This is a genomic window from Paenibacillus sp. J22P15 (assembly GCF_056269345.1).
In genome coordinates, this window is the sequence record NZ_JBWDNT010000002.1 from 1 (window position 1) to 115,343 (window position 115,343).

The following is a 115,343-nucleotide window of genomic DNA, read 5'->3' on the forward strand; positions in this document are numbered from 1 at the left end:
AGTATGTAAGACCCCTTGAAGACGACGAGGTTGATAGGTTCGGGGTGGAAGCACAGCAATGTGTGTAGCTGACGAATACTAATCGGTCGAGGGCTTATCCTAAACACGTTTACTCGGACCCATACATCCGGTAGACAGCAGCATAAAAGGTTTTCAGCAAACCTTATCTTTCGTATCCAGTTTTCAGGGCGCAACTTGCTAATGCGTGCATTAGCAGATGACCCACAAAAGTGGGTTTTCTTTTTTGTCTTGCACCTGATATAAATTATGGCGGTCGTGGCGAAGTGGTTAACGCATCGGTTTGTGGATCCGACACTCGGGGGTTCAATTCCCCTCGATCGCCCCATTATTTTAAACTAGCAATTCTGAATTTTGTTGGGGATTAGCCAAGCGGTAAGGCAACGGACTTTGACTCCGTCATTCTCAGGTTCGATCCCTGAATCCCCAGCCATTCATATGCGGAAGTGGCTCAGCGGTAGAGCATCGCCTTGCCAAGGCGAGGGTCGCGGGTTCGATTCCCGTCTTCCGCTCCATTATGTTGGCGCCATAGCCAAGTGGTAAGGCAGAGCTCTGCAAAAGCTCTACCCCTAGTTCGAGTCTAGGTGGCGCCTCCATTTTAATAATTGAATATGTGCCCTTAGCTCAGCTGGATAGAGCGTTTGACTACGAATCAAAAGGCCAGGAGTTCGAATCTCTTAGGGCACGCCATATTTACCTAAATGCCGATGTGGCGGAATGGCAGACGCGCGCGACTCAAAATCGTGAGGGAAACCGTGGAGGTTCGAGTCCTCTCATCGGCACCAAATAATACACTCAAACTCTTAAGATCACTTTGATCTCAAGAGTTTTTTTTGTTTATTACGTATAATTTTTAGTATGTTAAATAAACCGGAAGCCAGATTGGTTGCATTTTACAACGTATTTTTGTAAGCTTGTGTGAAAGTTGAATTTTTCTAAATTATGGATATGAATAAAAGGAGCGTGTACATGGGAGCTTCTCAAGGGGGTTTTGTTCTGGGTATATTTCCAATGTTGTTATTTATAATATACGTTGTCGTAGCGCTTATGGGTATTTATTGTTTATATTTACTCATTAAACTTTTGATACGGGCGATAAAAGCTTTAGATATTCATTTAGATGAGAAGAGAAATAGACATTTATAAATTAATTATCGCTATCATCTAATAGCGCTAGGAGGAGTGAACGTGCCGCTTGATTATAGGGTCACTGAGCTGTCCGGAATTCCGGATAATATGCTGGATGATTACCAATCATTGCATTAAATCGAAGCAGGGCGAATACCTCAGTATGCTAGAGCAGCGGATGGGGAGCTCCATGACACGATCTATTATTATAAGAATATAGTGCTTTAAGGTAGTATGCTAGAGTAGGAAAATTAATAAGCAGGAGGCGTGTTAGGATGAGTGATTTGAATATAAACCCTTTGCTGTTGACTGTACCAGAGAGCTTTGAGACTAGTCGTCTGCTTATCCGCGCGCCACAATGGGGAGACGGGGTTAAGCTTAATGAAGGCGTTAGGGAAAGTGCAAATGAGCTCAAGCCTTGGATGCCTTGGGCTCAATCTATTCCTACTGTCGTACAATCCGAGGTGGTCATAAGGAAAGCACGTTCTAGGTATTTGGAGCGTTCGGACCTGATGATGCTGTTATTCTTAAAGGACACTGGTCAATTGATAGGAAGCAGCGGTCTTCATCGCATCGATTGGCAAGCTAGAAAATTCGAAATCGGCTATTGGGTTCGTTCAGATTTTAGCGGAAAAGGATATATAACAGAAGCAGTAGATGCGATCACAAATTTTGCAGTCAATGAGTTAATGGCCAACCGTGTGGATATACGCTGTGATTCTCGAAATATCCGCAGTGCGCGAGTAGCGGAGCGACTCGGATTCACGCTAGAAGGTGTTCTTCGCAATGAAAAATGTGATGTTGACGGTTTTTTGCGTGATACAATGGTGTTTGCTAAAGTGAGAGGCAAGGAATTTTGACGCAAACCATCATAGCAAAACCGCTTATTTTCTAAACGTTCTTTCGTAATCCTCAAACCGAATTTTTCGGATGTGTTTCCGATCAGTTGAACGGACAATGATACCCTCTGACTTCCCTGATGCATCAATTCCGACTTTCGTCTGTTCGTAATATTTCAAGAACGAGTAGGTGTCTTCAATTGATCTTGGGAAAGCATCGCCTTCCTCTATGGTCAGAAGCGGAGCATATTCCAAATCAAATTTCTGAATAAACCTAGTTTTCTCCACCTCATCATAAAAGGGCTGATTTCCATGATCACGCCATTCTGCGATTTTCTCCTGCGGCAACGATAACAGCTGTTCTAAGTCATCTGCGCTCAGGGAGAACACGTCGAATACACGGTAGCCTTGCGTTTTGTTTACGGTATAATTTTTGGCAGCCTTCGTCTTCCCGCCGTATGATTCTTGATAGATAACAGTCAACGCCCAATCTTGTTCTGAAAAAATTTCGTCTAGCAACTTGTCTGCTATAGGCTTAAGAAACTCAGCAATGTTGCCATACGGATTACCAATTCGATCTCCTTTTGCATATAACAATTCTTCTCTAGAACCGATTAAATAATCGATTTCATTGTGTCTGTTTCGAAATAGAATAATTCTAGCGTTTTCACCGTCAACCTTCTCATAAACATAAATAGAATCCGCTTCATGAATAAAACCACGTTCCTCCGATAGGCTCTCCGTTAATCGGCCTTTTTCACCTAGGCTGTGGTAGGTAAGAATGCTGGGGTATTTAGTTAATGAATTTAACTTTTTTAGATCCACTTTTCTCAGCTCCTTTTCGTCACAAGAATATTAATTCGCTATGGGGCATTATAGTCCTTCAATAAAAGGAAAGGTGACTCCTTTACTCGGATGGAATGAGCGTGTAGGATACTAATAAAGAACGATATAATGAAGCACAATTGGATAAGGAGTGATTACGGCATGGGGAACAAAACCTTTACGCTGAGAGAGGCCAATGAGATGCTGCCGGAGTTGCAAGAGGATTTACGAAGGCTTCAGCAATTAACGGCACAGTTTGAAAACTTATATATGGATTATCAGAAAGCAAAGACTGTTTATGAGCAAGCTTTTGCTGGTTCTCGAGGCAGTAAGGACCCTTTCTTTGAGCAGGAAAGCCAGCTTGAATTCATGAAGATCGAGGCGGATCTGTTAATCGAAAACTTTTCTCGAAAAGGCGTGCAGCTGAAAATGATCACACCCGGCTTGATCGACTTCCCAGCGGTGTTGGATAACGAGGATGTTCTCATTTGCTGGAAGGAAGGGGAAGCAAGTGTTAGTCATTATCATGGCTTACATGATGGCTTTAACGGCAGAAAGCCTTTTCCGCAGGAGTGAAATAGAACGTAAACTAATAAGTGTAGTGATAGATGACCAGCGGGGGACGTGACGTATCCTTGTCTGGTCATTTTCTTTCAGGATGAACCAGTGCGTTAACGTGAAACATTTTCCAATTGGTAAACGTCATGTTATTGGGCTACTAAATCTGAAAGATAAGCGGGTGTAAAATGAGAAACTGGAATAGTGCTATTTGGCGCGGTGTAATGTTGGCGTGTTGTTCATTATTGTTAATAAGCTCTGCTGTATCTGCAGCCATTAATCCACGCACTTCCTATGTGGGAGACAATACCGAAACTGCGATAGCTGCTCCAATCATCAAGCCGCAATGGTCATTAACCTATGAAGGTGAAGTAGTAACAGGTGAAGGCAAAGCCTTTTATTTGCAAAAGGGAAAAGTAATAGCGATAAATATTCAAAACGGCAAGAAGCTGTGGGAGTATGGCAGCCGGCTCAAGGAACCTCTCGTTTATAAGGGCGGCCAAGTATATGTCAATTCTAGTGCAGGCCGTGTTCATGCGATAAAAGCGTCCTCGGGCAAGAAGGCCTGGGTGACTTCAGTTAACGCTAATAACATACATAATATTGTAGCAGATGGCGATCAGCTATTTACGTTCAACGGAGATATTCTAGCATACAGCATAAAGGATGGGAAGTTTCAGTGGCGCGATAATTACGATCACCCATTGCTCACCAATGTACTGTTTCATGGAGATTTTATTATTGTTGAAAACGAGCTGTCGGGTGCATATACTTACTCGCTCATTCATTCTTTTAACCGCAAGACAGGGAAAAAGGGTTGGGAAGCTAAAAGTTACAATTTCCCTATTGGTGCAAAAGACGGAACGATAACTATGCAGAAGCATGCCACCCTATTTGACCCTGCACCATTAACAACACTCGATACCCTCGATGTGAAGACGGGAAAAGTGCTAAAGAGTGTACAATATAATCCTCTAAAGATTGACGTGGAGCAAAAAGAATTCGTTAACGAAGGTGATGCTTGGATTAACGGGGATACTGTATTTGTTAGCATCAACTCTAATGTATACACTTATTCTCAACAAGGAGATAAGGATGTAACAGAACCTACGGTTTATTCGCCTGTTATCTATAGTCCGGGGTTCAAATACGCAGCTGGACCGTATGAGGGCAAATTGATCTATACGAATGGCCGCGGTATTTATGGTGTTAAATTAGTCAACAAAGCTACTGTGGATTATACAGCTGGGGTGACAGGCCTCATTGCACGTTTTGATTTAATTGGTAAAGGATTATATGCAGCACAGACAGACGGCACACTATCAGCTATTGATCTTGTGACAGCGAAGCCAATCTTACAATTGAAAACAAACGGAAGAGAGTTCGGTGAGACGCTGCTGGAGAGCGGAATGATTGTGGTACAGACGAAGGGTAAGCTGCTTGCATTTAAAGAGCCGGCGAACTTGAAAGCAAATGCTAAATAATTAACCCTGCTAAGTATGATGAACAAAGAGCTGTTCAATGAATGATGAGATAAAAAGAGTCCCGCTTGCTTGCAATCGGGACTCTTTGATTTATTTTAAAATAAACTCTGCCGTTACCGGATTATGGTCACTATGCTCAAACGCTAAATCGGTGCTTTGCAGCCGGATCTTTTCGACGTTTGAAGAAATGAGAAAACCATCGATAATGGCTCTAAAATTAACACCTTCTGTATAGGCAATATCGAGTGTGCGAACGGTAGGAATGTTATCGTCTACCATCCACTGAAAGCTGTCGGGCATGAAATCCTCTGGAAACTTCTGAAGCCACTCCGGCCATACTTGTGTAGTTTCAAATCGTTCTGTATCCGTTCCGGGCAGCGTATGGTTCCAATCGCCGCCTACAATAATATAATTGCCTTTTTCATTTTCCTTCTCTAAAAAAGCCGCTAAGTAATCCAGCTGCTGCTTACGAATATTCCCTCCCTTATCGAAAGCAGATAAATGAAGATTGACGAGGACGAGCTCCTTATCGTTATTGACCTCGAATCTGCTCTCAATGAAGGCACGGTCCAAATCAAGCTGCTGCCTTGGCCAGCTTTCTTTGCCGGGAAGATCATAGCGCTGATTGCTCGTGCTCTTGAACGTTGACATCGTCATTAGACCGCTGTATACGGAGCCCATAGGGTCAAGGACAGGAACAGGTACCCAAGGCACTTTATAATTGTAGGCAAACGCATAGCTGTAATCCTGCAAAGCCTTTGCTAAGTAGTCAACCTCATTGATATGGTTGCTTCTTGAAGAACGGTGGTCTACTTCCTGGAGCAAATAAAAATTGGATTGCGTTGTCTTCATGAAGGAAGAAATGGAATCCAAATTGGTTATCGTTTGCTTCTTGCTGCTAGAGCGTGAGTTCTTACCTCCATCCATAAAAAAATCTTGGTTTTTGTCCAAGCCAGCATAACCGATGTTAAAGGTCGTAATTGTAATGGGTGTACCTTGCTCAATCACCAGCTCGCTATTGTTTTCTGTCGCAAGTGTAACGACTTCATCCGGTTTATAATCGGTTATTGTGATATACAGTAGAAATCCACCTGCGATTAAGGTAACGGCGAGCAAGAGTGAACTAACTATTTTTAATATTTTTTTACCCATGAGATCCATCCTTTCATTGTTGCTCTCTCTATTAAGCATATAAGAACGCTACAGGAAATGTACCATGATGCTGGGCTTTGCACTAGTTTTTTTATTTAAAGTTTCCCAGATCTTGGATCAATGTTGATCCCTTTGTTTAAAAGGGATATCATGAATGAATAATAGATGGCCGAGGAAGTACGAGGTCTAAATAGTATGAGGAATTCATTGGATTGGAGTGTTTAAGCATGAAGCACAATCGACTAGGAAAATCAGAGCTTTACGTTAGTGAGATCGGTCTTGGCTGCATGTCGCTTGGCACAGATAAAGCAAAGGCGATCGCCCTTGTACATGAAGCGATTGATAACAGCATTAATTTTTTGGATACGGCAGATCTTTATGATGAGGGTCTTAATGAGGAAATCATCGGTGAGGCGATAAAGGGTAGACGATCGGACATTATTCTCGCGACAAAGGTTGGAAATCGATGGGAGAAGGGCAAAGCAGGCTGGTCTTGGGACCCTTCCAAAGCGTATATTAAGTCGGCTGTGAAAGACAGCTTGCGAAGACTTCAAACAGACTATATCGATTTGTACCAGCTGCATGGCGGTACGCTTGATGATCCAATCTCGGAGACGATTGAAGCGTTTGAGGAGCTTAAGCAGGAGGGACTTATTCGATATTACGGCATTTCTTCGATTCGACAGAATGTTATCAGGGAGTACGTGGAGCGATCCAATATTGTGAGCGTAATGAGCCAATATAGTATTTTGGACAGAAGGCCTGAGGAGCAAATACTTCCTTTGCTTGAAGAGAAGGGAATTAGTTTAATTGCCCGCGGTCCGGTGGCAAAAGGGATTCTCACTTCTAACGGCGCTGATAAAGCGGATAAGGGTTACTTGGATTATGACAAAGAAGAACTGTCGGCTTTGCGATCAGCATTGCTTGAAGCGGGAGATGGCTCCCGTGATATGGCGCATACGGCAATCCGCTATGCTTTAGCGAGTCCAGCGGTAGCAACGGTCATTCCTGGCGCCAGCTCATCAGCACAGCTGCAGCACAATATAGGGGCGAGTGAGGCCGAGCTGCTGACGCAAGCTGAGCTTGAAGCAATTCAGCGTGTGAGCAGAGCGAATAAATACGAGCAGCACCGATAGAAAAAGACTCAAAGCAGTATGTTTCTTAGAGAGAAAGCCTATACCAACGCTTTCTCTCTGTGCTATTCTTAGAGTGGAAGGTTTGACATTATCAACTGTATGAAATAACATTACAGTACAGTATCCTTCTTGGGAGGGAGTTGTGAAAAATGAATAGTGAATTTACGGTTGCGGTTCACAGCTTAGTGCTGTTAGCGTATTTGCCTGATCATATGGCCAGCAGCGAGATCATTGCTCGCAACGTGTCGACGAATCCAACACGCATTCGCAAAATTATGAGTTCCTTGCGGAAACATGGATTTGTGAAGACGAAGGAAGGAATTGGCGGCGGATATATTTTGAACTGTGAGCCGAGTGAGGTTACGCTTGCTCAAATATATCGAGCACTATCTGGCGGTACGCTGAAGCCGCATTGGTGTTCAGGTAATCCTGAGGAGGATTGTCTAGTATCCTCGAATATTCAAGTGGTGATGGATCATTTCTTTTACGAAGCAGAGCAGCATTACGTGGCTTATTTGGAGCAAAATACGCTTCAAACGGCTTTGGACAAGATTCGGAAATGCCAACAGCAGCAAAAATCACAGCAAATTGAAGGTTAGACAGCATAGGTGTTAACTGTTCCGGCTGCTTCATGTAAAGGTGGTAAATAGAGGTTAGAGCTGTTTATTGCCGCTAATTTATTGAAGCAGTCGTCTAGTGCGGCCTTTTTTTTAAGTAATATGTATTTAATAATAGTACAGTTGGCGAGCGTATAAACAAGATAGAAGCTATAGCTTCTAATCACAAAGAAAAGAGTGAGTGCTGTGTCAGAACAATTTAAAATAAATTCTACTTTTAATATCCCGTTATCGATTCTTGATGTATCTCCTATTGTTGAAGGAGGTACTGTCGCAGACTCGCTTCGCAATACGTTGGATCTTGCACAGCATGCAGAACAGTGGGGATACAACCGCTACTGGCTGGCGGAGCATCATAATGCCCCAAGTATCGCGAGCTCGGCTACATCCATCGTTATCGGACATGTAGCGGCAGGCACGTCAACGATTCGTGTAGGCGCAGGAGGAATCATGCTGCCGAATCATGCTCCGCTAGTTATCGCTGAGCAATTCGGTACGTTGGAATCGCTATTCCCCGGCCGTATCGATCTTGGCCTTGGTCGTGCACCTGGTACTGACGGTCTTACAGCAGCTGCGCTTCGCGGAAGCAGAAGAAGCAATGGGCATGATTTCCCTGAGCAGCTGGAGGAGCTGCGCGCGTTTCTAGATCCGGCTGGTGCAGAAATGGGCATGCCTTTGCGAGCTATTCCGGGGGAAGGGCTTGATATTCCGATTTGGCTGCTTGGTTCGAGCGATTTTAGCGCTTTACTTGCCGCACAGCTCGGTCTGCCGTTTGCTTTTGCAGGACATTTCTCACCTAATTTTACTGTCCCAGCGATGAATCTTTATCGCAGCAGCTTCAAGCCATCTGCTATTCTTGATAAGCCAAAAGGAATGGTAGCGGTCAATGTGATTGCGGCAGATACCGATGAGGAGGCTGCCTATTTAGCTACATCAATGCAGCAGCTATTCCTAACTTTTATTCGCAATACGCGGGGCAAGCTGCCAGCACCTGTTCACAGCATGGATAATATATGGACAGAGCAGGAGAAGATTACTCTAATGCAACAATTAGGCTCTTCCATCGTTGGCGGTCCGGAAACTGTACGCACGAAGCTGAAGCAATATATTGAGGCAACGAAGGCTGATGAAATCATGGTCGCTGCTCATATTTTTGATCATAAGGCAAGATTGCGTTCTTATGAAATTATAGCGGGTCTGTAAAGAGCGCTGGTTGTTAAAAGAATGAAGAAACAAAAAATAGTGCAGACTAAACCAAAGTCTGCACTATTTTTTGTTTGGCGCATTTTAGGATATAGGACTAGCGCTCATTTATTCGACAGGCGGCTGATGACCTTGCGGAGCTTATTAATTGAATAACCAAAGTCCATTTGGAGATGAGGATAGTCCTTGAAGTTTTTCCAATCTCCACCCCATGAGAAGCCGAGCCGTTTGGCTATTGCAACAACTTCCATCCAATCGGATTGGCCATTTTTATTGCCGTCATATTCCATATCCCATAAGACCTCGCCCTTCTTCGTTCGCAGGGCAAAGTCGATTGCGAGTCCGTAATTGTGATACGAATGTCCGCCTTGCACTTGTGTTACTACGTTTCCTTCGGTTGTACGTCCTTTAGCATAAATCGCATTTTGTTCCTCGCTTGAGCGGAAGCCGTCTGTAATAAGGATGGTGATACCGGCTTTGCTCGTTTCAGTGATCAACTCGGTCTGTTTGCTGAAAACAATCGGGTGCAGCTCGTTTAAAGGGGGAGCGGGAATACTATCGATACTATCGTTGTTAGGCAAGTATGGATCAAAGGTAAGAATTGCTCTCCATAACAAGGCAGCGATTAATGCCAAAATAATGAACAGCAGCAGTCGGTTTCGCTTGCGTTTATTTCTTGCTGCGAGATCGAGCTTAGCCTGAATAATTGGTAATGGCTGATGAGAAAAAGAATTTCGTTCCAGCATGTTGAATCTCCTTACATTTTATATCCGTTTATCTTATCATATTGTCTATTTTGTTGCCCTAGTCTGTGGTAGGGGTTTCGTTATATTCGCTTAAATAGCTGGTACGAGCTCCTTCTGCCAATATTTTTGCAATGAGTAATAGACTAGATTTTGATATGCTTCGAGGATTGATCTCATTAGGAGGGTCTCCTTGAAGCATACGTATTATAGATTCGCTCTAGCAGTCATTGTTTTAATATATATAATTACAGTAATCGGATATCCAGTAGCAGCGCAGAGACTCTTGCCTTTCGATGATATATCGAACAGTTATGCGAAGCAAGAAATTATAGATTTATATGATAAAAAAATAATAACGGGAACGTCGGAGCGAAGCTTCTCCCCTACGGCGTCTATTTCGAGAGCGGAGTTTGTTACGATGCTAGATCGATTGCTTGGACTTAAGCCTGTAGCAAGCCCCGTTTCACCGTTTATTGATGTGGCTAAGAACGCGTGGTATTACGGCTGGATACAGGCTGCTGTGCAGCTCGGTTTAGCAGATGGTGTAAGCTTAACTCGCTTTGCGCCTGGAAAGGCGGTTACAAGGCAAGAGGCAGCCGTGTTACTCGCTCGTGCTTTGAAAAAGTCAGATGACAAATCAGGGACAATACTGTACTTTGGTGATAATCGTCTCATTGCTAAGTGGGCGAGCTCATCGGTAGCGACAATGTATGCACTTGGTCTCATGAAAGGTGATAATAACGGGCTTTTTCGTCCCACTGCTCCAATTAGCAGACAAGAAACGGCTGTTATGATCCACCGGGTGCTGCAGCATGAGAAATGGGCGACGGAACTAGCTGCTAAACCAAAAGAAAGCATTAAGCTTGGCTGGCAGTATGGTCAGACGACGCTGCAATATGAGAAAAGTATACTGCATTCGAATGTAAATACGTTGTCTCCACGTTGGTATTTTGCAGGAGGATCGGGTGATATTTCAGATAATACTGATCCGTCTCTTGTAGCATGGGCGAGAGAAAACAATAAAAAAGTATGGGCAATGGTTGGCAATCGCTCCGATCAAGAAGCTACTCATAAGCTGTTGTCTAGTACCGCAGCGCGAACCAAAGCGATCTCGCAGCTGACATCTTATGTTCAGAAATATCATCTGGATGGGCTTAATATTGATTTTGAGAATGTAGCTTCTCAAGATCGTAATGCTTTAACTGCATTTATAACGGAATTATCTAAAAAGCTGAAGCTGTTGAACGTCACTCTTTCTATCGATGTATCGCCTGATCGTGGAACGGATTGGACAGATGCATTTGATTTCGCCGCGCTTGGTAAGCAAGCCGACTATATCATCTTGATGGGCTATGATGAGCATTGGGGAGGCGGCTCAAAAGCGGGCTCGAATGCGTCCTTAGGTTATATTAACGCGGCAGTAAATAAGCTTGTTAACGAGGTGCCTAGTGAAAAGGTGATATTGGCAGTGCCATTTTACAATCGCGATTGGGATCTAAAGAAGGATGGAAGCGTAGAATCCTCTGCATTTATTTCGCTTGATGAGCAAAATGCGCTGATCAATAAATATGAGATAAAGCCCGTGTGGGACGCGAAGATCGGACAGTATACGACTGCATATGTGAAGAATGGTGTGCGTCATCAAATATGGGTGGAGGATGGCCGTTCTTTAACTGAAAAATATAAGCTTGCATTAAATGCTCAATTAGCAGGACTAGCTTACTGGTATGTAGGCGGAGAAAGTTCAGACATTTGGACAAGCATGAAAAATGCAGATCGTTTTCTCGGTTATTCTTTTGCCTGATAATAATGAAACGTAATGACAAAGGTACGCCTGCAAATAATGAGGTGTGCCTTTTTTTGTTGAACAGCTGCTATCCTATTAGAACGTGCATTATAAATGTTTAACATAATGCAACGCAACGAAAACTTGTTTCGTATTTTCCGATCTAGAAATTGCGCGGTGAATATGTGTAAAATATGTAAGAAGTAGTGGTAATTGTCTGATTTGATTTTATAGGACAAGCAGCTGCTGAAATGAGAAGGAGTGGGTATTATCGTGAAAAAGCTTGCAGCATTATTTCTATCGTTAGCACTTCTATTTTCTTTCGTTACGAGTATCCAAGCGGAGGCTAAGCCGATTTCCATTTGGATTGATGGCGAGCAGGTTCAGCTTGGAGAAACTCAGCCAATTATGGAGAAGGGAACAGTCCTCGTTCCTGCGAAGATTCTGTTTGAAGAGCTTGATTTTCAAGTAACCTGGGATGAGAAGAATGAGGTCATTGCAGGCAAGAAGCAAGGATTAGTGCTTCAATTCCAAATCGATAATCTTGGAGCTATGGCCAATGAAAAGGAAATAGGACTGCTGGCCGCACCTAAGATTGTTAAAGAGACAGTATACATTCCTATACGCACCGTAAGTGAAGCGTCAGGCTACGAAATTTCTTGGAATAAAGATCAGCGTTCCGTTTCCCTTGAGGAGAATGAGCCAAGCAAAGGCTTCATGTGGAAAGTAGAAAATGCAGGCAGCACTGTATATTTGCTTGGATCGATCCACATTGCGAACAAGGCGATGTATCCGCTGCGTCCTGAAATTCAGAAGGCTTATGAAGCATCCGACTATTTGGTTGTAGAGGCCGATATTTCAAAGATGAACGATGAAAATGTTCAAAAGCAAGTGCTTGATTTAAGCGTATATAAGGACAATACGAAACTTAAGGATCATATTACAGCTGATACATACAAGAAGCTGGGAGTGATTTTGAAAGAGAACGGCTTGCCAGAGAATGCACTGGATACGTATAAACCGTGGAGCGTGTCGTCATCCTTGGACTACCTTACTTCAACAAAATCAGGATTTGATGCAGGCATAGGAATCGATGCACATTTCTTGCAGCAGTCTCTAGAGAACAAGAAGTTGATACTAGAGCTGGAGTCGATCGATTACCAGCTGAAAATGTTCAATAACTTCTCGGACAAACTGCAAGAGGAGATGCTGACAGCTTCCATTGAAAGTTACTACTCCGAGAATTCTGAAATCGGGAAACTAACGGATATGTGGGTAAGCGGAAACGAGGAGCAGCTTCTAGAGTTGATTAAATCAACTTCGACGAATGAAGAATTAATCAAGGCACTTCTAACGGATCGAAACGCCCCAATGGTTGAGAAAATAACGGGCTATTTGAATGACAATACGAAAAAAACGTATTTTGTAGTAGTGGGAGCTGCGCATATGTTAGGCGATAGCGGTATCGTTCCACTCTTGGAGAAGAAGGGCTTCACGGTAACACGTCAATAACAGCAGGATAGGATTACAACAGAAGGCAATCTCCCAGTAAGCGGAGGTTGCCTTCTTTGCATGGTAATCAGCAGCTGTCCTGCTGCTGTTGCTTTAGCTTGAGCTCGACGAGGAGCGCGTGCAGCTGCTCTGTAGCTAGACCGTGAAGCACAAGACGAAAGCCTGCCTTAAGCGTCGTGAGCGGCACCATTGGATGCTTGTTGTTGATCAGAGCAAGCCTGTCGTTGCTGCCGATAATTTTGGAGGCAAGGATTCCAATGGTTTCATCGAGCTGCAACGAATTGGTCGCTCTCCAGAAGTCATTGTCCGTGAGGAACATTTGGTAGACGGGAGTGAAGCATTCAATCGCTGTCGTCAAATCCATAAAGTTGGTCCAGCGATTTGGCATTTGCTCAATAGGCAGAGGTGTTGACGTAATGGCGTTAAAGTTAAGCCGATCCTGACGCGTGACTTCAAGTCCTTTTTGCCGCAGCTCTCGATTGAGATTGATGACGAAGTTGTATAGGTTGAGATCATGAATTAGAAAGAGATCATCTTTTACCGGCTCTAGATTGGTTGGTTTAAGTGGATTACTTTCGATTTGAACGTCAGGCACGTTATCGCGAATGAAGCCGAGTACCTCCGAACCGAGATAAAAGTGGCGTAAAATCATGAAATTAGCAGCCGGGCTGACGAATGTCTTCATCCCGAAATAGAGTACGCGATGAAGAAGCTTAGACGAAGTAAGCGCCTTTGGCACTATAATTTTATAAATTTGCAGCACAATAATCATGAGTCTGGCAAAAGGCCGCAGCAAGGGCAATAGAAATTGCCGCGATTTGCTTGAGCAATCCTTGAGATAAGCCGCCTTCGCTTCCTCATTGAACGGAATACTCTGATCCATGAAGATAGCAAGAAACGGATTTGGATCGTTTTTGTCATGGGGCATATGATTGAAATAATCAGCATTACTCATACATTACCCAGCTCCTCTAATTGCAGCAGGTATAGACGAGCCGTCGTTTTTGCTGTTTTTACGATCCGCTGAGCAATTTCGGCTGTCAGCAACGGATGCTGTACGACTGACTCGAGCCGCTCGAAATGCTTCTCATCAGAGTCGCTATGATAAAGCAGGAACGATACCTCTTCATCGCTGAGGCCCAGCTGATCGCGAATCATTTCGCCCCAATAGCGCGCCATTCGGCAGCCAAGCCCCTCTATAATCCACATAGCTCCAATGAGATCAAATGGATTATCACGGCTAGCGCGTTGAAATAAGTAAGCTGACATCGCTTCGCTGCCGATATTTTTCTCGCCCGATTGAATTTGCGCTAAGTCTCCTCCGATGGCAACATAGTTGCGCTCCAGTATTTGAAAGTCGCGATGCTCATCGCGCGCATGTGCAATGAACGTTGATCGAAGATCGATATGTTCAATCGCTATAAACGAAGCTGCGCGGGCGATCCACTGGGAACCGTCAATGACCTGCTGGCGTATGTTTTCCATCAGCGCCTTGTAATCCTGAAGCGTGAATTTGTTGTTGTACAGTTTATGAATAACCGGGACATGTGCCAGCTTTTGCTCAAAATCAATCCATACCTGTACCAGCTGCCTGACGAGCTGAGCTTGAACGTCATCTGCTTCATCGTACTCCAGATGAGGAGCCTCAGGCTGTCGCTCTTCAAATGTTATGTTCGTCGCACCATCTTCGCTCGCTGCTGATCCAACAACTGTCATCAGCATATACGAGGTTTGGAATCTGCCGCTTTCCGGCACCATGCATAATACTTGCTCACCCGGCTTCAAATGGCCTTCGTTAAGCAGCTCCTCCAGCATGATGTAGATGGATGCTGCACCGGTGTTACCCTTTGTATATAAATTCGTAAACCATTTCTCCTCGGGTATGGTGAGTCCACCGAGCTGCAGCAGCTTAAATATTTCTTCGCGGAAAAAATGGGAGGAATAATGGCATACCATCCAATCGATAGCTTGGGGATCGATCTTGCCTTCATCCACCAGCTCGAAGAAACGATTAACCCCAACCTTGGGCATTTCATTTACGAGTCGAATATCTTGTTTTAAATTGAGTGCTCCGTTGTCAGCTGCTTCATGAATGGAGGCAGAGTCAAGCCAGCTCGCTTGCTCAGCATTCTCCTTATTGATCCCCGCATACATGCATACATCATAGAGATTGGCGTAGGATCTGTTGTCGATCCATTCGATGCGCAGCGATAGCCCGCTTGCGGCAGGCTGATGCTGAAGAACCGCTGCTCCTGCGCCATCAGATAACATAAATCGCAGAAAGTCGGTATCAAAGGGGATAGGACGCTCGGAGAGAGCCTGCTGCGATTCGAACCTCGTATGTTTAAACACGCGGCTCGGAAATTCGCTGGCACAGGAAATTGCCGTCTGCTGCTCCCCTGATTGCACATGCAGGTAGGCGTTTTTCATAGCTTGCATACCGCTTGCGCAAACACCATGATGTGTGGCTACCTCCACTACGGGAAGGCTCGTTTCGGCATGAACCATGCTAGCGAAGCCAGGCACTAGCAAATCACCTTGGGTTGTACCGACAGCCATAAACTCGATTTGATGGTCCAATGCCGCTTTATTCCGTGCAAGCGCATCGCGTATTGCGAGAGCTGCCATTTGTGCATTTGAGTATACACTCTTTTGCTCTTTGTTTATCGCATAATGACGAAAACGTATTTTGTTTTGCTCGAGAATTCGCCTCATCGATTTGGAGCTTTTACCGTTTATTTTGCCAAGATAGTCCTCAATTTGATCGTTGCTTACAGGCGATCCGGGCAAAAACTTGCCAATGCTCGTTATATAAACAGGATTCATGAAGCACCTCCGATAAGGTTATATTTATAAATCTTATGATCGTCGATGCTGCTTCTTAATCCTAGTACTAACTTTATTTAGTACCTCGTTTAAAAGGGGGGGACTTGAATTTTCCAGTATACGTCTTATATAATAAACGCATAACAAAACTGATGACTGACGGAGGTAACCAAGCCGATGAAGTAATTACACGATTCCTGTAAACAACTTGTTTAAGTACAAGCGGCGTTCTCAATAACGAGAACCGGTCAGGGATACGTGCGTCGATTTGGGGACTTATGTATAGTCAATCAGCAGCGATAGATATGAGATGTTTACCCGCTATGCAGTGGCGTGACACATCCTTATTTCCGTTTACCTGATATTCCCCTACGTATTCGACCGTGTGCCGCAGGCCACGGTTTTTTATTTTGCATGCAGAGATGGGGAATGATCTATGATGCTATTAAAAGTTAAACATGTGAATAAAGAATGGGACGGCAATTTGTTGTTCGAAAATATAAGTTTTGAGGTTCAAGAAGGTGAACGGCTTGCGCTGTTTGGGCGTAATGGTGTGGGCAAAACGACGCTGCTGCAAGGATTGACCGGCAGACTTGCGCTAGACGGCGGCGAGGTACAGCGACGGTTGCCTATAGAGGAATGGGGATGGCTTGACCAGCAAGCGCAGTCAAATTCCTCGCTTACGCTGTTAGAGTTCGTTCAGGCAGGCTCGGAGGAATTGTTTCGTTTGAAGTGTACGATGATTGAGCTGACACAGCAAATGCAGGAGGAAACGAGTGATAAGCTGTTAAGCCTTTATAGCGATCTGTACGAAAGGTATACGCAGCTTGACGGCTATAGCTGGGAGATGAAGGTGGAGAAATGCTTAACGCAGTTAAGCTTTGATTCATCATTGTGGGGCTTGTCATTTGCACAGCTCAGCGGAGGTCAGAAGACAAAAGCGCAATTGGCGGCGCTGATGGTTAGGGAGCCGAAGCTGGTCGTGCTGGATGAGCCGACGAACCACCTGGATTCGTCGGCGCTGGATTGGCTCGAGCAATGGGTGCATGAGTACCCGGGTACGGTTGTGTATGTATCGCATGATCGAACGTTCATCGACCGTACAGCAACGACCGTTCTGGAGCTTGAGCGGCATGGCTGCCGTCGTTATTCTGGAGGATACTCTGCGTATAAGGCGCAGAAAGAGCTGGAGTTAAGAACGCAAGAGGCACTGCACAAGAAGCAGGAGCTGGAGCGGGAGAAGCTGCTTGAGAGCATACGGATGTATGCAGAATGGTTTCAGCAAGCGCACAAGGCGGCGGGTCAAAATGATTTTTTGAGATCAAAATCAAAGAAAAATGTTTCACGCCTGCACGCGAAGGAATCAGCACTCGAACGATTAGACCGTGAGAAGGTGCAGAAGCCGCGTGAGGAGTCGCAGCTTCGCATGCAACTGGAGACGGATGGTTTTGCAGCTGCTACGCTGCTGCGGATGGAAGATGTCGGCTTTGCATATGAGGGTCAGAAGCAGATCTATAATCGTCTCAGCTTGACCATCGGAAGAGGCGACCGCCTTGCTGTGCTTGGTCCGAACGGAGCGGGGAAGTCGACCCTGCTGAAGCTTGCGACAGGGAGCTTAATGCCAAGCAAAGGCAAGGTAATTATTCATCCACAAGTGAAGATCGGATATTTTGAACAGGAGCTTGAACAGCTCGACAATGACACGACTATTTTAGACAGTTTGCTGATGCTTCCGGAGATGACGCAATCCCATGCAAGGACGATTCTGGGCTGCTTTTTATTTTCGAAGGAGGATGTTTTTAAGCGAATTAGGGATTTGAGCAGGGGTGAGAGATGCAGAGTCGCCTTTTTAAAGTTGTATTTTGGCAAAGCGAACCTGCTCGTGCTGGATGAACCGACGAACTATTTGGATATTAGTACGCGAGAGCAGGTAGAGCAGGCGCTGCAGCATTATCCAGGCGCGGTTCTGCTTGTAACTCATGATCGTTATTTAATTCGTCAAGCAGCGAATCGCCTGCTCGTGCTGAATGAGCAGAGTGAACCAAGCTTATTCCACGGATCTTATGAGGAGTATATGTCTAAGGATCGAAGCCGCTTGTTGTCTACGGAAGAACAGGTGGGCCAAAATGAGCGAGAAATGCTCCAGCTGCGTTTAACGCAGCTCATGAGCAGTGAACAGTCGGATGATCCGGTGGAGCAGCAGAAGTTAATGGATGAAATTCGTAAGCTGCGCGCGCAAATAAACAGTTAGTTAAAGGGCTGGGAGAGGACGGATTTACAATCATGATTATCAGAAAAATAACCGTTATTGCAGTGATGATGTTCACGTTGGCTGGGTGTGCTGGTCAGGAGGGGCAGGCTAAATTGCCTCAGCAAAGTGTTGACGATTTATACGACTATACGATCAATGAAAATGAAGACGTCATAGCTAGAACGGCTGAAGTAACGAATAGTAAGAGACTGGATGATTTTATAAGTGAAGCGACAGATCAAGTGCGAGTTGTTCGCTTTATAACAGAGGGCAACCCGATTTTTTATGATCTTTTGCGGAAAGAAAATCAGATTGAGGTACGTTACGATACGTCTCAGGATCAGTATGGTTCATCAAGTGTGAAAACCTATTTATGTGATTCGCTGCAAAAAGAAGAAGAAGGACGCGTTTTTGCTTACAAGCTGAAAGGCTGCGGGTTGGCCGGCAAGTCGGTGAATTTGTTGGATGTTCCAATCTAAATGGGACAAATAAGGGAGGGAGGGGCTATCCATGGGATAGCTCCTTTTTTTTGTTCTAGACGGTATCACGACGATTTATAGAAAGTCATTTATTTGAAATTAATGCAATATATAGTTTAAATTTAGTTGGATATAAATTACAATATTTCCTAAGTGGGGATTGGAAGGTGAGAAGAGATGGGCGGAAACAAAAACGTGAAATTGAAGCTGGCTAGAGTAGAAAATGATATGTCGCAGGAGCAGTTGGCTGACGCGGTTGGTGTTACGAGGCAAACGATAGGGCTCATCGAAGCGGGTAATTATAATCCGAGTATTCGTCTGTGCGTCGCCATTTGCAAGACGCTTGGCAAAACATTAAATGATCTATTTTGGGAGGAATAAGGATGAAGGTAAACGGATGAACGGATTACTTCAGAGGTTTGCGCGACGCGATAGCCAGCACCAACAGCACCCAAAGCATTAAAAGCGCGGGCAGTTCGCAAGAGAAGCAATAGAGTTGCTGAATGAGCTGCATTTTATGTATAGGAGAATGTCCCGTAAGTCAGTGGAAAACTATTTTTGAGGTAAAGGCGTGTTATATCAGTAGAAGAGAGCTATTAATGGCACGATCTATGAAGGAATCATTGCGATTGTTAAAGAGGGAACGATTGCGCTCTTTCCCAGGTTCGATTAATTGACGCTGATCTTGGTAAAAATAATATGATTGTGAGGAAAAGAAAGCAGCAATCCGTTCATTCTAATCTTTCGAGAGGACAAGGGATAATAAAAACAACCCGTTTATAAGGAGCAGTGCACCAAAAATAAGGATGGTTTTATTCTTTTTGATAAATTCCATTCGAACACCTCGCGACTCCGTATTTACTACTTATAATTATCTCGTTTATGCACTAATTTTTCCACCTTTTTTTTGGTAAAATGAAGCGAAAAAATGGCTGTGGAACAAAAATCTCATGTTGTTTAACCTATGGTTGCGTTATTTCCGCAGTATTGTTCACTATTTTGTAGAAATTTGTAATTGGAGCAGCAATTGTTATAAAATTGATGTAGAGATGCTACGTTAAGCAGTATCCCTTCAATGCTGCTTTTTTTCTATATTAAGTTGCCGTAAAGTAGAGGTAATATTCAGGTTTTGTAGAATAATGTATGGATCGCACAAATTTTTTTTGGAACTTGCGTGTCGAATGGGCGTATTGATGGTTAGTAAGTTTGTAACAGCTTCTTTGTTTGTTCAACTACTAGTAAACCTTAAGGAAAGGGGGTGCAAATACAATGGCTATCTCTCTCGTAAAAGGTCAGAAAGTAGATTTAACGAAAGGCAATGCTGGACTCAGCAAAGTTATCGTTGGTCTAGGTTGGGATCCTGCAGCAGTTAAAGGCGGATTTTTCGGAATGAAAAAGGCGGCTAACGTTGACTGTGACGCTTCAGCTTTATTGCTGGATGCGAATGGTAAGCTAAGCGGCGAGAAAAATCTCGTATGTTTCTACAACAAGCAAAGCGGATGTAATTCAGTCGTTCATACGGGCGACAATATTACCGGTGATGGCGATGGCGATGATGAGCAAATTATCGTACAGCTTGATCGTGTTCCAACTGACGTTCACAAGATCCTTTGTGTCGTTAACATTTACGAATGTGAATCTAGAAAACAAGATTTTGGCATGATCAAATCTGCCTTTATTCGTATCGTCAACCCTGCGAACAACCAAGAATTGATTCGCTTCAACTTAACTGATGATTATTCTGGTAAAACGGCTCTAGTTGTCGGTGAGCTTTACAGACACAACGGTGAATGGAAGTTTAACGCAATTGGGGAAGGCACTCATGCTCCCCATGTCGATATTCTAGCTCGTCAGTACAAATAAATTTATGTGAGAAAAGAGGGCTTTTAAAATGGCAATCAGCTTATCCAAAGGACAAAAAATCGATCTCACGAAAACAAACCCAGGTCTTACAAAAATTACAGTAGGTCTAGGCTGGGATACTAATAAATATGATGGCGGTAAAGATTTTGACCTTGATGCTTCTGTTTTCTGCTTGAACGGACAAGGCAAAGCGGGTTCTGAATCTGATTTCATTTTCTACAACAACCCAAAAAACAGCAATGGTTCTGTCGTTCATACGGGCGATAACCGTACGGGCGCAGGCGATGGCGACGATGAGAAAGTCAGCGTTGACCTTTCTGCTGTACCAGCTGAAACGGACAAAATTGCATTCTGCATCACGATCTATGATGGTGCTGAACGTGCGCAAAACTTTGGACAAGTATCCAACGCTTTCGTTCGTATCGTTGATGACCAAAGCGGTACAGAGCTTATCCGTTACGATCTTGGTGAAGATTTCTCCGTAGAAACAGCAGTAATCGTAGGTGAACTATACCGTCATTCCGGCGAGTGGAAGTTCAGCGCGATCGGTAGCGGCTTCCAAGACGGCCTAGGCGGTCTTGCTCGCAACTTTGGTTTAGCTGCCGGCTAGTCATAATTAACTACCCGTAAGGGGTCGCCTGAGGCGGCCCTTTTTTGGAGTACTAGTTTTGAAATGAACGTATAACATACGTTCTCTTACATTGCACTAGGAGACAACGATTAACAAAACAGTCTAAGAAAGACTTTGCACTGACTTTGACGTTTGAACCTAGTCATTATAAGGAGGAATAGAACGATGTCTATTAATCTTTCCAAAGGGCAACGAATTGATCTCACCAAAACGAACCCCGGTCTAACAAAGGTAGTTCTCGGTCTAGGCTGGGATACAAACAAGTATACAGGCGGCGGCGAAATTGACATGGATGCAAGTGCATTTCTTCTGCATCAGGATGGCAAAGCCAAGGACGAGAAGGATTTTGTGTTTTATAATGCTCTGATTGCGTATAACGGGGCTGTTGAGCATACGGGCGATAACCGAACTGGTGAAGGTGACGGGGACGACGAGCAAATCAAAATTGATTTTGTTAAGGTTCCACCACACATTCAGCGGATCGGAATTAGCGTCACCATTCATGATGCTGAATCTAAACATCAAAACTTTGGACAAGTATCCAATGCGTTTGTTCGTTTAGTTGATGAGACTTCTGGAAGAGAAGTATTGCGTTACGACCTAGGAGAAGATTTCTCTGTTGAAACGGCGATCGTTTTTTGCGAGCTCTATCGACAGGGGGCAGATTGGAAGTTTCAAGCGGTAGGATCTGGCTTCTCAGGCGGACTAGCTGCGCTTTGTCGTAACTATGGGCTGACGGTTTAAGTCATATAGCATATAGGGTGGCAGTTCGAGGGTTTGTCGCCCTATAAAAATATTACCGAGAGGCGGTTTGTACATGGAGCTGGCATTAATGAAAGGTCAAAAAGCGGATATTACTAAAAATAATCCTTCCATAAAAAACCTTCTAGTTGGAATGGGATGGAATAGTGCAGCTGGTGTAGATGTCGACTTCTCGGCTTTTCTATTACGTGCGAACGGAAAAACAGCTGGTGACCAAGATTTGATTTTTTACAGCAATCCTAAAGATGCCAGCGGATCTATTCAACTGGCAAATGATAATAAACGTAGTTTTGCAGGGAAAACTGATCAGGAACAAGTAATGATTGCGATTAGCAATGTGCCTCAAGCGATTGAACGTATTTCTTTTACTTTAACCATTTATGATGGGGAAGCGAAGAGACAAAGTTTTTCTAGCGTGAATGATGCCTATATTCGGATTATTGACGAAGGAACAGGACGCGAAATTTTGCGCTATGATCTCGGAAAAAATTTCTCTGTTGAGACTGCTATAGTCGTAGGAGATTTATATAGATATAATGGCGAATGGAAATTCAATGCCATTGGGTCTGGCTATTCGGGCGGTCTTGCTGCACTCTGCAATAGCTTTGGTATTGAAGTGAAGGCTGATGCACCTGCTCCCGCGCCACCGCCAGCTCCGATACCAGTGAAAGCACCACTTATTCCACCTAAACCTCCTGAACCAATCGTTCCTGAGCCAAGCAGTGCGCCAATAAGTCTTAGCAAGATCTCGCTGAAAAAGCGTGGAGACGTCATCAATTTACAAAAAGGTGCCGGATCGCTTGGTGAGATTGTCGTTAATTTAAATTGGAATCAAAAGAAAGCTTCGACTGGTTTTTTTGGACGTTCAAGTGGTGTTGATTTAGATGTCGGATGTTTGTTTGAACTGAAGAACGGAATGAAGGGCTCTGTTCAAGCATTAGGCAGCAGCTTCGGTGATTTCTCGCGGGCACCGTACGTTTCACTTGATGGGGATGACCGTACGGGCTCTATTACAACGGGGGAAAATCTTAGAATTAATGGGAATAAGATTTCTGAGATTAAGAGAATCGTCATCTATGCGTATATCTATGAAGGAGCTACTAACTGGGCTGAGGCAGCAGGTATTGTCACTATTGCACAGTCAGGCGGGCCTGATATAGAGGTACGAATGGACGAGCATAATAACCGCAAGGGGATGTGTGCGATTGCGATGATTGAGAACGTAAACGATCAAACCTTCAGTATTCAGCGGCTAGTGGAGTACTTCTCAGGACATAAAGAGCTTGATGAGGCTTACCGCTGGGGTCTCAGATGGGTGAAAGGAAGCAAATAATGCGAAACTCGGAGGTTTTCACCAATGGTTGATTTTTTTCAAAACGTCATAGCCAATTTCGGGAGCTTCTTTCATTGGGACAATTTGTCCCAAGTGATTATGAGTCCTACTAACTGGGGGATTATTGCAACACTCGTCATTTTAGAAGGTTTGCTATCGGCAGACAATGCGCTTGTACTAGCGGTTATGGTTAAGCATTTGCCGAAAGAACAGCAGAAGAAAGCTTTGTTTTACGGTATAATTGGCGCTTATATCTTCCGGTTTATTGCAATCGGAGTGGGCGTCTATCTCGTACAAATTACGTGGATTAAAGTCGCGGGCGGATTATATCTATTATGGATTGCGCTGAGCAACCTGTTCCATCTGGAATTCAAGCTTGCTCGTGTTGGCAATATCCCGTTAATTCCATACATCGGCAAGAAGGGTGATGGCGAAGAAGCTGAGATTCAAAATAAAGGCCACGGCTTCTGGCGTACAGTACTTGCTGTCGAGGTCATGGATATCGCGTTTAGTATCGACAGCGTTCTAGCAGCATTCGGTGTGAGTGAAGAGGTATGGGTTCTATTCCTCGGCGGTATTCTCGGCGTACTTATGATGCGTGGCGTCGCACAAGTATTCCTCAAGCTGATCGATAAGTTTCCTGAGCTTGAGAAGGCGGCTTTTATTCTAATCATCGTCATCGGATTGAAAATGATTGCAGGTGCTTATGGCTTCCATGTGCCGCATGCTGTATTCTTCGGTTTAATTATTGCTGTATTCGGAGGAACTCTTCTTTACAGCACAGCGCGTAAGAAAAGAGAATCAAAAGCGGTTTAGATTCGATAATACAAAGCTTTGTGAAAATATCCCTCAATGGAACGCGAGGGATATTTTTTCACTCTAAGATTACTTTACACAACTTTTAGGAGGGATCACTTTGAGGTATTTTAACTATCTTACCAATGAAGAAGAGCGAAATTTCTTTTACTCCCTTCCAACTCAGTTCAATAATTATGCTGACAAAGAAGTTATTGCTCACGCGATTGGTGCGGCACTTTATATGCCTGCCACCAAGGATAACATAGCAGATGATTTGGTAACCGGAAAACACGAAGGACTCGTGTCAATGGTGATAGACCTTGAAGATGCAGTAGGTGATAATCAGCTCGAATATGCTGAAGAAACATTGAAAGCTACGTTGATAAAGGTTGGTCGCTACATCTCGATTGGTTTGCTGCGCGCCGACGATGTGCCGCTTATATTCATTAGAGTACGCTCTGTTGATCAGCTGAAACGACTGCTTACTTTCTTCGGTGAAGAGATTGAATATATTACAGGAATCGTGTTTCCGAAATTTAATGTGGAGACAGGACGCGAGTATCTTAGACTGCTTCATGAATATAACAAGAACAAACGATCAACAAGCTCAACATTATATGGCATGCCTATTCTGGAAAGTTCGGACGTTATTTATCGTGAGAAAAGAGTCGAAACGCTGATTGGCATTTCCGAGCTGCTGAATGAATACAAGGCCTACGTGCTGAATGTGCGGATCGGAGCTACGGATTTCTCAAGTCTATTTGGACTTCGCAGAAGCCCGGATCATACGATTTATGATATCGGCGTCATTCGTGATTGCATAGCGGACATCGTAAATATTTTTGGACGGATGGATAATAATTATGTGATCTCTGGCCCCGTGTGGGAGTATTTCAAGAGCGATCGTGTGTTTAAGCCACAGCTGAGACAAACACCATTTGAGGAAAGTATGGGTAAGCATGGACGGATACTGCGAATGGACTATATTAACAAGTATGTGGACGGGCTTATTCGCGAAGTAGCCATGGACAAGGAAAACGGAATCATTGGAAAAACAATTATCCATCCTACTCATATTAAGCCGGTACAGTCAATGCTTGTGGTGACGCATGAAGAGTATATGGATGCGCTGCACATTATGGAAAATGAACAAGGCGATTTGGGCGTGATGAAGAGCCGTTATTCGAACAAAATGAATGAGTTTAAGCCGCATATGACATGGGCCAAACGAATATTGTTCAGATCAGACATTTATGGGGTGCTAAATGAAAACCAAAACTTCACCTGCTTACTCGCAGAAGAACGAGAATCAGCAATCGTTTAATATTATTGGAGATTTAGAGATTAGTATTGAGGTTACGAGTAATACCTTCGGTATCCCGCTAGATCAGCTATTCCAAATGGCAGCTCGTATCAATAAAAAACGCAGTTTTTTATTCGTAAGCAAGGTGCTTGGCAAGCATATTCCTGTTCGCCCGCACGTGTCCTTATTATCTGGTGCGGCACTTGGGCTTTTGTATCAACAGTTCAAGGGTGAGGAGCTTCCTATTCAGATGGAGCAGCTGCTGCATGCGTTTGAATTTCCGGAGTCAGCTGGTGAAACCTATGAACAGATGAAGCAAAGCAAGATGAACGTGGAAGAAAAAACGTTGTTTATCGGTTTTGCGGAAACGGCAACAGCTCTTGGACATAGTATGTTTGATATGTTTGAAGGTAATGCTTCATTCCTGCACACCACGCGTGAAAATATCGCCTATATGACGTCTTGCATCGATTTCGAGGAGGAGCATTCGCATGCTACGACTCATCGCTGCTACGCTAGCGATCCTTCTGTATTTGAGCTAGCTGAAACGATTGTTCTCGTTGATGACGAGATGACGACGGGCAAAACGGCAATTAATATTATTCATGACTTGAATGCTAGATATGGGAAGAAAAAATATATTGTAGCTAGTTTGCTGGATTGGCGTTCAAACGAGGATATTGAACGTTTTAGTGAACTGGAGCAAGAGCTTGGTGTATCTGTAAACTGTTTATCGCTTGTGTCAGGGCAAATTTCTGTAACAGGTACTCCAATAGAAAATACGGATAGAGCGGGCGAGCGGCAGGAATGTGAGTCGGAGCCGGTTATCGATACGCTATATACAGCTAATCGTTTTGCCAGTCTCCCTTCATTGAATGGAGAGGTTTCCTACCTGAAGCATACAGGCCGCTTCGGACTTACGGCTGAGGAAAGTATAACACTGGATGAAGAAGTAGATCAGGCGGCAGCGTTCCTTCGAGAGCATAGAGTAGGCAGCAGGGTCCTTTGTATGGGAACCGGAGAGTTTATGTTCATCCCCATGCGAGTGGCAGCCAAACTAGGCAACGATACATGGTACCAATCGAGTACTCGCAGTCCGATTCATCCTGATACCAGTTCACATTATGCGGTAAAAACCGCTTACCCCTATATTTCTCCCGAGCATGCTGATGTTATGAACTTCATGTATAACATTCCGTATGGACATTACGATGAGATGTTTTTGTTTATGGAACGTGAGGCGGCTGGTGCTGAGCTTGAGGAGCTTATGCAGGTTCTTCGCTCCTTAGGGATTAAGTTTGTTCATATCGTCTACACTAGTTGGAGAAAGCTTGCAGATCCGACTCCAATCGGCAGCTATAAGCCGGAGGATGTCACTTTTCTTCTGAAGGATCTTAGCGATATTTCGTTAGAGCAGCGAACGGAGGACCGGGAAGCGGCCATGCAGACAGGAGGTCACTACTCGGAAAGCTTGCCAATTGAATATCAGCCTAGTGATGAATATATACAATTGTTCCATAATACACTCAGCGATTCTGCATTTCGAATAGCGAGAGCTGTCGGTACTGTCTCTGAGAGAATCATTCGAAAAAATGGATTTGATGTCGTGCTTGCTTCTTTAGCGCGTGGCGGTACACCTATCGGCGTATTAATCAAACGTTATATCAAGCAAGTTTATGGCTTGGAGATTCCTCATTACAGCCTTTCGATTATTAGGGGAAAAGGTATCGACGAGAACGCTCTCTTGTATATCAATCAGAATCATCCTAATAAACGAGTGCAATTTGTCGATGGCTGGACGGGCAAAGGCGCGATTGCTAAGGTACTCATTGCTGCTTGCAGCGGGTTAAAACGAAAGTATGGTCTTGAGCTGAACGACGAGCTAGCAGTGCTTGCAGATCCGGGCTATTGCGCGAGTACGTTCGGAACAAGGGAGGATTTCCTCATTCCTAGCGCTTGCCTCAATTCGACGGTTTCGGGGTTAGTCAGTCGTACCGTGCTGCGCAGTGATTTGATCGGTGCCGATGATTTTCATGGTGCAAAGTATTATAAGGAGTGGGAGAACGCAGATCTATCGCAACTATTCGTAGATACGATTTCTGCGTATTTCGATCAGATAGCCGAAAGCTCAAAAGCTGAAGCGCTTCAGATGGAAGAAAACCCGGATGAGAATCAAATGACGTGGCAAGGTATGCAGGATATTACTCGTATCCAGCGTGATTTTGCGATCTCCGACATTAATTTCATTAAGCCAGGTGTAGGCGAAACGACCCGTGTTCTACTGCGGCGAGTGCCTTGGAAAATTCTTGTTGATCGACTCGATAATCCTAATCTGAAGCATATCCTCCTGCTCGCCAAGGACCGCGGTGTACCCGTGGAGGTTTATCCGAATATGACCTATTCATGCTGCGGCATCATCAAGGCGCTAAAGGGGGAATCGGAATGATCTTTGCAAGCGATTTGGATCAGACATTGATTTATTCCTCAAGATCCAAGGGCGAGATCGAGCTTGAAGAAATGGTTCCTGTTGAGCGTTATGAGGACAGATATATTTCCTACATGACAAAGCCAGCCATTCAGAAGCTGCAGGAGCTAATCAGCTTGGTTCGTTTCGTTCCTGTGACGACGCGTATTCCTGAGCAGTATGACCGCATATTCGGGATTAGGGAGCAGTTCCGTCCTGAATATGTTATCGTTAGCAATGGAGGCACTGTTCTGCGAAATGGGGAAATCGATCAGGAGTGGCACAGTTATGTGCGTGAAGCAGTGCGGCAGCATTGTACGGAACATACGGAAATTGCGAGCCTGTTTGCCAAAATTTCATCCACGCACTGGGTGAAGTCGACTGATCTTTGCGATGATCTATTTTATTCTATTAAAATAGAGAGAGAGCGTTTGCCGCATGAATCGTTGGAGGAGCTGAAGCTGGAGCTTGCTTCACTTGGTTGGAGCTATTCTCTTCAAGGCCGTAAAATCTATTTGGTTCCCGAGAAGGTGAGCAAGGGTGCAGCGATTCAATATGTGAAAGAGAAGCTTGCTTCAAATTTCGTATATGCAGCAGGAGATAGTTTATTAGATGAGAGCTTATTGCTTGCGGCTGATTATGCCATTTCGCCCGTACATGGCGAGTTAGGCAGATCCTATGCGACGCATCCTCACATTCAATTTACACAAGCCAGAGGTGCGCTTGCATCGGAAGAATTGCTAGATTCCATCTTAGAGCATGCACGCAGATCATGAACGCAGTAGCTAAATATCTTTAATCAGATGGAAGAAGGTAATCATACATGACACGTGTTTATATGAATCGTTGGTTTTCAGTAGCCTACCATTACATTAATATGATTCGGAATAATCCAAATGGCGAGCCTTTTGAATTTTATGGCACACATCCGGATATTAATCATATGTCTTTGCTTGCATCCGATCATATTGGAACAGAGCCGGCAGTCTTTGGACTTGAATATGTACAGTTTTGCGTAGATTTCTGCAAGAGGAATGAAATTGATATTTTCATACCCCGCCTGCATATGGAAGAAATATCGCGCTACGTACATTTGTTTGACGAGATCGGCACGAAGGTCATGGTATGTCGTGATATTGAGCTGCTAGACTCTATGATTGAGAAGGATAAATTTTATGAAGCGCTGCAAGGGAAAGAGCTCGTGACAATTCCTGACTACCGTGTCGTGAACACGGCTGAGCAATTTAAGAATGCCTATGAGGAGCTTACTGCCGCGGGGCATAAGGTATGCTTTAAGCCGACGAAGTCAGAAGGCGGAATGGGCTTCCGGATTATCGATAATGAGCGTGATCCGCTCCGTGACCTTTATGGCTATGTGACCTTGTCGACAACGTTTGAACAAGCTTATGAAACCTTGTCTTTAACTGAGCGTTTCGATACGATAATGGTAATGGAGCTGCTCGACGGAACGGAGTATAGTATTGATTGTGTGGCCACTGCAGAGGGGGATCTCATAACTGCTATTCCACGCCGCAAATCGACGGGAAGAACATACCTATTGGAGCATTCGGCGGAGCTGCTGGCGATTGCGGATCGTATTGCGACGAGCCTGCGTATTCCTTATGCTTTTAATATTCAGGTTCGTTACAGCAATGGCATTCCAAAATTGCTTGAGATCAATCCGCGTATGTCTGGCGGTCTTTATATTACGTGTTTGTCTGGCGTAAATATGCCTTATTTGGCTGTTCAAGCGCTTCAAGGAAAAACGATTGAACCGCCTAATCCACAATTCGACATCCAAGCGGGCTACGTGGAACAACCGTTGATTATGGAATTGAACCGAGTTAAATAAGCACAACTAGGAAATGTCTGTGATCCAGATGGATGGAGAACATGTTTTACAGAGTACAAGTGGATTATGAGTACTAAAGCAAAGGGGCGTGAGCCCCTTTTTTTTAGATATTGTGATCATTAATGTGGTACAAGATTCTTTTTTGTTTTTTTAAAATTGACTTCTATGTATGAATAACGAGATAATTGAATGAAGAAGACGAGCACATCGTTTAGGATAAGAAAGCTTAAAATGGAGGTGCAGTAATGAATGCATTGAAAAAGAACGTCACCATCGCAATTGGCAGTTACGCAGTCGCAGTTGTAGTTTATTGGATCTCCTCTCCGTATATAGCGATTGCGATTCCCGTGTTTGGTATATTGATCGCATTATCGTGGGGGCAGCGTAAGAGGAAAGAAATCAATCCGCCAACACGCGAGCCCGAGCTCCAGCCAAGCCCGCAAAACTCATCCCTACAACAACAAAATGCAGCTTCAACTGCTCAGGCTCCTTCGGTCATACAGTCAGCTCAACCAGCTGACAATTCGCCTTTGGTACAAGATCCCGAGCTTGCTTCTGCGTTAGAATACATCGGAATTATTGAAGATATGATTTTACTCGAAGGCGAAAAAAATAATTTAGACGATGAGATTGTACAGAAGACGCTTGCTCTGCTGTCGAGACTAAACCGATTAATTCCGGATTTAGTTGCTTTGGGAGACGAGAAAATTAATCACAACATTGTACGGCTAGTAAGGAAGGATTTAAACTCGACCATTAATCCATTTTTGCGTCTCAGTGGCGAAGCAAAGCGCCAGAATAGAAGACTTTTGCTTGATGGCATTAAGGATGTCGATTCCAAGCTTACTTTTTATACAAAGACCATTGAACAGAAGGATCTCATGGAGCTGCATACAAAGGCTGAATTAATTCAACAGCGTTATCGTCTTAACGACTAATGAAGGGAGAAATGAACAATGTCGCAACAACTCGTACAATTAAAGAATGAAGATATTCAGAAGCTGGAGCAAGAAGTTCAGAGCACGATGCAGAAGGTAGCAACTACCGATGCGATGCATTTGGATACGCTGATGGATGAGATTACGAAAAAAGGTCAGAAGACGCTTGAGCGGTCGGGGCAGACGCTTACGATGCTGGAGAGACCGCTTTCGGATCTAATGTCAGGCAAACGGTCTGAGGTGGCTAACAATATGCTTAAGCTGCGCAGCGAGGTTGAGGATTTGAGCAAAAGCAAACAACTTTCACTCGTGCAGAAGCTGCTTAGGAAAGCGCCAATGAAGGCGTATATTTATAAGTACCAATCTGCGAAGTCGAATGTTCAGGTTATCGTTAAGTCGCTTAGGGACGGTCGCGACAATCTGGAAGAGAACGTCATACACATGAGAAACTTGAAGCGCAGCAGCTTAGATAATGTATATGACCTGCAGCTGCTTGTTGAATATGGCAATCGTCTCAAAAAAATGTTCGAAGAGGAAATTGCGAAGCCGGAGAATGAGCTTCGGAAAACGTATTTGGAGCGTGGACTTCGTAAGGTTGTAACCAAGCTTCAGACCTACACGGAAATGATCATGTTGTATCAACAGGCTATTGCAGCAACAGATATTATTAATGACACGAATGATAAGCTGATGGATGCGCTGGACAGCTCGATAGATAAAACTCAGCATTTGATGTCCGTATCGGTTCTGATTGCAAGTGCCATTGACGACCAGATGAAAGCGATTGAAGCGGTCAATTCGACGAACGAGATGTTAGGCAATCAATTTGCTGAGAATGCACGCCTATTGAACGAAACGAGCGAGCGCGCCAATCAAGCATTGACGAAACCGGCAATGAGCATGGAGCTCGTTGAGCGCGCGATGTCGGATCTGTTCTCTGCAATGGATAAATACGAGAATTCCAACCGTCAAATTATCCAAACCGTATCACAGCAAACGGAGAAGATGACACAAATCAATCAAAAGGTTGGACAACGTTTAGGCATTCAAGCCGGCACAGGAGCGAATCAAGCTGAGCTGCCTGGTTCGGCCTCCAAAGGATTTTTGGAGTAAATCTGCTTCATTCAAATCAACAGGACGAGCTCTTTAGGGCTCGTTTTTTTGTTTTTTCACAGTTCTAATTAGGAGTGTCCCTGGAGTTATGGCTCATAAAGACAGGAGAGACGGCATAGTCTTAAAGAAAAACGAGGTGATCATGCTATGATTGGCGAAATTGCCCTAGCTGGACTCATTGTCGTCTTGATTGTCATTGCGAGCTTGGAAAAAGCGGAGGGTATATTGAAAGATTTTTAGCAAACGATGTTTGTGATCACCTCTGATTTAGTATAATAGGTATAAATTATACTGGATGATCGGAGGTGCTCCCATTGGAGTTTACCTATGAAATTATTTCGGAGTCGAATATTAATGTACGGTTCATTTATGGCGGAGAGTGGTTTACCTTCAATCTGTTCAACCGGGACGATCAGTGGGTCCTTCATCCTTTTGATTCTTCCTTGATTCGTAATAAAGACATGAGCAGGCTCGTCATTGCCGATCTACTCCAGCATCGACCGTTCCAAGTTATGCTGGCTAAAGAAGGTATCTTTCTCTCTGAGCTAAACACGACGATTCAGCTTGAACAGCAGCATGCGGCCGAAGTAGAATACGAAGAGCTGCCTCGTATTAATCGAGGTTCGGATATTATTTTTGACGAGCAGCGCTCCCCTGTCCATGAAACGGTCAATATTGATCAATTAATTGCGGAGAACGATCTTGAGGATTTGATTCGGCTCGAGGTACAGCTGATTGAAACACGTCAAAATCTGTATAATCAAGTGCTGCATCGGATGTTTATGGCTGATTTAGGACCAACCGATCCCGAATTCCAGAAAATCCAACAAATCGTCAAAACATATGGAGAAGCGAAAGCAAGGCTCCAGTCGATACAATAACGGAGTCGCTTCCTGTATAATAGAAGCACTGAAGGGTTCTGGAGGAGATTGGTTTGGCACAGCTTTATTACAAATACGGAACGATGAACAGCGGCAAATCGTTTGAAATTATTAAAGTGGCTCATAATTACGAGGAGCAAGGGAAGCAGGTTCTCATTTATTCCCCATCGGTAAGTGCGAGAGGAAGTATGGATCGTGTAGGTTCGCGAGTAGGCTTCGAGAGGGAAGCTATCCCGGTCCATGAGAATACGAATCTCTATGAGAGTGTGAAGGGGTTCGTTGCTGCAGCAGTACCATCCAAAATTTATTGCGTGCTGGTCGATGAGGCGCAGTTTTTGAAAAAGCATCATATTTTGGAGCTAACCCAAGTGGTGGATGAGCTTAACATACCAGTTATGGCCTTTGGTCTCAAAAATGATTTTCAAAACCAGCTTTTTGAGGGCAGCTACAATTTGCTCGTGCAAGCAGATAAAATCGAAGAAATCAAAACGATATGCTGGTACTGTGATCGGAAGGCTACAATGGTCATTCGCTATAATGATGGACAGCCGATGAACGCAGGCGAGCAAATCCAGATCGGCGGCAACGAGGATTATAAGCCCGTATGCAGACGCTGCTACAATGAGGCATTTGCCAAAGCTTGAGCGACAATTATTCGCACATAACAAAAGAACCTCCAGATCCACTGTTACAGTGGCTTTGGAGGTTCTTTCGTTTGGAATACCGATTACAGGCTGAACTCACTCGGATTTAGTTCAAGGGTATTGCAGATGTCACGCACTGCCGCTTGTTCCTTCGGGTCGAAATCGCCGTCTGCTGCTCCAATTGCGCTGCACACACTAACAATTACACGACCGACTTCTGGCTTGCTGCGGTACTTCGCGATTGCTTTAAGCGCTTCTTGCTTGCCAATCATCGCATCGAACTCCATATTTCCTACGAAATGATTAAAACGATTAATCACGTCGCTCATATCAAAAACTTTTAATTCCTCGCTGCGTCCTATGTAACCAGACATTTTTTGTTTCTCGTTTGAGTCAATGCTGCCATCAGCAGCTGCTACAATCGCACAGCCGGCTACGACCGCATCTAAGAAATCTTTATTTTTAAATTTTTTGACCTGATCGGTAAGTCCTTGTTTGCTGCTTTGCAGCCACGATTTAAATGAGCTCATATTGCTCAGCCTCCTAGAGTGAATTATTCTAATACCTCTATTGTAGATTTACTTGGGGTCATATAGCAAATTTTGCGGAAAAATGTCTGTTTCGATCGATTATATTATACAATCTATTGTACTTTCTACAATGGAGATTACTCTTATTCGACTAGCTGCTGAATTCTACTGTAATTAATACAATAGAATTACCGATTTAACCTTCATTTTTCGAATTATGATGCCAATCTGCTGCATTTCTGCAACGTAGCTCCTCGAACGGGGCGACAAGTCAGTATTCTGTTGTACTTTGTGCAATAGAGAAGGTTTACAAGTTTTGTTCAGGATAAAAAAGTTAATTTGAACGTGCTGGAGCATATGTGAATACGATTAAATGATCCAAAATAGTCGTTGGGCAGCTCCTTTTTATGGTTTTTTTGGGGATTCGGGTTGACACCGAAAAATAGTTTATGATATATAAAAAGAAGGATTGGCACTCAAGGTGTTTGAGTGCTAAAATATGAGGTAGCGGTTTAATAACCTTGAACAAGCCTTCCTGTTAAGTTACCTTCAGGCTTGATAATCATTGATGAATGGAAAGGGGATCTATCCATGTCAAAAAAACAGTTCAAAGCAGAATCTAAACGATTGTTGGAAATGATGATTAATTCCATTTATACGCAGCGGGAAATCTTCTTAAGAGAGCTTATTTCTAATGCGAGCGATGCGATCGACAAGTTATATTACAAAGCATTAACGGATGATCAAATGGTCTTCAACAAAGAAGATTATTATGTGAAAGTGGTTGCTGATAAGGCAAACAGAACGTTAACTATTACCGATACAGGTATTGGCATGACGAAGGACGAGCTTGAAAGTAACCTTGGGGTTATTGCGAAGAGCGGCTCTTTTGCCTTTAAGAATGATAATGAGATTAAGGATGGACACAACATTATTGGTCAATTCGGCGTCGGCTTCTACTCTGCTTTTATGGTCGCTGACGTAGTTACGGTTGTAACTAAAGCTTTGGGCAGCGACGAGGCTTTCAAATGGGAATCGACGGGTGCTGATGGATATACGATTGAGTCTTGTGAGAAGGATTCAGTTGGTACCGAGATTGTACTGAGCATCAAGGATAATACCGAGGATGATCAATACGATGAATACTTAGAAGAATATCGCTTAAAGTCGATTATCAAAAAATATTCTGATTTCATTCGTTACCCAATCAAGATGGATGTGAAAGGTCAACGGCCTAAAGCAGACAGTGAAAATGAGTTCGAGGAATATCAAGAGGAACAAACCGTCAACAGCATGGTGCCGATCTGGCGCAAAAATAAAAATGAGCTTACATCGGAAGATTATGATCAGTTTTATTTTGAAAAACGTTACGGCTTCGATAAACCGATCAAGCATCTTCACATTAGTGCGGATGGCGCTGTTGTCTACAATGCGATTTTGTATATTCCGGAAAGTACACCTTTCGACTATTACACGAAGGAATATGAGAAAGGGCTTGAGCTTTATTCAAATGGCGTGTTGATCATGGATAAATGCTCAGACCTGCTGCCGGATTATTTCAGCTTCGTGAAAGGTATGGTTGATTCTGAGGATCTATCGCTTAACATTTCACGTGAAATGCTGCAGCATGATCGTCAGCTGAAACTTATCGCGAAGAACATTAACAGCAAGATCAAGAGCGCTCTGCTTGGCATATTGAAGGATGATAGAGAGAAGTACGAGTCGTTCTACAAAGCATTTGGCAGACAGTTGAAATTCGGTGTATACAACGATTACGGCGTTAACAAAGAAGTGCTGCAAGACTTGCTTATGTTCCACTCCTCGAAGGAGAAGAAGCTCGTTACGCTGGATGAATACGTATCGAGAATGAGCGAGGATCAGAAGTACATCTATTATGCTTCTGGCGAATCAATTGAACGGATCGATCGACTGCCGCAAACCGAGCTTGTATCGGACAAAGGCTTTGAAATTTTGTACTTTACGGACGATATTGATGAATTTGCAATCAAAATGGTCGCGAAGTACAAGGATAAAGAATTCAAGTCAGTATCAAGCGGCGACCTGGGTATCGAATCAGATGCTTCGGATAGCGAAACAGCTGCTGACGAAGAGCAGCACAAAGAGCTCTTTGAGCAAATGAAAGAGATCCTTAATGATAAAGTAAAAAGCGTAAAAGCTTCAAAGCGTCTTAAAACGCATCCAGTATGCTTGTCTACTGAAGGCGAAGTAACGATTGAAATGGAAAAAATCTTGAAATCGATGCCGAACAACCAAGATGTGAAAGCAGATAAGGTACTCGAAATCAACGTGAACCATGAAATTTTCCAATCGTTAAAGGATGCTGCTGGGCAAGATAAAGTGAAGCTGGCTCTGTATACAAGCCTTTTGTATAACCAAGCGCTTCTAATCGAAGGCCTGCCGCTTCAAGATCCTGTAGCCTTCACAAACGATATTTGCAAAATTATGGTTTAAATAATCAACTAGAGAGTAACGATAAAGAGCCCGTACTGGATATACCAGTATGGGCTCTTTGCTTATTCGGGACAACATTCCAGTCATCCCGCATTGTGTTACTTTGGAGTTGTAAGAGCAAATACGCGCTTACAGCGTGGGGTTCGCTCGTTCGCCCACGTCGAAATGATGCTGTAAGCACGCATGGGTGCTTACAGATGACAAACTAAGGTTACTTTGGAGCTGTAAGAGCAAATACGTGCTTACAGCGTGGGTTTCGCTCGTTCGCCCAAATCGAAATGATGCTGTAAGCACGCATGGGTTCTTACAGAGGGCAGACTAAGGTTACTTTGGGGCTGTAAGAACAAATATGTGCTTAAAGCTTGGGGTTCGCTCGTACGCCCACGTCGAAATGATGCTGTAAGCACGCATGGGTGCTTACAGATGACAAACTAAGGTTACTTTGGAGCTGTAAAAGCAAATACGTGCTTACAGCGTGGGTTTCGCTCGTTCGCCCAAATCGAAATGATGCTGTAAGCACGCATGTGTGCTTACAGACGACAAACTAAGGTTACTTTGGAGCTGTAAGAGCAAATACGTGCTTACAGCTTGTGGTTCGCTCGTTCGCCCACGTCGAAATGATGCTATAAGCACGCATGCGTGCTTACAGACGACAAACTAAGGTTACTTTGAGGCTGTAAGAGCAAATACGTGCTTACAGCGTGGGGTTCGCTCGTTCGCCCACGTCGAAATGATGCTGTAAGCACGCATGGGTGCTTACAGACGACAAACTAGGGTTACTTTGGAGCTGTAAGAGCAAATACGTGCTTATAGCGTGGGGGTTGCTCGTTTGCCCACGTCGAAATGATGGTGTAAGCACGCATGGGTTCTTACAGAAGGCAAACTAAGGTTACTTTGAGGCTGTAAGAGCAAATACGCGCTTACAGCTTGTGGTTCGCTCGTTCGCCCACGTCGAAATGATGCTGTAAGCACGCATGGGTTCTTACAGACGACAAACTAAGGTTACTTTGGAGCTGTAAGAGCAAATACGCGCTTACAGTGTGGGGGTTGCTCGTTCGCCCACGTCGAAATGATGCTGTAAGCACGCATGGGTTCTTACAGACGACAAACTAGGGTTACTTTGGAGTTGTAAGAGCAAATACGCGCTTACAGCGTGGGGTTCGCTCGTTCACCCACGTCGAAATGATGCTGTAAGAACACATGGGTTCTTACAGCGTGGGGTTCGCTCGTTAGCCCACTTCGAAATGATGCTGTAAGCACGCATGGGTGCTTACAGACGACAAACTAAGGTTACTTTGGAGCTGTAAGAGCAAATACGTGCTTACAGCGTGGGGTTGCTCGTTCGCCCACGTCGAAATGATGCTGTAAGCACGCATGGGTTCTTACAGACGACAAACTAGGGTTACTTTGGAGCTGTAAGAGCAAATACGTGCTTATAGCGTGGGGGTTGCTCGTTTGCCCACGTCGAAATGATGGTGTAAGCACGTATGGGTTCTTACAGACGACAAACTAAGGTTACTTTGGAGCTGTAAAAGCAAATACGCGCTTACAATGTTGGGGTTGCTCGTTCGCCCACGTCGAAATGATGCTGTAAGCACGCATGGGTGCTTACAGACGACAAACCGAGGTTACTTTGGAGCTGTAAGAGTAAATACGCGCTTACATCTCCAAATTTCTCTTTTATTCCAGAAGGTTTGGCGGGTTCCACTCCTTGGCGGTTTTGAAATGGTTATGAAACTTTAATCGGAAATCGTGATTTTTTAACAATAAAGGCAGCAGAGCATCTCAATAATATGAGAGGCTCAGCTGCCTTTATTTAAAGAGCATATTTTTCTCCGTCAAAGCTACTTTAGCATCCAAGGGATGCTAAGGCTTTGTTAGCTCGGATTAAAGCTGTTTCAAAAACTCAACAATTGTCAACAATCCCTTGTCAAAGTTCTCAAGGTTGAAATGCTCATTAGGAGCATGCAGATTCTCGTCTGGGAGTCCGAAGCCCATCATGACAACAGGAGCACCTAATACGCGGGAGAACGTCTCGACAATTGGAATCGATCCGCCATCCTTTGTGAAGAGAGCGCGAGTACCGTACACTTTTTCATAAGCATCAGCTGCTTTTTGAAGCATAGGATTGGATGGGTCCATGTCGAACGCACGAGCTTTTTCGCCGCGTTTTACAATTAGTTTCGCACCCGATTGGACATGCGACTCCAGATGAGCAACAATTCGTTCTAGCACTTGGGAGGGGTCCTGAGCACCAACTAAACGACAAGTGATTTTGGCATGAGCTTCCTTTGGAATGACCGTTTTCGAACCTTCGCCTTGAAACCCGCCGTACACTCCGTTCAGTTCAAGAGTTGGTCTTGCGCCTGTTCGCTCAACAAAGGAATAACCTTCTTCACCGTACAATGCATCGAGAGCAAGATTGGTTCTTAATTGTTCTTCATTATGATTTTGCTTAAGGAACTCTTCGCGCATAGCTGCCGAAAGCTCTGGCACGCCATCATAGAAGCCATCGATTGCAACTCGACCTTGATCATCATGCAACGAGCTCAGCAAGGAAATCATTGCGTGAAGCGCGTTCGGAACGCCGCCGCCGAATGTACCCGAATGTAGATCAGTATTGGCGGTAACTATCGTTACTTCAAGGGAGCATAGTCCGCGCAGGCCAGTGGAAATAGCAGGCTTTCCTTTTGCCAGAAGTGATGTATCTGATATGACAATAACGTCTGCCTGCAGCTTGTCTGCATTGGTTTCCATGAAGGACGGCAGATTAGGGCTTGATATTTCTTCTTCTCCTTCTATACAAAACTTTACGTTTACCGGAAGCGCGTTCTCTTGGTTTAGAAGTGCCTCAACCGCTTTTACATGCAGAAAGAGCTGACCTTTATCATCTGTTGCACCACGTGCATATAATTTGCCATCGCGGATGGTTGGCTCAAAAGGTGGAGTCTCCCAAAGGTTAAGCGGATCTACCGGCTGCACATCATAATGACCGTAGATGAGTACCGTCGGTGTGTCTGGAGCATGAATATGCTCGGCGTATACGATCGGATGTCCTGCAGTAGGATGGATCTCCACATTCTCAAGTCCAGCCTTCTCTAATTTGGCCGCAACCCATTTCGCCGCTTCATTCATGTCGTTTTTATGATTGGATAAAGCTGAAATACTCGGTATCGTCAAAAATTGTTTCAGCTCATCCAAATGTTGTTCTCTTAGGTTCTGAAAATAGGGTTCGTAGCTCATTGGATAGTTGCTCCTTACATTTGTTATATAGACTAAGTATACGTCTCTGAGCCAATAAGTAAAACAACAGCGAAATTATATTCTTTTTCTGTAAGCAACAACTGTCACCTTATAACTATGCAAAACTAAAAGTATTGTGTAATTATATAGTTAAGATAGGGACGATATTATTTGTTTTATAATAATGGGAATAGCTGAATATAAGAAACAACTGGGTTTTCGAATATAGTAGAAGTGGTGAAAAATATGATTTCAATTGGTCTTGCGGGATGGGGTGATCATGATCAGCTATATGTCCCAGTTAGCAAAGCGGGCAGCAAGCTTCGGCAATATGCGAATCATTTTCCGCTAGTGGAGGTGGACAGCACCTTTTATGCTATACAATCTAAAGAGCGATTCAGCAAATGGCTGACAGATACGCCCGAATCCCTTCACTTCGTAGTTAAGGCTTATCAGGGAATGACTGGACATCAGCGCGGACCTACAGTGCCAGCCTCGGAGACAAATGAAATGTACGGTGCATTCCGGCAAATGCTGGAGCCTGTAATAGAGTCAGGCAGATTAACGGCAGCGCTATTTCAATATCCGCCATGGTTCGATTGCACGCAAGGGAATGTACGAATCCTTAGAGAGACGAAGGCTCGTATGATGGGTATTCCGTGTGCGTTGGAATTTCGGCATCAAAGCTGGTTTTCGCAGGAGTATAGCGAGAAGACGTTGGATTTCATGAGACGGGAGCATTGGATACATAGCGTTTGTGATGAGCCGCAGGCTGGAATAGGCTCGATACCGATCGTTCTTTCGGCAACGGATCAACAATCGACTATCGTCAGGTTTCACGGACGAAATGTATCCGGATGGAATCAAGCCAGTGCGCCGAATTGGCGTGAAGTTCGTTATTTGTATCGCTACAGCGAGGAAGAACTTCAAGACTGGGCGAATAAGTTGAGGCTGCTGGAGCAGCAGAGTGAGCACGTTTATGTCATTTTCAACAACAATTCCGGAGGGGATGCCGCAGACAACGCGAAGAGAATGATGGAGATACTGGGACTGACTCGTCCGAACGGAGAAAGCCCGAATGAGCCGCCTGCACCTGTGATCGAGCAGCTCGATTTATTTTAGAGACGTGGTATAAACGATATGAGAAATCTTGTTCTAATGGGAGAGAAATATGAAATTCTATATAGCCTCTAGCCTCAGAAATATTGAAAACGTGAGAAGTGCCTCGAAGCATTTGGAGAAACTAGGATTCGATCAAGCGTACGATTGGACGATGCATTCAGAGATTAGTTCGCTTCAACATTTAGCAGAGATTGGTCTAAAAGAGAAGGATGCTGTATTAAGTACTGATATACTCATTGTGATGTTGCCTGCCGGAAAGGGAAGCCATATTGAACTGGGTCTGGCTTTAGGTTTAGGAAAGACTATATTTTTGCATTCATCAACAGAGGAAATCAATGATATTGAAGCATCAAGTTCTTTTTATCACCTGCCCGAAATACATAAATGCATTGGAACGATAGAAGACTTGGTTGTCATGATCGCTGACAAAATTTCTATTCTTGGCTTAGACTAATTTGACAAGGAAGGAATTGGTGATAATTGAAGGGACCTATGTTGAACCATAAATGGTTATCAAGGAACAAACGGATAGGCATTAAATTGTTTATATTGATCGGACTGATTATTTCCATGTCAGTTTGGTATCACATAACGGAACCTTTAGTAAATAACGGACTTCAACGAGTCAATAATACGGACGGGCGGACACAAGAGTATGTGCTTGAATTAAGCAACGAGGGTTATGGGAAAATCGATATTTTAAGCGTGAAAATCAATGGGGAAGATCGATCCGACTTGGCCCAGCTCGGCATCGCTTATGATTCTGGTCACATGGTGCAAGTGCTTCCTACTCCCGACCCAGCTATTCAATTTATGAACCTAAAAGCCTCGTCAATATACCCAGCACTTTCTCAAGATGAATTTCATGCTGCTTTAGAAAAAAAAGAACACACTCCTATGCAATATGGCCTCCGAATCCGCTACGATAATCAATCCATACAAAATGTGACTATCAAATATAAATATTTTGGTTTTACGAAAGAGAAAAGCATAACCAAATGGTTTAATTCAGACTAACTTTACTAATGTATTTGCAAGGTGCAACATTATTTTCCAATTCCCGTCTATACAAGAAATAACAAGGTGTGTTGCGGAAGTGGAGGGGAAAATGATGAAAGTAATTTCGTTAATATTACTCTGCTTGATATTATTTAGTTCTGGATGTCAATTGGTAAAAAAAGAGCTGCAAGGCGATCATTCGGCAGCGAGGCAGGCCGATGAATCGACTGTCGATTATATTAATATCGGGGATAGACATTATTTGAACGCATGGGAATTGGCTTTAACTGATCCTACTAAGTTAGTGAAAATAGGTGAAGTCGAACGCGGCTCTCGGATGCCCGAAGGAGCAGCAACATTTGAAATTGAAGGATATCCTGAGCGAGACATAGTCGCTGTAGAGGATGCTGGGGATGGTCCAGGTCTTGTAGTGAATATTACGGGTTATAGTATTTATGTTTGGTATGAGGGAGCAGATAAACCGTCCCATTATCCCGATATTGCCGATTCAAAGACGAAGCAAATTAAGATATTTAGAGATGCGGATCTCGTTCGAACCTTGGATGGGGAGGATGTAAAATCCTTTCTCAATCTTATGAATCAGCAAGGCCCTCACAATGAATTTCAAGCGGAACATTTTCGCAAATTTACAGTTTTACTTATTACTGATCATGTATTAGGAACAAACTACGGAATTTCCGAAGAGAACGGGGAGTTTGGGCTGGCTCATATCGAGAGTAAGCTGCCTGCAGAGATTGCTCGTTATTTTGAGGAATAAGGTAATAAATCTAAATTTGAGGTGAGCAGGATGTTTAATCCAAAGGTCTTCTTCTATTAGTTGTGTCGGTATTCATGGCTTAATAGCTATAATCTAACCCGTCACAACGGGGATGAAGATGTTTAATCAAGAAGAAATAACAGCCTGGGATAATGAACAACGTTGCTCTAATGAACGTGTGAAAAATCACAAAGATCCTAGAAGAGAAAAATTGAAAGATTTTCGAAAAGGAATAAAGAGTGTTCACTATAACAAAGAAGTAAAAGAAGTAAGAAAATCAGATTATCGTTTGTATAGAACGCAAATGAAGCGCCTTATTCAAAGTGAACAATATGAGTTATTACGTGGTTATCAGCGAACTGGCGGTTGGATAACATGGTAAGTGATTAAATAACGAGAGCAAAGAAGAGGGGATGAGCATCTCCTCTTCTTTGTTATTTGTGGTGCTTTCATAGAGGTTACTTTTAGGTTACTAAGTAAAAAGAAAGTGCGTACTTATTATATTTATCCGGATGTACTATTATTAAATTTGAAGAAACTGGTTTCTGTTCATCAATCAAGCAGTGCTATTCTAAAACAATAAATCTGACGGGGTGAAAAAATGAAAATTCTAGTTACAGGTGCTGCCGGAAATAGTGGTCAGGCTGTATGCAAAGCATTGATGCAAGCGGGTTATTCGGTTCGGATGGCGGACGTAATGCCTCCTCAGTCTGAAGAATTGAAGAACCTAGAGTACGTTAGATGTGACATCAGAACACCAGGCGACGTAAAGCGTGCGGTAGAAGGTATTGATGCTGTTGTTCACCTTGCAGCATGGCATTGCGCTCACAATCCTCCGGTTAGCGACGAAACGATCTTTTCTGTAAATGTAGATGGTACCTTTTATCTTCTAGAAGCGTGTAAGCAGGCAGGTGTAAATGCAATTGTCTATGCTTCTTCAATGGCATATGGTTGGGGATCGGTTTATGGGGTAAGTAAAGTAATCGGGGAAGACCTTTGTAAAGCTTATTATGAAATGACAGGCGCATCGATTGCGATGCTGCGTTATCATGAATTCATTCCTCGGCCATATTTAGAGTTTGGAGAGCGACTGCTTCGAAATGGTGTAGATCGAAGAGATGTAGCTTCAGCTACAGTCGCTGCTGTCAAAGCAGCGCTGGAAAGGAAGATAGGGTTATTTCGCACAATCGTACATACCAATCATGATATGCCGCACGAGGTTGTTCAAAACTTTAGTGAACTTGGAGCCGAATGGTGTGAGACACATGTGCAGGGAGCAGGACGTTTGTTGAAGAAGTATGCAATAGCACTGCCTAAACAGGTCGAGCAGCATGACTTATCAGAGGCGGAAAAGATACTCGGATGGAAACCCGTATATGGTTTTCTCGCATTTATGAGAGACTTGAAGATGAGAGATGAAAAAGGGATAGATGTTACAAAACTATGGGTTCCTTCAGAAATCCCGCCTGTAGATGAATAGACGATGCAGTGCTCTAAGTTCTGAGAAAAAAAGCGGATGTGCAATTGCTGCACCTCCGCTTATAGCTAGAATATTAAATTATGAGTTCGTGTCACGATTGAGCGATTGATCAATAAATTCACTAATTCGATGGTGATATTCGTCCCATAGGTAATCGCTGTTCTCAATGATCAATTTTGGAACGTCCCATTTATCAACAATATCACGGACAAATGATTGACTTTTTCCCCAGACGTCCACAGCTTGTTTGAAATCTTCATCCGTGTGTAGGGAGAACGGTCCCCACTCATTACCTCTAACGCTACAAATAAATCGCCATTGTTTCTCGACGTCCACTTGATAATAGTAAATAAGGTGGTGTCAGTGGCTCCAATATCTTCTGTAGTGACGAAGAAAAGTCGAGCAGCTTGCATTTATCCATACCCATGGGATGAGCGACGCTAATTGCATCTTGAAAAAAACACTTTCAATTATGAAGTTTCATTCGTTTCCCTTTTTCTGGTCTAGCTTTATTATGAGGGGATATTGGTATGAATGTTAACTGAACCTCGCTGCCAGCTCCTGAGACCACAGTTTGTGGATTTCTGCCGCTGTGCAGTTGAATGCTCCTTCAAAGTCCTCAGGATTTCGAATGTTTTATTAAGCTCATCTAAACTATATCGTTGTAAAATAAATTCTAAGAGCGTACAAGAAAATTGAAATCCCTTTTTAGTATCAAACTCCCAAGTGTTATCTTCTAAATCCTCAAAAGTGGGAATTTGGCCTCGCTCCACAAGATCTGCTAATGAAGTCCTTAGACATGTTGCCAGCTTCGTATCCGCCTAGTCCTTGGTAGGGCCATTTTGGAGCAGCGGGATTCTGAATGTCGACCTTCAGTGAGAGGAATCTTTTAATTCTTTCATAATATAACGTAAAAATGTCCTCGAATTTGTCGTGGGCCCCTGACATCTAGTGAACCTCCTCTGCCTTCACATTTATTAGACACCGAGGAATTAGAGAAGGCCACATATTAATTAATTTTTATTGTTGGTAAGTGATAAAAACATCTAGAAGAGAAAGGAGCAGCCAGCAGAGGCTCGGGAAAAGAGGGCTAAGATACTCGTCTGTAAGCACGCATAAGTGCTTAAGGAGCGAGATCAGCGTGTGAGGTGCGGGGAAAGACGGATGTAAGCGCATATTTGTGCTTACAGGCCCAAAGTAGCCAATGTTACTCGTCTGTAAGCACGTATAAGTGCTTAATGAGCGAGATCGACGTGTGAGGTACGGGGACAGAAGGCTGTAAGCGCATATTTGTGCTTACAGGCCCAAAGTAGCTAATGTTACTCGTCTGTAAGCACGCATACGTACTTAATGAGCGAGATCGGCGTGTGAGATACGAGGAAAGACGGCTGTAAGCGCATATTTGTGCTTACAGCATCAAAGTAGCCAGTGTTACTCTTCTGTAAGCACGCATATGTGCTTAATGAGCGAGATCGGCGTGTGAGGAACGGGGAAAGACGACTGTAAGCGCATATTTATGCTTACAGCTTCAAAGTAGCTAGTGTTACTAGTCTGTAAGCACGTATATATGCTTAATGAGCGAGATCGGCGTGTGAGGTACGAGGAAAGACGGCTGTAAGCGCATATTTGTGCTTACAGCATCAAAGTAGCTAGTGTTACTAGTCTGTAAGCACGCATAAGTGCTTAAGGAGTGGCCGCGCCTGTCAGGTCTACGGGAATGACTCCCTCCTGGAACTCGGGAAGGATTCCCCGATTATTGGGCAGGAAGACCCCGAAAATAAAAAATGACCCCTTTCGGGGTCATTTTTTCGTTTTATGCAGAAGAAATTACGGTGAGGAGAGTGAGCTTATAAACTGAAATATTCCAACTGAATTCAACGAGCATAGTCACAACAATAAAGCCGAATAGAAATCGTACTATAGGTGAGGAAGGCTTTCCTTGTAATCGTTTCCAACAACTTCCAAACTTTCTTTGATTTGTTGTGATTCTTTATCCTGCATTATTTCCGTAGCCCTCCTTAATCCACTATGATAGTGATTTCTTTACCTGTCGGCTTTCGCTTAAATGGCATAAGGAACTCCTTGAAAACGAAAGCAATTCCTTTAAGATCGTCAGGCAATGGTGGAGATACGATGTAGTTATGTGATAAATGCCCAGAGTTACTACTACTACCTCCAATCTCAATATGGCAGTCGTAATTTTCACCCAAATATAACTCGTAAAAATATGGTCTAGTAGAATGTCGTCTTTTTGCATCCCAATCAATATGTAAGGATACAATGCTCGCATTGTTGTATTGCCGCACCATAGTCACTGTATAGTAAAACTCTCCCTGTTCCAAATATATTAGAACTGGAATGTGCACTCTAAATCCTGTCGGCTCAACTACTGGTTTATAGTATTCATCGTTTCTCAAAGCCTCAAATACTGATTTCAAAAAATCTTCGTATAATCCAGTTGTAATTGCCCACTTCGATATATACTCGAGAGGAGGATAGCCTGGATTATTGTTTGATATTTCTTTTCGTTGTTTTAGCAGTTTGCAAATTTGTTCATCTATGTGGTAAATACCCTCATCATAGTGCTCGGTTGGACGTTCAAATTTCATACGTTTCACTTTTATCCCTTCCCTATAATTCCTTATTTTTGAAAATAAAATTTATAAATTAAGAGGACAATTGCAGTCGATATACAAAAGGATATTATACATATAATTAAATCTTGATAAGTAATCTGAGAAGGGGAAGAACTAAATTCAACCGTTGATTGGATTACTTTAGTCGATTCATAGTCGTTTATTACATCGGGTACGTATTTCTTAGTCATGTACATACCAAGACCAATCTTCAAGCCTATGTTAGTTAGAATAAAAATAACCAAAAAGATTAAAGGTAAAACAACGGACTTCAATATATGTTCCCATCCTCCCAAAGCTTCAATAATCAATAATGACACCAAATCGAGCCAATATCTCTTCTTTAATTTGCCTTATCTGATCGCTTTTCTTTTCTACACTTTGTAATTCACCTTTCCACGTATGTTCGAGGATTTCAAACCGCAACAATAATATGTGATCCTTTGCACCAAAAACCGCTTGTGGAGCATTTTCAATTGTTACAGGCTGTTTTAGCTTCTCTCCCATTTCGTCTCCTAACATCCAAGTTTTTTTGGATATTATACCGTCATTTTAAGCAACGTCATGATGGCCTTCTCCTAGTTCTTTAGTATTAGTTTTCATCTTGTCTTAAAATTTTTTAGATAAGTTTCTGCTTATTTGTTAGTCTTACTAATAATTACCTAATAATTGCCTAATAATTGTAAGGTATCACTTATGTTCGTGAATAACGGCTTTTCGTTCCGAATAAATTTTTTTTTGTTACAAATAAGATCTTGCACAATGATTTCCCCGTACCTCACACATAAAAAAAGCGCCCAGGGGCGCTTTTTTTATGTGTGAGGTACGGGGAAAGACGGCTGTAAGCGCATATTTGTGCTTACAGCTTCAAAGTAGCTAGTGTTACTCGTCTGTAAGCACATATACGTGCTTAATGAGCGAGATCGGCGTGTGAGGTACGGCGAACAGTGGCGGTAAGCGCATATTTGTGCTTACAGGTCCAAAGTAGCCAATGTTACTCGTCTGTAAGCACGTATACGTGCTTAATGAGCGAAATCGGCGTGTGAGGTACGGGGAAAGACGGCTGTAAGCGCATATTTGTGCTTACAGCTCCCAAGTAGCCAATGTTACTCGTCTGTAAGCACATATGCGTGCTTAAGTAGTGAGATCGGCGTGTGAGGTACGGCGAACAGTGGCTGTAAGCGCATATTTGTGCTTACAGCTTCAAAGTAGCCAATGTTACTCGTCTGTAAGCACATATGCGTGCTTAATGAGCGAATTCGACGTGTGAGGTACGGGGAAAGACGGCTGTAAGCGCATATTTGTGCTTACAGACCCAAAGTAGCCAATGTTACTCGTCTGTAAGAACGCATATGTGCTTAAGGAGCGAGATCGGCGTGTGAGGTACGGGGAAGAGTGGCTGTAAGCGCATATTTGTGCTTACAGCTTCAAAGTAGCTAGTGTTACTCGTCTGTAAGCACGCATACGTGCTTAATGAGCGAGATCGGCGTGTGAGGTATGATGAAGAAAAGGCTGTAAGCACATTTTGTGCTTACAGCCTTAAGCAGCCTTAAGTAGTTTAAGCAGCTCAAGTATCCTTAGAAATTAATACTTCAGCTTCAATAAATTACGTTCCGTAATGAAGGTTGTCGTATTAAATAACAGCAATACGTCATCGATTCCATTAGCCTCCATATAATCGCTAATGTTTCCATTATAGTAGCGTATGTCGATGACGTGGATGTCCTCGACATGTTGCGTTAAGAATGGCAGGAAGCTATGCGCATATGAATCTTTAATAACGAGCAGCTTCTGTTGATCGACTTGCTTGGGAGGAAGCTCGCTCTTAAGTGTCATCACTGCATGTACGCCGCCAAGGAAATAGGAGTACTTATCCTTTTTCGCCAAATAGCTTACATCGTACATGCTGTCATAGGTTTTATCCGTATCAGCGACATACATTTCTGTCTTGATTCCATTTTTAGGCTTATAGACTTCAATGGAATCGGGGTCCAATCCGCTGAACTGACCGCGTGTATGATAGCTGCCTAGGAAGGAATTGGTGACGGACTCGATGTCGAAGTCTTTCTCTGCAACAGGTGTCCAGCCCATTTTCTCGGCATAAGCGACGTATGCAAGATAAGCGCCATAGGTCGTCCAGTGGTGGTCTGTTTTGTAATAGATTGGTCTCTCGCTGTCAGAAGCTGGTTCTAAAAATTCAAATCCGTCGATAAATGACAGACTGTCATGAACTTGCTCAGCGATAAAATGGTTTACCTCCGTTTGCGGATAAGCGTCTGCCAGCCAAGGCAGACGTTCTGGATATAGGCCAATGGAGGTTGGTGCAAGCATAAAGGCGATACTTGAATCAGGGTGGTTTTGCGTAAACTTCTTCACCGCTGCCGTGTATTCCTCGATTTCAGTATAGTTTGGTTCGTTGAATTTTTCGAATAAATAACCGTCAGAGCCTTTGTATATGCCGTTATTTTCCTGCTGCAGGCGAAGCTGCTCGAACACAGACTTCGTCCAGACCCACTTCGTCCGGAATGGAAAATGATCGGTTATGTAGTTTTCCGTATCATCGGCAAACTTCTTAGACCAAAGATTATCCCAAGTCAGCTCGGGTGATTTCTGGAGCGAGCGATTCTCAACGTCAGAGAATGCTTGTACAGGCAGTATAAAAAATAATAACGACATAGCAAATAGGATACTGACGAAGCCCCACACAAATACGCGGTCCGTCTTTTTCTTCACAACCGCTAGCCTCCTTGTACGTTAGAAACGGAAATATAAAAATGGATTAAATGTTGCATCAACCAAGTAAGCAACTGACATAAAGAATAGCAAAGCATGCCAACCTAGCTCTAGAATTGGATGAGCAATGCGACTTTCTTTCAGTTTCCACTTAGGCATAGATGCAAGTACTAATAGTACGAGCAAAATAGCATTTGTATACAATAAATATAAGGATTCATTATTCCATAACGGCTGGTGATTTGCACCAAACATGGCAGCAAAATAACTACCCATAACAGTTAGATCGTCAAAGGCAAAGAATACCCAGCCGATTAAAATGAGAAACAGCGCATACACATGACGAACCCAAGCAGGCATTCGCTGCAGGAGCTTAAGGGCGAACCATTTTTCAAAAACGAGAACTATTCCAAAATATAATCCCCAAAGTAAAAAGTTCCAGCTGGCGCCATGCCAAATACCGGTCAGCATCCATACGATCATAATGTTACGAAGCTGTATCCACGGACCTTTGCGGTTACCTCCAAGCGGTATGTAAACGTAGTCGCGGAACCAAGTGCTGAGGGAAATATGCCAGCGTCGCCAGAAGTCTGTAATACTTTGTGCCGTATAAGGCCGATTAAAGTTTTCGTTAAAGCGGAAGCCAAACATCTTGCCGAGCCCAATTGCCATATCGGAATAACCGCTGAAATCGAAGTAAATTTGGAAGGCAAAAGCGATAATGCCAAGCCAAGCCGTTAAGGCAGGCATCGTATCTGCACCTGTATTTGATATCGTATTCCATAGCAATCCGATATTGTTTGCAAGCAGTACTTTCTTGGCTAGACCGATAATAAATCGTCTAACGCCTTGGGCAAACAGCTCGATGTCTACTGTGCGATGACGTAATTGATCGGCAATTGTGGAATATTGAACGATGGGTCCAGCGACGAGCTGCGGGAACAAAGCAACGAACGTTCCAAAGTCAACCCAGTTGCGCTGCGCCTTTGCTGTGCCTCTATAGACGTCAATGATGTAGGACATCGATTGAAACGTATAAAAGGATATACCGATTGGCAGTGCTAGATCAGTCAAAGGTATTTGTGTACCCAGTAAGGCGTTCACATTATTAATGAGAAAATCAGCGTATTTAAAATAACCGAGCAAGGTTAAATTTACGATGATAGAGGCGACGACAATCCATTTCCGCTGCAAGCTGCTCCGCTTCGGATTGCTTAAAATCAGTCCGAAGCAATAGTCTGTAACCGTGGATAGCAGCATTATTGCAATGTACACGGGCTCGCCCCATGCGTAGAAAACGAGGCTTGTGGCGAATAAAACAAAGTTTTTTATTCGCCACGGAGACACGAAGTAGAGCAGCAGAACAGCAGGCAGAAATAGAAATAAAAAGAGTAGGCTGCTGAATACCATAAAACTTATTTTTGTTCGAAGAAGGAATCAAATTCAGTTACAAGTTTGTCCGCTTCTTCAGAGATAACGAAAAGGATGTAATTGCCCTTCGTTACAAGTTTATAGTTCTTGGAGTTTTCGTATTGATCAGGCAGATAAGTTTCAAAGTTTTTTTGAACATCGGCTGCACGTTTTTTAACGGCTTCTTCAACCGTTGCAATATCTTTGGCATCCTTCACTTTGATTACTGCTAATTCATTAGATTTAACAATCATAAGTGGATACATAATGGTGTAATCTTCTAGCAATGCTGGATCAATGTAGTACATTTCTTTAACCATCTCAGGGGTCATTGCCTCTAATACGGGTTGTTCAATTTTAGCCAACATGCCGTCAACCATCTCTTTAGTCGTTTTTGTCGTTACGGATTGCTCTTCTTTGTTACCAGATGTATTAGAGTTAGTTCCTGAATTCGAATTTGAATTCGAACCGGAGCATGCAGTTAGCACCAAACCTAGCGCAATAACTAGCATAAAGGCAAAATAACGTTTTTTCATCGTAATCAATCTCCTCGGTGTGTTTTTTGTTATCACGTTTAAAAACGAAAAAAAAATAGTTTATGTTGCAGTTTAATTATTATGGTAATAAATAACGGTAATAATATATGAAAAATGAGTGCAATAATCGACATAAATTTGCGGGATAATTGATTTATTCTAAATTTTAGAAAGAGGAAACTCATTGTCAAAGGAATGGGATGCAGAAACGCTGAGGCAGGGATGGAGTGGCATGGCTTGACCATGATGAAGCTATTCGTGCAATGGTCAAGCACACGCCAGGGGGCATATCGTAGGTTCAGTCTTATAAGGCTAGTGTTGAGATTTGGTATTTGTATAAACGCGATCCTCGGAGTCACCATGCACGAGCTCACAAAGGCCCGATGCTGAAAGCTTGTCTAGGTAAGCAGCTACGGCAATGTAGATGGCGGGCTTGCCCGTAGACATCCGAGTATCTGGAACGAGCTTCTGCTCGATAATGAAGTTAGAGATGGCTAAAGTGCTAATACGTCCATACTTAAGGGCATCATCAACGACGCGCTGAGCAGACGGCGACAGGTAGAACGGACTTGAGGTGGTTTTTGCGATTGAGCTGGCTAGCTCGGCTTCTCTCATTACAGCAGCGCCTAACTTCTTGCCAGCTTCCTCGAAGGCAAACGCATCTTGATTAGGATGCGGTTCATCAAAAACAAATGCACCTTGGCTTTCCGCTACTTCATCGAAGACGAAAGCGCCTTGACTGTTTTCTATGTCATCAAATACGAACGCGCCTTGACCGTTATCGGTATTCTCGAAGCTGAGTGCTCCCTGCACAACATCATTCTCATCAAAAATAAAGGAGCCTTGATCAGCCTTCGTGATTGCCTGACTATCATCAATCGGTATGCTCTCAAATAGATTGCCAATATCGGGTGTATCTTCCGAAGCGGAGGAATCGTAGTAGGTTAAAACGGCTGCCAGCCGCTTCTTTCTGCTTACTAGGTCAAGCTCGTGCAGTCTGCTGCGAATGCGCGACAGCTGTCTATCGAGCAGTGGAAGCTTGGCATCCATATGGGCTTGAATATCGGCCGGAATTTCAAGCTCAGCAGGGAGCGGCAGAAAAAGATGCTGATCAAGCTGCCAGCCATCTCTATATTTGCTTAACATCTCGTTCATCTCGCCATCGAGAACGTCGAAACCTTTCATAATATCTGATATAGCTTTCGCATCAATACCGGTGTGCAGCTGTAAATGCTCAATACCAAAGTAACGAATCGTATTCGTAGGCAAATGCAGCACCTGATGTTGGTAACGCAATGAACGGCCGCATTCACATTTGGTGTGTGGAGACACCTCGCCGCTATCTGTAAATCCAATATAGTCCCATTCTTCGATAAACGACGCAATATCCTCAAACTGTGCATCTTCGGGAATGAACTGACATTTTTTTCGTGCAAGCTGCCTTGCGAACAACGTTCTTCTACCTCTTACCAGCTCATGGTGCAAAAAATGACGTTGCTCCTCTGACAGCTTTCCCATTATGTTATCGCGCTGCTCCAGCGACATTTCATATTTCATAACACACCTCTATTCATTCTAAGAAGGGAACTTACCCTTTTTTTGTTTCCATTAAACACACATTTATTCACATTATAGATGGCGAAGAAGCAGAAGTCATTAACTCCGTCGAACAATCTGCTTATGTATGAAACGAAATCGTCCAATCGAGATTTGTAGGTGTATAATAAAAATACTAAGGTTGCATTGCAATGTTTCTTTTCACTGTTTAAGCCACTTTATAATAAAGGCAGGTCATCATACTTATGTCTAGCAAAAAAGAGAAAATTGAAGCTCCCAAAATACCGAGCGAATTGCGGTCTTTAGACGTTCCCGATTACGAATGGGCGGATGAGATTGAGATTAGCGACAGCATCATACAAGATTGCGGCGTTCATAATCAATCGGCTTATAAGCCTTGCTTTGATCGAGTGGTGTTTAATAATGTGTCGTTTCGGGCGACAAGCCTGAGAAAAGCGGAATTTACCGATGTTTGTTTTGACAATTGTGACTTATCAAATATCGACCTAAACGAAGCGATTTTTCATAGGGTCTCATTCATTAATTGCAAGCTGCTTGGCATGGATTTAACAGGCTCAATGCTGCGCAACGTAAGGTTTGAGCAATGTGTTGCCGATTACGCTGTATTGCGCTTCACGAATGCTAAAGGTGTTAAATTCGAGAAAAGCTCGTTAGCCAAAGCGGATATGTCCAATATGACATTAGCTAATTTCTTTCTGCATGAAGTGAATATCGATCAAGCGCAGCTATCGCAGACCAAACTTGGCGGTATCGATATTAGCAGCTGCGAGTTTAACGGCTTAGGCGCTTCGCTTGAAGATTTGCGTCGCTGCATCATCTCGCCTGCGCAGGCGATTACAATGGCGACGATTTTTGGACTTGTCGTGAATGATGGAACATAATGACGAGCAGCATACCGACGCCTACAAATCCATATGACAAAAAGAAGATAAAGACCGATGGTTTGTGATGGAATACGGAATACGGAAGGAAGGGGCTGCCGCCGGGCAGCCTTTTTTCTATTTTACGAGTGTGCACAACGATTTGGGAAAGTGAAAAAATCAAACCTGAGTGAACATAATAGCTTCATTTTAGTAAGGATTGGGCGTTCTAATAGAAGTTCATTGCTGTCTAATTTGTTCAGTTGAAGAGACGGAATACCTAGGCTAACATTCATGGAGACGTTCTAAACAACAAGAGCTGAAAACGCATACATATTGAGCGCATACCCAAATTGAAGGAGGAATTCGATTGTTTAAAAGAAAGAAATGGTTGTCTTTGGCGCTATGCTTCACTCTATTAACAAGTTTTCTAACCTCGCTGGCACCTGTGAGTGCGGCAAGTGATGAGACGGCAGAAGTATTAGCTGCTGGTGACGAATTTACAGAGCAGGAGCTGAAGGATAATGACTATATTTTATATTTCGTTAATGCAGGTGATGTAACTCCGGCAACGGTTGAAGGTAATGACAAGCTTGGTTTGTACAGCTCGGTAACAGAGCAGGTATACGGGGTTGATCCTAAAACTTCTAAATCATGGGGATTGGTGACGACAACTAGTGCCACAAATGTCCGTGATGCAACGACGAAATCTGGCTCGTTAAGATATTATAATGGCACGCAGGTCAGAGATAAAGCGCTGGTCTACGATTTTGAGCTGCCAGCAGGTGAATACGACGTAACCTTTGGCTTCAATAACCCATGGAGCGGAAGAAGCGTGAATTTGCTGCTGGAAGGGAATAACGTTTCCGGCGGTGATTTTGCGATTGGCGGTGAGGGGGCTGAGAAATCGGTTACCTATCGCAAAGTGAGCGTGACTGATGGTTTGTTAAACGTGCGGATACAAGGGCCGGCAACAGCTGCGCTAACAAACTATAATGATCCGCTCATTAATTATCTCATCATTAGACAGAACATAACGGTTCCGCTTTCTGATTTAGACAATAAGATTACAGCTGCAAGAGCTGAAGCGGCAAACACGACTTATTCGCCATATAGTCTCGCAGCGCTGAACAAGGTGATTCAAGAAAGTGATTCACTTCTGCAATCCCTTGTGGGCAGCGGTGCGGACATTACGGATCTCGTCATTCAAGAGCAGATCATTTCGGCTATCGCAGCTTTAACTAAAGCGATATCGGAGCTTGCAATGAACGAGGTGTATGATTCATTTAAACCAGGCTCGGTCTGGAGAGATACGAACGGAGCTCTCATTCAAGCGCATGGCGCAGGCATGATGTTTGATGAGAATACAGAAACCTATTATTGGTATGGCGAGGATAAAACGTATGGTTATTTGCCTGCCAGAGGAGTAAGGGTCTATTCCTCCAAGGATCTATACAATTGGGATGATCACGGACTAGCGCTTACTGCGATCGGTTCCGCTGATGATTTCGTAAATGATCCGCTCATTTCTGAGCTATATGAAGGCCGAACAGATCAGGCTGATATTTTGAACGATATTGGTACGGACCGCATCATAGAGCGCCCAAAAGTAATTTATAACGACCGTACAAAAAAATATGTGATGTGGATGCACACGGATGGTCCAAGTGCTACATCGACAGCTAACTATGCGAAAGCTGAGGCCGGCTATGCGCTGAGTGATTCTCCGCTAGGGCCTTTCGTTTATCAGGAGAGCTATCGCATGGACCAAGCACCGAAAGGAGCAACCGATGACGGACAGCCGAATCAGCCAGGCATGGCAAGGGATATGACGTTATTTAAGGATGATGATGGAACCGCATATTTGGTTTATTCGAGTGAAGAAAATTTAACGATATACATCTCCAAGCTTAATGATTCCTATACAGATGTCGTTGGTTGGCATAAGGATGGCAACGTAGAGCGAGATACCGAATACAAGGCGGTACATGGCGAGGATTACGTGCGCGTGTTCCCGCTTGCTCAGCGCGAGGCGCCTGCACTATTTAAGTATCAAGGGAAATATTACATGATTACATCGGGTGCAACCGGCTGGGCTCCGAACGTGGGCAAATATACGGTTGCCGACAATATTATGGGACCATGGAAGACGATGCGCGATGTTGCGCCAAGCAGTTCAACGACCTTCGGCTCACAGAGCACACAGGTTATTACAGTGGATGCAGCTGCGGGGAAATTCATCTATATGGGAGATCGCTGGAACCAAAACGATCTTGCGAATTCGCGCTACATTTGGCTGCCGATTGAGTTTGGTCAAAATGATGAAATAGCTCTTCAATGGCAGGATGAATGGTCGATTGATTTGCTCGATAGCATGGGTAGGGTGACGGTTAATACAGCACTCCCTGCAAGTACAACGATCGGCAAGGTGCCGGCGCTTCCGACTACAGTTCAAGTGACCTTATCGGATGGAGCGGTGAAGGATACGCCGATTAGCTGGAGCATAAGTGAAGCGTCATTTCAGATTCCTGGAACGGTACGCATAAGCGGTAAGCTGACAGAGCTCTCGAACAAAAAGGTAGAGCATCAAATGTATGTGATACCAGAGGGCAGCACTTATTTTGTCCATGCAGGAGGTGCTGAAACGTCTGATTATAAAGATATCGTTGGCTTAATTGGTCAGGATAATATGCTTAACGGCAACGTTATTGATCAAAAATATGATCCGGCGAACAACCAAAGCTGGGGGTATATTGGAGATAATACGCTGACGTCCGGTACGGACAGCGGTAATATTTTTAGTGGATTGCGTTATTTGAAAAGCAATTCAGGAGATGATTTATCTTATCGCTTCGACATAGATAATGGGGATTATGATGTCTATGTCGGATTGTACGATCCTTGGGCCCAATATTCAAATGGCAAGCGGATAGCTGATATTTTGCTGAACGGAACGGTAAAAACAAGCGGTTATGTTTTCTCTGATGCAAGTGATGTGCTTAGCTATGGAAAAGTGAACGTTTCAGATGGAAAGCTGGAGCTGACGGTTCATAGAGCGGCGAACGCAGGTGCTACCAGTTCCGATCCGCAAATTAGCTGGATCATGATAACGGAAAGCAAGGGGGATGTCATCGTGCCGCCAGACTCCTCTAATTCAGAACTGATCGTCCATTATGACATGAGCAAGCTGGATGGCACATCCGTAATTGACCAGACTGGCAAGCACAACGGCAAATGGGTTAACCCAGCTGATGCGGAGTGGATTAAGACGGATGCAGCTGGAGCAATTCGCTTCGCTGGAGGCGATACAAGCTCCTATATTGAAATGCCACAGGGCATTTTGAATGGGCTCAAAGATATTACTGTATCTGCCCTTGTGAATTGGAATGGCAACAACAGTGCAGAATGGCTGTTTGCGCTCGGACAGAACGATACAAATTACTTGTATATGACGCCTAAATATAATGCGGACAGCACGGCAAGGTTTGGAATCGCAACGAACGGTTGGCGCAATGAGGTTTCGACGAAAGCACCGCTGCTTCAAGCTGGAAATTGGAAGCTCGTTACGGCAGTGATGTCCGGTGAAGAAGACAAGCTGACGCTGTATGTAGATGGTCAATTCGTTTCTTCCGGCACAGCTGGTGGCTTTACTCTCGATCAGATTAATAATAAAGACGGAATTAGCGGATTTATTGGAAAATCATTTTACGAAGGAGATCCTTTCTTTGGCGGGATGATCGCAGATTTCCAAATCTATGACGGCGCATTGCTTGCCTCTGAAGTGAGCGAGCTAAAGGCGACGGCAGATGAAAAGCTGGCAAGCATTGAGATGCTGCTGCTGCAGCATGCGGCGGATCAATTAGATGCTGCGAGTATACTTGGCGGGAACGGCAGCGAGGACACTGTGCTAACCGATCTTATGCTGCCTACGACTGGATTACACGGAACGTCCATTACGTGGAATTCGGATAATGAATCGGTTATTAGCAATAGCGGTGTGGTTACACGACCTGCCTTTGTAGATGGGCATGAGTCGGTAATACTGACAGCTACTCTATCGGATGGGACGTCGACCGCAGTGAGAACGTTCACGTTCACCGTGTTGAAGCTGCCAAAACCGGCTGTTTCAGTAACAGGAATTACGGCGGGTAAGGATGCAGTTACGCTGAAGGAAGAGGAGCAGGTGCAGCTGACTGTTGAAGTAGCACCTTTGGATGCGGATAATAAAGCCGTGCTTTGGTCCAGCGATGCAGCAACGGTTGCTTCAGTTGATCCAAATGGCGTTGTTACTGCAATTCTTGAAGGAACAGCCACCATTATGTCTGTAACGGTTGACGGCGGATTTATGGCTAAAGTTGTAGTGACGGTAGAGAAGAAAGAGGATTCTGGTGTAGAACCGAGCCCAAGTCCAAGTCCTGATCCAACGCCTGGTCCAGGGACAGATCCAACACCAAGCCCAGCTCCAACACCAACACCAAGTCCGACGCCGAGCCCGGAGCCTCAGTCCCCATTCAAGGATACAGCAGGGCACTGGGCAGCGGAATCCATTAACAAGCTGACTGACCGAAACATACTGGGCGGTTTTCCAGATGGAAGCTTTAAGCCTAATCAACAAATGAGCAGAGCGGAATTCTCGGCTGTCATCTACAGATTGCTTGGCTTCAAAGCTGAAGGCAGCGAGTCAAGCTTCGGAGATATTGCATCGGCTGCTTGGTATAGTAAATACGTAAATGGCTTATATGCAGCTGGAATTATTACAGGCTTTGATGATGGTACGTTCAAGCCGAATCAGGAAATGACGAGAGAGGAAGCATTCGTTATTTTGTATAGAGCAGTTAAGGATCAATTAATTGTTGCCTCAGGAGCGGATAAACCGGATAAACCATCGTTTACGGATGAGTCGGGCGTATCCAGCTGGGCGAATGAAGCTATAACAGCATTAACTGAAGCGGGTATTATTAAAGGCTATGAGGATGGCACAATCAGGCCAAAAGAAAAGATTACACGTGCTGAAATTGCATCGATTGTAGCAAATTTCGTTAAATAATGTGTTGAACGAGAGACATCCTAAAATAAGGGATGTCTTTCGTTTATTTTTGAACGATAAAAATGATATACTGTTGTGAAAACAATCGATTATTATGGAAAACGATGATATGATTTAAATAACGAAATTTGACGATAAATGTTTGCATGTAGGAGGCTATTTACAAATGGAGTACATTAGTACAAGAGGAAATGTTGGCAAAATAGGATTTATCGACGCGTTTATGATGGGTTTAGGCAATGATGGAGGTCTGCTTGTTCCTAACGAGATTCCGGTTATTTCGGCTGAAACGTTGAAAGAATGGCAGGAGCTTAGCTATCAGGAGCTGGTGCTTGCGATATTCTCGTATTTTACGAATGATGAAATTCCTGAGCAAGATTTGAAAGATATGGTATATGCGAGCTATTCTACTTTCCGTCATCCGGAAGTGACGCCGGTTCGCAAGCTGAAGGATGATCTTTATTTGCTGGAGCTGTTCCACGGACCGACCTTCGCATTTAAAGATATCGCTTTGCAATTTATGGGGCAGTTCTATACGTATGTAGCAGCGAAGCAAAATAAAAAAATTCATATACTCGGAGCAACTTCAGGCGATACAGGTGCATCGGCAATTGAGGGTGTCAAAGGCAAGGAAGGCATCAAGATTTGTATTCTGCATCCGCACGGCAAAGTAAGTAAAGTACAGGAGCTTCAAATGACGACCGTTCAGGACGATAATGTGTTGAATTTATCGGTCGATGGTAACTTTGACGATTGCCAGCGTATGATCAAGGATTTGTTCGCTGACCTTGATTTTAAAGCTAACAATCATCTAGCAGCGATTAACTCGATCAATTTTGTCCGTATTTTGGCACAGACGGTTTACTATTTCTACGCCTATTTCCAAGTCGTGAAGCAGACGGATGCGAAGCAGGTTAACTTTAGCGTACCGACGGGCAACTTTGGTGATATCTTTGCAGGTTACCTTGCGAAGCGTATGGGACTTCCGATTGGCAAGCTCATTCTAGCTACGAACGAGAACAATATTTTGGAGCGCTTTATTCTTGAGGGTGTGTATAAGCCGGGAGATTTCCGCAGCACATACAGTCCGTCGATGGATATTCAAGTTGCAAGCAACTTTGAGCGTTACTTGTATTATGTTCTTGGCGAGAATGCTGAGCAAATTCGCAATCTAATGGAGCAGTTCAAAGCCGAAGGACAAATCGTCATTTCCGGCGATGCTTTAAGCAGAGCTCAAGCAGAGTTCGGCGCGCATGGCGTACAAGGGCAAGAGTGCTTAAGCACGATTAAGAAATATGAAGCAGAAAACGGCTACCTGCTTGATCCGCATTCGGCTTGCGGCGTAGCTGCTGCTGACAAATACAGCAATGAGCAAGGAATTACGATCTCACTTGCGACGGCTCATCCGGCTAAGTTTAATGAGGCGATCGAGCTTTGCGGCATCGAGCAGCAATTCCCTGAACAAATCGCTTCGTTGTTCAACAAAGAACAGCGCCAGACTCGCGTAGACGGTTCGCTTGCAGCGGTCGTTAATGAATTAGAAGCATTTTATAACGCGAAATAGCAGATAGTTAAAGCTGCAGTAAAGAAGGGGGTTCTCTTCTTGCTGCAGCTTTTTTCTGTTAATATTTATGTTATAGTTTTCATGCGAAGAGGGGGATGAACATGTTAGCTGTTATTACACAAACTGAAAATGGATATACAGTCCGTTTCGAGCGTCTTTTAAAACATTCTGTGGAGCAGGTTTGGTCCATGCTGACGGACAATGAGAAGCTGGCAAACTGGTTTCCTGAGCTGCGGGTCGAGGACTTGCGTGAAGGCGGCGTAATTAAGTTCGATATGAAGGATGGCAGCTTCGAAGAAATGAAAATTATCGAGCTTCAAATGTTATCTGTTTTGGAGTATACGTGGGACGCAGACACGGTTCGTTTTGAATTGTTTACTGAAGCAGACGGTACTCGCCTGGTTCTCATCGAGAAGCTTAACAAAATTACAGAGCATACCCCTAGAGATATTGCAGGCTGGGATGTATGTTTGGATGTAATCGAAGCGTTGCTGGAGGGAAGAACGGTTGCTTCTCGCAAAGATATATGGAAAATCAAATACGATAAGTATGTACAAGCTTTTGAAAATTTGCATCAAAAATAGTATAGATGCACACGCAGCTTTAGATATTGGAGTGAGAGAATTATTAGTGCGATAGTATTTTTTTTGTTGGCTGGAATTGCAGAGATCGGCGGAGGTTATTTGGTTTGGTTATGGCTGCGTGAAGGAAAGCCTTTATATTGGGGAATGGTTGGAGGAGTAGCACTGGCGCTTTATGGCGTTATTGCTACGTTTCAATCCTTCCCAACGTTCGGCAGAGTCTACGCGGCATACGGCGGGGTATTTATCGTTCTTGCAGTGTTATGGGGCTGGCTGGTAGACAAGAAAACACCTGATATGTATGACTGGATTGGTGCTGCGATTTGCTTGGTCGGTGTTTCAGTTATGCTGTGGGCACCTCGGCATTAACAATGACCGCCTTCCTGCATAGAATAATCATTTACATTACAGGGAAGTATTTGTTAGTATATATGAAATAATCAAAAGGCGATGACGAGAAGAGTAAATAAACACATTCTTTCACAGAGAGCTCCAGCAGCTGAAAAGGAGCAAGGAACGGTTTATCGAAACAAGTCTCTGAGCATCACATCGGAACCTGAGCAAGGGGATGCTGTGACAGGAGCTCCTGTTATAGAGCTAGAGTATAAGCATCTATTAGTGCCGTACTTGAAGAGGTTGATATGGCGACATATCAACGAATCTGGGGTGGTACCGCGAAAATTTCGCCCCCAAGACGCTAAGTCTTGGGGGTGAAATTTTTTTTTGTTTTTTCGGGGCATGAACAATGAACGGTATCGTTTTTAACCCTAATGAGATGGAGGTTTTACAATGAGTAAGGAAATGGAACCAATCGCAGATCATTTTTTATATAAAATCATTAATGAGGATATTGAAGCAGGTGTATTTACACGAGAAATGTGTACACGGTTCCCGCCAGAGCCTAACGGATACTTGCATATCGGAAGCGCCTATGCCATTCATACGAATTATACGATTGCACAAAAGTATAACGGCAGATTTCACTTACGCTTCGACGATACGAATCCATTAAAAGAGGATATTGAATATGTGAATGCCATTATTGAAGATATCAATTGGCTCGGCTATAGTCCCGGCAGCCATATCTATTATGGTTCCGACTATTCGGATGTTATTTATAAAGCTGCTGTTGCGCTAATAAAGAAAGGAAAGGCCTATGTTTGTGAGTTATCTCCGGAAGAGGTAACCGAGTATCGGGGGACACTTACCGAGCCTGGCAAGGATAGTCCTTATCGAAATCGCTCAATTGAGGAAAATGTAGAGCAGTTTGCGAAAATGAAGAATGGAGATTTTAAGGCTGCGTCCAAGGTGCTAAGAGCCAAAATAGATATGAGCGCACCCAATATCAACTTAAGAGATCCCGTCATCTACCGAATCATTCATGCTGAGCACTATCGGACGGGAAATACGTGGTGTATTTATCCGATGTACGATTTTGCACATCCGATCCAAGATGCGATCGAAGGTGTTACCTACTCCTTATGTTCAATCGAATTCAAAGACCATCGTCCACTGTACGAATGGGTATTGAATGAACTGGAATTTGCACATCCTCCAAGGCAAAGGGAATTCGGCAGATTGAATTTAACCGGTGTTGTAACGAGCAAACGATATTTGAGACAGCTGGTTGAAGGCGGCTATGTCGACGGTTGGGAAGATCCTAGGCTGCCAACGATCCGCGGACTAAGGCGTAGAGGCTTTACGCCCGAAAGCATTCGCAATTTCATCGATGAAATAGGGATGATTAGAGCACAAAATTCGGTTGATATTGCGATGCTGGAGCATGCGGTAAGACAGGATTTGAAAGCAAAGGTCAAAGGTATAATGGCCGTTATTCATCCATTGAAAGTGGTCATTACCAATTATCCAGAGGGTCAAACGGAGCTGCTGTCCATTGACAGCAATAGTGAGAATGATGCGCTAGGCAAACGAACGGTCGCCTTTTCTAGAACGTTATATATTGAAAAGGATGATTTTATGGAGCAGCCCGTCAAAGGTTTTCATCGATTAGCGCCGGGGGCGGAAGTTCGGTTGATCGGTGCCTACTTCATTAGATGCGAGGAAGTTATTAAAGATGAAGCGACAGGTGAAATCATTGAGCTTCGCTGTACCTATGACCCGGAAACAAAAAGCGGAACGGGCTTTACCGGCCGGAAAGTGAAGGGGACGATCAACTGGGTGTCGGAAAGTCATGCAACAAAGGCAGATATCCACCTGTATGAGAGTTTATTATTGGATAATGAAGTGCCAAAGGATGACGATATTGCTTGGGAAAGTATGATCAATCCTAATTCATTGCTCGTCGTTAAGGATTGTTTGATCGAGCCTTTTGAGAACAACCCTAAGGCTGAGGATAAATTTCAATTTGTAAGGCATGGTTATTTTTGCGTGGACAAAAAACATACGACAGATAAGAAGCTGGTGTTTAATCGCATCGTGCCGCTTAAGGATACGTGGAGAAAAAAATAAAGCAGTCTAAGGAAAATGCCTCTCATGTGGTAAAATCATACATGAAGAGGTATTTTTTGTGGGAATTATTTGTAAGCAGAGTGATTTATGTTCGGGAAACGAGGCGATTCAATGTTGCTTTCAAGGTTTCGACTATTGCTGCTGGCCGCTATTCTGTTGTTTCTGCTCATACCCCAGGCTGCAAATGCCAATGGAGGGCCGTTGTATTATCCTGCGCAGGGCTACGGACTACTGCAGCTCGATGAAAATTCGCAGATCAGCTTAGTTCGTGAAAAAGTTTCTTTTACATTCGACGATATTGAGCGGTACCAAAGCAATGCCAAAGTAACGGTTCGTTATGAACTTCACAATATGTCCGATACTGGTAAAAATGTGGAGGTTTTGTTTCTGACTCCTACTAGCGAGGCTTTCGCGGTAAACGATGGGGATAAGCAGATTGATGTTATTATGGACCCTAAATCAAAGCCAGTTAACTGGCATGCTCAGATGAAGAACATGGTGACAGATCCGATAAGCGGCAAGGAGCTGCGTTTATCCAAATACATGATCGAAAATCCACCAGTACAAGGTGCGAGGTTCCCTTTATCTTTTGAGCCTAACGAAACGAAAAATATTGTAATTACCTACATTGAAAAAGGCGGGTTATATGATAAGGGTGTACTTACTACAATTTTTTCCCATCTCTATTATCTCACCCCAGCAGCAGTTTGGGAGGGAGAGCCCCATGTGGAGCTGGAGGTTAATCTAAGTGCTCCGGGTGCGAAGCTGCATTCGAATTTGCCTATGGAGCAAACGGACTCGAAGACGTTCAAAGCTGTTTTTAACGAATTGCCCAGCGAGGATTGGTATTTTTCATACGCTTATCCCAAAAGAATGTTGTTTTCAACTAATATAGAGAAGGATCATAACCTCTTGGTACTCGGCACGACTGCAGTATTAACTGTCATTGCGGCAGCGATTGCTCTTTATTTTAGAAAGAGTCGTATATTCACGATCAGTATGATTTGTATTTTTGGTTTTACGGTTTATTACATTTCGAAAATGGGCGGTTATCCGTTTGATCCTATTTTCGTAGCATTCACTGACATCGCAGTAGGCTCAGCGTTGCTCGTATGCGATAGATTGATCAGAAATAGCATTCGAAGACGGAGAGAGATTGCAAAAACAACGTAACTGCCAACACATAGCTTTTAAAAAAGTCGATTTCGACGTAAAATGTAGGAAACAATAGAGGAGAGAGTTACATGACAAACGAAACAACGATAATAAATCATGATGATCTTTTGGCTGATCTTGAATACCGAGGACTGGTGCAGCAATTCACCAACCGCGAGGAATTACATAAGAAGCTCACTAGCGAGCGCGTTGTACTTTATTGCGGCTTCGACCCAACGGCAGACAGCCTCCACATCGGAAGCTTGCTTCCGATTTTATGTTTGCGCCGTTTCCAACAGGCCGGTCATATTCCACTCGCGCTAGTTGGCGGCGGAACAGGCTTAATTGGAGATCCGAGCGGCCGCTCAACCGAGCGATCCCTTAACACAGCGGATACTGTATCCGAGTGGACTGAAAGCTTGAAGCGTCAGCTTTCCCGTTTTCTTAATTTTGAACAAGCGGATAATCAAGCTAAGCTAGTAAGCAATTACGATTGGATTCAACCGCTTGATGTTATTACCTTCTTGCGTGATGTGGGTAAAAACTTTACGGTCAATTACATGCTTGCGAAGGATTCTGTTGATTCCCGTTTATCCTCGGGCATTTCGTTCACCGAATTCAGTTATATGATTTTGCAGGCTTACGACTTCCACAAGCTTCATCAGGAGCATGGCTGTTCCTTGCAAATCGGCGGCAGCGATCAATGGGGCAACATTACGGCAGGTCTGGATTTGATCGGTAAAATGGGCGGCGGCGATGCTTACGGCATGACGATGCCTCTTGTTACGAAGAGTGACGGGAAGAAATTCGGGAAATCCGAATCCGGCGCGATTTGGCTCGATCGCTCGAAGACGTCGGCCTACCAATTCTACCAGTTCTGGATCAATACAGAAGATAACGATACGATTAAGTTTTTGAAATATTTCACATTCCTGTCTCGTGCAGAAATTGAGGCTTTGGAAACTGAGCTTCAGTCGCAGCCAGAGAAACGGGTAGCACAGCGTGAGCTTGCACGAGAAATTACTCGCCTTGTTCACGGACAAGAAGCACTCGACAGCGCAGAGAAAATTACGCAGGCGTTCTTCTCAGGCGATGTTAATCAACTGAATGAAGCTGAATTGATCGAAGCGCTGCAGGACATGCCTACAACGGTGCTTACGAATAGAGATGAGATTTCGCTCATGGATCTTCTGATCGAATCCGGAGCTGCTCCGTCCCGTCGCCAAGCGAAGCAAGATATTACGAGCGGTTCGATTTCAATTAATGGAACCAAACAAACGGATGCAGAATCCGTCGTTAGCTCGGAGCAAAAGCTGCATGACAAATTCGTCGTACTTCGTCGCGGGAAGAAAAATTACTTCTTTATTAAATTTGAATAGGACAGCCTGACAGAAAACCAGACCTCCGTCTAACGGAGGTCTGGTTTATTTGTGGGTGGATAACGGATCAGGGGAAAGAAGTGTTATCAAGTAATACTGCTAAGTCGGTCCAGACGACCAAGTCTATGTACTGGTTGCAACAAAGTATCTAGAGCATTGTTGGGCGTGGCTTCGCTATCTCGACAGCAAGGACTATGAGAACACAACGTCGAATAAGAAGAACAATCCTTAATGCAATAAGCCATCTAGATGATAACCAACCTTATAGTTTATTTGCTGTTACCCAAGCGGCTAGAAACTTAAGCTTACCGTCAAAATAGCCATCGTCCTGCCATGCTCCCCACACGGGACTAAATCCCGTGTGTAGTCCGATCAGCCACAGTTGTCTGACAGCTACGAATACAGGAATCATTGCGAGATCCTGCTCGCTCATGGGACGCTCCTTCAAATATGCCTCAAGAAAAGCATCCCAGCATTCATCCTCGAAGCCGTCATTTTCCGATCTGCCATGGACACGATCCCATAGAAATACAGATAAATCATATGAGCGCCAGCCTATGCCGCAGCAATCAAAGTCAAAGTGGGTCATGCTGCCGTCATCGGAATGAAACACGTTCCAGCCATGCAAATCACCATGACATACTCCCCAATCGTAAGTATCGCCTACGGCTTCAGTGAGGCGACCTTTGAGTCGTCTGGCAGTCTCTTGCACAAATGCGACATCGTCTGGTCGATGTTGCAAAAAAGGAAGAAGCTGCTGAAGCGGTTCATCAAGCAGGTGGGCCGTATCAAGCTCAAACCTTTTATGCTTAGGCTCATAATGATCCATCGCTTGATGAAGCTGTGCAATAGCACTGCCGTATGAGCGGCTGGTTTCAAGATCGATCTTGCCGATTCCATCCGCATGGGTGAATAGCGCTGCATAACGCTTGCCTTCCGGCGCATCAAGCTCAGTCAACCATTCACCATCTCGCCTCGTGATTGGATGCGAAACCGGTAAATTACAGTTATTAAGGTACGTCAACAAATCCAGCTCAAAGCGTATATCTGATTCCATTCGCCATTGATACTTGTAAATTCGCAGTATATATTTCCCGGTACTCGTATCAACCGCATAGGTATCATTCAAACCATTGGATAAGAAACGGCTCTTGAGGGGTGTACCGATATTGTAAAATAAGGCCATTGCTTCAAAAAGCTTATCCTTATTGAAAACAGTATGTGCAGCAGGAATATGTAGCATGTCGCAATCATCCTTCTAGTCGTTTTAACGTTATTCTTACATCCTATAGGAATCGCGGGTCAAAGAGGATAGAAACAATAGCTATAGTTGTTTATTACTGCTTGGAATAGCGTTATTGGATTTAATTTACAACATTAATGGTGGATACTATTGTTAATCAGAAACGGGAAATCAACTCTACAACGGGAGTGGTCCATTTGAATAAAATAGCAACTAACCATTTTCAAGACTTTAATAAATATGTCTATCAAATTCAACAAGAAATCGGCGCTACTGCTGCCGCAACCTATATTATTCAGAACGATGTTGTTGTAAATGAGTGGTATTCCGGTACGCATGATACATCAGAAGTATCACGGAAAGTGGATGCAAAAACGCAGTTTAATGTAGCCTCTATCCGTAAAACGTACCTAGCTCTTGCTATAAGCTTGTTAATTGAACAAGGGAAAATAAGCAGCATGGATGATGAAATTGGGCATTATTTGAATGAGTATGAGCTCATTGCAAATGGAGTAACGCTGAGACATCTCCTTACGCATACCCACGGACTAATAGAGGAGAACGGGGAAATCGTTAGAGAGTTCGCGGCTGGTTATGGCTGGGCATACCGAAATACGGGAATTGCTTTACTGATTCAGTTAGTGAGACATGTGTCGGGACAAAACTTGAGCTCTTTTATGAGGAGACATGTATTTGATAAGTATGGCTTAGTGGAAACCGGATGGAGAACGAAGGATGATGAGGAGCTTATTTACAACTATCACCAACATAAAGATACGTGGGTGGGACCAAACGATAGTGATGCAGGAGAGCAAAGCAATTTGTTCGTTAGTGCACGCGATTTAGCGATGTGGGGATATTTGCACCTTAAAAAAGGCTGCGTAAATGGAGAGCAGCGGTTGCCGCAACAAGTTTTTACACGAGTAACCTCACTACATACGCCAGTTACGGTTCCGTCTCAGCTGCCTCGGAATGGCTTTATATGGTGGCTGCAAAGTGATACGTCCTTGAATCAAATAGGCGAGCGGTTGCCGAGTGATTCGTATCAAATTTTAGGGATTACAGGCTGTGCTTGCTTGGTCATTCCGAGCTGCGACGCAGTAGTGGTTCGTATGTATAACCAGCTCAGCAACACAGATGGATACGATTACTTAATTGACATACGTAAGTTTGGAAATATGGTGAATGATTTGCTCAGCATCAGGCCAAGCGGCTAGCGAGATTATCGTTAGCCGCTTATTGTGATTACTATTCGGATGATGGCTCTTCCATAAACCAAGAGATATGGGTGCATCTCTTACAAATAAGTATGGTTGCATTTTTGTTAGCCCAATCAAATCCTAAAAATGATGCACCGCTCGTGTTAAGTAGTTTACGATCCATATCAAAGGTATCATTTTGACAACAAGGACAGGTGATTGACGCACCTGCAGCACTGTATCTCATGTAATCACTCCCTTTAAATTCGTATTATATAATTTAACGTAATTGTAGTTCATTATGTTTCGAGTGAATGAATTCGTAAGTCAAGATACAGGCTAATACCTAGAAGCTTAGTGCAACAAAAATTGGAAAATATCGTCTAATTGTAATAATAAGAAATAGGTGGTGAAGAGTTGAATCTCGTAATGTAACAGCAGCGTGGACTCTATACAGATTAACTTTATCATTCTCTCATTTGTAAGAAGAAATAGGGGTGCAATAACTAAAGTATAAAATAATAATAGATTTTTCTCTGTATTTAAGTATGAGAGGATGAGAAAACTGAAGAAACCTAAAATAACAAGTCTTCTTTTACTACTTCTAGTAATATCAATTACCTATAATTTTTATATGCACTATAAATCCAATCACTTTATACATCAACAGCAAAGTCAAAATCAAAATGATTTATGGTATATCTCCGTTAGTGGAGAGAATTTAGCTAAATGGTTAGAGGACTTCCTTAATCAATCTCATGGTGTCGATAATGAAGAAGCGCAGGAAGCACTGGTTAATTCATGGAATATTGTTGTAGGGGAAAGTCGAAGTATCCATCTTTATTTAGGTAGAATGAACCCGCATTATATGGAGGAGCTGAAGCCAAAGTGGAGCTTATTACAGTACAGCTTAATGCGTATTGATGAATTTTTACATAGTCTAAATACTAAGTTCAGAGAACAAGGTTCTTATTCCATAAATGATGAGGAAGCAGAGAAGTTAAGAGCTGTTGTTACGGTATATAGAAAAATCCACGAAGAAGTAATGAAAGAATCCGATAAGCCAGAACTTGTAATTGACTCATTAACTGAACAAATGATGATTATAGATGATCATTACTCAGCTACCTTAAAGAGAATAGAACAAGATAGATAATTGGCAGCTTCACAGTGCAAATGGGGAGGATCGTTAAATTCTCCGATCAGAAATTCGAGAAATCGACCACGAAAATGTGGAGCGCCTTTATCAACCGTGATATGCAGCCTGAACAAGGTATATAGGGTACATGATAATTATCTCGCGCTGGATACCCTAGAATCAGTGGAGGCTATCGCCTTCCATGTCAATCGTACAGGTCACATTGCCTTTCTGTGAATACAATATGGTGTATTCCAAAACAGGAAGGAGATAATTACTGTGAACCGGAATAATTACAATAACATGAACGCGATGAACGCGATGAACGCGAACATGAACATGAACGCAAACATGAACACGAAGATGAACATGAATATGAACATGGCTAATGTAGGCGGCGCGAATGAAACTGAATTTTGTCCCGATTGTCCAACACAGACGGTCTTTGATCCTCCAATTACGAAATACGAGGACATCTACCATCCACAGCTTGTGAATGTCATTCAAAATATTGAAACGGTGAAGCAACATCATTGTTGTCCTGTCTATCAGAAATATTACACGAGTACAGAAAAAAATGTGATGGTTTCGAGCGCAAAACACAGGAAGCGCGCTAAAACATCTTCCAAAAAACGTTCGAGATAATAATTGCTAAATTAAACGATAGACCCGTAAGAATGGACACTTCATGAGTGAAGCGGCCATCTTACGGGTCTTTTTTTTGCTTTCAAGATACTTTGCACAGATTGCTTCTATTTTTAGATAGAAGTTTACCAGATCAACCGAGCTGTATTGTAGACATAAGTGCAGTGCTTCCAAGGAAAGGGCGGTTGTCAGTCCTGCTTGCCAGGTATACAATGTGTAAGGAGAAAATCAGAATTATAGTTTTACTAAAGGGAGTGCAACAGGTTTGTCATCAAGTGTAATTGCTTCAGATTCGCCTTCTTTCCGTATTCGTTTAACCACATTGCTTCTAGTCGTCGTCGTGGCGGGCATGAGCCAAGGGCTGCTGCTTCCGCTGCTGTCAATTATGCTGGAGGATTCCGGCGTCTCAGCGGAAATGAACGGTATTAACTCGGCGGCTATGTATATCGGAATCTTCTGCACGATGTTTTTCGTTGAGAAGCCGGTCATGCGTTTTGGCTATAAAAAAGTAATCATAGTTGGTATTTCGTTAGTTACACTCGCCAATCTGTTATTTCCATTCACGGAGTCGCTCGCTATATGGTTCGTTTTGCGTTTGCTAGTGGGTGTCGGGGACAGCTCGCTCCATTATGCAACTCAGCTGTGGATAGTGAGCTCAAGTCCAGCGGATCGACGGGGGAAATTTATTTCCTTGTACGGCATGTCCTATGGGCTCGGTTTCAGCTTAGGGCCGCTCGGTATTAATCTTCTTCCGCTGGGAAGAGCGGTTCCGTTCTTAGTGTCTAGTTTGTTTTTCACTACGGTGCTTCTGCTTGTGCTGCGTATGAAGAACGAGATGCCTGAACGAGTTGTACGGAACAGTGCGTCTGAGAATCGGTTCGTAAAAACTTATCGCATTGCGTGGTTCGTACTTATACCGGGATTCCTGTACGGCCTGATGGAAGCGTCCATGAACAGCAACTTTCCACTATACGGCTTGCGCATTGACCTAAGCCAGCACTGGATATCACTTCTGCTGATGGCATTCGGTGTAGGGGGGCTCATTTTGCAGCTGCCGCTAGGCATTTGGAGTGATCGGATTGGTCGAAAGCCTGTATTGATTGGTTGTGGAGTTGTCGGCTCGCTTACGTTCTTCGCAATACCTGCTGCTGGAGATAACGTTGCGCTGCTCTTTGTATTATTCGCTATAGCGGGTGGCGTGGTTGGATCATTCTATTCCTTAGGCCTAGCCTATGCAGCGGATATTTTACCTCGGGTTATATTGCCTGCGGCAAATGTTATCGCTTCGATTCACTTCAGTATCGGAAGCATTATGGGTCCGACCCTTGGCGGATTTGGAATCCGTTATATATCGGTACATAGCATCTTTTTGTTCTTAGGTGCTGCGTTTCTTATATTTGCAATGCTAGGTTTTGGATTTCGACCCAAAAGGGTGGATGTCCCTAAAGTAGAGGTAACTGATAATCCGGTGCTTTAGAGATGCGATGGCGGAATGGGCAGCATGATAGATCTAGTTTCTAGATCTATTTGTGTAGAATTGGTCGTTTTCGGGGAAATAGGTCTAGTTTCTAGACCTATTTCCGATAATCCGGCGCTTTAGAGGTGCGATGGCGGAATGGGAAGCATGATAGATCTAGTTTCTAGATCTATTTGTGTAGATTTGGTCGTTTTCAGGGAAATAGGTCTAGTTTCTAGACCTATTTCTGATAATCCGGCGCTTTAGAGGCGCGATGGCGGAATGGGCAGCATGATAGATCTAGAATCTAGATCTATTTGTGTAGAATTGGTCGTTTTCGGGTAAATAGGTCTAGTTTCTAGACCTATTGCCGATAATCCGGCGCATTAGAGGCACATTGGCGGAATGGGAAGCATGATAGATCTAGTTTCTAGATCTATTTGTGTAGAATTGGTCGTTTTCAGGGAAATAGGTCTAGTTTCTAGACCTATTTCCGATAATTTGGCGCTTTAGAGGCACATTTTCTCTACTTCTTGCTCATCATCTTGATCTTCTGAAGGATCGTCTTTTTCATAAAAAAGGGAATTCGACGAAATGAGCGAATACATGTATTCGTTACTATTCGTTACTATTCGTTACTATGCGATCAAAGGAGAAGTAGAGAATATGTCTGATAAACTTAGCTCTCTTACCGTATTAATGGTGTCCGATTTAGCAAAGTCTCAAAGCTTTTATCGTGATGCGCTGGGGTTTAACGTCACGGATTGGTGGGCAGAGCGCGGCGGCTTGCATGGCGTAGCGCTCAAGCTGTTCCAAGCAGCCGATCCTTCAGACGTAAGGCCGAATCAGCGTCCTGCTGGCGGCGGTTATGCCGTCGATGTACAGGTTTACACCGATACATGGGCACAGTTAGATGCCCTATACGAGGAGTTCCGCGGTAAAAATGTTATTATTGCCGTGGAGCCGACCATCTATGCAGATGGAGGTCCGTGGAAGGAATTCGTAATTGAGGACCCGGACGGTTATCATTTTGCATTTGGCGGAGTAGACGGTCACGCGGGTAAATAAAATTGTGCACATAGAAAAAAGGCTGCCGATATTTATCGACAGCCTCTTTTTCGTCTATAGGTTAGACACTTACGGGACTTGCTTCAACCATCCAACCGAATGGATCAGCGACCTTGCCCATTTGGATGCCTGTTAATGTATCGTAAAGCTTCTTGGACACCTCGCCTGTTTCACCATTATTAATAACAAGTACATCATCCTGCCAGCTAAGTTCACCAATTGGTGAGATAACAGCAGCCGTACCTGTACCGAATGCTTCTTCTAGCGCACCGCTGCGGCCAGCCTCATACAGCTCATCGATTGTAATTGGACGCTCAACGACCTCAATGTTCCAATGACGAAGCATGTGAATGATCGAGTTGCGAGTTACCCCGTCCAAAATACTGCCATTCAAGGCAGGTGTATGCACGACGCCGTTAATTTTGAAAAAGACGTTCATGCTGCCGACTTCCTCAATATATTTACGATGAACGCCATCGAGCCATAGTACTTGAGAATAACCTTTGTCTTTAGCCAGCTCCTGCGCCTTCAGACCAGCAGCATAGTTTCCAGCCGTCTTTGCTTCACCGACGCCGCCCTTCACGGAACGAACATATTCGGATTCAACGAAGATTTTGACTGGGTTTACGCCTTCCGAATAGTAAGCGCCTACTGGCGACATGATGATTATGAATTTATATTCGGTAGACGGTGCTACACCAAGCTGCGGCTGAGTCGCAATAACGAAAGGACGAATGTATAGCGAAGTGCTAGGTGCTGTTGGAATCCAGTCCTTATCAACGGAAATAAGCTGCTTCAAAGCTTCAATTGTTGATTCGATATCAAGCTCAGGTACACTGAGACGCTCGTTAGAACGATTCATTCTTTCTATGTTTTTTTGAGGTCTGAACAGCAATACGCGACCATCATCGGTTTTGTATGCTTTCAACCCTTCAAAGATCGTTTGTCCGTAATGAAATACTTTAGCTGCAGGATCTAATACGATCGGTTGGTAAGGCAGAATACGCGGCTTGTGCCAGCCGTTGTCTGTCGAATAATCCATAATAAACATGTGGTCCGTAAAATGATTACCGAACCCAAGTTGGTCCGCTGCTGGTTGTTGTTTCTTGTTTTTGGTTAACTCGATTTCCAATGATTTTAGCAAATAGCCCATCTCCCTTAAGTGATCGTTAATTGAATGCTAACACTACATGCGATATATTTAAAATATCTATTTTATTGAATGTCTATACCTTTAAGGTATAGAAGGACGGAGTGATCGTATTGGACATGCGGCAGCTGAAATACTTCTTAACTATAGCACAAGAAGGACAGGTTACGCGCGCTGCAAAGCTGCTTAATATGGAACAGCCACCTCTTAGCAGGCAGTTGAAGCAGATGGAGGAGGAACTCGGCGTCAAGCTGTTTGAGCGTAACGGCAAAGGATTGATACTGACAGACTCGGGTGATCTACTTAAACAGAAGGCGGAATCACTGCTCCTGCAATTCGATGAATCGCTCAGGGAAGTGAAGGGAATGGAGGAAGGGATTAGCGGCGTACTGTCGATTGGATCGGTTGTATCCTGTATTTCCCTATTGCCAAAAAATATCGAGTTGTTCAGAGACAAATACCCGCAGGTTACGTTTAAAATATCAGAGGGCGATCACTTCTATTTAGGTGAGCAGCTGGAGAAGAGAGCCATCGATTTGGTAATCGCCAGGCTGCCGTTTGAGGCGCAGAAGCATCCGCAGCAATATTCCATTATGCCGCTGCCTTCCGATCCGTTTGTGGCAGTCATTCCAAGCTCATGGTCAGAATACGCCGGTAAGGAAGCTCTGTGTATGAAGGAGCTTGCCCAGTTCCCGTTTCTTACCTTGAAGACGGACAAGACGACGCGCATGCATGAGCAGGTCGTGAACGAGTGTAAGCGGCACGGCTTCGTCCCTAATATTATATGCGAATGCTCAAGTGTCGCGATCATAATGTCACTAATAGCAGGCGGGATCGGTGCGACAGTATTTCCGAAGTCAGTCATGTCATCTTTCCCAAGCACTGTAGTCAAAATGCTCGATATTGAGGATGCGGACTTTCAATCCGATGTCGGCATTCTATGGCTGAAGGATCATTATTTGTCTAAGCGAGCGCAGCGGTTTATTGAAAGTTTTCGTTCATAAATGTAAAAGAAGGAGGAGAACTTATGAATAACAATCAAAGTCTAGCGGAAGCGAAGCTTCGATTATATGAACAGGAGCATGTTCTGGAAACGCTAGCGAGACTGCCTGAAGTTGCGAAAAACAAACTAATCGATCAAATTCTAAAGATTGATTTTGAGCGGTTGTTTAAAGTTTTAACGGAGTACAACCAACAAGAAAAGATGAGCAACGATCATATTACACCGATGCCTTATGAGGACTGGGAAGATTATAACGCGGAAGAAAAGGAAGCTTTTACTGAACGGGGGTGGGAGCATCTGCGTGCTGGAACAATTGGCGCTATCGTTGTTGCTGGAGGACATGGAAGCCGGCTTGGTCATGATGGACCAAAAGGCACGCTTGATATTGGGCTTCCATCACACAAGTCATTATTTCAGCTGCAAGCGGAACGATTGCTTCATTTATCTAGGCGAGCGGGCCAATCAATTCCTTGGTACATCATGACGAGTCCAGACAACCATGAACAAACCGTATCGTTTTTTCACTCCTTGGGTTATTTCGGTTATCCATCTGAGGATTGCTTCTTCTTTGAGCAAAATACGATGCCTGCGCTAGACCATGACGGCAAGCTGCTGCTATCAGCGGACGGAACTCTTATGCTCGCTCCGAGCGGCAATGGTGAATGCTTCGCTTCATTAAAACGTACTGGTGCTCTCGCCGATATGAAGCGAAGATGCTTAGAATGGCTTTTTTATTACAACGTAGACAATGCGCTTATTAAAGCAGCAGATCCTGCTTTTATTGGAGTGGCAGCCGCACGCAACAACAAGGTGGCAACCAAAGTCATCGAGAAGACAAATGCTGATGAGAAGATTGGCATTGTATGTTTGAATAATGATCGTCCAGCTGTGCTGGAGTATACCGAAATGCCAGACGCCATTAAGGATGAAAGAACGAAGGACGGAAAATTGTTTTATCACCTTGGACATATTTCAATCCATTTATTTAAGCTGGAGTTCATAGAGGAGCATGCGGATACCGAGATCCCTTTTCACGTGGCTTCGAAAAAGATGAGCTATATGGACACTGATGGAAGTATGATCATCCCAACAGAACCTAACGCATATAAATTCGAACGGTTTATTTTTGACTTTTTTCCACTTGCAAATCAATTGACGGTCTTACGAGGAAAACGTGAGGAGGAGTTCGCTCCGGTCAAAAATAAAACAGGTGAAGACAGTCCATCTAGTGCACGAAAGCTTATACTTACGCTTCATCGGAGCTGGCTGCATGCTGCGGGTGTGCCTGCGGAACGGCTAATAGGATGCGACATTGAAATCTCGCCTCTGAAATCGTACAGCGGTGAAGGGCTGAAAGCGGAAGATTGGGAAGAGTCATGCCAACACTTTTAATTCCAAATGAAATAAGCCTAACTAACCGTTTACGCGATGTTTGCTGCAAGCCAGTATCAACCTTCTAATTGCTGTTTCAGAAGCGGGTTTCTTTGTTCAATTAATGCAAATAGAAAATGAGGAAAATGTTTACAAAGCGAACGTATGTACGGTAATATGGATTAGGTAATTATTCATTTTTATTAAGGTTATGACAATTAGAATTCTTTCAAGATGGAGATGATCTGATGGGTTCTGCAAGCGGCGTAACGACAACGAATCAACTGCAACAAAAATTAGAGGATCATTGCAATGCACTAGCTCAATTAGGTTATCTGAACGGCTCTGTATTGGTCGCATCCGAGGGACGAATCGTTCTAAGCAAGGGTTTTGGAATGGCAAATTTCGAGCATGATGTTCCGAATACCCCGCAGACTATTTTTCGACTCGGCTCGATTACGAAACAATTTACAGCGGTTGCTATCGTGATGATGCATGAGCTTAAGCTGCTGAATGTGGAAGACAAGGTCTCCAAGTACCTCCCTAGCTTCCAACATGGCGATAAAATCACTATTCATCATTTGTTAACGCATACATCAGGCATTCCAAACTTTACTGGTTTAGAGGATTTTGTGCCAAAGATGAGACTTGTTTCTTCTACGGAGGAGACCATCGCTAGATTTGCGGATAAGCCCTTGCTGTTTGAGCCGGGGGAGAAATATGATTACTGCAACTCAGGGTACGTGCTTCTGACGGCTATTATTGAACAAATAACTAATCGTTCCTACGAGGAATATATCCACCATGCTATATTGAAGCCGCTCGGGATGATAAATTCGGGCTATGATAACGCGAAGAAAATATTAAAGAACCGTGCTGCAGGCTATGAAGTATGGGGCGAGGTCGTTAATGCTGAGTATTTGGACATGTCTATTCCATCCGGTGCCGGCGGTATGTATTCGACGATCGAGGATCTTTATATTTGGGGTTTGGCGCTGCATTCACAGCGGCAAATGAGTGAGAATGCCTATGTAAGTATGACAACTCCGTTCAAGGATAAATACGGCTATGGTTTATTTATAGATGAGGAAGAAATTATGGGCAGCAGCAGGAAAGTCATCGGCCATAGCGGGGGAATCAATGGGTTCCTTACTGAAATGAAGCATTACAAAAACGAGGATTTAACGATAATCGTCCTATCCAATTTAGTAACGACGCAGGTAGGACCTATTAGTCAACAGCTCGCGCGAATCGCTTTTGGCGAGGAGGTTAAGCTTCCGTTGTCCCATACTCCTGTGAAGCTGGAAGCCGACCAGCATAAGGAGCTTATAGGCAGCTATGATGTGAAGGGCGAGCCAGGCTCATCCATTATGATTACAAAGGAGCAAGATAAGTTTTATCTCATGCAGAATACATGGTTTAAGTTTGAGCTATGCCCTTATTCCGTTCAAGAAAGAGAATTGATGTTTTTCATACGCGGAATGGAGGGTAAGGTCACCTATTCATTACAAGATGCTAGAGCTGAGCTATCCGTGGAGCTGTTTGGCGGGGCAAAAAAAGCTGTAAAGTCCGTAAGCCCATGATTCAAGCGGTTATCTTTGATTTAGACGGTACGCTGCTTGATCGTGATCGCTCCTTATTGCAATTCGTAGAGGAACAATTCGAGAGACTGATTAAGCCAAACAGCGAGATAGATAAAGAGAGTTATATAAAACGATTTATTGCACTAGATTGCCGAGGTTACGTCTGGAAGGACAAGGTGTATCAGGATCTGATACAAGAGTTTGAGCTGGAGTTGGATTGGAACGATCTACTGAACGATTATAAGCAAGGCTTCTCTAATCATGCCGCTCCTTTTCCAAATATGTATGAGCTATTGGATATATTGAAGGACAAAGGCTATAAGCTTGCGATGATTACGAACGGATTCGGTGACTTTCAGGCCAGCAATATTCATGCACTGGACATTGCCCGTTATTTCGATGAAATTCTGATTTCAGAGCGAGAAGGGTTGCGGAAGCCAGATCCGGCTATCTTCCTCAGAGCGGCGGAGAAATTGGATGTGGAGCCCAAGGCATGTGTATATGTTGGCGACCATCCTATCAATGATGTCACAGCTAGTAAAGCGACAGGCATGAGAGGAATATGGAAGGAAGATGAGTATTACACAGACTCATTCGAATATGATGCGAAGGTCAAAGACTTAATTGAAATTGATCTTTTACTCGAACAATGGAAATAATGGAGCCATTAGGTTGTTTAATGACGAAGAAGCATATACAATAATAGAAATGTCTGGAAGGGGTGGGGATATGAAGTGGAAGGCTGAGGAGCTTAGATACAGACCTCGTTTTTCAGTTTTATATTTCCATTCTTACATAAAACACTAAAGTGCTTGCTGCTTTAGTGTTTTTTTTATACTCAAAAACGCAAAGGAGTGTATTACAAATGAACAGAGACCCATTGGCGAAAGCAATATTTGAAGCAGCGTATTTACAGGGAACCTTTAAACTGCGATCTGGTCAGACATCACATCAATATTTTGATAAATACTTATTCGAGTCAAACCCGAAGCTGCTTGCTGAGATTGCAGAAAGGCTGGCTCCATTAGTGCCGAAGGATACGGAGGTGTTGGCTGGTCTTGAAATGGGCGGGATTCCAATTGCAACGGCACTATCGCTGAGAACAGGAATACCTGCGGCGTTTGTTAGAAAAGAAGCGAAGCAATACGGGACTTGCAAGCTCGCTGAAGGAGTAGATATAGCAGGGAAGAAAGTCTGTATCATTGAGGATGTGGTTACAACAGGAGGACAAATTCTTATAAGTTCGGGTGATCTAAAGAAATATGGAGCTGTAATTTCGACAGTGATGTCGGTCATCGAACGAGATCCAAAAGGAAGAATGAATATAGAAGAGGCAGGATTAAACTACATTTCGTTATTCCATATTGATGAGCTTTTACCTGCCAAAGTCGAGTAGTATTGCCTTATACCTAACAAACAGGTACGCTTTATAAGGAAATATAATAGGAAGATGCGATTATAGTGATTGGTAAATTGAATTAAAATTCGTTAATATGTATTATTATACATATATGATTGTAATGATACGTATGAATTTAATTCATTTTATACAGTAAGGGGCTTATGTGGTGAGAATTTCGTTAGAGCTTGTTCCGAGAAATGAGACAGAGCTTAAAGCAGAGCTGCAATTAATCAAAACACAGTTTCCAGCTATAAATACAATAAATATTCCTGATTTGACGAGGTTCGAGCTTCGCAGCTGGGAAGCGTCCTGCATATCCAAATCGCTATACGAATCCTGCGTTCCGCACATAAGGGCAATGGATTTCGACTGCGGAGAGCCTTTGCGATTCATCGAGGATCTGGAGACGCATCATATTACCGAGGTACTCATCGTAACAGGTGATGTTCCTAAAAATAGCGAGCAGCTTATATATCCAACAACATGTATAGATCTGATTTCAAAAATAAAGCAGGATCACCCCCACATTAAGGTGTATGCAGCAATAGATCCTTATCGCGGCAGCTTGGAGGCGGAATACGAGTATATTCAAAGAAAACGGAATGCTGGAGCAGACGGTTTCTTTACACAGCCATTTTTCGATCTAGCATTAATGGAGCAGTACTCGGACATGGTGAAGGGCTCGGAGATTTTCTGGGGTGTATCACCGGTTGTTTCGGACAAGTCTCAAAAATATTGGGAAACAAGAAATCATGTGGTCTTCCCGAACGATTTTCAGCCGACGCTGGAATGGAATATCGCGTTTGCCAATCAAGCATTAGCATTTACAAAGCAAACGAACAGTCATATTTATTTTATGCCGATAAAGGTAGATTTACAGGCTTATTTCGAAGGAATATTTAGTAAAGTACTCGTTTAATGGCAGCTATGCACTCGTGTATAGCTCTAACAATTGAAAAATAGTAAGTAAGTGAATTGGAAGACGGACTTCATTAAAGGTGGTTTTTTTGAGAGATGGCAAAAGGGAAATATTATGTAGTCTGGGTTGGCAAGAAGACGGGAGTGTTTACATCATGGCCTGAGTGCCAAGCGCAGGTTAGCGGTGTGCAGGATGCGAAGTTTAAGTCGTTTGAGTCAAAGCAGGCGGCTGATCAGGCTTTCCAAGACGGTTGGCGCAATCACTGGGGCACAGGCAAAGCGGCTGCTGGTTCGAAAACAGGCAGCAGTGTAAAGCAGCCAGTCTTAGTGAAAGAAGATGCGGGTTCTATTGACTATGACAGTATTTCTGTTGACGTTGGCACACGGGGGAATCCAGGCCCTGTTGAGTACAAAGGTGTAGATACTCAAACAGGTGAAATATTATTTTATGTCGGACCTATACCGAACGGCACCAACAATCTAGGTGAATTTATCGCTGTTGTGCATGCTCTTGCTTACTTGAAGGAGAAGGGCAGCACGAAGACGATCTATAGCGATTCAAGAACAGCGCTGAGCTGGCTTCGCAATAAGAAGGTAGCTTCCACCTTAAAGAGAGATGCTTCGACCGCCAAAATCTGGGAGCTAACGGATGAAGCGGTGAGGTGGATTCAAACGAATACGTACACATCTAAAGTGTTGAAATGGAATACCGAGGAGTGGGGCGAAATTAAGGCTGATTTTGGCCGGAAATAATCGCCCCTAGCCTAGTATAAGCAACAAACATAATTAGTTTCCCCGGAGCGAGGATGGGGAAACTTTTTTATGTTTTTTGAACGTTCGGCTGAAGTAGTAAATGTCGTTGAAACCGGTCGCTGCAGCAACCTCTGATACGGTAAGCGGACTGTGGCGCAGCAAATAATCCGCTTTGCCGAGGCGAGTCATCGTAATGTATTCCGTAACGGTATGACCGCTCAGCTCCTTGAATAGTCGGCTGAAGTGATAGCGGCTAAGGTTCGCCATGCTTGCGAGACTATCGACCGACAGCTCATCCTTGTATCGATTTTCAATATGCTGGAAGACTGGGGCGAAGCGCTCGATGTTTTTCATGCGTTCCGCGTATTCCACTTGGGTAAGCACGGTAGCAACATGACCGCGCAGCAGCAGCGTCAATAGTCTGTATAGCTCCGACTTAATAGCCAGCTCATATCCGAACTCACGCTGCTCAAGCTCATGGATTATGGAGAGCATACAAGCGGATACTTTGCTGTCATTGCCAACATAATTTTGCAGCAGCAGTCGGTTCTGGGTGATCGGCGTAATGAACTTGGTTTCAGCGGCATCAACCGACTGACTATGAAGTAAGGAAATGTCCGCGATGAGCGCATAGTAGTGCAAATCCGACGATAAGCTGATTCCGTAATGCAGCTCATTACTGTTCACGACGATCAGATCCCCTGCGGAAGCAGTAATGGTAGTAGAACCGCATTCTATCGAGGCTTGTCCCGACACTATATATAGAAATTCAAGGTGTTCATGAAAGTGATGTGGAAATATGACGATTCCCTGCTGATCGAAGGAGGTTCGATGCAGTTTGATTGGAAAATGGGGATCGGGCATGTCCATCGGCTCACGCAGTTCTTCGAATTTTTCCACCTGGTAAGACCTCCTCATTTAGATAGCACAATTGTACAAACAAACCGCACAGCTTTACATGGAGTTGCAGGTTGAAACCATTATAATACGAAAGTATAGACATGCAAAACCTAATGATACGATATTATAAGGAGAGATTAGCAATGAAACCGATTCAAATTGCGGTAATTGGAACAGGCTCTATCTCAGCATCTCATTTGGACTCATATAAGAAAAACCCTAATGCCAACATTTACGCGGTTTGCGATTTAAATGAAGAGCGTGCGAAAGCAGCGGCAGTGAAATATGGCGCTGAGAAAATTTATACCGATTATCACGAGCTGCTTGCCGATCCGGTTATCGAAGCAGTCAGCATTTGTACTTGGAACAATACGCATGCCGAAATCAGTATTGCCGCTCTTAAAGCAGGCAAGCATGTGCTCGTAGAGAAGCCGCTATGCCGTACGGTTGAGGACGCGCTTCTCGTACAAGAGGCGGTAGAACAATCCGGCAAGATCCTGCAAGTTGGCTTCGTTCGCCGTTACGATACGAATGCACAGTTGATTCGCGGAATGGCTGATAGAGGCGAGTTTGGTGAAATTTATTTCGCCAAAGCATCAACGCTTAGACGTCTAGGTAATCCAGGCGGCTGGTTCTCTGATATTGAGCGCTCGGGCGGCGGACCGCTAATTGATATTGGCGTACATGTTATCGATCTATGCTGGTATTTGATGGGACGGCCAAAGCCGGTATCCGTTAGTGCAAATACGTACCGTAAGCTCGGCAATCGTTCGAATGTGAAAAACCTAAGCTTCTACCAAGCGGCGGACTACGATGCGGAGAAAAACACTGTTGAGGATTTGGCGAATGCACTAATTCGTTTCGAGAACGGAGCATCACTTCTCGTAGATGTCAGCTTCACGCTGCATGCAAAGTCTAATGAAAATACGGTTAAGCTCTATGGGGAAAAAGGCGGCTTCGAAATCGATCCGGAGACCGTTATTGTAACGGAACAAAATGATACGATATTAAACGTATATCCACAAACGGACAGCCTTGGTTTTGATTTTACGGGAGCTTTCCAAAACGAAATTAACCACTTTGTTGACTGCGTTGCAAGCGGTCAACAGCCGATCAGCCCAGTAGCTGATGGCGTAGAAATTATGAAAATTTTAGTCGGCATCTATGAATCAGCAGCAAAAGGAGCGGAAGTACGTCTATGAAACTAGGAATTAGCACGTATAGCTTATATGGCGCTCTTAACAAAGGAGAAATGACGATACAGGATGTTATCGTTTATATAGCATCGATTGGCGGAGAGCATGTAGAAATTGTACCGCTTGGCTTTGACCTTACAAAAAATCCGGAATTAATCGAAGTCATTAAGAAGCAAGCTCAGGAAAGCGGCATCGAAATATCCAATTATGCGGTAGGCGCGAACTTCTCTGGCTTGAACGATGAACAATTCGAGCAAGAAATTGAACGTTTGAAGCGTGAGGTGGATATCGCAGCAGCGCTCGGTGTGAAGAAGATGCGCCATGATGTTGCTTCCTCAAATGACCTATCGATAACGAACTTTTTGCAAGAGCTGCCGAGGCTGGCGAAGGCTTGCCAAATTATCGCTGATTATGCAGCAGCGTTCGGTATTACGACAAGCGTAGAGAACCACGGCTACTATATTCAGAATAGTGACCGCGTGCAGGCGCTTGTTAAAGTCGTAGATCGTCCGAACTTCAGGACGACGCTTGATGTAGGAAACTTTCTTTGTGTAGATGAGAATCCGGTTGCTGCTGTTGCTAACAATGTCAGCTTGGCTTCTATGGTTCACTTAAAAGATTTCTACTACCGCCCATCCACAGATAACCTTGGAGAAGGCTGGTTTAAATCGAAGAGCGGCAACTGGCTTCGCGGAGCAATCGTCGGACACGGCGACATTGCGATGCCGCAAGTGCTGCGCGCGGTGAAGGAAAGCGGCTATGACGATTATATTTCAATCGAGTTTGAAGGCTTGGAAGATTGTCGTCTGGGAACGCGGCTTGGCTTTGAATTCGTAAAGCGTGTATGGAACGAACTATAAACGAAGGAGCAAATAGAATATGACTTTGCCTATCATTACGAACAAAATCGGCGTTATTGTTGATAGCTTTCAGGTTGGCGTGAAGGAAGGCTTGGTCAAAGCGAAGCAGGTTGGTGCGGATGGCGTACAAATTTATGCGGTGCAAGGTGAGCTGGATCCCGCTACTCTCTCCGCAGCGGCAAGAAAAGATTGGAAGGCCTATATTGATGGACTAGGGCTAGAAATTTCTGCCTTGGTTGGAGATTTGGGTGGTCATGGCTTCCAAGATCCTGCCGAGAACCGGTTCAAAATCGATAAATCCAAACGGATTATGGAGCTTGGCATGGAGCTTGGAACAAACATTATCACAACGCATATCGGTATCGTGCCAAGTGACAAGAACAGCCGTGTATATGAGACTATGCATACGGCTTGTGAAGAATTGGCTAGGTTCGCAAATGATATGAATGCCTTTTTTGCTATCGAGACAGGACCGGAGACGTCTGCACACTTGAAGTCGTTCCTTGATGGTCTTGGTACAAAAGGCGTAGCCGTTAACTTTGACCCAGCTAACATGGTTATGGTAACGGGTGATGATCCTGTCCTAGGCGTACACACGCTGAAGGATTATATCGTTCATACGCATGCGAAGGACGGCGTGAAGCTTGGTCATGTTGATCCGCGCGACGTTTATGGTGATTACGGCTACGAGGTTACGCTCGACCATGACAAAATTGCTCAAATGGCCGAAACGGGTTCTGCATTCCGTGAAGTACCGCTTGGCGAGGGCGGTGTGGACTGGCCTGCGTACCTGCGCGCGCTTCAAGAAATCGGCTATACGGGCTATCTGACCATCGAGCGTGAGGTCGGTACAAGTCCAGAAGCTGATATTGGCAAAGCCGTTCAGTTTTTGAAAGCTTTCAAAGGCTAGTTGGATAAGGCTAACTGAAATGACTAGAGGATGTTATCTAAAGCATTGAAACGATTTAAACCGCCCCAAAAAAGTTCTCAAGGCATATGCCTTGAGAGCTTTTTTTCTTTCCTGTGCATTGGTATGATAAACAAACCATATTTAGAGGGATGTGCAGTAATGACCACTGAAATCGTTCAAGTATCTCATACCGATAAAGACTTACATATGCTCATTAATAAGCTGGACGAGGATTTGGTGCAAAGATATATGGCAGAGGAAATATTTGCAGTAGACTTCAATGATCCGGAAATCCAAAAAATTGTATTTGTGGTGGCGTATGAGCAAGGAGTGCCAATAGGCTGCGGAGCGATAAAACCGCTGGATCATGAGTACATTGAATTAAAGCGATTTTATGTCAGCCCTGCATATCGAAGGAATGGTATCGCAGCACAAATTTTGAATCATTTAGAAACTAGAGCGAATGAGATGAACTATCGATTTATTCGTCTGGAAGCGGGCGCGCCGCAGCCAGAAGCGCTGCATTTTTATAAAAAGCATAATTATTATGAAATTGACAGATACGGTGAGTATGTTCATTGCGATTCAAGCCTTTGTTATGAAAAAAAATTGTAATGCTTTAGCTGCATTAGCTTAATAAGCGTTTTATCGTATAATGGAACGGTAATTCATAAATAAATTTTATGATTTAATTCGGTGTAAAGGTATAGGAATAAAGAACACTTAAAGCTATAATGGTTTTTAGTATATGATTTTCCAAAGGACATGGGCTGTTAACGACTTTTTTGGCCCAGCCGACAAATAACCTTTAAGGAGTATTCGAAATGACAAAAACGCTTATTTTCGGGCACAAAAACCCGGATACAGACACGATTACATCAGCGATTGCTTACGCTGAGCTCAAAACAAAGCTAGGTGCTGACGTTGAGGCTATTCGCCTTGGAGACGTTAACGGCGAAACGCAATATGCACTAGACTATTTCGGCATTGCAGCTCCTCGTCTTATTGAGAATGTTGCTGACGAGACAGACACTGTTATTTTGGTCGATCACAACGAGCGTCAACAAAGCGCTAACGATATCGATAGAGTACGTGTACTTGAAGTTATCGACCACCACCGTATCGCTAACTTTGAGACAAGCCACCCGGTTTATTTCCGTGCTGAGCCAGTAGGCTGCACAGCGACGATTTTGAATAAATTGTACAAAGAGAACGGTGTTGCAATTCGTAAAGAAATTGCTGGCCTTATGCTATCTGCAATTATTTCTGATTCCTTGCTGTTCAAATCACCGACTTGCACAGAGCAAGATGTAGCAGCAGCTCATGAGCTTGCTGAAATCGCTGGCGTTAACGCGGAAAGCTATGGTCTGGACATGCTTAAAGCAGGTGCAGATCTAAGCGACAAAACGATTGCACAGCTGATCTCCCTTGATGCTAAAGAATTCGCAATGGGCAGCTACAAAGTAGAAATCGCACAAGTAAACGCGGTTGATACAAACGATGTTATTTCCCGCCAAGCTGAGCTGGAAGCAGCTCTTAACGATATTATTGCGACAAAAGGTCTTGACCTGTTCGTGCTTGTTGTAACGGATATTTTGAACAATGATTCCGTAGCACTTGCACTTGGCGCTCAAGCACACGCGGTAGAGAAAGCTTACAACGTAACGTTGGAAGATAATAAAGCGGTATTGAAGGGCGTTGTTTCCCGTAAATCGCAAATCGTTCCTGTTCTTACAGAAACGCTAAGCAACCTGTAGGAAACGGCGAGTCTAAAACCGTTTTACAAAAAAATAGCAGTCTGAAGCTTGGATTTCAAGTTTCAGGCTGCTTTTGTTTTGTTATACTAGAGAAGAAGGAGTGGTTGAAATGTTTACTGTAACGGAATATAGCGCTGAATTAATGAAGGACCCATTTGGTATTTTATCGGGAACGAGGTATGAATTTATACTCGATCTGGATGTTGCTGATGATGATGAGCTTTATCATGAGGAGGGCGTAACGCTCCGCGTGATTTATGTTATCGAAGAGGGAGCAGCTCGCATCGCGAAATATGAGTTTTTGACGACATCCTCGAATAAGTATATTGATTTTGAGCTTGAAGAGGACGAGGAAAAAATGGTGTTTGCGTTCTGTCAGGAGCATTTTGCAAAGTCTGAGTAATTATCAGTCTTACTGCAAGTTTTATAACTGTATAGCTTATTAGCTCACATTTGCATAAATCAAGAAACCGAGAATAGGAAGCACCCAGAACAGCGGTACCATTGCGATGGTCATCGCTGTTTTTATTTTGCGATAGCGATACAGCACCCAGCTTATGATAATAGACAGGATAAGTGCTACAGGATACAACCAAATAATGATGAATAACATCACAGGCCAAAACAGTTTTTCTGAGCCTGGCGAGTCAAACATCATGACGGACATTAACGCGACAAATAACCAAATGACTGTGAAAAGCCCGAATAAAATTTGACTAATCAGCATCGTAAGAAACACTTTCTTATTTTTCATAATTTCATTTCCCCCCCCCTCAACTATTATTAAAGCAACCCTTGCTTATCTGCACAAGAGAAATTGTTTCTTTGAGCGCGTCCACGCCGCCAACTTGTTATTTGTCTCCCCTCTACCGCATAAAATCAAAAACAGCTATTTTTTGCAGGGTATGCAGAAAGGAGCAGGTGATGAACAGGGCAAATAAGGATATTGAGCTGGCAGAGCAATTTGGCGCCCATAATTATCATCCCCTGCCGATTGTCATTAGCAGCGCAGAGGGCGTATGGGTGCAGGATTCAGAAGGCATGCGCTACATGGATATGCTGAGCGCTTATTCGGCATTGAATCAAGGGCATCGTCATCCTCACATTATAAAGGCATTAAAGGAGCAGGCAGCTAAGGTTACGATTACGTCGCGTGCGTTTCATAATGAGGTATTGGGTGTTTTCTGCGAGAAGCTGGCCTCATATACCGGCAAAGAACGAATTCTTCCTATGAATACAGGGGCAGAGGCGGTTGAGACAGCGATAAAAGCTGTACGTCGCTGGGCTTACAGCGTCAAGCATATACCGAATGAGCAAGCGGAGATTATCGTTTTTGAGGGCAATTTTCACGGTCGGACATTGACGGTTACTTCCTTCTCATCAACGGAGGCGTATAAGCAGGGCTATGGTCCTTTTACACCGGGATTTCGCATTGTTCCGTATGGAAATCTGGAGGCATTAAAAGCTGCGATAAAGCCGCATACCGCCGCTGTGCTGATCGAACCTATTCAAGGCGAAGCGGGTATTCGGATTCCGGCTGATGGGTTTCTTGCGGCTGTAGCTAAGCTATGCGAGGAGCATCAGGTGCTGCTCGTCGCAGACGAGATTCAAACCGGCTTCGGTCGCACTGGCCGCAGATTCGCTTGCGACTGGGAAGAGGTTGTTCCTGACATCTACGTGATGGGGAAGGCGCTGGGCGGAGGGGTAATGCCTGTATCTGCCATTGCTGCGAATACAAGCATTATGGATGTATTCGAGCCGGGCTCTCACGGATCAACCTTTGGTGGCAATCCGCTAAGCTGCGCTGTTGCCATCGCGGCACTGGAAGTAATCGAGGATGAGGAGCTTGCAGAACGCTCTCGTCTGCTAGGGCAGTATTTGATGAAAAAACTCGCTGCGCTGCAGCATCCAGACATTACCGAGATCAGAGGCAGAGGATTGTTCATTGCTATCGAGCTGTCCACGCCTGCAAGGCCTTATTGCGAGAGACTGATGGAGCTGGGGCTTCTGTGCAAGGAAACGCATGAATTTGTAATTCGGCTGGCGCCGCCGCTCATTATAACAGAAGACGAAATCGACTTTGCTTTTGAACGAATTCAAGCTGTCTTCACGAATAGCAACTAGGCAGGAGAGTGACGGCTATGCGTATTAAGGAGGTAACAATCGTTGCGGTTCCTTTCGGGAAAGGAGCTGGTATTCCCGGAGCGGAGCTAGGCCCGGCGCATATTTTGCAGGCAGCGGGACTTAGCGGCAAGCTGACCGAGCTTCAACTGTCACATCGGGTAGCAGGAGAAATCAGCGTTAACTCGCCGCCGCCGCTGCTTCCATCCGTTAATGCAAAGCATTTGTCGGAGGTGTTCGAGGTAAGCATCCGGCTTTCTGAGCGCGTATCGGAAATCGTTGCAGAGGGTTCCTTTCCGTTAGTGCTCGGCGGCGATCATAGCATTTCCATTGGGACGATTGCTGGTCTAGCTGAGCACTACGAGGATCTAGGCGTCATTTGGTTCGATGCCCATTCGGATCTGAATACGGAGGATACAAGTCCATCGGGCAATATTCACGGGATGTCGCTTGGCATTAGTCTAGGCAGAGGTATCCCGTTGTTAACGGGTTTAAGAGGCATGTCGCCCAAAATAAAGCCAGAGCATGTCGCGATTGTCGGAGCCAGATCGCTTGATTCCGGGGAGAAGGACTATATTCGCGCATTAGGAATTGCTTGTTATACGATGCACGATATCGATCGACTCGGTATCGCACGCGTGATGGAGAAAGTGATTCAGCGGCTTGGGCAAACGACGGATGGTGTTCATGTCAGCTTTGACATCGACAGTCTTGATCCGCTTGAGGCACCGGGTACGGGCACACCTGTCCGAGGCGGCCTCAGCTACCGTGAAGCGCATCTTGCGCTTGAGCTTCTTTACCAATCGAATCTGGTCACATCAGCAGAAATTGTGGAAGTAAACCCAAGCCTTGATCAGAATGACAAGACGGCAAAGCTTGCTGTAGAGCTGATTGGCTCGCTTCTGGGCGAGCAGATATTGTGAAGAGTGAAGCAGGTACATCTAGTAATGACTCGAATGGGCAGGGGGATTTATTTATGCGTGAGCCATTTCGGAACGAGCCATTTACCGATTTCTCGGTAGCTGATCATATAAACGATTTTCAGGGTGCACTGCGGAAAGTAGAACTTGAGCTTGGCCAAGAGTATTTGTTGAAAATTGGTTCTGAGCGCGTGGAGACGATTCAAAAGCGTAAATCGATCAATCCTTCAGATGTGGGGCAGCTTGTCGGGATCGTCTCGCAGGCTGATCAAGTGCTTGCACACAAAGCGATACTTGCTGCAGCAGCAACCTTTGAGGAGTGGAAGAAGGTGACGCCTGACGCTAGGGCGAGAGTGTTGTACAAAGCAGCAGCGTTGCTGCGAAGACGCAAACACGAATTCTCTGCATGGCTTGTTTATGAAGCGGGCAAAAGCTGGGCGGAGGCTGACGGAGATACGGCGGAGGCTATCGATTTTTTGGAGTATTACGGGCGGGAGATGGAGCGGCTTGCGGAGCGTCAGCCCATTGTTGCTATAACTGGCGAGGACAATGAGCTCGTTTATATTCCGCTTGGGGTAGGCGTTGTTATACCGCCATGGAACTTCCCGCTTGCGATTATGGCGGGTATGACGATGGCGGCAGTCGTTGCCGGCAATACCGTGGTATTAAAGCCAGCAAGCGCGACGGCAGTTATCGCAGCGAAATTCGTTGAGCTGCTGGATGAGGCAGGGCTGCCGGACGGTGTTGTGAACTTCTTGCCGGGAGCGGGAAACGAAGTCGGTGATTTTTTGGTGGAGCATCCGCTCACTCGGTTTATTTGCTTTACGGGGTCAAGAGAGGTTGGCATACGCATTAATGAGAAAGCCTCGATTAGTCAGCCGGACCAAAAATGGATGAAACGTGTCGTTGCGGAGATGGGCGGTAAGGATACAATTATAGTCGACGCGGATGCAGATCTTGAGCTTGCCGCCGATGCTATAACAGCCTCGGCCTTCGGTTACACAGGTCAGAAATGCTCTGCTTGCTCGCGTGCCGTTGTACATGAGCTCGTCTATGATGAGGTAATCGAGAAGGTCGTTGAACGGACAAAGCGGCTGAAGCTTGGGAAGGCGAACGAGCAGCTCACATATGTAGGACCCGTTATCGATGAGCGGGCTTACTTGAGCATTTTAAAATATATCGAGGTCGGTCGGAGCGAAGGGGTTATCGTACAGGGAGGTAAAATCGGGGATCCCAGCGGTTATTTCATTGAACCTACGATTATTAAGGATGTCGCTCCGCTCGCTCGCGTTGCTCAGGAAGAAATTTTCGGTCCCGTACTCGCGTTTATTAAAGCCGACAGCTTCGAGACAGCACTTGATATCGCGAACAACACCGATTACGGCTTAACGGGTGCCGTCATCTCTCGGAACCGAATTCGGTTGGAGCAGGCCCGTGAGCAGTTTCACGTAGGCAATCTATATTTCAACCGCAAGTGTACGGGTGCCTTAGTCGGCGTCCATCCCTTCGGCGGCTTTAATATGTCAGGTACGGATTCGAAAGCCGGCGGGCGCGATTATATACTGCTCTTCACGCAGGCGAAGGTTGTATCAGAGAGGTTCTGATCTTGATAAGCGGACGGATTGGGAGAGCAAGCTTCCGATCCGTTCTATTCCGTTCTCAATGTTCTCTTCGATGATATTGGTCACATTTAGCTTCAATATGTTTTCTCTATGAAAAGTAGACAAGTAGTTGCGATCTAGCGAATCTACGAGTATCTCTTCCTTTCGCAAGTGACCGATGAGCAGCGGAACAGAGATCGTAGGATGAAGCAAAATATGAGTATGAATAATAGGATGCTTGGAACGTTCATAGGTAAATGCGCCTCCGCTGCGTAAAGCCTCCTTCTCAAGTGCAGCATCGAGCAGCTTGGCTCTTGCAGTGTATTTGCTGCGTATTTTGGCGCGATGCCGCTCGAACATGCCGCTGCGTAAATAAATTTCAAGAGCGGCTTGCGAGAGCATAGAGCTGTCGATGTCATCTTGTTTTTTGAAAAGACGAAACGCTTCAGTCAATACATCAGGTATGACCGCAATACCGATTCGCAGGCCGGGAAATATAATTTTTGAATAGCTCTTTAAGTAGATGACATGGGACGAGTCGTCATATGTGAATATTGGATCAGCTTTACTGTCTTGCTCGAAATCAGCCAGATAGTCGTCCTCGACAATATATACATCGTATTTGGCGGCCAGCTTGGCAAGCAGCTGCTTTTCTTTCCTCAAATAGGAGCAGCCAAGCGGGTTGTGGAAGCGTGGCATTGTATAAAAAAATTTAATATCCTCCGTACGAAAGATCTCCTCCAGCTTATCAAAATCAATGCCGGAAAATTTACGTTCAATACCAATAACCGGTACACGGCGTGTTTCTAAATACTCAATAAACAGATGATAGCCAGGCTGCTCGATCAGTACTTTTTGCTTCCCGTTCGGGAAAGGCATAGCTGCAAGCAGTGACAATGCCTGCTGAACCCCAGACACAACAAAAATATTTCTATCTTGCGTGAATACCTGATAGCTCATTAATTGCTTTCGAACGATATCAATAAGGGAATCCATCCCTTTGGCAGTGCCATAGACGAATAAGTCCTTCTGATAGGTATCGATCGCTTTGTTAATGCAGTGCTGAAAGTCCAAGTAAGGAAACAGTGCGGGATCAGGGGCCGTAGCAGCAAAGTCGAGTACGCTGCTCGCTTCATCTTGAGCTGGATTTATTCCTTTTACGACGAAATAACCGCTCTTTGGCATCGCATAAATAAGATGGCGTTTCTCCAGCGCATCCAGCGCTTTAATGATGGTGCTCTTGCTGCAAGCGAACTGCTCGGCAAGCGTTCGAATGGAAGGGAGCTTCTGTCCATCCTTATAAGGCTGTTTGGATATCAGCTCTTCCAGCTCGTTCATAAGCTTTAAATAAATGTACAAGTGTATAGCTCCTTCTGCCATCTGTACCGATACAGATGGTTTTTTTGTATATTGTAGCATGTGCGGCATTAGAGATACGATAAATGTATACAACGAGCAGTTAACAGGAGGTAAGTCATGACAACAACGCAGAATCAGAATGGCATCAAAACGAAGCGGCTTGCTTATTCAGCCATTATTGTTTATTCCATCATCGTAGGCCTTTCCTTTCTTTTTGGGAAATTAGCCTTGACGATTACAGGTCCGCTGGACAGTCTCGCTCATCGCTTTACCGTCTCCTTTATCGCTGCGACAATTCCAGTTCTACTCGGCTGGATTAAGCTGGAGCTTAAACCTCGAGATTTATTAGTTATTTTACCGCTTGCTGTATTTTACCCGTCGATGTTTTTTGCCTTGCAAGCCTACGGCTTGCAGTTCACCAGCTCCGCGGAAGCAGGCATTATACATGCAACGGTGCCTATCTTCACCATGGTAGCAGCAGCCTATTTCTTAAAGGAACGGACGACAAAGCTGCAGAAGCTTTCTACCTTGCTCTCTGTAGCTGGAGTCATATTTATCTTTGTCATGAAGGGTACGTCCATCGATATTTCTAATGTGAAAGGCACATTGCTCATACTCTTGTCAGCACTTTCATTAGCCGGCTACAGTGTGCTAGCAAGGAGGCTTTCAGGGCGCATGAAGGTAATGACGATGACTTATATCATGACGGCCATAGGTTTCCTCGTCTTTAATATTTTAGCAGTAGGCATGCATGTTTCAGCGGGAACGCTCACCCATTATTTTGATCCGTTTGCAAGTCCCGTCTTCCTATTGTCGATGCTATACTTAGGCGTGCTGTCCTCGCTCATTTCCAGCCTGCTCAGTAATTACGCCTTATCGAAGCTCGAAGCCTCCAAGGTAAGTGTATTTAATCATCTTGCAACATTGGTCTCGGTTATCGGAGGGTTTATGTTTTTGGGTGAAAAGCTTGCCTACTACCACTTTATCGGCGCTGCTGTAATTATCGTCGGTGTGCTGGGCACGAATATGGGGGCGCTTAGCATGAAGAGACCTACTGTTAGTAGAGTGGATGATAATTATATCGAATGAGTGGAGCGGCGTAACCTATGGAATGGTTTCAAAAGTTCGGGAGTTTCGGTGATAGATCTAAAAAGTAGATCTATTTCCGCTTAACAGACTAAATCCGCTCAAATAGATCTAGAAACTAGACTTAACTCGTCGCACGTCGCGCGAATTTGCCTCAAAATTGCGAGAATCGCGGAAATAGATCTAAAAAGTAGATCTATTTCCGCTTAACAGACTAAATCCGCTCACATAGGTCTAGAAACTAGACTTAACTCGTCGCACGTCGCGCGAATTTGCCTCAAAATTGGGAGAATCGTGGAAATAGATCTAGAAAGTAGATTAATTTCCGCTCAACAGACCAAATCCGCTCAAATAGATCTAGAAACTAGACTTAACTCGCCGCACATCCGATGAATTTGCCTCAAAATTGCGAGAATCGAGGAAATAGATCTAGAAAGTAGATCAATTTCCGCTCAACAGACCAAATCCGCTCAAATAGATCTAGAAACTAGACTTAACTCGTCGCACGTCGTGCGAATTTGCCTCAAAATTGCGAGAATCGCGGAAATAGATCTAGAAAGTAGATCAATTTCCGCTTAACAGACCAAATTCGCCCACATAGATCTAGAAACTAGACTTAACTCGCCTCGCCTCGCCTCGCTTCGCACGTCGCACTTCGCAAGTTGCACTTCGTACGTCGCACTTCGTACGTCGCTCGTCGAACGTCCAACGTCGCACATCGCACGTCCCAAACCGCTCATCCCACGAGCTGGGTACAGCTGCAGGAAAGCTTGATTATATTGGTTTTTTACCCTGACTTTGTATATGAAATTAGATATGATTTGAGTTAAGGGATTTATTGGAATCGAGGCAGTGTGAAGGTGGTTAAGTGATGCTAAATAAACAAAAATGGATTATAGAAGCGGATATGACAAGCATGCAAACGGCTATGGAAGCGGGCTTGTTAAGTTCAGAAGAGCTAGTAAAGCTATATGTGGAGCGAATCAACAAGTATGATCCGATTCTTCGATCGATTTTGGAGATTAATCCAGATGCGATTGAAGTTGCCAAAGCGTTAGATCAGGAACGAATCGAAAAAGGAAGCCGAGGGAGTCTGCATGGTATTCCAATATTGCTCAAGGATAATATTGATACGAATGACCGCATGCACACAAGCGCAGGCTCGGTAGCACTAGCGAATTCTTTTGCAGCTGCGGATTCTTTCGTTTCATCACAATTACGTACCGCAGGGGCAGTATTACTCGGGAAAGCAAACATGACGGAATGGGCGAATTTCATGTCGGGCACAATGTGGGCGGGATACAGTTCAAGAGGTGGACTTGTACTCAACCCATATGGACCGGGAGAGATGTTCATAGGTGGTTCCAGCTCGGGCTCAGGTGCGGCGGTTGCTGCCAATCTAGGTGCTGCTGCAATCGGAACGGAAACATCCGGTTCAATCGTAAGTCCTGCAAGCCAAACGAGTTTGGTTGGGATTAAACCCACTCTAGGCTTAGTAAGCCGATCTGGCATTATACCCATTACGAATAGTCAAGATACAGCAGGTCCTATGACGAGAACAGTAACAGATGGGGCCATTGTACTTGGAGCGTTGGTTGGTGCAGACGAGCAAGATGAGATTACAGTGTCAGGAGTAAAGCAAGGCTACCGAGATTACACGCCATTTCTGGATACAAGTTATTTAAAGCAAGCAAGGATCGGAATTCCGCGTTTTTATTATAAAGATCTGGATGAAGCTAGGCTCGCCATTATTGAAGCAGCTATAGAAGTATTAAAGCAGGAAGGCGTCACGATTATCGATCCGGTGGAGCTGCCGTGTGAACAGGTGGAGTGGGATTGGCATGTGCTGCGGTATGAATTCAAAAAGTATATCAATGACTATTTAGGAAAGCTGGATGATTCAGTTCCCGTTCATTCCTTGCAGGAGCTAATTGCCTATAATGAGAAGCATGCTGATATCGCTTTGAAATACGGGCAAGACGTACTTATTTCAGCGGAGGAAACTAGCGGAACGTTGACTGAACAGGAATATCTGGATAGTAAAATAAAAAATAAAGAGCTGGCCGGCAAGCGCGGAATTGACGCCACCTTAGAGGAACACCAATTGGATGCGCTGTTGTTCCTCGGCAATGAAGAGGGCGATGATTTAGCCGCGAGAGCAGGCTATCCCGTCATAACAGTGCCAGGCGGCTATGCGGAGCAGGGAATCATCGCAGAGGGCGGCTATACGACCAAAGGGCCGCAGGGTATTACCTTTATCGGTACGGCTTTCAGCGAACCGACTCTAATTAAACTTGCTTATGGCTTTGAGCAGGCGACCAAGCATCGCGTACCGCCGATTGCTTTTGATTAATTGACTATATATAGGCGCATTGCAGAGGATTTATAACCCTTTGCAATGCGCCTTTTTCTATTAAAATGAAACATATAGTTTACTTTTGTCATATATATGTTACAATTTTAAATAAGGAGAGGAGTTGTGAAAGGAGTTATGGATACATTTTGAAGGACTTTGTATTAAAGAACAGAGTGAAGTTAGCGAGAATGGAGCAAGATGAGCTTACGCAAGGTGAATTAGCTAATTTAGTTGGGGTCACAAGACAGACGATGAATTTAATTGAAGCACAAAAGTATAATCCGACAATTAAAGTTTGTTTATTGATTTCAAAACATTTAATGACTCCAGTAGATAAATTATTTTGGATGGAGGATTGAAAATGAAGAGGTTATTATATTATTTGCCCTCACTATTGACCATCTTTGTAATCTTCACGCTTGATGAGGGTTGGACCAAATGGCTGCTGCTTGCTGTACTTGTTCTATCGGTCGTAATAGCTAAATATAAACGCACGAAATTGGATACAGAAGAAGTTGAGTACGATGAACGAGTGAACATAAATATTCGTTATTGGTCATTTGGGTTTATTGTTATTATGAATGCTGTATTAATTATGTACTTAATACTTGTATCACAATCGCTTATTAATGCGTGGATTACAACCGAGGATATGATGATTTATTTATCTGCTTCACTACTCATTGCTCTTTATATCGTCCCGAGCATTGCCAGGAGATTTTAAGTAGGGGGATTTAAGATGAATTTTGATTTATTAATCATAGGCGGAATTTTACTACTCTTAGGTTTTTTAGTCGGTGTCAAAAAGAAGACGTGGTTATTATCAGGTTTTAATGAAAAGCGCGTCTCTGATAAAAATAAGTTATCCATTCTAGTGGGTGGATATAATGGAATAATGGGAATATTGTTTTTTGCGGCAGGGTTAACATCATTCAAATATGTACAAGCGTTATTTGCTATTTTGATTATAGGCTTCGTTGCGCTTATCATATATGTAAATGTGAAAATGGTTGAATAAAAAATATTGGAGGCATCACAATGAGTAAACGTTATCGAATGACAAGAGCGTTACAGGAAAACGGCAATACGGAGCAAACCATATCTTTGGAAGAGTGCAAGCAGTATTTCATGACGAAACCCGATTTTACATACACATCCGTGTTCACGGTGACAGGCGCTACGACTATGTCTATTGAGGGTGATTTTTTCATGTGGAGCTATAATGATACTAAGATCCCGTTCAGACATTATCAGGGAGACATATACGTATCCGGCAACAATGAAGCTGTGATCCCGATAATGCTTGAAATTGCCAGCGAATTAGTGGCGGATATTGTGGAAGAGTAAACGATGAAATGTTCGTAAAAGGCAACATTCCGTTCTAATTTGAACGAAATGTTGCCTTTTTGATTTGAAACATGTCTTGGGCTAATTTACACTGCAAGTTCTTCAGCGGCCTCGACGAATTCAGAGGTCATTTCCTTGTTAGCTGGTGCTCATTTATTCGTCGCCAACAATTCTAAAGTCGATATTGTTTGTTGGAGGGAATTTTTGGCGTGCCTCCTCGAAATGGCTTTCGTCAAGCGCTTCGCCTCGCTGTGCAGCAATTTGCTTGGCGTGGTGCTTGTACCAGAGATTGATGATAAGCATCTCACCCTCCCGCACAACTGCAAATTCTTTCTTGAACAGCTCGCTCAGGAATTCTTCTTCATCGAGCTCAAGGGCCGCTGCGCCTACGATGATCAGAATGCGGTCATTCGTTGCGTACTCTTCAGGCAAGGTATGGAAAAAGCTCCATGCTTCCTTATGGCGACCGCTATCGATCAGCATACTGAGATACTCTTCAGCCAGTGCACGATCTGGGAAGGATTGCGATAGCTGGAATGATTGATCCATATAGCTGAGTGCTGCTGCAAAATCTCCTTTGTTCTTCATAGCAATAGCAAGATTGCGATAAACCCAAACAGATGGCTGCAGCTCGATGGAAGTCATCCATGCTTCTATTGCTTTGTCTTCGCTGCCAAGTTCGTAGAGCATTACGCCAAGGTGCATGTATGCATTCCAGTTTTTGTTGTTATCCGAGGAACGCAGGCTTGATTCCAGCATCTCCAGCCATTCAGGCTGTACCATCCATGCTGGAGGAATAGCGTTGACGTCGCCAAGCGGGAATGATCCGCAATCAAGCAAATGCTTCCATTCCACGCTTTCAGCAGCTGTATCAGACGTAAGCAGCGAGAAGTCGAAGCCAGCAGGAATGCTTCGCTGCTCTAGCTTATTGCGTCGCGCTTCCTCCAATCCGCCCCACTCGGATCCATCATAGAGCTTCTCAATAGGAGCTTTTATTGCTTCTTCTTGAACAGCTTCGTGAATGGTGTAAACATCCTCTTCTGTAATAAGCTTGTCTATACAGCCCTTCACATAATCATTTGCTTTCAGCCAATCCTCTTGATGTGATTGCTCTGTACTCACATCAGACAGTCCGATAACCTGTGTGAAATCCCATTCTGTATGAGCAGGCATATCTAGTCCATGCAGTTGAGTCGGAGCAAAGCCGGCTTGAATTTCGATGTAGTTGCCTTTACCCGGATCGGACAGGAAGTCGCACCAACGACGACCACCAGGATGATGTCCCCAGCAGAACATTTTGCGATAGCGCAAGAGGGATGTGGAACGCTCATAAAATAGTTTGCCATCCTCATAGGCAACTGCTTCCCACGGAGCTTTGTTTTCAGCTGTCGTTTGGAAAAAGTACTCATTAGAGAATGGGAAGTTGATCGGATAAGTAACATCCTTGCCAGGTACCGTTGCAAGTTCTGGCAATACACCGTGACCGAAGCCCTTGATGCGCTGATCAAAATAAATGACTTCATCTGTTGTTGAGAACATGCGAGCCTTTTCGGTTTCTTCAACAGCGGTATTCGTCCACCAGTACATCGGTAAAGAATGGTCATTATCATTAATAATGCGTACATATACAATTAGCTTATCTGAGCCTGGCGGCAGATGGAAATCGATATGCCAGAACACATTTTTGCAGCGTTCGTATTCGTATAGGCGCAAAAATTCATTATTTTTTTTGTCATGCAGCTTTGCTGCATGCAAAGGAGCGGAAGTCGTAAAAGTATGACCAACTTGCCCAATATTCCACTCAATACCGCCGGAGAACCACGCATTCAAAATGGCCAGATTTCCAGGCTGGAAAACAGGATTTGTATATAGTAGGTTACGATTAGTACGTTTGTCGATTAAGGAATATAGTCTGCCGCCATATTGAGGCATAAATATAGCTTCGAGTATGTCGTTTTCTAAAACTATTGTATCAATCATCAAATCCTGCCGGTTGCGTGTATAGCGATCCTGCATGCGATATGGCAGGGAACGCTCGCCAGCTTCATAGCCCAACATCGGACGCAGACTGTCAGGGTAACTGCTGTTAACAGGAACGTCACGGTCATGCTTTCGGTTTCTGAACATCGGAAGTGGATTTACGCCCTCAAGCGGAGCACCCGATATCTGTAATGTAGATAGTTTGATAGACATTGCATAATCTCTCCTTCATAGACTCGAAGTTGTTAGATTTAAGTATTATTTTTTTTCCGAAACTCGGAAGGGCTAAAGCCAATCATTTTTTTGAACAAGCGATTAAAGTAAAAGGGATCATCGATTCCGATCTCTTGGGCTACCTCTTTTACTCTAATATCTTTCTGCTTCAGCAATTGAACAGCATAGTTGATTTTGAGCTCATTCATATATTGAAACACGCTTTTGCCGGTATCCTGCTTGAAGATTCTGCACAAATAGCTTGAGTTAAGGTTAACGGCGGTAGCTAACATTTCCAGTGTGATTTTATCATTCAGACGACTCTGTAAAATGTGAATGATTTGCAAAGTTTCTTTACGGCAAGCGCGTTGCTTTGCTTCTTGGAGACGAATACTCGCTTCTTGCATAATATCTTGTAATAAATGCTTGAACATTTCTAAAGATTGAATATCCATTAACAAGGGTCTAAATGAGTGTGCAATTACATCCTTCATGTCAATCTTATTTGCTTCTTTCACTTGCATAGCGGCCCATTTCATTATAAGAGCATCAAGTTCATTTAAGAAAATAAGAAAAGCTTGTTTTAACTGCTTCGGATCACAGAAAGCTGCAGAGACTTCACTAATAATAGATTGAATAATCGATGTCAATTGATCGGAGTTTTCCTCAAGTGCATTTTTAAGCAGATTTGCCCAATCTGCATACCGCGTACTCACTACAATGTGGTCAAACTCGGTTTCAGCAGCAACAATAACGGATGCCGAGCCATAATAGAAGGTTGCCATTGCAGCATGTCTGCAGTTTTTGTAATGCTGACGCAGCTGTTCCAAGCTGCTGAAACTATCACTTATCGTTATACTGACGTCCAAATTCAAATAAGTACGAATCAGTTTAATTAAATTTGATGCCAGTTGCTGCAATGCAGAGTAATCAGAGCCTTGTTGCATTTCCTGAATTAAGACAACATATTGTCCAGCTCCCAAATCAATGAGCTCAATGGAGCTATGATCGGAAATGATTTCTTTCAAGATATTGGCCACTGAAAATTGCAGCAGTTTTTTATTTTTGATTTTACCAGTAGTGAGAGCTTGCTCGTATTGATCAATTTCCACTGCAAAGAGGTGTCCTGCAAGCTGATCAGGCTTTAACTCAATTGCGTTTGCTTCACGCAGCACATCCTTGAGATGCTGAGCATCTTCCTGTATCAGTTGCTTCCAAATGCTGTTTCTATGCTCCTGACGTTTCTCGTTTAGCTCATGAGCAAGCATGATGTTTTGTTCTTTTCTCTGTTGTGCCTGCATTAGAAGTTCTGAGGTATTGGAGAGCACCTGAAGCAGGTCTTTAGGTTGCAGAGTAACTTTGAGCAAATAATCGACAGCGCCGCTCTTTAATGCTTCACGTACAAGCTCGTATTCACCATGATTGCTAAGCACGATAATCTTTCCAGTAAATCCGGCTTCAGTAAGTGCGTGGATCAGCTCAAGTCCATTCATGTTTGGCATCTTCAGATCAGTAATAATAATATGCGGCTGCTGCTTCTGCACTATTTGCAAGGCCTGCAGGCCATCTGCTGCTGTACCGACAAGCTGATAACCATTTTCCTCCCAGTTGATAATCGTGCTAATGGCAACCCTTATTATTGTTTCATCATCTACGAATAAAACACGCAGCATCTTTTCCTCTCCTTCAACCGCACTTGCTGTCATTTACCTAGAAAGAATTAATAGGAGGTATTACTCTATCATTTTATAGCACCAACTGTAATGCCGGCTGCAATTTTGTTTGAAACAAACAAATAAAGAACAAGGGTAGGGATAAATACAACCATCGCAGCGGCGAAAATACCAGAATAGTTTCCGGAATTAGTGAATCCGCGAATAATCGATTGTAACGCAAGCGCCAGTGTATGTGTTTTTTGGTCGTTCGCAAATATAAGTGCATAGAAATAGTCATTCCAAATACCCATAAAGTTAAAAATCGTTACTGTTAACAAACCGGGTTGAGCCATGGGCAAAATAATACTAACAAACGTTTTGATCGGACCACATCCATCGATTGCCGCAGATTCTTCCAGCGGTTTTGGAATAGTCGAGAAAAACCCGGAAAGTAAAAAAACGCTAAATGGAATATTAGTGAAAAGATACACTAGTACCAATGTAAAGATTGAGCCTGTCAACTTCATTTCCACAAAAAGTGTAAACAATGGAATGGTAATAAGCAAGGCTGGAATTGATAAAGCAGATAGAAACATCATCTCAATTACTTTTTTACCGAAAAACTTCACTCTACCCAAAATATAAGCAGCTGGTGCAGCAATAAAAAGTATGCCAATACAGGCTGTTACCGTGTAGATAACGCTATTCAAGAAATAGCGTCCCATATTCATTTCAGTAAATAAATTCGTGTAGTTGGAAAAATGCAGGCCGCTTTCAAACAAGTCATTTGAGAAGATGCCCCTTGTCGTGCTCAGAGACGCTAATATAGCAAATCCGAATAGGACGATGGTGAACAATAGCCATAAATAAAGCGGGATATAGCGAAGTTTATTAGCCATTAGACTTATCCTCCTGTTTATTAATATTCAATAGTATCTTTACGGAAAAATAAATTGATGACAGCTGACAAGATAAGAATCGCTATCGTAATCATTACACCAACAGTTGCACCGGCTCCGACGTTAAATGCATCCTGCGAGAAGACCGAACCTTGTGCACCGAATACTTTAATATACATATAGTAACCTGGCGTCATCGTTTCAGGACTTTCCTGTCCAAAAGTGGCTGACCAAACGAAGAAATTAATGGCGCCGATTGTCCACAATATAAGTGTCATGCGGAATATATCTTGCAGCAAAGGCATTGTAATTTGGAAAAATTTGCGTAATGGACCAGCGCCTTCGAGCATGGCCGCTTCATAGAAGTCCTGTGGAATTCTTTCCATTCCAGCAATAAGCAACAGCATATAATATCCGATTGAGCCGAAACAGAAAGCAATCAGCATGGACAGGAATAAGTATTGATCACTTGTCCACTGAATATCTGCCAGTGCATTAAGACCGAAGAAACGAAATACAGTTGTCAGAAAACCGTAGTTGGAGTTGAAAATATAGTGCAGCCATACGGAGGACAAAACGACCGCTGAAACGATGTTCGGCATATATACGAGCGAGCGCCAGAAGTTCTTACCTTTTACTCCAGATGCGATAATAGCGGCATAGAGAAAGGCGAAAAACAGCACAATTAGACCGCCAAACAGCCAAATTTTGAACACATTCCATACAGATCCCATGAAATAGGAGTTGTTGAACAGCTGAATATAATTATCAAATCCTACAAAGCTCCAATCAGACATTTTGCTAGAGAGAGCAGGAATATCGTAAAAGCTCATTAGAGAAGCACGAATGGTAGGATATAAAAAGATAGCTAAGTAAACAATTACAGCCGGCAAAAGAAATAGGGCGATAATTGACTTTGGAATACGCATAGTATTCTCCTCCCGGTACAGATTAGTTTCTTTTGAATGCTAATTTGCAGCGATTCGTGGAATCGCTGCAAATTAGCAAGTGACTCATTATTTTGCTGCGCTGTAGAACTTTTGAGCTGCTTTACTCATTTTGTCTACATATTGATCAACTGTAAGTTTTCCTTCTACAAGCTCCATAAATACTGGTACAATAACACCTTTGGAGAAGTCGAAATTATTGCTGATACCGAAGCCCCAAGGTGCGTTAACTTTTGCATTATCCATTGCCTTTGCAGCATCCGCAAGTGGAGCTGGCCATTCAGTATCAATTGTTGCAGGAATGGCTTGTGCAGCTGTTACCATTTTTTGTTGAGCGTTTTTGCCAACAAGATACTTCACTAATTCAATTGCTGCTTCTTTGTTTTTGCTGTTCTTGTTAATCATTAGTGATTGGGAACCGAAAGTTAGCTCCTGATGTCCACCCTTGCCGTTGCCATTAGCTACAACAGGGAATTGGAATGTGCCCCACTTGAAGTCTGGACCAGCCGTTGCAGCTACTTCGTTTGGAAGCCATGTGCCGTTAAGGTATGCAGCTGCTTGTCCAAGCACTAGGTCTTGCTGAGCAGCTGGATATTTACTTCCGGAAATCTTCTTGGAGAAATACCCTTTTTCATGCATTGCAATAATGTCTGTTGCAAATTGTTTTACAATAGGGTCTTTCCACATATCGCCTGTTTTATCGTTAACAAGTTGATCTACCCACTCATAACCCATTGCGCTGCTCAAGTATCCACCGATAAACAGATCACGATAAGCATCGTCGAATGTAATTGGATCTACACCGGACTGTTTTAGTTTTTCATTTTGCTCCATAAACTCTTCCCAAGTGGTTGGAGGTGCAGTAATTCCTGCTTTTTCATATGCTTCTTTGTTATAGAAGAACAGTACAGCGAATGGCTGTTGTGGCAATGCATAAGTACCTTCCTCTATTCCAGCAATAGTGGACAAAGATTTTGTCCAGCTCATTAGGCTTGGTATAAGAGATTGCTCAAGTGTTTTGCCTTCCATGCCAATTGCAGGCGTAGCTAAATATTCATCTAGTTTTTGTACATGCTCCTTAAGAGCAGCAATAGACTTCGAAGGGTCTCCTTCAAAAATATCTAATTGCTGTCCGCCATCAAGAGCTGGCTTAATCAATTTCTCAATATCGCGACCAGTGAACTTTACATCCACTTTTACTTTAGGATTAACTTTTTCAAATTCCTTAACCGTTTCTTGAATTACTTTAGCTTGTGGTTCAGTATCGCTCCACATTGACCAGAATACGACATTGCCTTCCAAATTAGACTCTTCCCCTGTCGTCTCTGTTGCTGCTGGTGAATTAGATGGGTTGTTGTTGGTTGAAGTATTTCCGTTATTAGAGCAACCGATAACAAAAATAAACATTGCAGCAGCTAGCAGTAGAGCCATTACTTTAAAATTTTTCATGAGATGACCTCCTTTTTTTTGTAAGTATACCGTTGGTATGGGTTTGCGGTACATGTACAATATTGAACATAACCTGCACAATATTGCCCTTTCTATTTTGCATGGAAACAGGAGCGATTTTATAACAAAAAGACCGCGAGCAGATGTCTTCATCTGCTCGCGGTCTTACATTTGTCTATTTTATTTTCTCCAAAGGCTCCCTAATGTTCGCGAATGTTTTCTCGACGCGCTCGATCGCCTGGTCTATTGTTAAGTTGCGATGCATGATATCACTTATTGTATTAAATAGCTCTTCTGTCACTTTTATATCCGTATTAGGAAGCAATCCCCATCTGAAAATAACTGGTTTGACGCCGTGATCAAATACGGTTGCTGATTCATATACTGACGCGGGCAATTGCTCCTTGGCTAGCTCTGCACCATTCTTTACTGCAATTACGCCTGTTGATTTCTCTGCGTTAAGCTTAATAATATCATCCACGTACTGATATTTGAGGAATAGCTTCGCTAACTCCTTATTTTTCGCCTTTGCCGGAATAAACATGGCTTCAAATGAAATTTGAGCATATTGCTGATCGGATGGGTGAAAAGTAGGAGGCGGGATAAAACCGAATTCAAAGCCTTCCGTACGTGGAATATCCTTCATCTCGCCCTCAAACCAATTGCCATTGGGAATGAATAACGCTTTATCATTGAGAAATTCGATTTGCGCTTGTGTATGATTAAGCGCTACAGTACCTGGCATAATATTATGATTGCGGGCGAACTGCTCGAATAGACTAAGTGATTGCTTCACCGCTTTTGTCTCGAAGGAGCCTTTTTCAAACTGCATGATTGGCATCAGGTCATCTTGAGAAGATAACGAAACGATAGCAGGCCACAGAATCGAGGCAACATAACCAGGATAAATGCCTTGATACGTAAATAGTGATCGTCCATCAGCAGCTGCCAGTTCTCCTAGCTTCCAAAGCTCGTCCCAAGTGCGCGGCGGCGTCCAGCCTTTTTGTTTAAATAAGGTTTTGTTATACCATAGACCTTCTGTAGCAACATAATTGGGGGCCATATATATTTTTCCATCCCCATAAGGCTTTGCAAAGTCCAAAATATCGTTCATCATGATATCTTTAAGAGGAACGTCTTTGTCCAACGCTTTGCTATCGAAAAGCTCAGTCAAGTCAAGGAATGCGTTTTCCTTTAGCATTTTTTGCACGGTATTTGTTTGATCTGAGATCGGCGCATATATGAAATCAGGCGGATTTCCTGATACGTTTAGAGGTTTAATAATATCCATTATTTTTGGATTGGAAATCATAGTGATTTTGACACCCGGGAAATCAGCTTCGAAGCGTTTAATAACGGCTTCCCAATATGATTTTCCGTAAGCGCCTTCAAACACGGCAATACTCAATTCTTTATCTGAAAAATCAATATTTCCTTTATTGGGTGTAATGGCGGTTGAATCTGGCTTCGGATTTAATAGCCCGCAGCTTGTCAGCACGATAGTTGTTAGAAGAAAGACATTAGCATATGCGGCTATTTTAATGGATCTCATGTAAATTGACCTCCTGTGAAAATATATTACTATTATAGATGTAAAGTTGTCCTGCTTGCATTAGTTATTTAGTTACGATATCGAGCTATCGCTATTCGCTTTCATTTTAGAGATGATGGTTGTGTTTTAAGTACGGATTGTGCGAAGATTTGCATAGTTTAAAATTGCAAGTGAAAGGAGTAGGCTCATGAAATTAATATCGGCTATTCACAAGCTTCTTCGCAATACAAGCATTAAATCGCGACTTATTTATACGTTATTGGTGTTGACGACTGTACCTATTATTTTGTCTAGCAGCTACTCCTACATCGGGGCAAGTAAAGCCATTAAAACGAAAATTAGTACATATTCGGCGGAAATCATGAAGCAGCTTCGCAAAAACGAACAGCTTGAAAATAAAAAGTATGTAAGTTTGAGTGATTCGATTATGTTAAATGACAATGTCCAAAGATATATCGAACAATATGATAATGTTGATGAATTAAACAAAAGTGAAATGAGCCTGTTTATTAACAATTTACTTAGCGATAAGCTCGATTTGCTGAAAAAAATTAAAAACGTCAGAATTTTGGCGCCAGATTCCAGCACGGTTTATGATATGGGGTTTAACTCCATTAGTCATAGTCATTTTGAACGACTTATCGGGAGGATTGAGCAGGCAGATGGTAAAGACCAATGGTCTTATTTGACGACTGAACAGGGAGAGCCTTGCATTGTGCTGGCGCGCAAAATCAATTCGTCACAAAACTGGGATCAATCGCTCGGCTATATTTTTATTAGCATCGGTGAACAGCTTTATTCGGAGGAGCTATATTCAGATGTGGATATGGGGGCTGGTACGGATGTGTTTATTCTTGATAATCAAGGCAAAGTAATTTCTAGCCGCAGCTCTAATATAGAGCTGCATCAGCCTTTTAAGAATGATCAGCTTATTACTGCTATTCAGCGTAATGAAGCAAAGGGCAGTTCCTCTTTTCCAATGGATCTATCTGGTGAGCGTCACCTTGTTGCATACAGTTATGATGTATACTCTAGCTGGTATTTGATAAGTACGATTCCTGATAGCTACTTGAATAATGAAACGAAATATATTCAGCGCACAATCTTGTTTACTTGCATATTGCTTATCGTAGTTTCGCTTGTCATCGCATTGCTTATCTCAAATACAATCTATCGTCCGTTGACGAAACTGGTAGAGCAGACATCACGTATTATTCGCGGTAATTTGAACACAACGATTGAAGACGAGAGTAAGGATGAAATTGGTTATTTGACGGATCGTTTTAATGTTATGGTAGAGAAGATCAATGCCTTAATTGAAGAGACGAAGAGGGAGCAGCAGCAAAAGAGAGAGATCGAGCTGCAAATGCTGCAGGCACAAATTAATCCGCATTTTTTGTTCAATACACTTAATTCTTTGAAATGGACAGCACAGCTAAGTCAGGCAGAGAGTGTCAGTGTTGGCCTAAGCGCCTTGGCAGAGCTGCTTCGTAATACAATTATAGATAAAAAGGAATTCGTTGGCTTGAGAGAGGAACTTTACAATATTGACAACTATGTTGTGATTCAAAAGGTTCGATATGGCTCGACTTTTGAGGTGAGTATTGATACTGAACCTGGAACTGAGCATTGTCAAGTTCCCAAATTTATTTTGCAGCCGATTGTTGAGAACGCTATTATTCATGGACAGGAAGGTATTTCACATAATCTATTCATTACTATTAATTGTATTCGTGAAGGATACGATTTGAAGATTACTATCGCTGATAACGGGTGCGGAATGAATCAGGAGAAGGCGGAACGAGTTTTGAGCAGCGGGTATACTTCTAATAAAGGGCGGCTTGCGAATATTGGTGTAACGAATGTTGTTGAGCGAATTAAACTTAATTTCGGAGATGAATACGGATTAACGATTCAAAGCAAGGAGAACGAAGGCACGGTTGTATCTGTGAAAATTCCGTTTGTTATTGGCTCAGAGGATACTGAAGTGGGATTGTACAGAAGATTGCGATAATAGTAAAAGAGTCAATATAATATATGTTTATGTCAATATTCTCGATGTGAGCACCTCTGTTAAAGCGGTTACACTGTTATAGTATCCAAGATTTAGACAAAATTTAGATTTGGAGGACTATAACATGAAACAAGTATTCGCAAAAGTTATTTTAGTATGCTTAGTAATGTTGATTGTTGTACCGTTTCAGTCTGTGGGGGCTGCTGAGGAAATAGTGCCTGAGACTGCTAAAGAAGAAGCTCTTGGAACGATTTATTATGTGGATACTGATGGCTCAGACACAAATACCGGTAAGAGCGAGGATCAAGCATGGCAGTCACTGGATAAGGTCAATATGACGACATTTTCACCTGGTGACCAAATTTTATTCAAGGCCGGAGGCGTATGGACAGGCTCTTTGCAACCCAAAGGCTCAGGTGAGCCCAATAAGCGTATCGTTATTGGCAGATATGGCGATGGAGCTAAGCCGCTATTGCAGGGTGCCGGAGTAGAAAATACGATTAAATTTTATAATCAGCAGCACTGGGAAGTTGGTCATTTGGAAATTACGAATAAAGGGGCATCGGCTGCAACTAGTCCGCGCCGCGGATTGTTAATTTACGCTGAGAATTTCGGTGTAGAAGGGAAAACGGAAACGGATTTAACGCAAATATCGGTGCTGCGCGATTTCTATATTCACGATCTATTTATTCATGATGTGAACGGTCAGGATAAAAAAGATGGTGATGGCAGTGCAGGTATTCAGGTTTCTGTACGCATCCCTGGGATGACACCGAGCAATAAAGTGCCCGCAGATACTGTAAATCAAAGAACAACTTTTGATCAAATAGTGATTGAAAATAATGAAATTCGCAATGTTGATCGCTCTGGAATTATATTCTGGACGGATTGGTTCAGCAGAGATCTGCTGCGCTACAAGGATACGGCTTATGGAGATAAAAAGGATTCGCCATGGACACCGATGACGAATGTGGTTATTCGGGCGAATAAGCTTTACAATATCGGTGGTGATGGCATAGCGCCTCATATGACCGAGGGTGCGCTCGTGGAGTACAATTTTATTGATGGATATAATGTAAGATCCAGCGGCTATAGCGCAGGCATGTGGCTATGGAATGGCGATAATGCATTGTTCCAATTTAACGAAGCGACAGGCGGTAAAACGACGCGCGATGGCATGCCTTGGGATTTCGATCAGGGGACGCAGGGCACTATTTATCAATACAACTATTCATACAACAATGAAGGCGGTACGCTGCTGTTCTGTACAGAGGATGCAGGTCATGGTGTGAAGGATGGTGTGTTCCGCTACAATATTAGTCAAAATGACAAATATCAAATCTTTACGGTATGCGGCGGCAGCGCTATGGAAAACGTGCAGGTATACAACAATGTATTTTATGTTGGCGAAGGCATGAATACAGCAATGATGGTTAGCCAAGGCGGTTCAGTTGGTGTCAAGTTATTTAACAATGTATTTATTAATCATGGGACAGGCGGCTACGCCTCGAAACCAAGCTGGACTTATTTCAATAATGCTTTCTTCGGCAACAAAGTTCCGACAAAAGAGCAAATTCCTGACTCATTTATGGTAAATGGTAATCCTAAGCTGCAGGACGCGGGTAAGGCAAAAACCGTGCTAAATCGACCGGGTAATATTATTCCTGAGCAGATCAATTGGTTCGAGGAGCTGGACGGCTATAAGCTGCTGGCTGATTCCCCGCTAATTAATGCGGGACGTTTCATTAGTGTAACTGGTGATCCTGGCAAACGTGATTTTTATAATAACCCGTTGTACAACGGGATGCCGGACATTGGCGTGCATGAGTATGAGCTGGAGAAATATCCGGATGTTGATCCGTTTGAGCCAGTAATTCCAAAGCCGAAAGTCGAAATTCGCAATGGAAATTTTGAGAATACCGAGCAGCATGGGAACGGCGCACCGTGGAACTGGCAATGGAACGGCGGTATCATTAAAGATGGTAATGCCTACGAAGGCGAGTATGCCGGATTTACGAAAGCAATTGCTGACGGCGCTTCGGTCGAGCAGGAATTCGCTGTAACGTCAAATACGACATATAAGCTAAGTGCGTATGCCAAAGCAGGTGACGATAAGCAAACACTATATCTTGTCGTGCAAACCAAAAATAAAGCAGGAAAACAAACAGAGGAATTGATTCCTGTTACTTCAACCGAATATAAGCAGATTACTTACGAATTTACGACAGCAGCGGATATCGATAAGGCCTTGGTCAGTCTGTATAAGGAGAAAGGAACAGCAGTTAAAAACTATATCGATAATGTCAGCATCGAAGAAGTCGTTCCTGTTGATAGCAGTGCTTTGGAACAAACGAAGGCTAAAGCAGTCAAGTTGTTGAATGACACTAATGTTGGTACAGCAGCAGGGGAAGTACCTCAGTCTGCGAAGGATTCTTTACAAGCTGCAATTGCTGCAGCACAAATAGTGCTCGATAACGAATCTGTTAATCAATCAGAAGTTGATGCGGTAACGACTAGCTTGAACGAGGCAATCAAGGTGTTTAAAGCAGCTATTATTAATGAGGTAAAACCGCCAATACCGCCGACTCAGGCCGTACTGGATCGACTGGTCGTAGAGCAACTTCCTGCTGCATTGCAGGTTGGCGATACTGTACAGGCTAAAGTAACAGCATGGTACACGAATGGTACCAAATCTGTAGTGACGGCAGAAGTGAGCTTTATTTCTTCTGATACTACAGTTGTTGAAGTAAGTGCACAAGGCGCTATTTCAGCGAAAAGTGCTGGAACAGCAGTCATTACAGTCAGCTTTAAAGGGAAATCGCAAACGGTTGAGATTATCGTTAAAGCGAGCACCAATCCAGGAACTGGCGGTGAAACACCTAAGTTTACAGATATAGCAAACCACTGGGCGAATGCGGCAATTACTAAGCTTGCAGCTGAAAAATTAATGAACGGTTATGGCAATGGTTCGTTTAAGCCGGATCAAAGCATGACACGTGCAGAATTGACAACGCTGCTAATTAGAGCACTTAAGGAAGAGCCTAAGCAAGCTGCAGAGAAAGATTATAAGGATGTAGCAGCGAGCCACTGGGCAAAAGGTTATATCGACAAAGCATTGGAGCTGGGTATTGTAAAAGGTATTACAGAGCAAACCTTTGCGCCAGAAGCATCGATTACACGTCAAGAATTTGCCGTAATGATTGCTCGTGCTTACAAATGGAACAGCAGTATCGTAGAGCTTAATTTTACTGATAAAGCTGAAATTGCTCCGTGGGCAGCAGAAGCTGTTCAGGTACTTGTGGAAAAAGGCATTATGCAAGGATATCCAAATGGAAGCTTCAAAGCTGAGCAAGCAGTTACGCGAGCAGAAGCAGCTTCGATAATTGCAAAATTATTGCAGCAATAGAATATGAGTAAACTAAGAGGGAGCTTCGTAGGTGAAGCTCCCTCTCTTTTGTGCGCCAAATTCTTAACGGGAAAACTACGTTACCCTTTTGGAATGTTCCGATAGGCAGAAGGGGAAGAGCCGGTTATTTTTTTGAACAGTCTCGAGAAATAATAAGGATCGGATATGCCGATGTTTGAGGCGATTTCTTTGATGGACAGACCCGTAAGGCTGAGCATTTGAGCTGCCCTTTGGATTTTCATACGAAGAAAGTATTCGATCGGCGGGAATCCCGTTGCTTCATTAAATAATAAAATTAAATGCTGTTTAGACAAGTTGGTATGATTGGCTAATTCAGAGAGCTTAATAGAATCCTCCAAATGATTGTTCATGTATCGGATGGCGATTTCTAGATACTGCTCTCTTTTTTTGTCTTTGGCTGTTCCTCCAGCGCTAATACCGATGCTGCTGATCAGTTGGCGCATAGACTGGGATACGTGCGTATGGACGGCTAATGAGTAGGTTTTATCTGAGAGTAGCATATAACATTTATCGAATACATCTCTGAACTCGGAAAGGGCACCAATCGGAAGAGGGACAGGCTTAGTATCCATCCCGTACATTTGAATGAAGGCAGTTACGTGCTCTCCCAGGAGATGAAACCAGTATATACTCCATGGAGCATCATTGGATGCACCATATCGGTGTGGCGTGTTAGCAGGAATGACAACAAGCTGGTTTTGGGTAAGAGGGACCGCTTTCTGATGATTCAGTTCAATCCAACCGTCCCCATCTGAACAAAGGATGAAAATATGGGAGCTGCTTCCTTCGGGGCGTTCCCTAAGGTGATTACGAGCGTGTGGGAAAAATCCAATATCGCTTACGAATAAATCTCGCGTCAGTTCAGAATGAGATAATTCTGTCTGCATATATTCGGGAAGAACGAACAGTTTTTCTTCTTCAAAACCCTCCGACTTTCCGGTACTAACCATCCTCAAACCTCCCGAGTGAATAATAAGAATATAATCCATCACATTAAGCATATTGTCAATTGGTGTTTACCCTCGGGCACGATAAAGTAGAGACAACAAGAAAAGGGAGTGATGAAGTTGAGTCAGAATGTTCGAGTATGGGAAGAAGAGACTTTGATTCCGACTTATGGCATCGGGGAGCCGGATCGAAATCCGATGTTTCTAGAGAAGCGAGTTTATCAAGGAAGCTCCGGTAAGGTATACCCTCATCCGGTTGTTGATAAAATTGAAGATGAGAAAAAAATGCAGTCATATCGTCTCGTAATCCTGGAAAACGAATATGTTCGAATCGAGATCATGCCGGAAATTGGTGGAAGGATTTATCGCGCGCTAGACAAAACAAATAATTATGATTTTGTATATCATAATCGTGTGATTAAGCCAGCATTGGTTGGCTTAGCTGGCCCTTGGATTTCAGGCGGTATCGAGTTTAACTGGCCTCAACATCACCGCCCTAATACGTATGGTCCTGTTGAATACAAGCTAACGGAAAATGATGATGGAAGTGCTACTGTTTGGGTGAATGAGATCGACCGGATGTATGGTACGAAAGTTACCGCTGGCTTCACGCTATATCCTGGAAAAGCCTATTTGGAAATCTCCGCACAGCTATATAATCGAACACCCGAGCCGCAAACTTTTCTGTGGTGGGCAAACCCAGCCGTTGCAGTTAACGATAATACACAATCCGTGTTTCCGCCTGATGTGACGGCAGTCTTTGACCACGGCAAACGCGATGTCTCAAAGTTTCCAATTGCGACAGGCACGTATTATAAAATGGATTATTCTTCTGGGGTTGATATTTCACGCTATAAGAACATTCCGGTTCCTACATCCTATATGGCGTATAAATCGGACTATAACTTCGTCGGTGGTTATGATCATGGTGTTCAAGCGGGCTTACTTCACGTTGCGAATCATCATATTTCACCGGGTAAGAAACAATGGACTTGGGGTAACGGTGAATTTGGGCAAGCATGGGATCGCAGCTTGACGGATGAAGACGGACCCTATATCGAGCTGATGACCGGGGTGTACACAGACAATCAACCGGACTTTACTTGGCTACAGCCGTTTGAAGAAAAATCATTCAAACAATATTTCATGCCTTATAAAAATATTGGTGTTGTCAAAAATGCTTCTATTGATGCTGCGATTAACTTAGAAGTGGATGAGAAGACTCGTGAGGCTGTTGTGCTAGCCTATGCAACCTCTTTATTCGTGGGTGCAACAATTGAATTAAAAGGAAGCAGTCGTACGTATTTAATGGAAGTCGTGGAGCTATCTCCGACTCAAACGTTCAAATCAGTGATTACGATTGACGAGAATGATCAACCGCACGACCTTAGTGTGTCTATATTGGATGCTAAAGGAAATCTTCTTATTGGTTATAAACCTGCCAAACCATCGATCGAGCAGGTCCCGGATGCAGCTAAGCCACTGCAGGAGCCAGCTGAAATGCAAACAAACGAGCAGCTATATTTGGCCGGATTGCATTTGGAGCAGTATCGCCATGCAACGTTTGAACCTGAAGCTTACTATCTCGAAGGATTGAAGCGTGATCCAAGTGATAGCAGGATTAATGTGGCATATGGCACACTCTTATTACGTCGAGGGCTGTTCACAGAGGCAGAAGCTCATTTCCGTACGGCGGTGAAGTCGCTCACCAGGCTTAATCCGAACCCTTACGATAGTGAAGCTTTCTATCAGTTAGGTGTTGCACTTAAATTTCAAGGACGGTTAGAAGAATCCTTTGCTATGCTTTACAAATCGACATGGACTGCTGCCTGGCAGGATGCAGGCTACTTCTCGCTTGCACAGATCGCTTGCGAAAAAGGAGAATTCGCGGAAGCGCTAGAACTAGTTGAGCGTTCGCTTGTACGCAATGCCCGAAATTACAAAGCACGTCATCTGAAAGCTGTGCTTCTTCGCAAGCAGGGTCAGATTCAGGAAGCATTGTCTTATGTGGAAGAAACACTCGCGCTTGATATAACTGATTTTGGTTCAGCTAATGAACGATTCCTTTCGCTTACTGGTAGAGGTTATGAAGTGCTTGCCAGCGTAGTGAAAGAAGAGCTTATGAGACTCATGCGCGGAGATGCTCATAATTATTTGAATCTGGCATCCGATTATGCAAACTGCGGCTTATTCGAGGAAGCGATTGAAGTACTTAATCGAATCGTATCAGGTAACCATTCAGGCGCGTATCCGATGATTTACTATACTCTTAGCTATTTGCATGAAAAAGCAGGGGATTCGGAATTCGCACAGGTCTACAGAAAAGCTGGAAAGGCAGCAGCACCTGATTACTGTTTCCCCAATAGTCTATTTGATCTGCAAGTGCTGCTGAGTGTGATTTCGGCTGATTCTAATGATGACAAAGCACACTATTACTTGGGCAATTTTTATTATGATAAAAGAAGACACGAGGATGCAATCACACATTGGGAAGCGTCTCGATCAATTCAAAACCATTTTCCGACCGTTCACCGCAATCTCTCCCTTGCTTACTATAACAAACGTGGAGATGCAGCCTCCGCCCTTATTTCGATGGAGAAGGCTTTTACTTGCAATCCTGATGATGCACGCGTTTTCTACGAGCTTGATCAATTGTATAAAAAGCTTGGGTATGCGACAGAGATTCGTTTCGGCAAGCTTGAGGAGCATCGAGCATTAGTTAATAAACGCGATGATCTTTACGTGGAATATATTACATTGCTGAATGCACAAGGCTATCACGAAAGGGCAGTCCAAGCGCTCTGTGCACACCAATTCCACCCTTGGGAAGGTGGCGAAGGCAAAGTGACTGGTCAACATGTATTTGCGCATATTGAACTGGCCAAGCGAGCTCTGAACGAAAAGAGATTTGCAGAGGCGGTTGATTTATTGCGGCAAGCACTTGTCTATCCAGATAATTTAGGAGAAGGTAAGCTGTCGGGGGCGCAGGAGAATAATGTCTATTATTATCTTGGACTCGCACATGAAGGCTTAAACGAGGCAAAACAAGCACACGAATGTTTCAACATGGCTTCCCAAGGATTGGAGGAGCCGGCCAGTGCAATGTACTACAACGACCAACCGCCGGAAATGATTTTCTATCAGGGAATGGCTTGGAGTGCACTGGGTAATGACAAAGAAGCTAAACGCCGCTTCAATAAGCTG

General features: G+C 43.7%; 95 protein-coding genes, 6 tRNA genes, 1 rRNA gene, 1 pseudogene and 1 other annotated feature (1 of these 104 running past the window's edge). Of the genes and pseudogenes, 78 read left to right on the plus strand and 25 right to left on the minus strand.

The features are described from left to right. The 9 genes from AC0YN6_RS04875 to AC0YN6_RS04915 form a co-directional block, all read left to right on the plus strand. Positions 1-102, plus strand: a 23S ribosomal RNA gene (locus AC0YN6_RS04875); the annotation flags it as partial. A gap of 168 nt (positions 103-270) precedes the next feature. After that, positions 271-346, plus strand: a tRNA-His gene (locus AC0YN6_RS04880). Positions 347-376: 30 nt separating this feature from the next. Next, positions 377-451, plus strand: a tRNA-Gln gene (locus AC0YN6_RS04885). A gap of 7 nt (positions 452-458) precedes the next feature. Continuing rightward, a tRNA-Gly gene (locus AC0YN6_RS04890) sits at positions 459-533 on the plus strand. Between the two features lie 7 nt (positions 534-540). Continuing rightward, positions 541-614: transfer RNA gene (locus tag AC0YN6_RS04895), tRNA-Cys, on the plus strand. A gap of 17 nt (positions 615-631) precedes the next feature. Continuing rightward, positions 632-708 (plus strand) — tRNA-Arg (locus AC0YN6_RS04900). A gap of 13 nt (positions 709-721) precedes the next feature. Then, a tRNA-Leu gene (locus AC0YN6_RS04905) sits at positions 722-803 on the plus strand. A 184-nt stretch (positions 804-987) separates the two neighbouring features. Next, positions 988-1,164, plus strand: coding sequence for a hypothetical protein (locus tag AC0YN6_RS04910; RefSeq protein ID WP_475745538.1), 177 nt, complete (start codon positions 988-990; stop codon positions 1,162-1,164). Positions 1,165-1,421: 257 nt separating this feature from the next. Continuing rightward, positions 1,422-2,006, plus strand: a complete 585-nt coding sequence (locus tag AC0YN6_RS04915; protein ID WP_475745539.1) for a GNAT family N-acetyltransferase — start codon at positions 1,422-1,424, stop codon at positions 2,004-2,006. A gap of 24 nt (positions 2,007-2,030) precedes the next feature. Here the strand turns inward: AC0YN6_RS04915 and AC0YN6_RS04920 are convergent, their stop codons facing one another. Further along, a complete protein-coding gene (locus AC0YN6_RS04920) occupies positions 2,031-2,810 on the minus strand; it encodes an RNA ligase family protein (protein WP_475745540.1) in 780 nt (259 codons plus the stop codon). Positions 2,811-2,972: 162 nt separating this feature from the next. Between AC0YN6_RS04920 and AC0YN6_RS04925 the strand changes: the two genes are divergently transcribed. Then, positions 2,973-3,386, plus strand: a complete 414-nt coding sequence (locus AC0YN6_RS04925; RefSeq protein WP_475745541.1) for a DUF2203 family protein — start codon at positions 2,973-2,975, stop codon at positions 3,384-3,386. Positions 3,387-3,556: 170 nt separating this feature from the next. Continuing rightward, positions 3,557-4,852 carry an outer membrane protein assembly factor BamB family protein gene (locus tag AC0YN6_RS04930; protein WP_475745542.1) on the plus strand — a complete coding sequence of 432 codons (1,296 nt, stop codon included), beginning with the start codon at positions 3,557-3,559 and terminating at the stop codon, positions 4,850-4,852. 90 nt (positions 4,853-4,942) lie between these two features. On the opposite strand, the gene AC0YN6_RS04935 is transcribed toward AC0YN6_RS04930, so the two are convergent. Beyond that, positions 4,943-6,004, minus strand: coding sequence for an endonuclease/exonuclease/phosphatase family protein (locus tag AC0YN6_RS04935; protein WP_475745543.1), 1,062 nt, complete (start codon positions 6,002-6,004; stop codon positions 4,943-4,945). Between the two features lie 227 nt (positions 6,005-6,231). Between AC0YN6_RS04935 and AC0YN6_RS04940 the strand changes: the two genes are divergently transcribed. The 3 genes from AC0YN6_RS04940 (at position 6,232) to AC0YN6_RS04950 (ending at position 8,960) form a co-directional block, all read left to right on the plus strand. Continuing rightward, positions 6,232-7,140, plus strand: coding sequence for an aldo/keto reductase (locus tag AC0YN6_RS04940; RefSeq protein ID WP_475745544.1), 909 nt, complete (start codon positions 6,232-6,234; stop codon positions 7,138-7,140). 149 nt (positions 7,141-7,289) lie between these two features. After that, on the plus strand, positions 7,290-7,739 hold the full coding sequence (locus tag AC0YN6_RS04945; protein ID WP_475745545.1) for an Rrf2 family transcriptional regulator: 450 nt from the start codon (positions 7,290-7,292) through the stop codon (positions 7,737-7,739). A 204-nt stretch (positions 7,740-7,943) separates the two neighbouring features. Further along, positions 7,944-8,960 (plus strand): LLM class flavin-dependent oxidoreductase, encoded by a 1,017-nt coding sequence (locus AC0YN6_RS04950; protein WP_475745546.1) that lies wholly within the window; start codon positions 7,944-7,946, stop codon positions 8,958-8,960. Between the two features lie 104 nt (positions 8,961-9,064). Here AC0YN6_RS04950 and AC0YN6_RS04955 read toward each other — a convergent pair whose 3' ends face one another. Next, the gene (locus AC0YN6_RS04955; RefSeq protein WP_475745547.1) at positions 9,065-9,706 is read right to left on the minus strand and encodes a M15 family metallopeptidase; all 642 of its coding nucleotides are present in this window, start codon (positions 9,704-9,706) and stop codon (positions 9,065-9,067) included. A 190-nt stretch (positions 9,707-9,896) separates the two neighbouring features. Between AC0YN6_RS04955 and AC0YN6_RS04960 the strand changes: the two genes are divergently transcribed. Together AC0YN6_RS04960 and AC0YN6_RS04965 are read left to right on the plus strand one after the other, a co-directional pair. Next, positions 9,897-11,510: an S-layer homology domain-containing protein gene (locus tag AC0YN6_RS04960; RefSeq protein ID WP_475745548.1), complete on the plus strand. Its 1,614-nt coding sequence runs from the start codon at positions 9,897-9,899 to the stop codon at positions 11,508-11,510. A gap of 255 nt (positions 11,511-11,765) precedes the next feature. Continuing rightward, the gene (locus AC0YN6_RS04965) at positions 11,766-13,004 is read left to right on the plus strand and encodes a TraB/GumN family protein (RefSeq protein ID WP_475745549.1); all 1,239 of its coding nucleotides are present in this window, start codon (positions 11,766-11,768) and stop codon (positions 13,002-13,004) included. Between the two features lie 67 nt (positions 13,005-13,071). Here AC0YN6_RS04965 and AC0YN6_RS04970 read toward each other — a convergent pair whose 3' ends face one another. Together AC0YN6_RS04970 and AC0YN6_RS04975 are read right to left on the minus strand one after the other, a co-directional pair. Next, a complete protein-coding gene (locus tag AC0YN6_RS04970; RefSeq protein WP_475745550.1) occupies positions 13,072-13,959 on the minus strand; it encodes a DUF6999 family protein in 888 nt (295 codons plus the stop codon). Continuing rightward, on the minus strand, positions 13,956-15,830 hold the full coding sequence (locus AC0YN6_RS04975) for a 3-oxoacyl-[acyl-carrier-protein] synthase III C-terminal domain-containing protein (RefSeq protein WP_475745551.1): 1,875 nt from the start codon (positions 15,828-15,830) through the stop codon (positions 13,956-13,958). The genes AC0YN6_RS04970 and AC0YN6_RS04975 overlap by 4 nt, the downstream gene beginning before the upstream one ends. 436 nt (positions 15,831-16,266) lie before the next feature. Between AC0YN6_RS04975 and abc-f the strand changes: the two genes are divergently transcribed. The 17 genes and pseudogenes from abc-f to AC0YN6_RS05060 all read left to right on the plus strand — a co-directional run bounded on the left by abc-f (position 16,267) and on the right by AC0YN6_RS05060 (position 33,142). Beyond that, positions 16,267-18,081, plus strand: coding sequence for a ribosomal protection-like ABC-F family protein (gene abc-f, locus AC0YN6_RS04980; protein WP_475745552.1), 1,815 nt, complete (start codon positions 16,267-16,269; stop codon positions 18,079-18,081). A gap of 32 nt (positions 18,082-18,113) precedes the next feature. Continuing rightward, positions 18,114-18,560 carry a DUF4362 domain-containing protein gene (locus tag AC0YN6_RS04985; protein ID WP_475745553.1) on the plus strand — a complete coding sequence of 149 codons (447 nt, stop codon included), beginning with the start codon at positions 18,114-18,116 and terminating at the stop codon, positions 18,558-18,560. 177 nt (positions 18,561-18,737) lie between these two features. Beyond that, positions 18,738-18,941, plus strand: coding sequence for a helix-turn-helix transcriptional regulator (locus AC0YN6_RS04990; RefSeq protein ID WP_475745554.1), 204 nt, complete (start codon positions 18,738-18,740; stop codon positions 18,939-18,941). Positions 18,942-19,829: 888 nt separating this feature from the next. Then, a complete protein-coding gene (locus tag AC0YN6_RS04995) occupies positions 19,830-20,423 on the plus strand; it encodes a TerD family protein (protein ID WP_475745555.1) in 594 nt (197 codons plus the stop codon). A gap of 28 nt (positions 20,424-20,451) precedes the next feature. Continuing rightward, a complete protein-coding gene (locus AC0YN6_RS05000; protein WP_475745556.1) occupies positions 20,452-21,033 on the plus strand; it encodes a TerD family protein in 582 nt (193 codons plus the stop codon). A 186-nt stretch (positions 21,034-21,219) separates the two neighbouring features. Next, positions 21,220-21,798 (plus strand): TerD family protein, encoded by a 579-nt coding sequence (locus tag AC0YN6_RS05005; protein ID WP_475745557.1) that lies wholly within the window; start codon positions 21,220-21,222, stop codon positions 21,796-21,798. Positions 21,799-21,871: 73 nt separating this feature from the next. After that, positions 21,872-23,149 (plus strand): TerD family protein, encoded by a 1,278-nt coding sequence (locus AC0YN6_RS05010; protein ID WP_475745558.1) that lies wholly within the window; start codon positions 21,872-21,874, stop codon positions 23,147-23,149. Between the two features lie 24 nt (positions 23,150-23,173). Beyond that, complete coding sequence (locus tag AC0YN6_RS05015; protein WP_475745559.1) at positions 23,174-23,965, plus strand: TerC family protein; 792 nt, start codon at positions 23,174-23,176, stop codon at positions 23,963-23,965. 100 nt (positions 23,966-24,065) lie between these two features. After that, positions 24,066-25,271: an HpcH/HpaI aldolase/citrate lyase family protein gene (locus AC0YN6_RS05020; protein ID WP_475745560.1), complete on the plus strand. Its 1,206-nt coding sequence runs from the start codon at positions 24,066-24,068 to the stop codon at positions 25,269-25,271. A gap of 76 nt (positions 25,272-25,347) precedes the next feature. Continuing rightward, positions 25,348-26,517: pseudogene (locus AC0YN6_RS05025) on the plus strand (phosphoribosyltransferase family protein); the annotation flags it as partial. Then, positions 26,518-27,696, plus strand: a complete 1,179-nt coding sequence (locus AC0YN6_RS05030; RefSeq protein WP_475746253.1) for a cysteine protease StiP family protein — start codon at positions 26,518-26,520, stop codon at positions 27,694-27,696. Beyond that, complete coding sequence (locus AC0YN6_RS05035) at positions 27,693-28,490, plus strand: HAD family hydrolase (protein WP_475745561.1); 798 nt, start codon at positions 27,693-27,695, stop codon at positions 28,488-28,490. Before AC0YN6_RS05030 ends, AC0YN6_RS05035 begins: the two co-directional genes overlap by 4 nt. A gap of 47 nt (positions 28,491-28,537) precedes the next feature. Then, positions 28,538-29,566, plus strand: coding sequence for an ATP-grasp domain-containing protein (locus AC0YN6_RS05040; protein ID WP_475745562.1), 1,029 nt, complete (start codon positions 28,538-28,540; stop codon positions 29,564-29,566). Between the two features lie 245 nt (positions 29,567-29,811). After that, positions 29,812-30,504, plus strand: coding sequence for a hypothetical protein (locus AC0YN6_RS05045; RefSeq protein ID WP_475745563.1), 693 nt, complete (start codon positions 29,812-29,814; stop codon positions 30,502-30,504). 18 nt (positions 30,505-30,522) lie between these two features. Continuing rightward, the gene (locus AC0YN6_RS05050; RefSeq protein ID WP_475745564.1) at positions 30,523-31,617 is read left to right on the plus strand and encodes a toxic anion resistance protein; all 1,095 of its coding nucleotides are present in this window, start codon (positions 30,523-30,525) and stop codon (positions 31,615-31,617) included. A 314-nt stretch (positions 31,618-31,931) separates the two neighbouring features. Beyond that, a complete protein-coding gene (locus AC0YN6_RS05055) occupies positions 31,932-32,498 on the plus strand; it encodes a hypothetical protein (RefSeq protein ID WP_475745565.1) in 567 nt (188 codons plus the stop codon). Between the two features lie 53 nt (positions 32,499-32,551). Further along, on the plus strand, positions 32,552-33,142 hold the full coding sequence (locus AC0YN6_RS05060) for a thymidine kinase (protein ID WP_475745566.1): 591 nt from the start codon (positions 32,552-32,554) through the stop codon (positions 33,140-33,142). Between the two features lie 83 nt (positions 33,143-33,225). On the opposite strand, the gene AC0YN6_RS05065 is transcribed toward AC0YN6_RS05060, so the two are convergent. Then, the gene (locus AC0YN6_RS05065; RefSeq protein ID WP_475745567.1) at positions 33,226-33,672 is read right to left on the minus strand and encodes a tellurite resistance TerB family protein; all 447 of its coding nucleotides are present in this window, start codon (positions 33,670-33,672) and stop codon (positions 33,226-33,228) included. A 591-nt stretch (positions 33,673-34,263) separates the two neighbouring features. On the opposite strand from AC0YN6_RS05065, the gene htpG reads away from it, so the two are divergent. Beyond that, on the plus strand, positions 34,264-36,144 hold the full coding sequence (gene htpG, locus AC0YN6_RS05070) for a molecular chaperone HtpG (RefSeq protein WP_475745568.1): 1,881 nt from the start codon (positions 34,264-34,266) through the stop codon (positions 36,142-36,144). Between the two features lie 1,887 nt (positions 36,145-38,031). Here htpG and AC0YN6_RS05075 read toward each other — a convergent pair. Then, positions 38,032-39,387 carry a dipeptidase gene (locus AC0YN6_RS05075; protein ID WP_475745569.1) on the minus strand — a complete coding sequence of 452 codons (1,356 nt, stop codon included), beginning with the start codon at positions 39,385-39,387 and terminating at the stop codon, positions 38,032-38,034. Between the two features lie 246 nt (positions 39,388-39,633). On the opposite strand from AC0YN6_RS05075, the gene AC0YN6_RS05080 reads away from it, so the two are divergent. The 6 genes from AC0YN6_RS05080 to AC0YN6_RS05105 all read left to right on the plus strand — a co-directional run bounded on the left by AC0YN6_RS05080 (position 39,634) and on the right by AC0YN6_RS05105 (position 43,766). Next, positions 39,634-40,509 (plus strand): DUF72 domain-containing protein, encoded by an 876-nt coding sequence (locus AC0YN6_RS05080; RefSeq protein WP_475745570.1) that lies wholly within the window; start codon positions 39,634-39,636, stop codon positions 40,507-40,509. A 49-nt stretch (positions 40,510-40,558) separates the two neighbouring features. After that, positions 40,559-40,963: a group-specific protein gene (locus tag AC0YN6_RS05085; protein WP_475745571.1), complete on the plus strand. Its 405-nt coding sequence runs from the start codon at positions 40,559-40,561 to the stop codon at positions 40,961-40,963. A 38-nt stretch (positions 40,964-41,001) separates the two neighbouring features. Continuing rightward, positions 41,002-41,526: a hypothetical protein gene (locus AC0YN6_RS05090; RefSeq protein WP_475745572.1), complete on the plus strand. Its 525-nt coding sequence runs from the start codon at positions 41,002-41,004 to the stop codon at positions 41,524-41,526. A gap of 91 nt (positions 41,527-41,617) precedes the next feature. Further along, complete coding sequence (locus tag AC0YN6_RS05095) at positions 41,618-42,286, plus strand: hypothetical protein (protein ID WP_475745573.1); 669 nt, start codon at positions 41,618-41,620, stop codon at positions 42,284-42,286. Between the two features lie 118 nt (positions 42,287-42,404). After that, positions 42,405-42,668 (plus strand): hypothetical protein, encoded by a 264-nt coding sequence (locus tag AC0YN6_RS05100; protein WP_475745574.1) that lies wholly within the window; start codon positions 42,405-42,407, stop codon positions 42,666-42,668. Positions 42,669-42,887: 219 nt separating this feature from the next. Then, on the plus strand, positions 42,888-43,766 hold the full coding sequence (locus AC0YN6_RS05105; RefSeq protein WP_475745575.1) for an NAD-dependent epimerase/dehydratase family protein: 879 nt from the start codon (positions 42,888-42,890) through the stop codon (positions 43,764-43,766). Positions 43,767-45,784: 2,018 nt separating this feature from the next. Here the strand turns inward: AC0YN6_RS05105 and AC0YN6_RS05110 are convergent. The 6 genes from AC0YN6_RS05110 to AC0YN6_RS05135 form a co-directional block, all read right to left on the minus strand. Further along, positions 45,785-46,375 carry a hypothetical protein gene (locus AC0YN6_RS05110; protein WP_475746255.1) on the minus strand — a complete coding sequence of 197 codons (591 nt, stop codon included), beginning with the start codon at positions 46,373-46,375 and terminating at the stop codon, positions 45,785-45,787. 327 nt (positions 46,376-46,702) lie between these two features. Further along, positions 46,703-46,909, minus strand: a complete 207-nt coding sequence (locus AC0YN6_RS05115; RefSeq protein ID WP_475745576.1) for a hypothetical protein — start codon at positions 46,907-46,909, stop codon at positions 46,703-46,705. A 1,077-nt stretch (positions 46,910-47,986) separates the two neighbouring features. Next, positions 47,987-49,135: a DHHW family protein gene (locus tag AC0YN6_RS05120; RefSeq protein ID WP_475745577.1), complete on the minus strand. Its 1,149-nt coding sequence runs from the start codon at positions 49,133-49,135 to the stop codon at positions 47,987-47,989. Positions 49,136-49,156: 21 nt separating this feature from the next. Then, a complete protein-coding gene (locus AC0YN6_RS05125; protein WP_475745578.1) occupies positions 49,157-50,545 on the minus strand; it encodes an MBOAT family O-acyltransferase in 1,389 nt (462 codons plus the stop codon). A 5-nt stretch (positions 50,546-50,550) separates the two neighbouring features. Beyond that, positions 50,551-51,081, minus strand: coding sequence for a DUF4358 domain-containing protein (locus tag AC0YN6_RS05130; protein WP_475745579.1), 531 nt, complete (start codon positions 51,079-51,081; stop codon positions 50,551-50,553). Between the two features lie 312 nt (positions 51,082-51,393). After that, on the minus strand, positions 51,394-52,638 hold the full coding sequence (locus AC0YN6_RS05135) for a DUF3895 domain-containing protein (protein ID WP_475745580.1): 1,245 nt from the start codon (positions 52,636-52,638) through the stop codon (positions 51,394-51,396). A gap of 245 nt (positions 52,639-52,883) precedes the next feature. Between AC0YN6_RS05135 and AC0YN6_RS05140 the strand changes: the two genes are divergently transcribed. The 8 genes from AC0YN6_RS05140 to tyrS all read left to right on the plus strand — a co-directional run bounded on the left by AC0YN6_RS05140 (position 52,884) and on the right by tyrS (position 65,714). Further along, positions 52,884-53,540: a pentapeptide repeat-containing protein gene (locus AC0YN6_RS05140; protein ID WP_475745581.1), complete on the plus strand. Its 657-nt coding sequence runs from the start codon at positions 52,884-52,886 to the stop codon at positions 53,538-53,540. Positions 53,541-53,889: 349 nt separating this feature from the next. Continuing rightward, on the plus strand, positions 53,890-58,566 hold the full coding sequence (locus AC0YN6_RS05145) for an S-layer homology domain-containing protein (protein ID WP_475745582.1): 4,677 nt from the start codon (positions 53,890-53,892) through the stop codon (positions 58,564-58,566). 166 nt (positions 58,567-58,732) lie between these two features. Beyond that, positions 58,733-60,130 (plus strand): threonine synthase, encoded by a 1,398-nt coding sequence (thrC, locus tag AC0YN6_RS05150; RefSeq protein WP_475745583.1) that lies wholly within the window; start codon positions 58,733-58,735, stop codon positions 60,128-60,130. 101 nt (positions 60,131-60,231) lie between these two features. Beyond that, the gene (locus AC0YN6_RS05155) at positions 60,232-60,714 is read left to right on the plus strand and encodes an SRPBCC family protein (protein WP_475745584.1); all 483 of its coding nucleotides are present in this window, start codon (positions 60,232-60,234) and stop codon (positions 60,712-60,714) included. 42 nt (positions 60,715-60,756) lie between these two features. Continuing rightward, entirely contained in the window at positions 60,757-61,080 is a 324-nt protein-coding gene (locus tag AC0YN6_RS05160) for a YnfA family protein (RefSeq protein WP_475746257.1), read from the plus strand. A 72-nt stretch (positions 61,081-61,152) separates the two neighbouring features. Next, positions 61,153-61,405: a binding site (T-box leader), on the plus strand. A gap of 95 nt (positions 61,406-61,500) precedes the next feature. After that, positions 61,501-63,180, plus strand: a complete 1,680-nt coding sequence (locus tag AC0YN6_RS05165) for a glutamine--tRNA ligase/YqeY domain fusion protein (protein WP_475745585.1) — start codon at positions 61,501-61,503, stop codon at positions 63,178-63,180. A gap of 87 nt (positions 63,181-63,267) precedes the next feature. After that, entirely contained in the window at positions 63,268-64,353 is a 1,086-nt protein-coding gene (locus AC0YN6_RS05170) for a hypothetical protein (protein ID WP_475745586.1), read from the plus strand. 71 nt (positions 64,354-64,424) lie between these two features. After that, a complete protein-coding gene (gene tyrS, locus AC0YN6_RS05175; protein WP_475745587.1) occupies positions 64,425-65,714 on the plus strand; it encodes a tyrosine--tRNA ligase in 1,290 nt (429 codons plus the stop codon). 262 nt (positions 65,715-65,976) lie between these two features. Here the strand turns inward: tyrS and AC0YN6_RS05180 are convergent, their stop codons facing one another. Further along, positions 65,977-66,957, minus strand: a complete 981-nt coding sequence (locus AC0YN6_RS05180) for a phosphotransferase (RefSeq protein WP_475745588.1) — start codon at positions 66,955-66,957, stop codon at positions 65,977-65,979. A 197-nt stretch (positions 66,958-67,154) separates the two neighbouring features. On the opposite strand from AC0YN6_RS05180, the gene AC0YN6_RS05185 reads away from it, so the two are divergent. From AC0YN6_RS05185 to AC0YN6_RS05205, 5 genes are all read left to right on the plus strand, one after another. Beyond that, entirely contained in the window at positions 67,155-68,174 is a 1,020-nt protein-coding gene (locus AC0YN6_RS05185) for a serine hydrolase domain-containing protein (RefSeq protein ID WP_475745589.1), read from the plus strand. A gap of 538 nt (positions 68,175-68,712) precedes the next feature. Continuing rightward, positions 68,713-69,312 carry a hypothetical protein gene (locus tag AC0YN6_RS05190; RefSeq protein ID WP_475745590.1) on the plus strand — a complete coding sequence of 200 codons (600 nt, stop codon included), beginning with the start codon at positions 68,713-68,715 and terminating at the stop codon, positions 69,310-69,312. A 261-nt stretch (positions 69,313-69,573) separates the two neighbouring features. Further along, the gene (locus tag AC0YN6_RS05195) at positions 69,574-69,939 is read left to right on the plus strand and encodes a hypothetical protein (RefSeq protein ID WP_475745591.1); all 366 of its coding nucleotides are present in this window, start codon (positions 69,574-69,576) and stop codon (positions 69,937-69,939) included. A 265-nt stretch (positions 69,940-70,204) separates the two neighbouring features. Further along, positions 70,205-71,416 (plus strand): MFS transporter, encoded by a 1,212-nt coding sequence (locus tag AC0YN6_RS05200; RefSeq protein WP_475745592.1) that lies wholly within the window; start codon positions 70,205-70,207, stop codon positions 71,414-71,416. A gap of 645 nt (positions 71,417-72,061) precedes the next feature. Further along, on the plus strand, positions 72,062-72,463 hold the full coding sequence (locus AC0YN6_RS05205; RefSeq protein WP_475745593.1) for a VOC family protein: 402 nt from the start codon (positions 72,062-72,064) through the stop codon (positions 72,461-72,463). A gap of 61 nt (positions 72,464-72,524) precedes the next feature. On the opposite strand, the gene AC0YN6_RS05210 is transcribed toward AC0YN6_RS05205, so the two are convergent. Then, on the minus strand, positions 72,525-73,616 hold the full coding sequence (locus AC0YN6_RS05210) for a branched-chain amino acid aminotransferase (protein ID WP_475745594.1): 1,092 nt from the start codon (positions 73,614-73,616) through the stop codon (positions 72,525-72,527). Positions 73,617-73,726: 110 nt separating this feature from the next. Between AC0YN6_RS05210 and AC0YN6_RS05215 the strand changes: the two genes are divergently transcribed. The 7 genes from AC0YN6_RS05215 (at position 73,727) to rnhA (ending at position 80,643) form a co-directional block, all read left to right on the plus strand. Continuing rightward, positions 73,727-74,617, plus strand: coding sequence for a LysR family transcriptional regulator (locus AC0YN6_RS05215; protein ID WP_475746259.1), 891 nt, complete (start codon positions 73,727-73,729; stop codon positions 74,615-74,617). Positions 74,618-74,640: 23 nt separating this feature from the next. Then, positions 74,641-76,008, plus strand: coding sequence for a UTP--glucose-1-phosphate uridylyltransferase (locus AC0YN6_RS05220; RefSeq protein ID WP_475745595.1), 1,368 nt, complete (start codon positions 74,641-74,643; stop codon positions 76,006-76,008). Between the two features lie 227 nt (positions 76,009-76,235). Further along, positions 76,236-77,570 (plus strand): serine hydrolase domain-containing protein, encoded by a 1,335-nt coding sequence (locus tag AC0YN6_RS05225; protein WP_475745596.1) that lies wholly within the window; start codon positions 76,236-76,238, stop codon positions 77,568-77,570. Continuing rightward, positions 77,567-78,229 carry an HAD family hydrolase gene (locus AC0YN6_RS05230; RefSeq protein WP_475745597.1) on the plus strand — a complete coding sequence of 221 codons (663 nt, stop codon included), beginning with the start codon at positions 77,567-77,569 and terminating at the stop codon, positions 78,227-78,229. Before AC0YN6_RS05225 ends, AC0YN6_RS05230 begins: the two co-directional genes overlap by 4 nt. A gap of 206 nt (positions 78,230-78,435) precedes the next feature. After that, a complete protein-coding gene (gene pyrE / locus AC0YN6_RS05235; protein WP_475745598.1) occupies positions 78,436-78,966 on the plus strand; it encodes an orotate phosphoribosyltransferase in 531 nt (176 codons plus the stop codon). A gap of 172 nt (positions 78,967-79,138) precedes the next feature. Next, positions 79,139-79,891: a methylenetetrahydrofolate reductase gene (locus AC0YN6_RS05240; protein WP_475745599.1), complete on the plus strand. Its 753-nt coding sequence runs from the start codon at positions 79,139-79,141 to the stop codon at positions 79,889-79,891. Between the two features lie 95 nt (positions 79,892-79,986). After that, the gene (gene rnhA / locus AC0YN6_RS05245; protein ID WP_475745600.1) at positions 79,987-80,643 is read left to right on the plus strand and encodes a ribonuclease H; all 657 of its coding nucleotides are present in this window, start codon (positions 79,987-79,989) and stop codon (positions 80,641-80,643) included. Between the two features lie 33 nt (positions 80,644-80,676). On the opposite strand, the gene AC0YN6_RS05250 is transcribed toward rnhA, so the two are convergent. Then, the gene (locus AC0YN6_RS05250) at positions 80,677-81,543 is read right to left on the minus strand and encodes a helix-turn-helix domain-containing protein (RefSeq protein WP_475745601.1); all 867 of its coding nucleotides are present in this window, start codon (positions 81,541-81,543) and stop codon (positions 80,677-80,679) included. A 143-nt stretch (positions 81,544-81,686) separates the two neighbouring features. Here AC0YN6_RS05250 and AC0YN6_RS05255 point away from each other — a divergent pair, with 143 nt between their 5' ends. From AC0YN6_RS05255 to AC0YN6_RS05280, 6 genes are all read left to right on the plus strand, one after another. Next, positions 81,687-82,745 (plus strand): Gfo/Idh/MocA family protein, encoded by a 1,059-nt coding sequence (locus AC0YN6_RS05255; RefSeq protein ID WP_475745602.1) that lies wholly within the window; start codon positions 81,687-81,689, stop codon positions 82,743-82,745. After that, the gene (locus AC0YN6_RS05260) at positions 82,742-83,599 is read left to right on the plus strand and encodes a sugar phosphate isomerase/epimerase family protein (RefSeq protein ID WP_475745603.1); all 858 of its coding nucleotides are present in this window, start codon (positions 82,742-82,744) and stop codon (positions 83,597-83,599) included. The genes AC0YN6_RS05255 and AC0YN6_RS05260 overlap by 4 nt, the downstream gene beginning before the upstream one ends. 19 nt (positions 83,600-83,618) lie before the next feature. Then, on the plus strand, positions 83,619-84,509 hold the full coding sequence (locus AC0YN6_RS05265) for a sugar phosphate isomerase/epimerase family protein (RefSeq protein WP_475745604.1): 891 nt from the start codon (positions 83,619-83,621) through the stop codon (positions 84,507-84,509). Between the two features lie 45 nt (positions 84,510-84,554). Then, positions 84,555-85,124 (plus strand): GNAT family N-acetyltransferase, encoded by a 570-nt coding sequence (locus AC0YN6_RS05270; protein WP_475745605.1) that lies wholly within the window; start codon positions 84,555-84,557, stop codon positions 85,122-85,124. A 209-nt stretch (positions 85,125-85,333) separates the two neighbouring features. Beyond that, a complete protein-coding gene (locus tag AC0YN6_RS05275) occupies positions 85,334-86,266 on the plus strand; it encodes a manganese-dependent inorganic pyrophosphatase (RefSeq protein WP_475745606.1) in 933 nt (310 codons plus the stop codon). 109 nt (positions 86,267-86,375) lie between these two features. Then, a complete protein-coding gene (locus AC0YN6_RS05280; RefSeq protein ID WP_475745607.1) occupies positions 86,376-86,669 on the plus strand; it encodes a DUF6509 family protein in 294 nt (97 codons plus the stop codon). 39 nt (positions 86,670-86,708) lie between these two features. Here the strand turns inward: AC0YN6_RS05280 and AC0YN6_RS05285 are convergent, their stop codons facing one another. Further along, entirely contained in the window at positions 86,709-87,020 is a 312-nt protein-coding gene (locus AC0YN6_RS05285) for a hypothetical protein (protein WP_475745608.1), read from the minus strand. A gap of 170 nt (positions 87,021-87,190) precedes the next feature. Here AC0YN6_RS05285 and AC0YN6_RS05290 point away from each other — a divergent pair, with 170 nt between their 5' ends. Genes AC0YN6_RS05290 through pruA form a run of 3 tightly spaced genes read left to right on the plus strand, consistent with a single transcriptional unit; the run spans position 87,191 to position 90,911 of the window. After that, complete coding sequence (locus AC0YN6_RS05290; RefSeq protein ID WP_475745609.1) at positions 87,191-88,390, plus strand: ornithine--oxo-acid transaminase; 1,200 nt, start codon at positions 87,191-87,193, stop codon at positions 88,388-88,390. A 17-nt stretch (positions 88,391-88,407) separates the two neighbouring features. Continuing rightward, complete coding sequence (gene rocF / locus AC0YN6_RS05295) at positions 88,408-89,310, plus strand: arginase (RefSeq protein WP_475745610.1); 903 nt, start codon at positions 88,408-88,410, stop codon at positions 89,308-89,310. Between the two features lie 53 nt (positions 89,311-89,363). Beyond that, positions 89,364-90,911, plus strand: coding sequence for an L-glutamate gamma-semialdehyde dehydrogenase (gene pruA / locus AC0YN6_RS05300; RefSeq protein WP_475745611.1), 1,548 nt, complete (start codon positions 89,364-89,366; stop codon positions 90,909-90,911). Here the strand turns inward: pruA and AC0YN6_RS05305 are convergent. Continuing rightward, complete coding sequence (locus tag AC0YN6_RS05305; protein WP_475745612.1) at positions 90,897-92,267, minus strand: aminotransferase-like domain-containing protein; 1,371 nt, start codon at positions 92,265-92,267, stop codon at positions 90,897-90,899. The two genes, pruA and AC0YN6_RS05305, sit on opposite strands and share 15 nt — an antisense overlap. A gap of 117 nt (positions 92,268-92,384) precedes the next feature. Here AC0YN6_RS05305 and AC0YN6_RS05310 point away from each other — a divergent pair, with 117 nt between their 5' ends. The 6 genes from AC0YN6_RS05310 to AC0YN6_RS05335 all read left to right on the plus strand — a co-directional run bounded on the left by AC0YN6_RS05310 (position 92,385) and on the right by AC0YN6_RS05335 (position 97,056). Next, entirely contained in the window at positions 92,385-93,356 is a 972-nt protein-coding gene (locus AC0YN6_RS05310; protein WP_475745613.1) for a DMT family transporter, read from the plus strand. Between the two features lie 868 nt (positions 93,357-94,224). Continuing rightward, positions 94,225-95,706 carry an amidase family protein gene (locus AC0YN6_RS05315; RefSeq protein WP_475745614.1) on the plus strand — a complete coding sequence of 494 codons (1,482 nt, stop codon included), beginning with the start codon at positions 94,225-94,227 and terminating at the stop codon, positions 95,704-95,706. Positions 95,707-95,855: 149 nt separating this feature from the next. Beyond that, on the plus strand, positions 95,856-96,068 hold the full coding sequence (locus AC0YN6_RS05320) for a helix-turn-helix transcriptional regulator (protein WP_475745615.1): 213 nt from the start codon (positions 95,856-95,858) through the stop codon (positions 96,066-96,068). Between the two features lie 2 nt (positions 96,069-96,070). Continuing rightward, on the plus strand, positions 96,071-96,433 hold the full coding sequence (locus AC0YN6_RS05325; protein ID WP_475745616.1) for a hypothetical protein: 363 nt from the start codon (positions 96,071-96,073) through the stop codon (positions 96,431-96,433). Positions 96,434-96,448: 15 nt separating this feature from the next. Continuing rightward, positions 96,449-96,727: a DUF3784 domain-containing protein gene (locus tag AC0YN6_RS05330; RefSeq protein ID WP_475745617.1), complete on the plus strand. Its 279-nt coding sequence runs from the start codon at positions 96,449-96,451 to the stop codon at positions 96,725-96,727. A 20-nt stretch (positions 96,728-96,747) separates the two neighbouring features. Beyond that, entirely contained in the window at positions 96,748-97,056 is a 309-nt protein-coding gene (locus AC0YN6_RS05335; RefSeq protein WP_475745618.1) for a hypothetical protein, read from the plus strand. Between the two features lie 153 nt (positions 97,057-97,209). Here AC0YN6_RS05335 and AC0YN6_RS05340 read toward each other — a convergent pair whose 3' ends face one another. The 6 genes from AC0YN6_RS05340 to AC0YN6_RS05365 form a co-directional block, all read right to left on the minus strand. Continuing rightward, on the minus strand, positions 97,210-99,249 hold the full coding sequence (locus AC0YN6_RS05340; RefSeq protein ID WP_475745619.1) for a DUF5107 domain-containing protein: 2,040 nt from the start codon (positions 99,247-99,249) through the stop codon (positions 97,210-97,212). Positions 99,250-99,287: 38 nt separating this feature from the next. After that, complete coding sequence (locus AC0YN6_RS05345) at positions 99,288-100,922, minus strand: response regulator transcription factor (RefSeq protein WP_475745620.1); 1,635 nt, start codon at positions 100,920-100,922, stop codon at positions 99,288-99,290. A gap of 68 nt (positions 100,923-100,990) precedes the next feature. Beyond that, positions 100,991-101,803, minus strand: coding sequence for a carbohydrate ABC transporter permease (locus AC0YN6_RS05350; protein WP_475745621.1), 813 nt, complete (start codon positions 101,801-101,803; stop codon positions 100,991-100,993). Between the two features lie 20 nt (positions 101,804-101,823). Next, a complete protein-coding gene (locus tag AC0YN6_RS05355) occupies positions 101,824-102,732 on the minus strand; it encodes a carbohydrate ABC transporter permease (RefSeq protein ID WP_475745622.1) in 909 nt (302 codons plus the stop codon). Between the two features lie 87 nt (positions 102,733-102,819). Further along, complete coding sequence (locus tag AC0YN6_RS05360; protein WP_475745623.1) at positions 102,820-104,199, minus strand: ABC transporter substrate-binding protein; 1,380 nt, start codon at positions 104,197-104,199, stop codon at positions 102,820-102,822. Positions 104,200-104,374: 175 nt separating this feature from the next. Further along, positions 104,375-105,751 carry a carbohydrate ABC transporter substrate-binding protein gene (locus AC0YN6_RS05365; protein WP_475745624.1) on the minus strand — a complete coding sequence of 459 codons (1,377 nt, stop codon included), beginning with the start codon at positions 105,749-105,751 and terminating at the stop codon, positions 104,375-104,377. 187 nt (positions 105,752-105,938) lie between these two features. On the opposite strand from AC0YN6_RS05365, the gene AC0YN6_RS05370 reads away from it, so the two are divergent. Then, a complete protein-coding gene (locus AC0YN6_RS05370) occupies positions 105,939-107,765 on the plus strand; it encodes a cache domain-containing sensor histidine kinase (RefSeq protein ID WP_475745625.1) in 1,827 nt (608 codons plus the stop codon). A gap of 124 nt (positions 107,766-107,889) precedes the next feature. Then, positions 107,890-111,171, plus strand: coding sequence for an S-layer homology domain-containing protein (locus AC0YN6_RS05375; protein WP_475745626.1), 3,282 nt, complete (start codon positions 107,890-107,892; stop codon positions 111,169-111,171). A gap of 80 nt (positions 111,172-111,251) precedes the next feature. Here the strand turns inward: AC0YN6_RS05375 and AC0YN6_RS05380 are convergent, their stop codons facing one another. Continuing rightward, the gene (locus AC0YN6_RS05380) at positions 111,252-112,142 is read right to left on the minus strand and encodes a helix-turn-helix domain-containing protein (protein WP_475745627.1); all 891 of its coding nucleotides are present in this window, start codon (positions 112,140-112,142) and stop codon (positions 111,252-111,254) included. Positions 112,143-112,253: 111 nt separating this feature from the next. On the opposite strand from AC0YN6_RS05380, the gene AC0YN6_RS05385 reads away from it, so the two are divergent. Then, positions 112,254-115,343: the 5' portion of a DUF5107 domain-containing protein gene (locus AC0YN6_RS05385; RefSeq protein ID WP_475745628.1), read on the plus strand. 246 nt of this gene lie beyond the right edge of the window; only the first 3,090 of its 3,336 coding nucleotides appear in the window; it begins with the start codon at positions 112,254-112,256; its stop codon lies off the right edge, out of view.

What these genes read in the sequence shown, in the direction of transcription:
- AC0YN6_RS04910 (WP_475745538.1), top strand. Translation starts at nt 988, where the DNA reads ATGGGAGCTTCTCAAGGGGGTTTTGTTCTGGGTATATTTCCAATGTTG.
- AC0YN6_RS04915 (WP_475745539.1), top strand. Translation starts at nt 1,422, where the DNA reads ATGAGTGATTTGAATATAAACCCTTTGCTGTTGACTGTACCAGAGAGC.
- AC0YN6_RS04925 (WP_475745541.1), top strand. Translation starts at nt 2,973, where the DNA reads ATGGGGAACAAAACCTTTACGCTGAGAGAGGCCAATGAGATGCTGCCG.
- AC0YN6_RS04930 (WP_475745542.1), top strand. Translation starts at nt 3,557, where the DNA reads ATGAGAAACTGGAATAGTGCTATTTGGCGCGGTGTAATGTTGGCGTGT.
- AC0YN6_RS04935 (WP_475745543.1), bottom strand. Translation starts at nt 6,004, where the DNA reads ATGGGTAAAAAAATATTAAAAATAGTTAGTTCACTCTTGCTCGCCGTT.
- AC0YN6_RS04940 (WP_475745544.1), top strand. Translation starts at nt 6,232, where the DNA reads ATGAAGCACAATCGACTAGGAAAATCAGAGCTTTACGTTAGTGAGATC.
- AC0YN6_RS04945 (WP_475745545.1), top strand. Translation starts at nt 7,290, where the DNA reads ATGAATAGTGAATTTACGGTTGCGGTTCACAGCTTAGTGCTGTTAGCG.
- AC0YN6_RS04955 (WP_475745547.1), bottom strand. Translation starts at nt 9,706, where the DNA reads ATGCTGGAACGAAATTCTTTTTCTCATCAGCCATTACCAATTATTCAG.
- AC0YN6_RS04970 (WP_475745550.1), bottom strand. Translation starts at nt 13,959, where the DNA reads ATGAGTAATGCTGATTATTTCAATCATATGCCCCATGACAAAAACGAT.
- AC0YN6_RS04975 (WP_475745551.1), bottom strand. Translation starts at nt 15,830, where the DNA reads ATGAATCCTGTTTATATAACGAGCATTGGCAAGTTTTTGCCCGGATCG.
- abc-f (WP_475745552.1), top strand. Translation starts at nt 16,267, where the DNA reads ATGATGCTATTAAAAGTTAAACATGTGAATAAAGAATGGGACGGCAAT.
- AC0YN6_RS04985 (WP_475745553.1), top strand. Translation starts at nt 18,114, where the DNA reads ATGATTATCAGAAAAATAACCGTTATTGCAGTGATGATGTTCACGTTG.
- AC0YN6_RS04990 (WP_475745554.1), top strand. Translation starts at nt 18,738, where the DNA reads ATGGGCGGAAACAAAAACGTGAAATTGAAGCTGGCTAGAGTAGAAAAT.
- AC0YN6_RS04995 (WP_475745555.1), top strand. Translation starts at nt 19,830, where the DNA reads ATGGCTATCTCTCTCGTAAAAGGTCAGAAAGTAGATTTAACGAAAGGC.
- AC0YN6_RS05000 (WP_475745556.1), top strand. Translation starts at nt 20,452, where the DNA reads ATGGCAATCAGCTTATCCAAAGGACAAAAAATCGATCTCACGAAAACA.
- AC0YN6_RS05005 (WP_475745557.1), top strand. Translation starts at nt 21,220, where the DNA reads ATGTCTATTAATCTTTCCAAAGGGCAACGAATTGATCTCACCAAAACG.
- AC0YN6_RS05010 (WP_475745558.1), top strand. Translation starts at nt 21,872, where the DNA reads ATGGAGCTGGCATTAATGAAAGGTCAAAAAGCGGATATTACTAAAAAT.
- AC0YN6_RS05015 (WP_475745559.1), top strand. Translation starts at nt 23,174, where the DNA reads ATGGTTGATTTTTTTCAAAACGTCATAGCCAATTTCGGGAGCTTCTTT.
- AC0YN6_RS05030 (WP_475746253.1), top strand. Translation starts at nt 26,518, where the DNA reads ATGCAGGTTCTTCGCTCCTTAGGGATTAAGTTTGTTCATATCGTCTAC.
- AC0YN6_RS05035 (WP_475745561.1), top strand. Translation starts at nt 27,693, where the DNA reads ATGATCTTTGCAAGCGATTTGGATCAGACATTGATTTATTCCTCAAGA.
- AC0YN6_RS05040 (WP_475745562.1), top strand. Translation starts at nt 28,538, where the DNA reads ATGACACGTGTTTATATGAATCGTTGGTTTTCAGTAGCCTACCATTAC.
- AC0YN6_RS05045 (WP_475745563.1), top strand. Translation starts at nt 29,812, where the DNA reads ATGAATGCATTGAAAAAGAACGTCACCATCGCAATTGGCAGTTACGCA.
- AC0YN6_RS05050 (WP_475745564.1), top strand. Translation starts at nt 30,523, where the DNA reads ATGTCGCAACAACTCGTACAATTAAAGAATGAAGATATTCAGAAGCTG.
- AC0YN6_RS05065 (WP_475745567.1), bottom strand. Translation starts at nt 33,672, where the DNA reads ATGAGCTCATTTAAATCGTGGCTGCAAAGCAGCAAACAAGGACTTACC.
- htpG (WP_475745568.1), top strand. Translation starts at nt 34,264, where the DNA reads ATGTCAAAAAAACAGTTCAAAGCAGAATCTAAACGATTGTTGGAAATG.
- AC0YN6_RS05075 (WP_475745569.1), bottom strand. Translation starts at nt 39,387, where the DNA reads ATGAGCTACGAACCCTATTTTCAGAACCTAAGAGAACAACATTTGGAT.
- AC0YN6_RS05080 (WP_475745570.1), top strand. Translation starts at nt 39,634, where the DNA reads ATGATTTCAATTGGTCTTGCGGGATGGGGTGATCATGATCAGCTATAT.
- AC0YN6_RS05085 (WP_475745571.1), top strand. Translation starts at nt 40,559, where the DNA reads ATGAAATTCTATATAGCCTCTAGCCTCAGAAATATTGAAAACGTGAGA.
- AC0YN6_RS05090 (WP_475745572.1), top strand. Translation starts at nt 41,002, where the DNA reads ATGTTGAACCATAAATGGTTATCAAGGAACAAACGGATAGGCATTAAA.
- AC0YN6_RS05095 (WP_475745573.1), top strand. Translation starts at nt 41,618, where the DNA reads ATGATGAAAGTAATTTCGTTAATATTACTCTGCTTGATATTATTTAGT.
- AC0YN6_RS05100 (WP_475745574.1), top strand. Translation starts at nt 42,405, where the DNA reads ATGTTTAATCAAGAAGAAATAACAGCCTGGGATAATGAACAACGTTGC.
- AC0YN6_RS05105 (WP_475745575.1), top strand. Translation starts at nt 42,888, where the DNA reads ATGAAAATTCTAGTTACAGGTGCTGCCGGAAATAGTGGTCAGGCTGTA.
- AC0YN6_RS05110 (WP_475746255.1), bottom strand. Translation starts at nt 46,375, where the DNA reads ATGAAATTTGAACGTCCAACCGAGCACTATGATGAGGGTATTTACCAC.
- AC0YN6_RS05115 (WP_475745576.1), bottom strand. Translation starts at nt 46,909, where the DNA reads ATGGGAGAGAAGCTAAAACAGCCTGTAACAATTGAAAATGCTCCACAA.
- AC0YN6_RS05125 (WP_475745578.1), bottom strand. Translation starts at nt 50,545, where the DNA reads ATGGTATTCAGCAGCCTACTCTTTTTATTTCTATTTCTGCCTGCTGTT.
- AC0YN6_RS05130 (WP_475745579.1), bottom strand. Translation starts at nt 51,081, where the DNA reads ATGAAAAAACGTTATTTTGCCTTTATGCTAGTTATTGCGCTAGGTTTG.
- AC0YN6_RS05135 (WP_475745580.1), bottom strand. Translation starts at nt 52,638, where the DNA reads ATGAAATATGAAATGTCGCTGGAGCAGCGCGATAACATAATGGGAAAG.
- AC0YN6_RS05140 (WP_475745581.1), top strand. Translation starts at nt 52,884, where the DNA reads ATGTCTAGCAAAAAAGAGAAAATTGAAGCTCCCAAAATACCGAGCGAA.
- thrC (WP_475745583.1), top strand. Translation starts at nt 58,733, where the DNA reads ATGGAGTACATTAGTACAAGAGGAAATGTTGGCAAAATAGGATTTATC.
- AC0YN6_RS05155 (WP_475745584.1), top strand. Translation starts at nt 60,232, where the DNA reads ATGTTAGCTGTTATTACACAAACTGAAAATGGATATACAGTCCGTTTC.
- AC0YN6_RS05165 (WP_475745585.1), top strand. Translation starts at nt 61,501, where the DNA reads ATGAGTAAGGAAATGGAACCAATCGCAGATCATTTTTTATATAAAATC.
- AC0YN6_RS05170 (WP_475745586.1), top strand. Translation starts at nt 63,268, where the DNA reads ATGTTCGGGAAACGAGGCGATTCAATGTTGCTTTCAAGGTTTCGACTA.
- tyrS (WP_475745587.1), top strand. Translation starts at nt 64,425, where the DNA reads ATGACAAACGAAACAACGATAATAAATCATGATGATCTTTTGGCTGAT.
- AC0YN6_RS05180 (WP_475745588.1), bottom strand. Translation starts at nt 66,957, where the DNA reads ATGCTACATATTCCTGCTGCACATACTGTTTTCAATAAGGATAAGCTT.
- AC0YN6_RS05190 (WP_475745590.1), top strand. Translation starts at nt 68,713, where the DNA reads ATGAGAAAACTGAAGAAACCTAAAATAACAAGTCTTCTTTTACTACTT.
- AC0YN6_RS05205 (WP_475745593.1), top strand. Translation starts at nt 72,062, where the DNA reads ATGTCTGATAAACTTAGCTCTCTTACCGTATTAATGGTGTCCGATTTA.
- AC0YN6_RS05210 (WP_475745594.1), bottom strand. Translation starts at nt 73,616, where the DNA reads ATGGGCTATTTGCTAAAATCATTGGAAATCGAGTTAACCAAAAACAAG.
- AC0YN6_RS05220 (WP_475745595.1), top strand. Translation starts at nt 74,641, where the DNA reads ATGAATAACAATCAAAGTCTAGCGGAAGCGAAGCTTCGATTATATGAA.
- AC0YN6_RS05225 (WP_475745596.1), top strand. Translation starts at nt 76,236, where the DNA reads ATGGGTTCTGCAAGCGGCGTAACGACAACGAATCAACTGCAACAAAAA.
- AC0YN6_RS05230 (WP_475745597.1), top strand. Translation starts at nt 77,567, where the DNA reads ATGATTCAAGCGGTTATCTTTGATTTAGACGGTACGCTGCTTGATCGT.
- pyrE (WP_475745598.1), top strand. Translation starts at nt 78,436, where the DNA reads ATGAACAGAGACCCATTGGCGAAAGCAATATTTGAAGCAGCGTATTTA.
- rnhA (WP_475745600.1), top strand. Translation starts at nt 79,987, where the DNA reads ATGGCAAAAGGGAAATATTATGTAGTCTGGGTTGGCAAGAAGACGGGA.
- AC0YN6_RS05255 (WP_475745602.1), top strand. Translation starts at nt 81,687, where the DNA reads ATGAAACCGATTCAAATTGCGGTAATTGGAACAGGCTCTATCTCAGCA.
- AC0YN6_RS05260 (WP_475745603.1), top strand. Translation starts at nt 82,742, where the DNA reads ATGAAACTAGGAATTAGCACGTATAGCTTATATGGCGCTCTTAACAAA.
- AC0YN6_RS05265 (WP_475745604.1), top strand. Translation starts at nt 83,619, where the DNA reads ATGACTTTGCCTATCATTACGAACAAAATCGGCGTTATTGTTGATAGC.
- AC0YN6_RS05275 (WP_475745606.1), top strand. Translation starts at nt 85,334, where the DNA reads ATGACAAAAACGCTTATTTTCGGGCACAAAAACCCGGATACAGACACG.
- AC0YN6_RS05280 (WP_475745607.1), top strand. Translation starts at nt 86,376, where the DNA reads ATGTTTACTGTAACGGAATATAGCGCTGAATTAATGAAGGACCCATTT.
- AC0YN6_RS05285 (WP_475745608.1), bottom strand. Translation starts at nt 87,020, where the DNA reads ATGAAAAATAAGAAAGTGTTTCTTACGATGCTGATTAGTCAAATTTTA.
- AC0YN6_RS05290 (WP_475745609.1), top strand. Translation starts at nt 87,191, where the DNA reads ATGAACAGGGCAAATAAGGATATTGAGCTGGCAGAGCAATTTGGCGCC.
- rocF (WP_475745610.1), top strand. Translation starts at nt 88,408, where the DNA reads ATGCGTATTAAGGAGGTAACAATCGTTGCGGTTCCTTTCGGGAAAGGA.
- pruA (WP_475745611.1), top strand. Translation starts at nt 89,364, where the DNA reads ATGCGTGAGCCATTTCGGAACGAGCCATTTACCGATTTCTCGGTAGCT.
- AC0YN6_RS05310 (WP_475745613.1), top strand. Translation starts at nt 92,385, where the DNA reads ATGACAACAACGCAGAATCAGAATGGCATCAAAACGAAGCGGCTTGCT.
- AC0YN6_RS05315 (WP_475745614.1), top strand. Translation starts at nt 94,225, where the DNA reads ATGCTAAATAAACAAAAATGGATTATAGAAGCGGATATGACAAGCATG.
- AC0YN6_RS05325 (WP_475745616.1), top strand. Translation starts at nt 96,071, where the DNA reads ATGAAGAGGTTATTATATTATTTGCCCTCACTATTGACCATCTTTGTA.
- AC0YN6_RS05330 (WP_475745617.1), top strand. Translation starts at nt 96,449, where the DNA reads ATGAATTTTGATTTATTAATCATAGGCGGAATTTTACTACTCTTAGGT.
- AC0YN6_RS05335 (WP_475745618.1), top strand. Translation starts at nt 96,748, where the DNA reads ATGAGTAAACGTTATCGAATGACAAGAGCGTTACAGGAAAACGGCAAT.
- AC0YN6_RS05340 (WP_475745619.1), bottom strand. Translation starts at nt 99,249, where the DNA reads ATGTCTATCAAACTATCTACATTACAGATATCGGGTGCTCCGCTTGAG.
- AC0YN6_RS05345 (WP_475745620.1), bottom strand. Translation starts at nt 100,922, where the DNA reads ATGCTGCGTGTTTTATTCGTAGATGATGAAACAATAATAAGGGTTGCC.
- AC0YN6_RS05350 (WP_475745621.1), bottom strand. Translation starts at nt 101,803, where the DNA reads ATGGCTAATAAACTTCGCTATATCCCGCTTTATTTATGGCTATTGTTC.
- AC0YN6_RS05355 (WP_475745622.1), bottom strand. Translation starts at nt 102,732, where the DNA reads ATGCGTATTCCAAAGTCAATTATCGCCCTATTTCTTTTGCCGGCTGTA.
- AC0YN6_RS05360 (WP_475745623.1), bottom strand. Translation starts at nt 104,199, where the DNA reads ATGAAAAATTTTAAAGTAATGGCTCTACTGCTAGCTGCTGCAATGTTT.
- AC0YN6_RS05365 (WP_475745624.1), bottom strand. Translation starts at nt 105,751, where the DNA reads ATGAGATCCATTAAAATAGCCGCATATGCTAATGTCTTTCTTCTAACA.
- AC0YN6_RS05370 (WP_475745625.1), top strand. Translation starts at nt 105,939, where the DNA reads ATGAAATTAATATCGGCTATTCACAAGCTTCTTCGCAATACAAGCATT.
- AC0YN6_RS05375 (WP_475745626.1), top strand. Translation starts at nt 107,890, where the DNA reads ATGAAACAAGTATTCGCAAAAGTTATTTTAGTATGCTTAGTAATGTTG.
- AC0YN6_RS05380 (WP_475745627.1), bottom strand. Translation starts at nt 112,142, where the DNA reads ATGGTTAGTACCGGAAAGTCGGAGGGTTTTGAAGAAGAAAAACTGTTC.